The sequence below is a fragment of the Acinetobacter pittii genome (assembly GCF_034067285.1).
In the GTDB taxonomy this organism is placed as follows: domain Bacteria; phylum Pseudomonadota; class Gammaproteobacteria; order Pseudomonadales; family Moraxellaceae; genus Acinetobacter; species Acinetobacter pittii_E.
The window spans coordinates 3,575,441-3,688,740 of the sequence record NZ_CP139286.1 but is presented as its reverse complement, the minus strand read 5'-3'; the positions used below and the strand labels follow the sequence as shown (position 1 = coordinate 3,688,740).

General features: G+C 38.7%; 100 protein-coding genes, 2 tRNA genes, 3 rRNA genes and 2 pseudogenes (1 of these 107 cut by a window edge). 59 read left to right on the top strand and 48 right to left on the bottom strand.

The features are described from left to right. Window positions 1-681 precede the first annotated feature (681 nt). From rpmH to mnmE, 5 genes are all read left to right on the top strand, one after another. Window positions 682-816: a 50S ribosomal protein L34 gene (gene rpmH, locus SOI81_RS17440; protein WP_000831329.1), complete on the top strand. Its 135-nt coding sequence runs from the start codon at window positions 682-684 to the stop codon at window positions 814-816. 29 nt (window positions 817-845) lie between these two features. Further along, on the top strand, window positions 846-1,238 hold the full coding sequence (gene rnpA, locus SOI81_RS17435; RefSeq protein WP_005063921.1) for a ribonuclease P protein component: 393 nt from the start codon (window positions 846-848) through the stop codon (window positions 1,236-1,238). 10 nt (window positions 1,239-1,248) lie between these two features. After that, complete coding sequence (yidD, locus tag SOI81_RS17430) at window positions 1,249-1,569, top strand: membrane protein insertion efficiency factor YidD (RefSeq protein ID WP_016142632.1); 321 nt, start codon at window positions 1,249-1,251, stop codon at window positions 1,567-1,569. A 5-nt stretch (window positions 1,570-1,574) separates the two neighbouring features. Then, a complete protein-coding gene (gene yidC, locus SOI81_RS17425; protein WP_016142631.1) occupies window positions 1,575-3,335 on the top strand; it encodes a membrane protein insertase YidC in 1,761 nt (586 codons plus the stop codon). Window positions 3,336-3,425: 90 nt separating this feature from the next. Continuing rightward, window positions 3,426-4,781, top strand: a complete 1,356-nt coding sequence (mnmE, locus tag SOI81_RS17420; protein WP_239976422.1) for a tRNA uridine-5-carboxymethylaminomethyl(34) synthesis GTPase MnmE — start codon at window positions 3,426-3,428, stop codon at window positions 4,779-4,781. A 48-nt stretch (window positions 4,782-4,829) separates the two neighbouring features. On the opposite strand, the gene SOI81_RS17415 is transcribed toward mnmE, so the two are convergent. After that, window positions 4,830-5,093, bottom strand: a complete 264-nt coding sequence (locus SOI81_RS17415; RefSeq protein ID WP_239976421.1) for a metal/formaldehyde-sensitive transcriptional repressor — start codon at window positions 5,091-5,093, stop codon at window positions 4,830-4,832. Window positions 5,094-5,135: 42 nt separating this feature from the next. Here SOI81_RS17415 and dmeF point away from each other — a divergent pair, with 42 nt between their 5' ends. Together dmeF and SOI81_RS17405 are read left to right on the top strand one after the other, a co-directional pair. Next, the gene (dmeF, locus tag SOI81_RS17410; RefSeq protein ID WP_320541070.1) at window positions 5,136-6,113 is read left to right on the top strand and encodes a CDF family Co(II)/Ni(II) efflux transporter DmeF; all 978 of its coding nucleotides are present in this window, start codon (window positions 5,136-5,138) and stop codon (window positions 6,111-6,113) included. Between the two features lie 94 nt (window positions 6,114-6,207). Continuing rightward, entirely contained in the window at window positions 6,208-6,906 is a 699-nt protein-coding gene (locus tag SOI81_RS17405; protein WP_239976419.1) for a DsbC family protein, read from the top strand. A 52-nt stretch (window positions 6,907-6,958) separates the two neighbouring features. Here the strand turns inward: SOI81_RS17405 and SOI81_RS17400 are convergent, their stop codons facing one another. The 8 genes from SOI81_RS17400 to SOI81_RS17365 all read right to left on the bottom strand — a co-directional run bounded on the left by SOI81_RS17400 (window position 6,959) and on the right by SOI81_RS17365 (window position 14,461). Beyond that, window positions 6,959-7,210, bottom strand: coding sequence for a GlsB/YeaQ/YmgE family stress response membrane protein (locus SOI81_RS17400; protein ID WP_002115476.1), 252 nt, complete (start codon window positions 7,208-7,210; stop codon window positions 6,959-6,961). Between the two features lie 172 nt (window positions 7,211-7,382). Further along, window positions 7,383-7,910: a hypoxanthine phosphoribosyltransferase gene (hpt, locus tag SOI81_RS17395; RefSeq protein WP_002115408.1), complete on the bottom strand. Its 528-nt coding sequence runs from the start codon at window positions 7,908-7,910 to the stop codon at window positions 7,383-7,385. A gap of 214 nt (window positions 7,911-8,124) precedes the next feature. Further along, window positions 8,125-9,450, bottom strand: coding sequence for a guanine deaminase (gene guaD / locus SOI81_RS17390; RefSeq protein ID WP_320541069.1), 1,326 nt, complete (start codon window positions 9,448-9,450; stop codon window positions 8,125-8,127). 56 nt (window positions 9,451-9,506) lie between these two features. Further along, window positions 9,507-10,562 (bottom strand): aromatic ring-hydroxylating dioxygenase subunit alpha, encoded by a 1,056-nt coding sequence (locus tag SOI81_RS17385; RefSeq protein WP_320541068.1) that lies wholly within the window; start codon window positions 10,560-10,562, stop codon window positions 9,507-9,509. Between the two features lie 291 nt (window positions 10,563-10,853). Further along, entirely contained in the window at window positions 10,854-12,014 is a 1,161-nt protein-coding gene (locus SOI81_RS17380; protein WP_320541067.1) for a glutathionylspermidine synthase family protein, read from the bottom strand. 21 nt (window positions 12,015-12,035) lie between these two features. Next, on the bottom strand, window positions 12,036-12,401 hold the full coding sequence (locus tag SOI81_RS17375; RefSeq protein ID WP_320541066.1) for a hypothetical protein: 366 nt from the start codon (window positions 12,399-12,401) through the stop codon (window positions 12,036-12,038). Between the two features lie 188 nt (window positions 12,402-12,589). Next, entirely contained in the window at window positions 12,590-13,546 is a 957-nt protein-coding gene (terC, locus tag SOI81_RS17370; RefSeq protein ID WP_239976414.1) for a TerC family protein, read from the bottom strand. Between the two features lie 318 nt (window positions 13,547-13,864). Continuing rightward, complete coding sequence (locus SOI81_RS17365) at window positions 13,865-14,461, bottom strand: undecaprenyl-diphosphatase (protein ID WP_239976413.1); 597 nt, start codon at window positions 14,459-14,461, stop codon at window positions 13,865-13,867. 135 nt (window positions 14,462-14,596) lie between these two features. Between SOI81_RS17365 and SOI81_RS17360 the strand changes: the two genes are divergently transcribed. Then, complete coding sequence (locus SOI81_RS17360; protein WP_239976412.1) at window positions 14,597-15,847, top strand: low temperature requirement protein A; 1,251 nt, start codon at window positions 14,597-14,599, stop codon at window positions 15,845-15,847. Window positions 15,848-15,914: 67 nt separating this feature from the next. On the opposite strand, the gene mpl is transcribed toward SOI81_RS17360, so the two are convergent. Then, on the bottom strand, window positions 15,915-17,288 hold the full coding sequence (gene mpl / locus SOI81_RS17355; protein WP_239976411.1) for a UDP-N-acetylmuramate:L-alanyl-gamma-D-glutamyl-meso-diaminopimelate ligase: 1,374 nt from the start codon (window positions 17,286-17,288) through the stop codon (window positions 15,915-15,917). Window positions 17,289-17,529: 241 nt separating this feature from the next. Between mpl and SOI81_RS17350 the strand changes: the two genes are divergently transcribed. The 4 genes from SOI81_RS17350 to SOI81_RS17335 all read left to right on the top strand — a co-directional run bounded on the left by SOI81_RS17350 (window position 17,530) and on the right by SOI81_RS17335 (window position 21,793). Then, window positions 17,530-17,892, top strand: coding sequence for a DMT family protein (locus SOI81_RS17350; protein ID WP_081399724.1), 363 nt, complete (start codon window positions 17,530-17,532; stop codon window positions 17,890-17,892). A gap of 280 nt (window positions 17,893-18,172) precedes the next feature. Next, on the top strand, window positions 18,173-18,688 hold the full coding sequence (gene purE / locus SOI81_RS17345; RefSeq protein WP_002115451.1) for a 5-(carboxyamino)imidazole ribonucleotide mutase: 516 nt from the start codon (window positions 18,173-18,175) through the stop codon (window positions 18,686-18,688). A 9-nt stretch (window positions 18,689-18,697) separates the two neighbouring features. After that, window positions 18,698-19,819, top strand: a complete 1,122-nt coding sequence (gene purK / locus SOI81_RS17340; protein WP_239976410.1) for a 5-(carboxyamino)imidazole ribonucleotide synthase — start codon at window positions 18,698-18,700, stop codon at window positions 19,817-19,819. A 681-nt stretch (window positions 19,820-20,500) separates the two neighbouring features. Continuing rightward, entirely contained in the window at window positions 20,501-21,793 is a 1,293-nt protein-coding gene (locus SOI81_RS17335; RefSeq protein WP_224993802.1) for a lytic murein transglycosylase, read from the top strand. Window positions 21,794-21,857: 64 nt separating this feature from the next. Here the strand turns inward: SOI81_RS17335 and SOI81_RS17330 are convergent, their stop codons facing one another. From SOI81_RS17330 to SOI81_RS17305, 6 genes and pseudogenes are all read right to left on the bottom strand, one after another. After that, complete coding sequence (locus tag SOI81_RS17330; protein WP_014207668.1) at window positions 21,858-22,232, bottom strand: hypothetical protein; 375 nt, start codon at window positions 22,230-22,232, stop codon at window positions 21,858-21,860. Between the two features lie 101 nt (window positions 22,233-22,333). Next, a pseudogene (locus tag SOI81_RS17325) lies at window positions 22,334-23,342 on the bottom strand (M57 family metalloprotease). A 94-nt stretch (window positions 23,343-23,436) separates the two neighbouring features. Continuing rightward, window positions 23,437-24,342: a matrixin family metalloprotease gene (locus SOI81_RS17320; protein WP_239977445.1), complete on the bottom strand. Its 906-nt coding sequence runs from the start codon at window positions 24,340-24,342 to the stop codon at window positions 23,437-23,439. 330 nt (window positions 24,343-24,672) lie between these two features. Further along, complete coding sequence (dnaK, locus tag SOI81_RS17315) at window positions 24,673-26,613, bottom strand: molecular chaperone DnaK (RefSeq protein WP_239977379.1); 1,941 nt, start codon at window positions 26,611-26,613, stop codon at window positions 24,673-24,675. 118 nt (window positions 26,614-26,731) lie between these two features. Next, complete coding sequence (gene grpE, locus SOI81_RS17310) at window positions 26,732-27,286, bottom strand: nucleotide exchange factor GrpE (protein ID WP_002115470.1); 555 nt, start codon at window positions 27,284-27,286, stop codon at window positions 26,732-26,734. Window positions 27,287-27,448: 162 nt separating this feature from the next. Then, window positions 27,449-28,342 carry a LysR family transcriptional regulator gene (locus SOI81_RS17305; RefSeq protein WP_239969298.1) on the bottom strand — a complete coding sequence of 298 codons (894 nt, stop codon included), beginning with the start codon at window positions 28,340-28,342 and terminating at the stop codon, window positions 27,449-27,451. A 107-nt stretch (window positions 28,343-28,449) separates the two neighbouring features. Here SOI81_RS17305 and SOI81_RS17300 point away from each other — a divergent pair, with 107 nt between their 5' ends. Together SOI81_RS17300 and SOI81_RS17295 are read left to right on the top strand one after the other, a co-directional pair. After that, a complete protein-coding gene (locus SOI81_RS17300) occupies window positions 28,450-29,316 on the top strand; it encodes an MBL fold metallo-hydrolase (protein ID WP_239977381.1) in 867 nt (288 codons plus the stop codon). A 391-nt stretch (window positions 29,317-29,707) separates the two neighbouring features. Next, entirely contained in the window at window positions 29,708-29,938 is a 231-nt protein-coding gene (locus SOI81_RS17295) for a hypothetical protein (RefSeq protein ID WP_000733015.1), read from the top strand. 166 nt (window positions 29,939-30,104) lie between these two features. Here the strand turns inward: SOI81_RS17295 and SOI81_RS17290 are convergent, their stop codons facing one another. Next, a complete protein-coding gene (locus SOI81_RS17290; RefSeq protein ID WP_239977383.1) occupies window positions 30,105-30,431 on the bottom strand; it encodes a hypothetical protein in 327 nt (108 codons plus the stop codon). Window positions 30,432-30,640: 209 nt separating this feature from the next. On the opposite strand from SOI81_RS17290, the gene estA reads away from it, so the two are divergent. From estA to SOI81_RS17250, 8 genes are all read left to right on the top strand, one after another. Continuing rightward, the gene (estA, locus tag SOI81_RS17285) at window positions 30,641-31,711 is read left to right on the top strand and encodes an alpha/beta hydrolase (RefSeq protein ID WP_239969304.1); all 1,071 of its coding nucleotides are present in this window, start codon (window positions 30,641-30,643) and stop codon (window positions 31,709-31,711) included. Between the two features lie 159 nt (window positions 31,712-31,870). Further along, on the top strand, window positions 31,871-32,428 hold the full coding sequence (locus SOI81_RS17280; RefSeq protein WP_320541065.1) for a peptidylprolyl isomerase: 558 nt from the start codon (window positions 31,871-31,873) through the stop codon (window positions 32,426-32,428). Window positions 32,429-32,819: 391 nt separating this feature from the next. Next, window positions 32,820-34,357, top strand: a 16S ribosomal RNA gene (locus SOI81_RS17275). A 59-nt stretch (window positions 34,358-34,416) separates the two neighbouring features. Further along, window positions 34,417-34,493, top strand: a tRNA-Ile gene (locus SOI81_RS17270). A 55-nt stretch (window positions 34,494-34,548) separates the two neighbouring features. Then, a tRNA-Ala gene (locus SOI81_RS17265) sits at window positions 34,549-34,624 on the top strand. 354 nt (window positions 34,625-34,978) lie between these two features. Continuing rightward, window positions 34,979-37,869: ribosomal RNA gene (locus SOI81_RS17260) — 23S ribosomal RNA — on the top strand. A 186-nt stretch (window positions 37,870-38,055) separates the two neighbouring features. Further along, window positions 38,056-38,170, top strand: a 5S ribosomal RNA gene (gene rrf / locus SOI81_RS17255). Together the 16S, 23S and 5S rRNA genes with 2 tRNA genes alongside form the textbook arrangement of a ribosomal RNA operon. A gap of 163 nt (window positions 38,171-38,333) precedes the next feature. Then, window positions 38,334-38,645, top strand: coding sequence for an ankyrin repeat domain-containing protein (locus SOI81_RS17250; protein WP_320541064.1), 312 nt, complete (start codon window positions 38,334-38,336; stop codon window positions 38,643-38,645). A gap of 45 nt (window positions 38,646-38,690) precedes the next feature. Here the strand turns inward: SOI81_RS17250 and SOI81_RS17245 are convergent, their stop codons facing one another. The 5 genes from SOI81_RS17245 to ribF form a co-directional block, all read right to left on the bottom strand. Beyond that, complete coding sequence (locus tag SOI81_RS17245) at window positions 38,691-39,233, bottom strand: NADPH-dependent FMN reductase (protein WP_016142607.1); 543 nt, start codon at window positions 39,231-39,233, stop codon at window positions 38,691-38,693. A gap of 137 nt (window positions 39,234-39,370) precedes the next feature. Then, the gene (gene yaaD / locus SOI81_RS17240; RefSeq protein WP_016142606.1) at window positions 39,371-39,853 is read right to left on the bottom strand and encodes an FKBP-type peptidyl-prolyl cis-trans isomerase; all 483 of its coding nucleotides are present in this window, start codon (window positions 39,851-39,853) and stop codon (window positions 39,371-39,373) included. 1 nt (window position 39,854) lies between these two features. Continuing rightward, entirely contained in the window at window positions 39,855-40,385 is a 531-nt protein-coding gene (gene lspA / locus SOI81_RS17235; RefSeq protein WP_005804840.1) for a signal peptidase II, read from the bottom strand. Further along, window positions 40,378-43,215: an isoleucine--tRNA ligase gene (gene ileS / locus SOI81_RS17230; protein ID WP_320541063.1), complete on the bottom strand. Its 2,838-nt coding sequence runs from the start codon at window positions 43,213-43,215 to the stop codon at window positions 40,378-40,380. The genes lspA and ileS overlap by 8 nt, the downstream gene beginning before the upstream one ends. Before the next feature lie 62 nt (window positions 43,216-43,277). Beyond that, window positions 43,278-44,279 carry a bifunctional riboflavin kinase/FAD synthetase gene (ribF, locus tag SOI81_RS17225; protein WP_320541062.1) on the bottom strand — a complete coding sequence of 334 codons (1,002 nt, stop codon included), beginning with the start codon at window positions 44,277-44,279 and terminating at the stop codon, window positions 43,278-43,280. Window positions 44,280-44,486: 207 nt separating this feature from the next. Between ribF and SOI81_RS17220 the strand changes: the two genes are divergently transcribed. Both SOI81_RS17220 and SOI81_RS17215 read left to right on the top strand, forming a co-directional pair. Beyond that, window positions 44,487-45,620 (top strand): TDT family transporter, encoded by a 1,134-nt coding sequence (locus SOI81_RS17220; RefSeq protein ID WP_016142603.1) that lies wholly within the window; start codon window positions 44,487-44,489, stop codon window positions 45,618-45,620. Window positions 45,621-45,700: 80 nt separating this feature from the next. Beyond that, window positions 45,701-46,267: a 5'-nucleosidase gene (locus tag SOI81_RS17215; protein WP_320541061.1), complete on the top strand. Its 567-nt coding sequence runs from the start codon at window positions 45,701-45,703 to the stop codon at window positions 46,265-46,267. A 36-nt stretch (window positions 46,268-46,303) separates the two neighbouring features. Here the strand turns inward: SOI81_RS17215 and rutR are convergent, their stop codons facing one another. From rutR to ubiG, 12 genes are all read right to left on the bottom strand, one after another. Then, complete coding sequence (rutR, locus tag SOI81_RS17210; RefSeq protein WP_009387703.1) at window positions 46,304-46,924, bottom strand: TetR/AcrR family transcriptional regulator; 621 nt, start codon at window positions 46,922-46,924, stop codon at window positions 46,304-46,306. A gap of 259 nt (window positions 46,925-47,183) precedes the next feature. After that, window positions 47,184-47,984: an ABC transporter ATP-binding protein gene (ssuB, locus tag SOI81_RS17205; RefSeq protein ID WP_320541060.1), complete on the bottom strand. Its 801-nt coding sequence runs from the start codon at window positions 47,982-47,984 to the stop codon at window positions 47,184-47,186. 13 nt (window positions 47,985-47,997) lie between these two features. After that, on the bottom strand, window positions 47,998-48,795 hold the full coding sequence (ssuC, locus tag SOI81_RS17200) for an aliphatic sulfonate ABC transporter permease SsuC (RefSeq protein WP_016142599.1): 798 nt from the start codon (window positions 48,793-48,795) through the stop codon (window positions 47,998-48,000). Then, complete coding sequence (ssuD, locus tag SOI81_RS17195) at window positions 48,792-49,967, bottom strand: FMNH2-dependent alkanesulfonate monooxygenase (protein ID WP_320541059.1); 1,176 nt, start codon at window positions 49,965-49,967, stop codon at window positions 48,792-48,794. Before ssuD ends, ssuC begins: the two co-directional genes overlap by 4 nt. Window positions 49,968-49,993: 26 nt before the next feature. Continuing rightward, window positions 49,994-50,977: a sulfonate ABC transporter substrate-binding protein gene (locus tag SOI81_RS17190; RefSeq protein ID WP_320541058.1), complete on the bottom strand. Its 984-nt coding sequence runs from the start codon at window positions 50,975-50,977 to the stop codon at window positions 49,994-49,996. Between the two features lie 70 nt (window positions 50,978-51,047). After that, on the bottom strand, window positions 51,048-52,016 hold the full coding sequence (locus SOI81_RS17185) for a sulfonate ABC transporter substrate-binding protein (RefSeq protein ID WP_320541057.1): 969 nt from the start codon (window positions 52,014-52,016) through the stop codon (window positions 51,048-51,050). Between the two features lie 336 nt (window positions 52,017-52,352). Further along, window positions 52,353-53,708, bottom strand: a complete 1,356-nt coding sequence (gene argA / locus SOI81_RS17180; RefSeq protein ID WP_320541056.1) for an amino-acid N-acetyltransferase — start codon at window positions 53,706-53,708, stop codon at window positions 52,353-52,355. 120 nt (window positions 53,709-53,828) lie between these two features. Further along, window positions 53,829-54,158 (bottom strand): RcnB family protein, encoded by a 330-nt coding sequence (locus SOI81_RS17175; RefSeq protein WP_320541055.1) that lies wholly within the window; start codon window positions 54,156-54,158, stop codon window positions 53,829-53,831. A 238-nt stretch (window positions 54,159-54,396) separates the two neighbouring features. Continuing rightward, window positions 54,397-54,810 carry an RcnB family protein gene (locus SOI81_RS17170; protein WP_320541054.1) on the bottom strand — a complete coding sequence of 138 codons (414 nt, stop codon included), beginning with the start codon at window positions 54,808-54,810 and terminating at the stop codon, window positions 54,397-54,399. A 212-nt stretch (window positions 54,811-55,022) separates the two neighbouring features. Next, window positions 55,023-55,769: a YciK family oxidoreductase gene (gene yciK, locus SOI81_RS17165; protein ID WP_009387635.1), complete on the bottom strand. Its 747-nt coding sequence runs from the start codon at window positions 55,767-55,769 to the stop codon at window positions 55,023-55,025. A gap of 68 nt (window positions 55,770-55,837) precedes the next feature. Further along, window positions 55,838-56,539, bottom strand: a complete 702-nt coding sequence (locus SOI81_RS17160) for an HAD-IA family hydrolase (protein WP_320541053.1) — start codon at window positions 56,537-56,539, stop codon at window positions 55,838-55,840. After that, entirely contained in the window at window positions 56,536-57,249 is a 714-nt protein-coding gene (ubiG, locus tag SOI81_RS17155) for a bifunctional 2-polyprenyl-6-hydroxyphenol methylase/3-demethylubiquinol 3-O-methyltransferase UbiG (RefSeq protein ID WP_005804826.1), read from the bottom strand. Before ubiG ends, SOI81_RS17160 begins: the two co-directional genes overlap by 4 nt. A 180-nt stretch (window positions 57,250-57,429) precedes the next feature. On the opposite strand from ubiG, the gene dsbA reads away from it, so the two are divergent. After that, window positions 57,430-58,047: a thiol:disulfide interchange protein DsbA/DsbL gene (dsbA, locus tag SOI81_RS17150; protein WP_016142593.1), complete on the top strand. Its 618-nt coding sequence runs from the start codon at window positions 57,430-57,432 to the stop codon at window positions 58,045-58,047. Window positions 58,048-58,134: 87 nt separating this feature from the next. On the opposite strand, the gene SOI81_RS17145 is transcribed toward dsbA, so the two are convergent. Continuing rightward, complete coding sequence (locus tag SOI81_RS17145; protein WP_016142592.1) at window positions 58,135-58,782, bottom strand: TetR/AcrR family transcriptional regulator; 648 nt, start codon at window positions 58,780-58,782, stop codon at window positions 58,135-58,137. Between the two features lie 137 nt (window positions 58,783-58,919). Then, the gene (locus SOI81_RS17140) at window positions 58,920-59,558 is read right to left on the bottom strand and encodes a TetR family transcriptional regulator (protein WP_320541052.1); all 639 of its coding nucleotides are present in this window, start codon (window positions 59,556-59,558) and stop codon (window positions 58,920-58,922) included. A 173-nt stretch (window positions 59,559-59,731) separates the two neighbouring features. Between SOI81_RS17140 and hmp the strand changes: the two genes are divergently transcribed. From hmp to SOI81_RS17115, 5 genes are all read left to right on the top strand, one after another. Next, entirely contained in the window at window positions 59,732-60,757 is a 1,026-nt protein-coding gene (gene hmp / locus SOI81_RS17135; protein ID WP_320541051.1) for a ferredoxin reductase, read from the top strand. Window positions 60,758-60,787: 30 nt separating this feature from the next. Continuing rightward, a complete protein-coding gene (locus tag SOI81_RS17130; protein WP_239969465.1) occupies window positions 60,788-61,930 on the top strand; it encodes a fatty acid desaturase family protein in 1,143 nt (380 codons plus the stop codon). A 160-nt stretch (window positions 61,931-62,090) separates the two neighbouring features. Continuing rightward, window positions 62,091-62,807 carry a ribonuclease PH gene (rph, locus tag SOI81_RS17125; RefSeq protein ID WP_002120794.1) on the top strand — a complete coding sequence of 239 codons (717 nt, stop codon included), beginning with the start codon at window positions 62,091-62,093 and terminating at the stop codon, window positions 62,805-62,807. Between the two features lie 288 nt (window positions 62,808-63,095). After that, the gene (locus SOI81_RS17120) at window positions 63,096-65,264 is read left to right on the top strand and encodes a phosphocholine-specific phospholipase C (protein WP_320541050.1); all 2,169 of its coding nucleotides are present in this window, start codon (window positions 63,096-63,098) and stop codon (window positions 65,262-65,264) included. A gap of 177 nt (window positions 65,265-65,441) precedes the next feature. Continuing rightward, the gene (locus SOI81_RS17115) at window positions 65,442-65,609 is read left to right on the top strand and encodes a hypothetical protein (protein WP_031952031.1); all 168 of its coding nucleotides are present in this window, start codon (window positions 65,442-65,444) and stop codon (window positions 65,607-65,609) included. On the opposite strand, the gene nadC is transcribed toward SOI81_RS17115, so the two are convergent. After that, entirely contained in the window at window positions 65,606-66,451 is an 846-nt protein-coding gene (nadC, locus tag SOI81_RS17110) for a carboxylating nicotinate-nucleotide diphosphorylase (protein WP_239976329.1), read from the bottom strand. The genes SOI81_RS17115 and nadC overlap by 4 nt on opposite strands. 171 nt (window positions 66,452-66,622) lie before the next feature. Between nadC and ampD the strand changes: the two genes are divergently transcribed. Then, a complete protein-coding gene (gene ampD, locus SOI81_RS17105; protein ID WP_239976330.1) occupies window positions 66,623-67,192 on the top strand; it encodes a 1,6-anhydro-N-acetylmuramyl-L-alanine amidase AmpD in 570 nt (189 codons plus the stop codon). A 72-nt stretch (window positions 67,193-67,264) separates the two neighbouring features. Beyond that, window positions 67,265-68,815, top strand: coding sequence for a murein biosynthesis integral membrane protein MurJ (gene murJ / locus SOI81_RS17100; protein ID WP_239976331.1), 1,551 nt, complete (start codon window positions 67,265-67,267; stop codon window positions 68,813-68,815). A gap of 47 nt (window positions 68,816-68,862) precedes the next feature. Here murJ and fklB read toward each other — a convergent pair whose 3' ends face one another. The 5 genes from fklB to wza form a co-directional block, all read right to left on the bottom strand. Then, window positions 68,863-69,558, bottom strand: coding sequence for an FKBP-type peptidyl-prolyl cis-trans isomerase (gene fklB / locus SOI81_RS17095; RefSeq protein ID WP_320541049.1), 696 nt, complete (start codon window positions 69,556-69,558; stop codon window positions 68,863-68,865). A gap of 49 nt (window positions 69,559-69,607) precedes the next feature. Then, window positions 69,608-70,333 (bottom strand): FKBP-type peptidyl-prolyl cis-trans isomerase, encoded by a 726-nt coding sequence (gene fkpA, locus SOI81_RS17090; protein WP_064785717.1) that lies wholly within the window; start codon window positions 70,331-70,333, stop codon window positions 69,608-69,610. 190 nt (window positions 70,334-70,523) lie between these two features. Further along, window positions 70,524-72,707, bottom strand: a complete 2,184-nt coding sequence (ptk, locus tag SOI81_RS17085) for a polysaccharide biosynthesis tyrosine autokinase (RefSeq protein ID WP_320541048.1) — start codon at window positions 72,705-72,707, stop codon at window positions 70,524-70,526. Between the two features lie 18 nt (window positions 72,708-72,725). Beyond that, window positions 72,726-73,154 (bottom strand): low molecular weight protein-tyrosine-phosphatase, encoded by a 429-nt coding sequence (ptp, locus tag SOI81_RS17080; protein WP_320541047.1) that lies wholly within the window; start codon window positions 73,152-73,154, stop codon window positions 72,726-72,728. A 4-nt stretch (window positions 73,155-73,158) separates the two neighbouring features. Continuing rightward, window positions 73,159-74,259: a polysaccharide biosynthesis/export family protein gene (gene wza / locus SOI81_RS17075; RefSeq protein WP_320541046.1), complete on the bottom strand. Its 1,101-nt coding sequence runs from the start codon at window positions 74,257-74,259 to the stop codon at window positions 73,159-73,161. Window positions 74,260-74,614: 355 nt separating this feature from the next. Between wza and tviB the strand changes: the two genes are divergently transcribed. From tviB to galE, 18 genes are all read left to right on the top strand, one after another. Further along, on the top strand, window positions 74,615-75,889 hold the full coding sequence (gene tviB / locus SOI81_RS17070) for a Vi polysaccharide biosynthesis UDP-N-acetylglucosamine C-6 dehydrogenase TviB (protein WP_320541045.1): 1,275 nt from the start codon (window positions 74,615-74,617) through the stop codon (window positions 75,887-75,889). 45 nt (window positions 75,890-75,934) lie between these two features. After that, entirely contained in the window at window positions 75,935-76,933 is a 999-nt protein-coding gene (gene pseB, locus SOI81_RS17065) for a UDP-N-acetylglucosamine 4,6-dehydratase (inverting) (protein ID WP_009387362.1), read from the top strand. A gap of 1 nt (window position 76,934) precedes the next feature. Continuing rightward, on the top strand, window positions 76,935-78,095 hold the full coding sequence (pseC, locus tag SOI81_RS17060) for a UDP-4-amino-4,6-dideoxy-N-acetyl-beta-L-altrosamine transaminase (protein ID WP_320541044.1): 1,161 nt from the start codon (window positions 76,935-76,937) through the stop codon (window positions 78,093-78,095). Continuing rightward, window positions 78,092-79,714 carry an aldo/keto reductase gene (locus tag SOI81_RS17055; RefSeq protein ID WP_320541043.1) on the top strand — a complete coding sequence of 541 codons (1,623 nt, stop codon included), beginning with the start codon at window positions 78,092-78,094 and terminating at the stop codon, window positions 79,712-79,714. The genes pseC and SOI81_RS17055 overlap by 4 nt, the downstream gene beginning before the upstream one ends. Before the next feature lie 4 nt (window positions 79,715-79,718). Then, window positions 79,719-80,519: an SDR family NAD(P)-dependent oxidoreductase gene (locus SOI81_RS17050; RefSeq protein WP_320541042.1), complete on the top strand. Its 801-nt coding sequence runs from the start codon at window positions 79,719-79,721 to the stop codon at window positions 80,517-80,519. 45 nt (window positions 80,520-80,564) lie between these two features. Beyond that, complete coding sequence (gene pseG, locus SOI81_RS17045) at window positions 80,565-81,662, top strand: UDP-2,4-diacetamido-2,4,6-trideoxy-beta-L-altropyranose hydrolase (protein ID WP_320541041.1); 1,098 nt, start codon at window positions 80,565-80,567, stop codon at window positions 81,660-81,662. After that, window positions 81,656-82,171: a UDP-4-amino-4,6-dideoxy-N-acetyl-beta-L-altrosamine N-acetyltransferase gene (gene pseH / locus SOI81_RS17040; RefSeq protein ID WP_320541040.1), complete on the top strand. Its 516-nt coding sequence runs from the start codon at window positions 81,656-81,658 to the stop codon at window positions 82,169-82,171. The genes pseG and pseH overlap by 7 nt, the downstream gene beginning before the upstream one ends. A gap of 1 nt (window position 82,172) precedes the next feature. Beyond that, window positions 82,173-83,225 (top strand): pseudaminic acid synthase, encoded by a 1,053-nt coding sequence (gene pseI, locus SOI81_RS17035; RefSeq protein ID WP_320541039.1) that lies wholly within the window; start codon window positions 82,173-82,175, stop codon window positions 83,223-83,225. Further along, the gene (locus SOI81_RS17030; protein WP_320541038.1) at window positions 83,222-84,451 is read left to right on the top strand and encodes a hypothetical protein; all 1,230 of its coding nucleotides are present in this window, start codon (window positions 83,222-83,224) and stop codon (window positions 84,449-84,451) included. The genes pseI and SOI81_RS17030 overlap by 4 nt, the downstream gene beginning before the upstream one ends. Window positions 84,452-84,457: 6 nt before the next feature. Continuing rightward, a complete protein-coding gene (locus SOI81_RS17025) occupies window positions 84,458-85,885 on the top strand; it encodes a capsular biosynthesis protein (RefSeq protein WP_320541037.1) in 1,428 nt (475 codons plus the stop codon). Further along, complete coding sequence (locus tag SOI81_RS17020; RefSeq protein WP_320541036.1) at window positions 85,878-86,975, top strand: hypothetical protein; 1,098 nt, start codon at window positions 85,878-85,880, stop codon at window positions 86,973-86,975. Before SOI81_RS17025 ends, SOI81_RS17020 begins: the two co-directional genes overlap by 8 nt. A 4-nt stretch (window positions 86,976-86,979) precedes the next feature. Beyond that, window positions 86,980-87,804 (top strand): beta-1,6-N-acetylglucosaminyltransferase, encoded by an 825-nt coding sequence (locus tag SOI81_RS17015; protein WP_320541035.1) that lies wholly within the window; start codon window positions 86,980-86,982, stop codon window positions 87,802-87,804. Then, complete coding sequence (locus SOI81_RS17010) at window positions 87,804-88,637, top strand: glycosyltransferase (protein ID WP_320541034.1); 834 nt, start codon at window positions 87,804-87,806, stop codon at window positions 88,635-88,637. Before SOI81_RS17015 ends, SOI81_RS17010 begins: the two co-directional genes overlap by 1 nt. Window positions 88,638-88,649: 12 nt before the next feature. Beyond that, entirely contained in the window at window positions 88,650-89,270 is a 621-nt protein-coding gene (locus SOI81_RS17005; protein WP_025470407.1) for a sugar transferase, read from the top strand. 24 nt (window positions 89,271-89,294) lie between these two features. Further along, window positions 89,295-90,170, top strand: a complete 876-nt coding sequence (gene galU / locus SOI81_RS17000) for a UTP--glucose-1-phosphate uridylyltransferase GalU (protein ID WP_016142570.1) — start codon at window positions 89,295-89,297, stop codon at window positions 90,168-90,170. A 117-nt stretch (window positions 90,171-90,287) separates the two neighbouring features. Beyond that, window positions 90,288-91,550 (top strand): nucleotide sugar dehydrogenase, encoded by a 1,263-nt coding sequence (gene udg, locus SOI81_RS16995; protein ID WP_320541033.1) that lies wholly within the window; start codon window positions 90,288-90,290, stop codon window positions 91,548-91,550. Continuing rightward, window positions 91,547-93,217 carry a glucose-6-phosphate isomerase gene (gene pgi / locus SOI81_RS16990; RefSeq protein WP_320541032.1) on the top strand — a complete coding sequence of 557 codons (1,671 nt, stop codon included), beginning with the start codon at window positions 91,547-91,549 and terminating at the stop codon, window positions 93,215-93,217. Before udg ends, pgi begins: the two co-directional genes overlap by 4 nt. Further along, window positions 93,210-94,229: a UDP-glucose 4-epimerase GalE gene (galE, locus tag SOI81_RS16985; protein ID WP_320541031.1), complete on the top strand. Its 1,020-nt coding sequence runs from the start codon at window positions 93,210-93,212 to the stop codon at window positions 94,227-94,229. The genes pgi and galE overlap by 8 nt, the downstream gene beginning before the upstream one ends. Before the next feature lie 80 nt (window positions 94,230-94,309). Here the strand turns inward: galE and SOI81_RS16980 are convergent, their stop codons facing one another. The 4 genes from SOI81_RS16980 to manB all read right to left on the bottom strand — a co-directional run bounded on the left by SOI81_RS16980 (window position 94,310) and on the right by manB (window position 99,807). Next, window positions 94,310-95,458: an acyltransferase gene (locus tag SOI81_RS16980; RefSeq protein WP_320541030.1), complete on the bottom strand. Its 1,149-nt coding sequence runs from the start codon at window positions 95,456-95,458 to the stop codon at window positions 94,310-94,312. A 76-nt stretch (window positions 95,459-95,534) separates the two neighbouring features. Continuing rightward, window positions 95,535-96,362 (bottom strand): hypothetical protein, encoded by an 828-nt coding sequence (locus tag SOI81_RS16975; RefSeq protein WP_320541029.1) that lies wholly within the window; start codon window positions 96,360-96,362, stop codon window positions 95,535-95,537. A 12-nt stretch (window positions 96,363-96,374) separates the two neighbouring features. Then, complete coding sequence (locus SOI81_RS16970) at window positions 96,375-98,318, bottom strand: acyltransferase family protein (protein WP_320541028.1); 1,944 nt, start codon at window positions 98,316-98,318, stop codon at window positions 96,375-96,377. Between the two features lie 118 nt (window positions 98,319-98,436). Further along, window positions 98,437-99,807, bottom strand: coding sequence for a phosphomannomutase CpsG (gene manB / locus SOI81_RS16965; protein ID WP_320541027.1), 1,371 nt, complete (start codon window positions 99,805-99,807; stop codon window positions 98,437-98,439). A gap of 372 nt (window positions 99,808-100,179) precedes the next feature. Between manB and lldP the strand changes: the two genes are divergently transcribed. From lldP to dld, 4 genes are all read left to right on the top strand, one after another. Then, entirely contained in the window at window positions 100,180-101,847 is a 1,668-nt protein-coding gene (lldP, locus tag SOI81_RS16960) for an L-lactate permease (RefSeq protein WP_239976209.1), read from the top strand. A 37-nt stretch (window positions 101,848-101,884) separates the two neighbouring features. Then, window positions 101,885-102,619 (top strand): transcriptional regulator LldR, encoded by a 735-nt coding sequence (gene lldR, locus SOI81_RS16955; RefSeq protein WP_239969037.1) that lies wholly within the window; start codon window positions 101,885-101,887, stop codon window positions 102,617-102,619. After that, entirely contained in the window at window positions 102,616-103,767 is a 1,152-nt protein-coding gene (gene lldD, locus SOI81_RS16950; RefSeq protein ID WP_125739422.1) for an FMN-dependent L-lactate dehydrogenase LldD, read from the top strand. Before lldR ends, lldD begins: the two co-directional genes overlap by 4 nt. A 314-nt stretch (window positions 103,768-104,081) precedes the next feature. Then, window positions 104,082-105,788 carry a D-lactate dehydrogenase gene (gene dld, locus SOI81_RS16945; RefSeq protein ID WP_320541026.1) on the top strand — a complete coding sequence of 569 codons (1,707 nt, stop codon included), beginning with the start codon at window positions 104,082-104,084 and terminating at the stop codon, window positions 105,786-105,788. Between the two features lie 48 nt (window positions 105,789-105,836). On the opposite strand, the gene tyrB is transcribed toward dld, so the two are convergent. Together tyrB and SOI81_RS16935 are read right to left on the bottom strand one after the other, a co-directional pair. Continuing rightward, window positions 105,837-107,051 carry an amino acid aminotransferase gene (gene tyrB, locus SOI81_RS16940; protein ID WP_320541025.1) on the bottom strand — a complete coding sequence of 405 codons (1,215 nt, stop codon included), beginning with the start codon at window positions 107,049-107,051 and terminating at the stop codon, window positions 105,837-105,839. A 335-nt stretch (window positions 107,052-107,386) separates the two neighbouring features. Continuing rightward, window positions 107,387-107,521, bottom strand: a pseudogene (locus tag SOI81_RS16935) (hypothetical protein). Between the two features lie 45 nt (window positions 107,522-107,566). Here SOI81_RS16935 and ydhC point away from each other — a divergent pair. The 5 genes from ydhC to SOI81_RS16910 form a co-directional block, all read left to right on the top strand. Further along, the gene (gene ydhC, locus SOI81_RS16930) at window positions 107,567-108,277 is read left to right on the top strand and encodes a GntR family transcriptional regulator (RefSeq protein WP_001153627.1); all 711 of its coding nucleotides are present in this window, start codon (window positions 107,567-107,569) and stop codon (window positions 108,275-108,277) included. Next, window positions 108,270-109,154 carry a methylisocitrate lyase gene (prpB, locus tag SOI81_RS16925; RefSeq protein WP_005071840.1) on the top strand — a complete coding sequence of 295 codons (885 nt, stop codon included), beginning with the start codon at window positions 108,270-108,272 and terminating at the stop codon, window positions 109,152-109,154. The genes ydhC and prpB overlap by 8 nt, the downstream gene beginning before the upstream one ends. 66 nt (window positions 109,155-109,220) lie before the next feature. Continuing rightward, on the top strand, window positions 109,221-110,378 hold the full coding sequence (gene prpC / locus SOI81_RS16920; RefSeq protein ID WP_004795430.1) for a 2-methylcitrate synthase: 1,158 nt from the start codon (window positions 109,221-109,223) through the stop codon (window positions 110,376-110,378). Further along, on the top strand, window positions 110,378-112,984 hold the full coding sequence (acnD, locus tag SOI81_RS16915; RefSeq protein ID WP_320541024.1) for a Fe/S-dependent 2-methylisocitrate dehydratase AcnD: 2,607 nt from the start codon (window positions 110,378-110,380) through the stop codon (window positions 112,982-112,984). The genes prpC and acnD overlap by 1 nt, the downstream gene beginning before the upstream one ends. A 77-nt stretch (window positions 112,985-113,061) precedes the next feature. Continuing rightward, window positions 113,062-113,300, top strand: partial view of a hypothetical protein gene (locus SOI81_RS16910; RefSeq protein WP_320541023.1) — the beginning only. Its footprint extends 1,195 nt past the window's final position; 239 of the gene's 1,434 nt are visible here — the first part of the coding sequence; its start codon is at window positions 113,062-113,064; the stop codon falls past the right edge of the window.

Below are 113,300 nucleotides of genomic sequence, written 5' to 3'. Positions count from 1 at the left end.
GTGTATCCCCTATTTCTGCGTTTTTAAATTCAAATAATCTAAAGATTAACCCTTCCTGATGAGAAGGGGTCGCCATTCTAACCAAGTTATCCACATCTGTCATGACGATTTCGTTTGATTTTGTCTAAAAAGAAATCTCTTGTGAATAAATTTAAATTCAAATCGGCTTGTGTATAACTTTTTGCACAACCTGTGGATAAATTAACACATAAACTTATCCACAATCCATAAATATAATAAAAACAGAGTTATCAACAACCCAAATACATGTTTTTTAACTTTAAAAGTGCGAAATCCACAGAAAAAGTCACCTCTAATAAGAATAAATTTAAATTTCTAAATTTGAATTTATTTAATAGGAGGATGATCTTTTGTGGATAACTGCAAAATATGAATTTAAATTCAAATGCTGTAAATCAAAACCAAGATGATATCTTGTTTTGTTGATAAATATGTATATAAGGTGTGTATATATTAAAAGTTCTAATAAAAATAGACAATTACTTTGTGTATAACTTTTAAAGCTATATATTGCCCTAAATTATGGAAAGAATAAAAAGAAGTAAAAAGATTAAAAATTTGGGTTAAATACAAAACTTTCTTAGTTTTTCATTGACAGCGTAAACATTGCACAATAAAATCGCGGACCTTTATAGAAAGATCATTTTTGGGAGTTTCAATATGAAACGTACTTTCCAACCATCTGAATTAAAGCGTAAACGCGTTCATGGTTTCCGTGCTCGTATGGCAACTAAAGCTGGTCGTCAAGTATTAGCTCGTCGTCGTGCAAAAGGTCGTCATAGCTTAACTGTTTAATACTGTTACGCTGACCAGACTTGGGTGTGATGACACTTTACAGTTTTAGCACAGACGTGCGAATACGCTGTGCTGCAGATTATAAAAGTGTATTTGATGGTGCGCTTTTTAAAGTGCATCAACCCCATTTTTTATTTCTTGCAAAATTAACCGAACAGCCTAAAAGCCGTTTGGGTATTGTTGTTGCTAAGAAAAAAGTGCGCCGAGCGCATGAAAGAAATCGAATAAAACGTCTTGCTCGTGAGAGCTTTCGTCTACATCAGCCGAATTTTGGATCAGACATAGATGTTGTAGTGATGCCGAAAGTTGGTATAGAAACGATTACGAATGCTGAGCTATATCAACAATTAGATTTTGCTTGGCAAAAATTACAGCGCTTAGCAAAAAAACATTCTAAAGTTGGCACAACCTCGCAGAATTAAGAGATAGCCAATGGTCCGTTTTCTACGTTGGTTGATTCGACTGTATCAAATTGCGATTAGTCCGCTTCTTGGACCCCGTTGTCGTTATATCCCGACTTGTTCCCAATATGCGATAGAAGCATTGCACACTCATGGTGCGATAAAAGGCGTTTGGTTATCTTCTAAACGGATTTGTCGTTGTCATCCGTGGGGAGGATCTGGATATGATCCGGTACCGCCAAAAGCAATTCGTTTTATTTCGTTTCATCAAATAGATTCTCAAACGCATCATGTTGCTGTACCCTTTCGTGATCGTTTACTGAAGCAAAATCTCTCTAACCATTTGGGGTAATAGATATGCAACAATGGGCCAGGTTTGCAATTCTCGGGGCCATGTTTGTCACCGCATATTTGCTCATTTTGGCTTGGCAAAAAGATTATGGAAATGCTGCAACTGCACCGCAACAACAAGCGGCGGCTGTAAGCTCGCATGAAGTATCTGCTGATTTGCCAAATGCTAAAAATGCAACAGTGGCTTCCGATGTGCCACAAGCAAATATTGCGCAGTCACAAACCACAGATGCAACTGCACCTGTGAATCAACAGCTTATTTCAGTACAAACTGACCTTTACCATATTTGGATCAATCCAAAGGGTGGTGATATTGTTCGTATTGAATTACTCTCACACGACAAAAGCAAAGACAGCGATCAACCTTTTGTTATGCTTGAAAATGATGCCAAGCGTACATATGTTGCTCAATCTGGCTTAATTGGTTTGAATGGACCAGATAGTAGTCGTGGTGGTCGTCCATTATATGCTGTTGAAAAGACATCATATACTTTGGCTGATGCTAAGGGTGTACAGGACCAAAAGGGTCAATCTGAAAAAGTTTTAAACGTTCCAATGGTATTTAAAACACCTGAAGGCGTTGAAATTATTAAGACTTTTACCTTTACTCAAGGTCAATATCCAATTGTTGTAAAACATCAAGTCATTAACCGTAGCCAACAAAGCTGGCAAGGTCAGATGTTTGGACAATTAAAGCGCGATAATTCTGAAGATCCTGGTAAGTCTTCTCAAGGTATTTTCACTCTAGGAACTTTCTTAGGGGGAGCTTGGGGAACACCTGATGCACATTACAATAAGCTTAAATTTGCTAATTTCTCAGAAGAAAAAGTAAATACTGAAGCGAAGGGTGGATGGGTAGCAATTGTTCAGCATTACTTTGTAAGTGCTTGGATTCCTGGAAATCTTAAGTTGACTCAAGCCAATGGTCAGCCTTATGTAGCTAAGCTTGAATCTCGTCAATCTGCTGATCACATGAATATCATTGGTTTTACCTCACCAGTGATTAATGTTCCGGCAGGCACTTCAATGGAAGTGGATGCAAAACTTTATTCAGGTCCAAAAGTACAATCAGAATTAAAAGATTTAGCTGTAGGTTTAAATCAGACTGTTGATTATGGTTGGTTATGGCCAATTGCTAAACTCTTGTTCTTAGGTCTGCAATTCTTCCATAGCATTGTGGGTAACTGGGGATGGTCAATCATCTTGCTTACCATTATGGTGAAGATGATCTTGTGGCCTTTATCTTCAAAAAGTTATCGTTCTATGGCGAAAATGCGTGTGATTGCACCAGAAATGCAACGCATGAAAGAAGAGTTCGGTGAAGACCGTATGCGCTTCTCGCAAGAAATGATGGCTTTATACAAGCGTGAACAAGTAAATCCACTTTCAGGTTGTTTACCATTATTGCTACAAATGCCAATTTTCCTTGCTTTGTACTGGGTACTCATGGAAAGTGTGGAATTACGTCATGCACCATGGTTAGGCTGGATTCAAGACTTGTCAGCAATGGATCCTTGGTTCATCTTGCCGTTAATCATGGGTGCTACCATGTTTGCGCAGCAAATGTTGAACCCACAACCCGCTGATCCAATGCAGGCAAAAGTGTTCCGCATTATGCCGATTATGTTCACGGTATTTATGTTGTTCTTCCCTGCAGGTCTCGTGCTGTACTGGATCGTGAACAACAGTATTACTATTTTACAGCAGTCGTTTATTAATAAGAGCGTTGAAAAAGGTCGTATCAATAAGACTGAATCAGCTTCTTAATCGTTGAACTTTTGCTGAATAAATCCGCTTAAGATGGTAATCTTAGGCGGATTTTTCTTTGGCTGGATTTTAGGTTTTTAGGTGAATAATATGCAAAGTCAAACCACGATTGCCGCAATTGCAACGCCACCAGGGCGTGGTGGTGTGGGCGTGATTCGCCTATCTGGACCTAAGGCTTATGAAATTGCTCAAAAACTGACACAAAAGAACTTGCCAGAAGCGCGTATGGCGGGTTTCCGTAAATTTTATGATGCTGATGGCAGCATTATGGATGAAGGGATTGTTCTATGCTTTCCCAATCCTCACTCGTTTACAGGTGAAGATGTTGTAGAACTACAAGGTCATGGTGGTCCAGTCATTCAAAATGCCTTGCTGGGACGTCTATTTGAGCTGGGCGCAATCGCTGCAAAAGCTGGCGAATTTTCCATGCGTGCTTTTGAAAATGGCAAGATGGACTTGGTACAAGCGGAAGCTATTGCTGATTTGATTGATGCGACTTCGCAAGCTGCGGCACGCTCTGCAGTTCGTTCTTTACAAGGCGCTTTTTCAACAAAAATTAATACAGTTTTAGAAAAACTGATTCATTTACGCTTACATGTTGAAGCCGCAATTGATTTTCCTGAAGAAGAAATCGATTTCTTGGCAGATGGCAAAATTTTAGCTCTACTTGAAGATGTTCAGCAGTCGGTACATGCTGTTCAAACCTCTGCACGACAAGGGCAATTATTACGTGAAGGTTTACAAGTTGTTATTGCGGGTAAACCAAATGCGGGTAAATCGAGCTTATTGAATGCACTTGCTGGTGTTGAGCGTGCAATTGTGACTGATATTGCCGGTACAACTCGTGATGTTTTACATGAAAAAATTAGCTTAAATGGCCTACCAATCACCTTAACAGATACTGCGGGCCTTCGTGAAACAGGAGATATCGTTGAAAAAGAAGGGATTCGTAGAGCAATCAAAGAAATTGAACAGGCTGATTTGTTATTACTGGTTTATGATTTAAATCAAGGTGATGATCCATTAAAACTTGCTCAAGAATATTTTGCTGAACACATTGAACCACGTCGTTTAATGTTAATTGGTAATAAATGCGATTTAACTGGTCAATTAGCTGAAATAGGCGATTATCAAGGGTTCCGTCATATTACAGTTTCAGCGAAACAAGAGATGGGCGTACAAGGCCTCGTAGAGGCGATTACAGCGCATGCAGGCTTTCATCCTGAGGAAGACACCTTTATTGCAAGAACACGTCATTTAGACGCAATGAAGCGCACACAGCTCTATCTTTCAGAAGCACGCGAGCAACTCGTTGTGTTTAACGCAGGTGAACTGGTTGCTGAATCACTACGTCTTGCTCAAAATGCTTTAGGTGAAATTACCGGCGACTTTAGTGCCGATGACCTTTTAGGCAAAATCTTTGGTTCATTTTGTATTGGAAAATAATTAAAAAACTCTGAATGATGCACTTAGCTGTGTCATTCAGTCATTTTGTTAACCGTATCTTTTAAAAACTTTTAAAAACTCATCTAATTCATTCTGATCGACTTTTGCTTCTTTGAGCACGTGGTGGTGTAAGTGCTGTTCCATCAATTCACTCATCAGGCCATTTATTGCCCCTTTAATTGCAGCAACTTGTTGAAGTATTTCTATGCATGAAATATCTGGTTGCTCAACAGCATGCTCAATACTATTAATTTGCCCTTTTAGTCGTTTTACACGATTAACTATTTTTTTATCCTGACCGACGTGACTCATCTGTGTTCTCTTGTATAATTTAATATACTGGTAGGGAGTATATTGGGTTTAAATTTTATGCAGGAACATAGTGTATCACGTCATCATCAACATCAGTTTGATGAAGGAAATCCACTTGCACAAAAACGTATTTTGATTGCAACAATTTTAACGGCATCCATGATGGTGTTAGAAATATTCGGTGGATGGTTTTTTAATTCAATGGCGCTTCTGGCTGATGGTTGGCATATGAGCTCACATATGTTGGCACTCGGTTTAGCCTATTTTGCTTATCGTGCGGCTCGTCATTACTCCAAAGATCGTCGGTTTAGTTTCGGAACATGGAAAATCGAGATTTTAGCGGGCTATAGCAGTGCAATTTTGCTGATGGTTGTCGCTATTTTTATGGCACTTCAGTCGATACAACGTTTATTTAATCCAGTTGAGATTTTTTATAATGAAGCGATTCCTATTGCAATTTTAGGTCTGGTCATTAACTTGATTTGTGCATGGTTACTTCACGATGATGGGCACCATCACCATCACCATCACCATCACCATCATGACCATGGGCATCATCACCATGATTTAAATCAAAAAGCTGCTTTTTTACATGTGGTTGCAGATGCAGTCACTTCTGTTTTTGCAATTGTTGCGCTTTTCGCAGGTAAATATTTCGGATGGGATTTTTTAGATGCACTTTTAGGGATTTTAGGTGCTATTTTGGTTGCAAAATGGTCTCTTGGCTTAATGAAAGAGACAGGGAAAACACTTCTAGATGCAGAAATGGATCATCCAGTGGTAGAAGAAATTCGTGAAGTGATTGCTGAATTTCCTAAGAACCTTGAAATTACGGATCTTCATGTTTGGAAAGTCGCCAAAGGTAAGTTTTCTTGTATTTTGGCCCTAGAGACTGATGATATTTCTTTAAATGCAGACCTGATTCGTCATGCTTTATCGATTCATGAGGAAATTGTGCATATATCAGTAGAAATTAATATTCTAAAACCTACTTATGTTCCACGTGAAACATTGGCATAAATGAGTGGCAGTTTGGTTATAACTCGGTAATCAATTCAGCTTTTGAAAACAGAACTGATTAAAATAATCTCCTCTCCTACCTAGAGTCGGTTTTATGCTTAAAAAATTAGGAATATTGGCGTTATTTAGCTTAACTGCAACTATGAGTTTCGCTAATGTAGATACTGTTAGGGAAAATATTAAAAAACAATATCCTAATTTGAAAATTAGTAATATTCAGAAAACCGAAATGTCTGGGCTATATAGCGCTAATCTCGATCAGCAAATCATCTATGTGGGTGAAGATGGGCAGCATATGTTTGTAGGTTCTATGATTAGATTAAAAGACCAGAAGAACTTAACCAAAGATTTGGTGTTAGGACAAAACTCAATTGATTGGAAACAGCTGCCTTTAAAAGATGCCATTAAAACAGTCAAAGGTAATGGACAGCATGTTTTAGCCGTTTTTTCTGATCCAAACTGTCCTTATTGCAAGCAGCTTGAACCTGAACTCGATAAGCTTAAAGACGTAACTATTTACACCTTTATCTATCCTTTAAAGCCTCAGTCTATTGTGGTTTCTAGACAGGTTTGGTGTGCACCGAATCAATCTTACTCATGGAAAAAACTGATTCAGCAAGGGGTTAAACCAATAGCTGCGAGCTGTGTAAACCCAATTGACCGTAATTTGGAATTAGGAAAAAAACTAGGTTTTAATGGCACTCCTACCTTAATTTTTGCAAATGGTTTTAAGCTGGTGGGCGCACGCTCTGCTGAAGAAATTCAGGCAGTTTGGAAAGAGTTAGGCCTTTAAAATAAATTAAAAAAAGCACCCCAAGGTGCTTTTTTTATAAATGAATTAAAGTTTAGCTTTTTCGTGCAATCAAATTGTAGATAAACAAAATAACGATGGCACCAATCACGGATGCGATGAAGCCCGCAGCTGAGTTTTCGCCATATAGTCCAAGTAAACGACCACCATAAGTGGCTAAAAGTGAACCTGCAATACCAATCAAGGTAGTTACGATGAAACCTGCTTTATCATCCCCTGGATGCAAAGCGCGAGCGATTAAGCCAGCAAAGAAACCAACTACAATAGCGACAATAAGTGACCACATATTTGTTCTCCAGTTGTTTTTTTGATGAAGTTAATGATTTTGCTTCATATTGTATCGTGCGGTAGAGCTGTCTATTTTGTCTGTAGCAGATTGCGACTTTTTGTGTCTTTTTTGTTCAAAGCTAAGGTTTTATATAAAAAAATAGCACCTTGCGGTGCAATTTTTATGAAATTTATAAACCAATTTCACCGATAAAAGGTAAGTGGCGATATTTTTGATCGTAGTCTAAGCCGTAGCCTACAATGAATCTGTCTTCTACTTCAAAACCTAAAAATTTAACTTCGAGATCAATTTCACGGCGAGATGGTTTACTCACTAATGTGCAAAGTTGAATCGAATTTGGCTCACGAGTTTGCAACATTTCAACTACTTTGCTTAAGGTATTGCCAGAGTCGATAATATCTTCGACAACCAGTACATCCTTACCGCGTATTTCACCGTCAAGATCTTTTAAGATTTTAACATCTCGACTTGAAGTCGTACCACCGCCGTAGCTAGACACTGTCATGAAGTCGAGTTCATGCGGTTTGGTAATGGTACGGCACAAGTCTGCCATGAAAATAACAGAACCACGAAGTAATCCAATAAGGACTAATTCTTTATCACTATTTGCATAGTGAGCGTTAATTTGCTCGCCGAGCTCTTTGACTTTTGCTTGAATTTCTTCGGTTGAAATCATGATGCTCATTGCAACAGTCATGGCAGATTCCTACAAGATATAAAAGAAAAAATAAAAAAGGTGTTGACCTGCAACACCTCGAAAATCTGAGTTAATGGTAAAATTTTAAAGCAAAATGACGTTTCATGCACCCTTTGATGACTTTGAAATTTTATCATTTTGCGAATTATGGCGATCACGTTTTAACAAAACAGCACATATTCCAAATAATAACAAAAACTTAACCACCCGATTTTTATTGGGCTGTTTCTTTTTGATAAGCACGTTTTCCATAAATATAAGTCGCCTCAATATTACGGTCATCACCTAAAGTGAATAAAGCAAACAGCGAATCTTCAACAGATTTAGATTTAGACTGGCGCAGTTGCTGTAATGCGGTCGGCTTAAGATTCAATACAACAAAATCTGCTTCTTTACCGACATTGAAATTGCCTAACTGATCTTGTAAATCAAGCGCTTTTGCTCCACCTAAAGTTGCATGATAGAGCGCTTCATAAGCTGAAAGTTTATCGCCTTGTAACTGCTGTACCTTATAAGCCTCGTTAACGGTTTGCAGTAAACTAAACGATGTACCAGCACCGATATCTGTACCCAAGCCCACTTTTACTTGTTTTTCCCATGTTTTTTTCAATGGGAATAAACCACTGCCTAAGAACAAGTTTGAAGTTGGGCAAAATGCGATAGCAGACTGCGTATCATGCATGCATTGCCATTCTTCATCTTCTAAGTGAACGCAATGCGCAAATACAGAACGCTTACCAGTCAGGCCATAATGTTGATAAACATCTAAATAGCCTGCTTGTTCAGGAAATAAAGATTTTACCCAAGCAATTTCATCTTTGTTTTCACTTAAATGCGTATGTACGTAAACATCCGGAAATTCTTGTTTTAACTGCCCTGCTCTTTCTAATTGTTCAGGTGTAGACGTCGGTGCGAAACGTGGTGTAATCGCATATAGAGCACGGCCTTTACCATGCCATTTTTCAATGAGTGCCTTGGTGTCGTTGTAAGCTGTTTCTGGCGTGTCACAAAGCGCTTCAGGAGCATTACGGTCCATGAGTACCTTCCCTGCAATTAAACGCATCTGAACGCGCTCTGCGGCTTCAAATAAAGCATCAACAGACTCGGGATGAACTGTACAGAAAACGAGGGCTGTAGTTGTACCGTGTTTTAACAGTTCCTGAACAAAGAACTGGGCAATTTCACTTGCGTATGCTTTGTCATGAAACTGGATTTCAGTTGGGAATGTATAAGTATTGAGCCAGCTTAAAAGTTGTTCGCCGTAAGCTCCTACCATTTCGGTTTGTGGAAAGTGGATATGGGTATCAATAAAGCCAGGTACAATCAATTGCTCTGGGTAATGTTGAACTTCAACTCCAGTAGGAAGATGCTGTTGAGCGTCTTCCCATGCTCCAAACCATTTGATTTTTCCATGTTCACTAATCAATACACCATCTTCCAAATAACGTACTTGATTTGGAATATCAGTTGGCTCAGAGACAGTTTGTTGAATATCTAAAAAACGACCACGCACAACGGTGGTATTTGCAATCGATGACATGGAAAGCCTATATATTTTCACTTTTTTCGGTTGATTGTACCCCAGTTAGCCAAGATTTAAACGGTATAACGTTTACTTAGTCCCCAGTCAGCCAAAATCCGTCGATAAGTCGTTGATGAACGGTCTGCTTCAAAATGTGCTTCCATCATTAAATCAAGCGGTAGTTCTTCTGGCTTTTGTGATTCGACCATGTCTTGATCTTCGGCAAAAATTTGAGCATTAAATGCGTATACCTTTTCTAAATCACCTGTCTGATCAAAGTTACGGGTGAGTGGAACAAATAAACGGGTTTTATTGCTCGAAATAGGACAGCACGCATTCAAGATTTTTAAGACCCCACCTTCTGGAAAATCGACTGTAAGCACGGCTGAAAAAGGTGGATAGACTTCAAAGGTGCGCTTCCATAAAAAGCCTTCTGGTTCGAGATGCTTTAGCTCATGCGGATAGTTACTGACATTGCTGATATAGACCGTTTTTAAGCCATATTCAGTACGTTCAGTGTGATATTTAGGGACGACGGGATTATCACGACTCGCAAAGGCATTGTGATGTACCCAAGCAAAATGAGCGACATCAATAAACCCTTCAAGTTGACGTCCACTAGAACCGCCAATATCCACAAAAGGTGGCAAAATCGCTTGATGCTCTGCATGGTCCCAAGTATCTAATACAGGAATATTGGCTTGAGTAATATCACGACCATGAATACTGGTCCAAATGAGGCCGTATCTTTGCACAACCGGAAATTTGGTCAGAGAAAAACGATCAGAAATTTTGGTTAACTCGGGTTGAGCTGGTATTTGAATACATTTGCCTTCGGTGTTATAGCGTAGACCATGATAAGGACACACAATGTCATCACCATCGACCCAACCTTTGGTTAAAGGAACACCGCGATGAGGACAAATGTCTCGGACCAGATGAATTTCACCACTTTCTGTTTTATAGAGTGCCATGTTGACGTCTAGTAGCGTGACGCGTTGAGGCGCGGTAGAGACATCTTGAATACGGGCAACTGGATACCAATGACTTGATAAAATTTCCCAATCTTTTGCATCAAAACTGCTGTTACATGGCATGGCAAGTGGCGTTAAAGTTGGAATAGCATTCATAGCATCACTCCTTAAAAAAATCAGGGCTCTCGCGAGCCCTTAAAATCTAGGCTTTTTTCTTTTTAGGAGATGCAAAGAGCTTGCCAATATCACTTTTTAATTTTGAAAATGAGAATAATGTTTTTAAAATTCATAAGATTAAATTATTATATTTTTGAATTTTTGTTCTAATTTAGCTTTAAAAATAAATATTCATTATTTGTTATATATCTAAAATGCACTATTTGATTGCGAACCAAGCATAATAAAAAAGCACTTTATAAGTGCTTTTTTATAAATTTCTATACGGTTTTACTCGACAAAATAATGTGCTGCAAAGTGGGCATCATTACCGATAATGTCATAACAATCTTCACGGATAGACATGCCTGCACATTGATGTCCAACCATCCATAAACCGAGTGTAGGTAGTTGTCCTGAAAATAATGGGGTATCTACCCATTTTTGTACAACATATCCGTATTTGTCATAGTCATCAAAATAAAAGCTACCAGAAGCTGAGCCTTGGTCGTGACCATCTTGTAAAATTCGAATATTGGCCCCTTCCCTTGCCAAAATCGGCTTTTTCACCCATTTGCCAGACAAAACTTGTTGCGGGTCATAGGTATGGGTTTCGACCAACAATGGATGGTTTGGATAACGCTTCCAAAGCTCAACCAAAATCGCTTTATTTGAAAGTAACATTTTCCAGCAAGGTTCAATCCACTGTGTTTGTGGGTGAATATATTGAGAAAAGGCTTCCTCCCAAATCCATTCCCATGGATAGAGCTTAAATATGTTTTGAATGGGGCGATTATGCAGATCGACAAAATCTTGCCCGTTCCAGCCTATGTTTTCCATAGAAAGCTCGGAAACTTGTAGATGAGCTTGATAAGCCGTATCTATCAAGTACTCTAAATTACCCCAGTCCTCCCTTCCGGCTTCCTGACAGGCAGCAAAATGTACATGGCTACCACGCGGTAAAATTGTCTTCCAGCGTTTAATCAGATCTTCATGAATGCTATTGAATTGATCTCGGTTAGCAATGCCTGAGACCTGTTCTATCCACAGCCACTGCGCGACAGAAGCTTCGAGTAAGCCAGTCGGTGTGTCTGCGTTATATTCCAGCATTTTGATATTTCGCCCATCGTAAGCGAAATCAAAGCGACCATAGAGCATGGGTGCATTTTGTTTCCACGAATGTTCAATGTGGCTTATGGCTGTTTCTGGAATTTGAAAATAAGCTGGATAGTCCCCGCTTTGAATGAGATCTCCTACTACCGATAAACACATCTGATGTAGTTCATTTGCCGCATCTTCCAGTTGTTCAATCTGTTTAAGGGTAAACTCATACGCAACCCCTTCTGACCAGTAAATTGAGCCATCAAGAGAAGGTAAATTAAAATAATCGAAACCAATATTTTGATGCTCCACTTGCCAGTCTGGGCGCGGAGTAAATATTTTTCTTTTCATATTAAGTGAGTGCCTAAAGACTTAGCCGCCAAAAGAAAAACCGCTACGGCCAAAACCACCACGAATTGGGGATGAAGAAGAAGCGCTTTTCGCCGTACTTGAAATAATGGGGCGACCTACACTCAAATTGCTATAAGGGTGTAATGTATTGCCATGATAAGAAACTTCCCGATTATTTTGATAATACGCAGGCCCTAAATAGCGGCTACCGGCATAACTAGAACCATGTCCACTTGAGCTATTTTCTTCTTTACAAGTTTGGGTGTTCCAATCGCGAGCACAGTCATATTGGTTGTTATATACGTCTTGTACTAAAGGTCCATCATTATGGCTACATGCCGTGAGTAATAGAGGTACAACGACGAGATTAATTTTTTTAGAACGCATGAGACTCCACACATTTTAATAAGTATGTTCGGCATAAAATACCGAATAGCTGTTATCTATTATGTTTCTGATTAGGAAAGATAAATTTTAGGTTGGCATATGATATTAATCTGTTTTTTTAAAGTACAGTCTCTTTTGAAGATTTAGATAACAAGGCATCTCTCTTGTAGATGCCTTGTTGTGATGAATTAAGACTGCAATTGCTTTTTGTTGTGTCGTAAAGAGAGGTAAGCCGTAATTGCTAACACTATTACGATAAAGCTTAATGAGATCCAGATTGGCATGTGGAATACATCAAGCAACAACATTTTTGCACCAATGAACAATAAGATGATGCCTAAGCCATATGGCAAATAATGCAATTTAGTCGCAGCGCCAGCAAGTAAGAAGAACATTGCACGTAAACCTAAAATTGCCATTAGGTTTGCTGTTAAAACAATAAATGGATCGCTCGTTACCGCGAAAATAGCAGGGATAGAGTCTACTGCGAAAATCACATCTGAAGCTTCAACCAAAATCAATACTAAAAATAACGGCGTTGCCCACAATAAACCGTTTTGACGTACAAAGAATTTGTCGCCTTCAAGCTGTGGGGTAATACGCATATGGTTACGTAACCATTTTAAAATTTTGATGTCTTCGATATTGGTTTCTTCTTCTTGACCTTTTAAGAACTTGAAACCTGTATATACCAAGAACGCACCGAAAATATAAAGGACCCATGAGAACTCTTGAACGAACCATGCACCAATAAAAATAAAGAGGGTACGCAGTACAATTGCGCCTAATACGCCGTAGAGCAAAATTTTACGTTGCAGCGCAGCTGGTATAGCAAAAGCTGCAAAAATCATTAACCAGACGAAAACGTTGTCAATTGCGAGGGACTTTTCAAGTAGGTAACCTGCAAAGTATTCCATGGTTTTTTGGTTTGCTAAGGTCACCCCAACCGTTTGTTGTAGGTAAAGCCATAAACCACCACCAAATAAAGCCGCGATGCTTACCCACGCCACACTCCAGTAAGCAGCTTGCTTAATTGAGACATCCTGTCCTTGCTTTTGCTTAAAGCCTAAAAAGTCAATTAAGAGCATCACAATGACGATGCCAAAGAATGCTACGTACAGCCATAAATTGCCGATTGTTTCCATAAATCCTCCATACATCCGGCAATTGGGCATAAAAAAACCTCGACCAGTTGCCAGATGAATTAAACATCTGTATCAACATGATCAAGGTCTTGCCTACATCATGAATTTCACGATGCTCAGATACCGACTTTTTAATAAAAGTGTATTGACGATATCTGACACATAACATTGCTGTTATGTTTGGAGGAGGCTACTCCCCTTGTCAAACTAAATTCTGTATTGGATAAAACATATCCAAGTTCACATAGAATGGCAGATTTTTTTGTATTACGCAACTGAACTTAATGTCGTGGTTTTAATGCAAAAAAAATCTCTAGGTTATTTAATCAAACCACGGTCTAAAAGCGGTTTACATATAATTTGGTATAGGTGAATAAAGAATGCCGTTAAAGGCGTACCATAAATATTCCAGAAGTAATAACCTGCTACATTGACCAGTAGTGCGACAATAAAAGCACCCAACATGTCTAAAGGGAAATGCACACCTAAATAAACACGTGACCACGCCACTACAAATGACAAAAATAGCAGAATAATTCCAATCATTTTGCGCTGAGCAAACAAATAAGACAGGGCGATGGTGCTAAAAATCAGCATATGATTACTTGGAAAAGATGCTGTTGGCGCATGTTCAATAAAAGTTGTACCCACCCCCATCACAAATGGCCTTGGGTGGTGGTAAAACAGCGAAATAACGTAGCCCACTAAAAGCGATACGCAGGTTAAAAAGACAGATTTAATGACCCTATTTTTTAAATCTTGATCGCCATAAAACCATAAGAATGTAAGGATGAATAAAAGAATATAGAGGAGATCATTAGCAAAAAAGATAGCAAGACGAATGATAAATTGACTCGCATCCTGAGCCCCATTAATTACATGGAATAAGCTAAGGTTGAGTGTTTCTAAAGACATTCATATTCCAAACAAGAACAAAAACGTGAGCTATGATAAAGAATTAAGCTTAAGGTCTTGATAAAGAATTGTCACAAAAGTGAAATATAGTTCGTTGATGGGTAAAGTTTAAACAACAGGTCTAGATAATTTTTAATGCGTGATCTGGGCGTTGAGATTAAAGTGTTAACGTGTCGGCACTTTATACGAGAACGTTATTTCATGACTACTCAAGAAAAACAGAAAAAATTAAGTTTAAGGCCCCTATCTCCAAGAGATCCAAAACAACCACATAGAGCAGCGACTCCCCTCGAATTATTGTTCGATTTAATTTTTGTGGTCGCAATTGCAACAGCTGGTCAGCAGTTACACCACGCGATTATTGAAAATCACCTCTGGCATGCACTGCCAAGCTACCTGATGGTATTTTTTGCGCTGTGGTGGGCATGGATGAATTTTTCATGGTTTGCCTCAGCATATGACAATGATGATGCTTTGTATCGCTGCCTTACCTTTGTGCAGATTGTAGGTTCATTGGTCATGGCTGCGGGTATTCCTGATGTGTTTCACAGTCAGGATTTTGACATCATTATTGTAGGCTATGTGATTATGCGCTTAGCTTTGGTTACCCAGTGGTTGAGAGCCGCAAAACATGACCCTGAACGACGAATTACGGCTTATCGCTATGCGATAGGCATTGTATTAGTTCAGGTAGGTTGGTTAGTTGCTAATTTCGCGCACATACTTTCTATCCCCGTTTTTTTATTTTTAGTAGTGATGGAGCTATTTATTCCCATCTATGCAGAGAAATATTCTCCAACGCCGTGGCACCCTCATCATATTGTAGAGCGCTATGCCCTACTCACAATTATTGTGTTGGGTGAGTCGATTGTCGGTAGTTTTAATGCAATACGTGATGCCTTAGCAGCTCAGTCCATGAATATCCCTGCTGTATTCTTGATGATTGGTGGATTAATGCTGATGTTTGCCATGTGGTGGGCTTATTTTGACCGTAGCGAACAACACCATCATGTTAAAGGTGTACGCCCTTTTGTTTGGGGATACGGCCATTATTTTGTTTTTGTCAGTATTGCTGCGGTAGGTGCGGCGCTTGCTGCTGCTGTGGATGTCACAACCCATCATGCGCATATTTCTGATTTATATATGGGAATAGTCGTTGCGTTTAGTGTGGTGCTCTATACCACCTGTATTTGGATACTTTACGAGTTCCAATGCTTATCTGGAATCACGAAATGGTTTTACCCGATCACAGCACTGATTATTTTATGTATTCCGTTTATTTGTAATAACGTGGGATATAGCGTTTTTGCGATGGGTATTGTCTATAGTTTACGTTTAATCGTTTCTAATAAATTTTTGGATAATATAGAACCAGAAAAGGTTTAAAAACAGAAAAATAAAAAACGGGTTTCAATTTGAAACCCGTTTTTTATTGAATCATCTAAAGCGGAAGTTAAGCAGCTTTCGCTTTTAATGCGCTCATTAATTTTTGATGTAAGCCACCAAAGCCACCGTTAGACATAATCACAACAGCATCGCCCTCACCTGCTTCATTGACAATACGTTCAATAATTTCATCAAGTGAACGACTGACTTGAGCACGGTTAGAAGCAGCTTCAATTACAGGTTGTAAATCCCAATCTAAACCTTCTGGCTGATACCAGATAACGTCATCTGCTAAACGCGCTGAATGTGCTAAGCCATCTTTATGACTGCCCATACGCATAGTATTTGAACGTGGTTCAATAATGGCCCATAAACGGCGTTCACCTAAGCGCTTACGCGCACCATCTAAAGTGGTGTCAATTGCTGTTGGGTGGTGAGCAAAGTCATCATAAACCTCAATGCCGTTGACTGTGCCGAGTAACTCCATACGACGTTTTACACCACCAAAGTTAGATAAAGCTTCACAAGCTTGTTCAAGCGCAACACCTACATGCTGAGCAGCTGCAATAGTTGCCAAAGCATTCGCTACGCTATGTTGCCCTGTCATGCTCCACTTTACTTCGCCAACCACATTGCCATTTTCAAGTACTTTAAAATGGCTACCATCAATTGAGATTAATTCAGCCGATAAAGCAGCTTTTTCATTTGCTTCTAAACTGGTACGAATCACGGGTGTCCAGCAGCCCATTTCAAGTACTTCATCAATATGAGTTTCAGTAATTGGCGCAATAATACGGCCTTCACTTGGAATGGTACGCACAAGATGATGGAACTGCTTTTGAATTGCTGCTAGGTCATCAAAAATATCAGCATGGTCAAATTCAAGATTGTTTAAAATCGCCGTTTTCGGATGATAATGAACAAACTTAGAACGTTTATCAAAGAAAGCAGAGTCATATTCATCGGCTTCAACACAGAAGTATTTGCCGCCACCTAAACGAGCACTTTCACTAAAGCCAAGTGGAACACCACCAATTAAAAAGCCTGGATTTAATCCCGCCTGATCAAGTACCCAAGCCAACATAGTCGTTGTGGTTGTTTTGCCGTGAGTACCCGCTACACCAAGCACGTGTTTACCTTGTAAAACATGATCAGCAAGAAATTGTGGACCGGAAATATAAGGCAAGCCTTCGTTCAGCATATATTCAACGGCATCAATACCACGTTTCATGGCATTTCCAACAATAACCAAGTCCGGATGAGGCTGTAAATGACTACGGTCGTAGCCTTGCATGAGTGTAATGCCTGCGTTTTCTAACTGGGTAGACATTGGTGGGTAAACATTTAAATCGGAACCAGTTACCTTATGTCCTAAATCACGAGCTAAAAGTGCTAAAGAGCCCATAAAAGTGCCACAAATACCCAAGATATGCAGATGCATTGCTCGCCTTCTCCACTGCTTTTGTACACACCATTAATATGAATTGCTGGGTGTGCATTATTGATAAATTTGCCAGCAACGATAGCAAGGCTAAACTCGAAAAGATAGTCAAAAATCGTTGTTGTTATATGTGTTTGAGGCCCTAATAAAACTACAGCTTTATTTTTTGGATTTAAGCTGAATTACAGTTTTATCTTTTATAATATTTTTGATCCATATTAATTCTTAAATCATCGTGATGATGAAGGATGTGCCTTTGAGCCCAACGGTTTTAGCTTTTGCTTTCTTAATTATCTCTAATTGCTTTATGACGCTCGCATGGTACGGGCATCTCAAATTTTTACACCATGCTCCCATTTGGCAAGCAATCCTATTCGGTTGGATTATTGCCTTACTTGAATACAGTTTTATGATTCCCGCTACTCGTATATTGAGTGCGCAAGGTTGGTTACTCGGTGAAATGAAGATCACTCAGGAAGTGGTCACGCTGGTTGTGTTTGTACCATTTATGATTTTCTTATTTAAACAGCCATTTAAACTCGATTACTTATGGGCGATGTTATGTCTATTTGGTTGTGTTTATTTTGTATTTAGAAGCCAATAAGCAGTAAGAGCTTGTAGAGAATCAATTATTCAATACAAGCTCTTACTCTTCTAAATATCTGATGATCTTGCAGGATGTTTAAATAATATTAATAAAATTTGAGAAAGTGTCACCGTTAAACCATGACAATTTTTTATGAGAATAAAAATATTCGCAGAGCTGGTCAGTTAAATTTTCGTGAGATGAAAAATCAGTCTATAATAACGGGCTTCCGAACCATTTAAAACTTGGCTCTCGTCGAGATTTATCTTCTTTTACTTTTGTCTCTGGAACATTAGCAATGAATGCGGCCGCAGCACAAGACGCTCAACCTCTCGTTGGAATTATTATGGGTTCTCAATCTGATTGGGCAACTCTCGAAAACACAGCCAATATGCTTAAACAGCTTGGTGTCCCATTTGAAGCGGAAGTGGTATCTGCTCATCGTACTCCAGATCGTTTATTTGAATATGCAGAAACAGCACGTGATCGCGGTATTCAAGTGATTATCGCCGGTGCAGGTGGTGCAGCGCATTTACCTGGAATGTGTGCCGCAAAAACTGATTTACCTGTTTTAGGTGTACCAGTTAAATCATCAATTTTAAATGGCGTAGACTCTTTGCTTTCAATCGTACAAATGCCAGCAGGTATTGCAGTGGGTACTTTGGCGATTGGTCCGGCTGGTGCGACGAATGCAGCAATTATGGCTGCACAAATTTTAGGTTTAACACGTCCTGAAATCGCAAAAAATGTTGCTGATTTCCGTGCTGCGCAAACTGATAAAGTTGCAAGCAAAAATATTCCGGGTCAGGTGTAAGAGGCTGAGATGGATAAAACTATCGGTATTTTTGGTGGTGGGCAACTGGGCCGGATGATGGCTCAAGCAGCGTTACCATTAAATATTCAATGTACTTTTTTTGAAGCAAATACAGATTGTCCAGCAGGTGTTTTAGGCCAAGTTTTTTCTAGCCAAGATGAGCAAGGCTTAAAGCAGTTTATTGAAAGTGCGGATGTTTTCAGTCTTGAATTTGAAAATACACCAGTTGAAGACGTTGATGTTTTGACACAAACCAAAGCATTGCACCCTCCGCGTGTTGCTTTAGCAACTGCGCAAAATCGTTTGTCAGAAAAAGCATTATTTGATGAGCTTGCTATTCCTGTTGCGCCGTATCGTGCAGTAGATAGTCTAGAAAGCTTGAAAAAGGCTGTTGCTGAGCTTGGTTTGCCGATTGTACTTAAGACTGCAACTGGCGGATATGATGGCAAAGGCCAGTTTGTACTTCGTTCAGAAGACCAGATTGATACTGCTTGGGCTGAACTTGGTCCTGCAAAAAGTCTGGTTGCTGAAAGCTTTGTTAAATTCTCTCGCGAAGTTTCAATTATTGCAGTGCGCGGTCAAAATGGTGAAGTAAAAACTTGGCCATTGGCTGAAAACCATCATCACAACGGTATTTTATCGCACTCAATTGTACCTGCGCCGAACAGTGAAGCTTTACAGCCTGTAGCTCAAGACTACATTACTCGTTTGTTGAATCATCTCAACTATGTAGGCGTGCTAACTCTAGAATTGTTTGTGACTGAACAAGGTTTATGTGCAAATGAGATGGCACCACGTGTGCATAACTCAGGCCACTGGTCAATTGAAGGCGCTGTTTGTTCACAGTTTGAAAACCATATTCGAGCTGTTGCAGGTTTACCACTAGGCTCAACAGAAGTTATTCGACCAACGGTTATGATCAATATTATTGGTCAACATCCTAAAACTGAAGATGTGCTTGCCTTAAATGGTGCTCATCTCCATCTTTATGATAAGTCAGAACGTGCTGGCCGAAAATTAGGTCATATCACTTTAATGCCTGTGGATAGTAATGAATTGACGACTTTATGCCGCCAATTGGCAAAAATTTTGCCAGAACCACTCGCTTTAACAGCAGATATGAACCTCTAAAATATTTTTAACTCAAAAAAGCGATCTTCGGATCGCTTTTTTTGTCTTTTAAATTTAAAAATAAGATAACTTACATATTTTGGTGCTGGGGATAACTTTAATTGGAACTTTTGAATTTAAAAAAGCTACTATAATTTGAATTTAAAACCTAAAATAGCTGCCCATGGTTTTTTTGAATTTAAAATTAGTTATCCACAAAAGTGTTTTTTAAATTTAAATGAGAAAGTTGGGTGGGTTTTAAATTCAAAATTAGTTGTCTATTGATATGGTATTTTGAATTTAAAATTTTGGGCCGATTTTAAATTTAAAAGTGTGGATTGCGGTGATGGGGTTGAGCCTTAATATTTAATAAATAATAAGAGAATATGGAATAGCATTAAGAAATAGAGGTTTTTTGCTGTATTGTGGATAAAGTTATCCACAAAAAAGAATTGTTTATGGTTTAAATTTAAAGAAGTGATTTTGAATTTAAACTTGAGGCTATTTTTTGAATTCAAAACTTATAATTTGGATTAAGAAATTTTTAAATTTAAAAATAAAGTAGAAAATTTGAATTTAAAACATGGGGAATGAATTTAAAGTAGAGATTATGAATTCAAATTTACGTTTTCTCTCTGAAATTTTGGACTCATAATGGTATGGTACTTACAAATTTAAATTTAAAAATTGAACTAGGATAATATGCGACGTTTTTCTTGTATTGTTGGCTCTGTATTTCTGGCGATGACTCAGGCTCAAGCAGAGCTCGTAATTAATGGTTCTACAATATCTAGTAGTGCTACTGTTCCTGTAGTGACGAGCGAAGATTATACGCCTAATAATAATTTCCAAAGCTGTTTGGCAAATTTACGTTCTCAAGCCATTGCTGCTGGTGTGTCTGGTACGACTTATGATCGTTATACCCAAAATTTAACTCCAGATTATTCCGTTATTGATAAATTAAATTATCAACCAGAATTTTCGACGCCTATTTGGGATTATCTTTCTGGTCTAGTTGATGAAGAGCGTGTTGAGCTTGGAAAACAAAAACTGGCACAACATCGAGATGTTTTAAACCGCGCTTCTCAAGTCTACGGTGTGCCACCGGAAACAATTGTAGCAGTATGGGGCGTGGAAAGTAATTTTGGTGATATTTCTGGAAAATATCCTTTATTACAAGCACTCGGAACTTTAAGTTGCGAAGGTCGTCGACAAAGTTATTTCCGTACTGAATTCTTTGCCACTATGCGTATTTTACAACGTGGCGACTTAACCGAAGATCAATTAAAGGGTTCATGGGCTGGGGCATTTGGTCATACCCAATTTATGCCGTCTACTTATGAACGTTTAGCGGTTGATTTTGATGGAGATGGTCGTCGAGATTTAGTTTCTAGTACAGCTGATGCGCTGGCTTCAACGGCTAATTTCTTAAATAAAGCAGGTTGGCAAACCGGAATGCCATGGGGTTTTGAAGTAAAAGTGCCTCAAGGTATGTCAATTGATGGAGAAGGGCGACGTTCAAAGAAATCTTTAAGTAGCTGGAGTGCACGAGGCGTTACTCGAATTGATGGTTCTCCACTTGTTCAAGGGGCTTTATCTAGCAGTACTTCAGCGGGTTTAATGGCACCTGCAGGAGTAAATGGTCCAGTATTTTTAGTATTTAAGAATTTTGATGCTATTTACAGCTATAACGCTGCGGAAAGTTATGGACTTGCGATTGCCCATTTATCTGATCGTTTAAAAGGTGCTGGTCCATTTGTTTCATCTTGGCCAACTGATGATCCAGGAACTTCACGTGCCGAGCGTCGTGAAATCCAACAGTTTTTGATTAATCGTGGCTATGATATTGGTGCAGTTGATGGCCTTATTGGTGATAAAACCCGTGTGGCTATTCGTCAGGAACAAACTCGTTTAGGTTTAAATCCAACCGGACGAGCAGGGCAACAAATTTTACGCGCATTCCGTCAAGAACAAGCGCAAAAAATGATGCAATAAATTGAAAATAATAAAAAAAGGTCTGTTTATGCAGACCTTTTTTATAGGCAATTATGTAAGCTTACTACTCTAATTTAACCGCTTCCAAAATATCAAAAATAACCGAAGTAACATCTTGGCTTAAGTCACGGTCATTAAAGATTTCATAGGCAGTAATGGTGACATCAGTATCACTTGGTAACTGCTTTTGTTCTTCTTCAATTAAATGTTCGATCGGTAACAGAGTTTGTTTTACTTCAAGATGCAGAATATCTTTATATTCGATATTTTCATCTTCAAGCTCGATTTCATGCTCATTGAAAAAAGGAATTAGAATAGAATGGAGGTATGGTTTAATTTCAATAATATCAAACAGTTCAATATCTCTTGTCTGTTCAATTGTGCTGATATGATCATTTACTTCAATCAGGATATGATAATAACTCATCTTGATCTCCATTCTATTTTCGTTAGCTCTTATAACCACAATAACATGACTTTGATACCAATTTCGATGTATCTATCCAGAAATAGATACATCATTTTATATCAAGCTTTTAATTATTGAGGTAAAGCACTTAATAGATCACGGTCAGCATCCGTAAGTCCAGTGATTTTTTTGTCACCATCTTTACGTACTGAGTACATCAATGCATTTGGTTGATCACTGTGTTTTAAGCCAAGCGCATGACCTAACTCATGAGCAATCGTTAAACGTAAATCATCAATAGATTTAAACTCATAAATCACAATTTGTTTGCCGTTATAGATACCTTTTTTAAAGACATCCGCTTGAGCATTTTGCTTAAATTGGTTCAATGAATTATTAAACTCATTATTAATTTGATTAAAATGAGTCACTTTGACATTTAAATCTTTAGCTTGCTGGTTATATGCAGCAATTTCTTTTTTCAAAGCTACAGTTTGTTTTTGCAAGTCTTTTTGGGTTTTAGCCAGAGATTTAGCACTATATTCAGGTGCTAATTTACCTTGATTAAGTTGCATCATTTGCTGGTCAAGATTTTTCAATTTGCCATTTAAAATCTGCTTTTTATTTTCAAGGTCAGACTGGGTTTGACTTAAATATTGCTTCAATTGCTTAATTTGTTGCTGTTCATCAATTACACGTTGCTGTTCTTGTTGGAACTGTGCAGCGATTTTTTGACGCTGTTCAGAACGACTTTGGCTATTATCGTAAACTAAACGAATTTCTAACTTTGCATTTGGATCATAAGTAAAATAATCCTGACCAGTCCCTTGCTTCCAAATGTCCGCAGCTTGTTGACTAATCTGAATTAATTGGTCTTGGCTTAAACCAAAACGTGGATCAACTTCAGCAATTTTATAAGTCAAATGTTGACCTGCTTGTTGCTGGATTTGAGTATGAGCTGGGGTAGCAAGATTAGCATTAGCCTGAAAATTAGAAAAAGCGAAGGCTACGCCTAATAACAAAGATGTTAAACGCATAATCGAAGGGGGAGATTTGAAAAAAACGTATTATAAGAATATAAAATGAAAAATCAATCAAAAAACGTACAATCCAGGCAAATAAATGAGACTTTAGTCTCACTATTTTTTACCAAATGCCAAATTGTTTTTTAGAAAAAATTTAATATATCTAGTTTTGTTTAGTTTTTTTAATCATTTAACTTTAATGATTTTCCTTAATTAGTCCTATAAATTGACCCTAATAAATCTAAATCTGAATCTGTTAATTTAAAATTATGAATGTCTTGCTCTTTTAAATAGGGGTACATTAAAGATTTAGGATCAGTAGTATGTTTTAGGCCTAAAGCATGGCCAAGTTCGTGAGCAAGGGTCAAACGTAAATCATTTAATGAGGCGTAACCATAAATCTGGATTTGGTTTTGGCTGAATAAGCCTTTATGGAAGGGTTGAATATTGGTTTTTTGCTCTAGTTTAAATTGTGTTTTTAAAGCAGCTAAATCACTTTGCTCTTGATTTAATTCCTTGATTTTTATATTAAGTGTTTGAATTTTATAATTTAAATCGTTTGATTCATTTTTTATATTTTCTGATTTTTGCTCTAGTTGCTTTTGCCATTCTTTTAAATTATCGGCCCGATAGTGCTGATATTCTCCTTGATTAAAGCGTATTACGTCTTGTTGATATTGTTCAAACTCAGCTCTTAGACTTATCTTTTTCTTATTCAAATCAGTTGATAGTTGTGCAACCTCTTGTTTATTTAAGACAATTTCCTCATTTTTAAGACGCCATATTTCCTGCTTTTGCAAAAGAGTATTCAAACTGTTTTGCTGCTCATCTTTAATCATTTGATGCTCATCATAAATTAAGTTAATTGACAGTTGAGCCTGTGAATCGTAAACAAAATAAGTTTTCCCAGTCTCTTTTTGCCAGATTTCAGCCGCTTGTTGGCTTACCTCAATAAATTGTTCTTTGGTGATTTGAAACCGCGGGTCAATAAAGGCAATTCGATATTTTAAAGGTTGTTGAGATGAGCTGATTGAAAGGTTGCTTTGAGCAAACAGCATTGTTTGTAAGCCCATGCATAAGCATAAGCTCAATCCCCACCATAGAAATTTTTTCATGGCAAAATAAAAAATATAAATAAATCTTATTTTTAGCTAGTTAATTTAATTCGTCAAAATGATAAAAACTTCAATAGATTAGTAGGGTGTGTGATCTTGATAAAAAAATTACAAAAGAAGTTTTTAGATTTGGCAATAATGGAATAATTAATGTAATAAATAACAGTGGTTTTTTAATAAAAAAATCTTAATTAAAATTAATAACTTAATTTTTATGATTGATCTTTTTGACATTAAATAATTTAAAAATATACTGAAAAATATATTGTTATTTTTTGTAACTAATAAAAAAACCGCGCCTAAGCGCGGTTTTTTTATTAAAGAAACAAATTATTTTTTGTCATCTTTAACTTCAGTAAATTCAGCATCTACAACGCCATCATCTGCTTTTTGTTGACCCGCATCGCCACCTTGGAATGCATTTGGATCAAAGCCTTCAGCGCCACCAGCTTGTTGTGCTTGTTCATAAGCACGTTGAGTGATAGGCATCAAGATGTTTTGTAAAGCTTCAGTTTTCGCTTTGATATCTTCAACATCGTTTTCTTTAGTTGCTGCTTCAAGTTCAGAAACTGCAGTGCTCACAGCAGTTTTTTCATCTTCAGTAACTTTATCACCAAGATCTTTAACTGCTTTGTTCGAGCTTGAAATTAATGCATCAGCTTCGTTACGAGCTTTTGCAAGTTCTTCAAATTTACGATCTTCTTCAGCATTCGCTTCAGCATCTTTAATCATTGCTTCGATTTCAGCATCAGACAAACCTGAGTTTGCTTTAATCTGGATCGATTGCTCTTTACCAGTGCTCTTATCTTTAGCAGAAACTTTCAAGATACCATCAGCATTGATGTCGAAAGATACTTCAATTTGTGGCACACCACGTGGAGCAGGTGGGATGTCGCCTAATTGGAAGTTACCCAACAATTTGTTTTGTTGAGCCATTTTACGTTCACCTTGGTAAACAGAAATGTCTACAGCAGGCTGGTTGTCAGCAGCAGTAGAGAACACTTGTGATTTCTTCGCAGGAATCGTCGTGTTTTTCTCAATGATTGGTGTTAATACACCACCCATTGTTTCAATACCTAAAGTTAACGGTGTTACGTCTAATAAAAGAACGTCAGTTTTGTCGCCAGACAATACTGCACCTTGAATCGCAGCACCGATTGCAACTGCTTCGTCAGGGTTTACGTCTTTACGTGGCTCTTTACCAAAGAATTCTTGTACTTTTTGTTGTACAAGTGGCATACGAGACTGACCACCAACCAAGATTACGTCAGAGATGTCAGAAGTCGAAAGACCAGCATCTTTAAGAGCAATTTTACAAGGCTCAATTGTACGAGTAACCAAATCAGCAACTAAACCTTCAAGTTTCGCACGTGTTACATTGATCACTAAGTGTTTAGGACCAGTTGCATCAGCAGTGATGTATGGAAGGTTGATTTCAGTTGCATTAGATGAAGAAAGCTCGATTTTTGCTTTTTCAGCAGCTTCTTTTAAACGTTGTAACGCAAGTGGATCATTTTTCAAGTTCACACTTTGTTCTTTCTTAAATTCTTCAACCAAGAATTCAATTAACGCGTTATCAAAGTCTTCACCACCAAGGAAAGTATCACCATTTGTTGATAACACTTCAATTTGTTGGTCGCCATCAAGATCTGCGATTTCAATGATTGATACGTCGAAAGTACCACCACCTAAGTCGTAAACTGCAACTTTACGGTCGCCTTCTTTTTTGTCCATACCGAACGCAAGTGCAGCAGCAGTTGGTTCGTTAATGATACGTTTAACGTCTAAGCCAGCGATTTTACCCGCATCTTTAGTTGCTTGACGTTGAGCATCGTTAAAGTAAGCAGGAACAGTAATAACTGCTTCAGTAACTGTTTCACCTAAATAGTCTTCTGCAGTTTTCTTCATCTTTTTCAAGATTTCAGCAGAAACCTGTTGAGGCGCTAATTTTTTATCGTTTACTTCAACCCAAGCATCGCCATTGTCTGCTTTGATGATTTTATAAGGTACAAGACCGATATCTTTTTGTACCGCTTGATCTTCATAACGACGACCAATTAAACGCTTGATAGCGAATAATGTATTTTTCGGGTTAGTTACTGCCTGACGCTTAGCGCTTTGACCAACTAAGATCTCGCCATCTTTATAAGCAATGATCGATGGAGTTGTACGTGCGCCTTCAGCGTTTTCGATTACTTTTACTTTATCGCCTTCAAGTACAGCAACGCATGAGTTGGTAGTACCTAAGTCAATACCAATAATTTTTGCCATGTGACGTTTTCCTCAAAAATTCTTTTGCAATGTTTTTGCTTGTTATCCGATATGAGAGTGAATCTATTTTTTTCAAGCGTTTTAGCGAAAAAAAATCTAAAAACTCTCAAAAAATTATTTATTGACCAACCATAACCATAGCAGGGCGCAATAAGCGACCGTTTAATGTATAGCCCTTTTGTAAAACGCTACCGATTTCATTCGCTTTAGCATTTGGGTCAATACCTACAGCTTGATGTAAATCTGCATTGAAGCCATTTTTTGTATCAGCTTCTACAACACCAAATTTTTCAAGTGTGGTTAACAGCGACTTCAGGGTTAGCTTAATACCTTCAAGTACTGGTGTTTCTTCATCACCAGCTGCTTGAATTGCACGCTCTAAATTATCAACAGAATCTAGTAATTCTTTTGCAAATTTTTCAAGCACAGTCTCTTTATGCTTGTCAGATTCACGTTGAATACGCTCTACACTTTTTTGTGCTTCGTAAACTGCATTCGCAGTACGTGCTTTTTCAAGTTTTAGGCTTTCTTCTAATTTGGTGATTTGCGCTTGTAAAGATTCAACGGTAACGTCGTTTGCTTGCTCTACACCTTCAGCCTGAGTTTGCTCATTAGATTGCTCTGCTTGCTCGTGTTGAATGTCTTGAGCTTGCTCATTTTGCTCATTAGCCATTGATGATCTCCGTTTAAATGGGTTTTTAAACATGTACAGTCCTTTTGGCATCAGCATTTACTGGGTTAAACCTGAACTGCCATGCATATGCTGTAATTCATTAATAGGGATGAAGTATGGGCATTGCCTAAAAATTCAAGCGTACACGGCAATTTAAAACTTTTAATTTTGCGGTTTTAAGTAAAAATTTAAATTTTCGATCATAAAAGCAATAAATTCTTGCGTGATTTTGGGTAAATGTTGCCTCGAAGCATATACCACCGACAAACTTAACTCGGGAGCTGAAAAGTTTTTAAATAAAGGAACTAATCGCTTTTCTTTTAAATCTTTTTTAACTAATAAAGTAGGTAGCATCGCCACACCTTGAGCATGTACACACATGTCATAAACAGCATTTACATCATTACTTTTAAAGGTAACGTTCAAAGGATAGTTTTGAGGCTGCTGTTCATTATCAAAAAGAGTCCAAAATTGATGTTGGCTATGGTGAGCTAAACAGTCATGTTGAATTAGTTGTCTTGGATGGGAGAGGGGACTGTGCTGTTTTAAATAATCAGGATGAGCACAGAAAACAGACTCAATTTGACAAACTGGTCTCGCAATTAATCCATCTGCAACTTTTTGCGTTATACGTAAGGCTAAATCGACCTGAGCATCAATTAAGTCCATTGTATTTTCAGTCAGATATACATCAAATTGAATATGTGGATGTTGCTGTTTAAATTGGCGAATACATTCCCCAACCCCTAATTGAAATAAAAATAAACCACAGGTAAAACGAATCGTACCATTATGTTGTTCAGGTGCGGCTAGCTCTTGTAAAAGTTGCTGTTGTTGTAAAATATTCTCGCAGTAGAGCAGGGCTTTTTCACCTGCTGGGGTGAGAGATATTTTTCGAGTATTTCTCTGAAATAGTCGAGTTGAGAATGTGTATTCTAGGTGCTCAAGATAACGAGAAACCATCGCACGTGAATAATTTAGGTGTTCTGCGGCTTTGGTCAAATTGCCATGCTGAGCAATAGAAACAAAGACTTGTATGGCTTTTAATGTGTCCATATGCTTTATCATTATTACAATGTATGCAACAGTTTATCTTAATTTAGTGCATTTACCTTACAGGAATTGCAATTTAAAGTATTTCTCATGAAATTGGAGAATACATAATGAAATTTTTTAAATTAACTGCTTCAGCCCTAGCAACTGCGACTGCTTTAACAGTAACTTCCTCAGCTTTTGCACAAGATTTGAAAATCCAAAGTTTCTTGGCTAAACCCGAACATTTCGGTGTGACTTCTACTTTAATTGAAGGCGATAAAGAAGTTCTGTTGGTGAATGCGCAATTCTCAAAATCTGAAGCGTTACGTATTGCTGCGGATATTTTGGATAGCGGTAAAACATTAAAGACAATTTTCGTAAGTTATGGCGATCCGGACTATTACTTTGGTTTAGATGTATTTAAACAATACTTCCCAAATGTACAAATTATCGCAACGCCGGAAACTGTTAAACATATCCAAGATACTCAAGCGCTTAAGGTGAAATATTGGGGTCCACAAATGGGTGCAAATGCGCCTAGCCAAATTATTGTGCCTCAAGCTTATACTGCTAAAACTTTAAAGTTAGAAAATGAGTCAATCGAAATTAAAGGTAAGAAAGAACTTACTTATTTATGGATTCCTTCTTCTAAAGCAGTAGTAGGGGGTATTCCTGTCTCTTCAGGCATTCATTTATGGATGGCGGATACACCAAAAGTTAAAGACCGCAATGAAGTGATTCAAACTTTAGAAAATATCAAAGCATTGCAGCCTCAAACAGTTGTTCCAGCCCATATGGTTGAGGGAGCTCCACAAGGTTTAGATGCAGTTAACTTTTCTATCGACTATCTCAAGAGCTATGAGAAAGCGGTTAAAGTAAGTAAAAATGCGGGTGAGCTAAGTCAGCTCATGCAGAAACAATATCCAACATTAAAGAGTGTGGATAGCCTTGAGCTAGGCGCAAAAGTTGTAAAAGGCGAGATGCAATGGCCATAATTTAAGGTGACGCGCTAAAAAATTCAAAAAAGCCGTGGTCTATACCCGGCTTTTTTCGATGGGATAAGACATTTTTAAGTAAAAAGTCTCTGTAACATTCTACGCACCTTATATAGCGTTTCTATAAAGAGAAAATTTTTGACTAGAGTAAAAGGCTAAGATAAAAATTAGAAATTGATAAAATTAAACAAAAGCTTAAGTTGTTGCTTCCATATAAAAGGTAGAGGTGAGGCTAAGGAAGAGATTTTAATAAAAAATTGCACAATTTGTACTTCTATTACTACAAAAGACAACCAATGATACGCACGCCAGAAAAAAAAATTGTGAATTATAGGCAGCGCGAAGATGAACTTTGCATTTAAATGTTTGTCGTAATGAAAGGAAAGCGATTATGAAAAAATTAGGTCTTATCTCTGTAGTACTTGCTGGTGTTGCTTTTACAGCTGTTGGTTGTGCATCTGAAGCTGGTTTAAACGCATCAGGTTCTGCTCAAACTAGCGCTAGCCCATCTGGCGTACAAGCTGGTGTAGGTGTAGATGCTGGTGTTTCTGGTCAAGCACAACCAGGTCAAGTTGATGCTGGTGCTTCTGGTTCTGTTTCAGGTTCTGCGACAGCTCAGTAATTCTTAGCGATAAGAACAGTTAAAAAATTATAGAGTCATATATTTAAGATGCCGATTTATGTATGAAGTGAGCTGCTACTCATTACTCTATAATTAAGAGAATTTAGAATTCTCAAAAAAGCCCCAAAAGACTTATCTCTTTGGGGCTTTTTATATAGTAATGAGATTAGTCATCATGACGATAATCTCGATGGTCATGATCTCTATCTTCTAAGCGTTTTTTTTCCCATTCACGATGTCTTTTTTCCCAATCCCGACGATTTTTGTCCTGTTCGCGAGCATCTTTACGTTGTTGTTCGTATATTCTTTTACGCTCTTCCCAACGTTTTCGCTCCCAATCACTATATCGACGTCCATCGTTACGGTCATAACGATCATCATCATGATCATGGTAATCATAACCACCGCGATAATAAGGGTCATCTGTATAAGCAACACAGCCTGCAGTTAAAAGACTGGTTGCTAACAAAGTAACAACTAGTTTTGCTGACATAGCACAATCTCCTTTGTCTGTTAACAATAATTGGCAAAAAAGTCCTGTTTTAAACGACAGATTTGTTAATGACATTTGCTATAAATCAGATTAGCGTAGATTGGTTTTTACCTTTGTATCTTGATTACATGAGTTGTATGCGAATATAGTCAAACAACAAAGAATTCTGTAGAAAATATGAAGGATAAAAGGAATTCATGGAGATAGGCATGACAGCATTTAATCAAAAAATTCAAACATTGCTAGATAAGGGCCAAGGGCCTGCTGCTCGAGCTCTTGATAAGTTACCTCGATTGGCTCAAGAATCACTTGCCAAAATTCTTGGATATTCCTACCAATACCCAGATCTCGACTCATTTACTAAATGTATGATGGCCGTACAAATTAAACAGGGACGTATCGGTTTTATTGGTTCAGATCCTATTGATTCTAGACGCCAATTCGATACACAAATGTTGGCTATCCGTCAGAAATCAACAGAAGTTGATTCTGTAGAAGATATTCGCTTACCTCTTCAAAGCGGAACTATCTTCGCAAGACACTATCACCCGGCACCTAATAAAAAATTACCTCTACTGGTTTTCTATCACGGAGGAGGTTTTGTCGTGGGTGGATTAGATACTCATGATGAGGTGTGCCGCATATTGGCGAAATACGCAAAAGTACAAGTACTCAGCATTGATTATCCTCTTGCCCCAGAAGTCTCACCTCAACATTTAATTCAATCATGCGAAGATGCATTGGCTTGGGTCTATCAAAATCGTAGACAGCTAAAAATATTAAAAAATCGTATTGCTGTAGCAGGGGATAGTGCAGGCGGAAATATCAGTACGGTTGTCGCTCAACGATCAGTAAACAAACCTTATGCTCCACAAGCACAGCTTCTCATTTATCCTACAGTTGATTTTAAAAGTCGACATCCTTCTTTTTATGCTTATAACGAAGGATTAGTTTTGACGGATAGCGATATTAATTATGTCACTCAATATTATGCAACTCAGCATAATGTAGAATTAGATGATCCAATTATTTCTCCAACCTATGGTAATTTGAAAAAGAATCCACCAGCTTTTGTGATTACGGCTGGTCATGACGTACTGCATGACGAAGCAAAAATTTATAGCTATAAGCTAAGACAAAATGGTGTCAAAATGCATTATGAAGAATATCCAGATCAAACCCATGGTTTTATAAACTTGACACCTATTTCGAAAAAGGCAAAACGCTATACCATCGAGATCAGTAAAAACTTCAGAAAGTTCTGGGATAAAAATAGTTAAATAAAAGCTTAGTCCATGTTTCACGTGGAACGTGGACTAATACTTTAATCCAAAATATAAAAGCACTAAATAAAAGATAATAAATACTCACTAGAATTCTTTTATATAGATGATTAAATTTACCCTTCATTAAGTTTGGCATTTTGTTGTAGGGAAGATATGAAAAAATTATTAATGTTATGTTGTTTGGGTATAAGCAATCATTCAGTATGGGCTGACACTTTAGTTGAAATGCAAACGAACTTAGGCAACGTTGAAATACAACTTTATGATGATAAAGCACCAAACAGTGTGAAGAATTTTAAAGACTATATAAAGTCAGGCTTTTATAAAGATACGATATTTCATCGTATAATTCCTGGTTTCATGGTGCAAGGCGGTGGGCTTACTGCAAATATGCAGGAAAAGACTACGCGAGCACCTATCAAAAATGAAGCTGGAAATGGAATTGCTAACACACGAGGAACTTTGGCAATGGCCCGTACAGCAAACCCTGACTCAGCTACTAGTCAGTTTTTTATAAACGTTGCAGATAATAATTTTTTAAATCGTTCTGCGGGTAATCCTGGTTATGCAGTTTTTGGAAAAGTAATTAAAGGAATGGATGTGGTTGACCGTATTGTTCAGGTCCCTACATCAAACTATGGTGTGCATCAAAACGTACCAAAACAGCCTATAAAGATAGTAGATATAAAGATCAAAACTCTGCAAAAATAAATTAACTATATAAATCAGCAAGTTGTGTATTTTTGAGATTTTATTTGGCTGAAAAAGAACCGGTCGAACGAGCATATTTATAAAAGTGCTTGCGTACCAGTTTTTTTTCCCTATAATGCACTCATCCCGACGCGATACACGAGAATATCTTAGCTTACAGGGTTAAGATGAAAGCTTAGTATTGCGTTGAATTCTGTCTCTGACGAAGAGCAGAAAAATCATTAAGAGAATTGAAGAACAACTTGTGTGGATTTTTACTGGTTGATTAATCGAAATAATTTTCATTGATTGATTGGTTTAAATTACTCGAAGTTTATTTGAGCGAAATTTAAGTCAGTAATTGATGAGCCAGAATTGGTACCTTGTCTTTAAATAAGGTACAAAATGATTTTAACTGAAGAGTTTGATCATGGCTCAGATTGAACGCTGGCGGCAGGCTTAACACATGCAAGTCGAGCGGAGAGAGGTAGCTTGCTACTGATCTTAGCGGCGGACGGGTGAGTAATGCTTAGGAATCTGCCTATTAGTGGGGGACAACATTTCGAAAGGAATGCTAATACCGCATACGTCCTACGGGAGAAAGCAGGGGATCTTCGGACCTTGCGCTAATAGATGAGCCTAAGTCGGATTAGCTAGTTGGTGGGGTAAAGGCCTACCAAGGCGACGATCTGTAGCGGGTCTGAGAGGATGATCCGCCACACTGGGACTGAGACACGGCCCAGACTCCTACGGGAGGCAGCAGTGGGGAATATTGGACAATGGGCGCAAGCCTGATCCAGCCATGCCGCGTGTGTGAAGAAGGCCTTATGGTTGTAAAGCACTTTAAGCGAGGAGGAGGCTACTGAAGTTAATACCTTCAGATAGTGGACGTTACTCGCAGAATAAGCACCGGCTAACTCTGTGCCAGCAGCCGCGGTAATACAGAGGGTGCAAGCGTTAATCGGATTTACTGGGCGTAAAGCGCGCGTAGGCGGCTAATTAAGTCAAATGTGAAATCCCCGAGCTTAACTTGGGAATTGCATTCGATACTGGTTAGCTAGAGTGTGGGAGAGGATGGTAGAATTCCAGGTGTAGCGGTGAAATGCGTAGAGATCTGGAGGAATACCGATGGCGAAGGCAGCCATCTGGCCTAACACTGACGCTGAGGTGCGAAAGCATGGGGAGCAAACAGGATTAGATACCCTGGTAGTCCATGCCGTAAACGATGTCTACTAGCCGTTGGGGCCTTTGAGGCTTTAGTGGCGCAGCTAACGCGATAAGTAGACCGCCTGGGGAGTACGGTCGCAAGACTAAAACTCAAATGAATTGACGGGGGCCCGCACAAGCGGTGGAGCATGTGGTTTAATTCGATGCAACGCGAAGAACCTTACCTGGCCTTGACATAGTAAGAACTTTCCAGAGATGGATTGGTGCCTTCGGGAACTTACATACAGGTGCTGCATGGCTGTCGTCAGCTCGTGTCGTGAGATGTTGGGTTAAGTCCCGCAACGAGCGCAACCCTTTTCCTTATTTGCCAGCGAGTAATGTCGGGAACTTTAAGGATACTGCCAGTGACAAACTGGAGGAAGGCGGGGACGACGTCAAGTCATCATGGCCCTTACGGCCAGGGCTACACACGTGCTACAATGGTCGGTACAAAGGGTTGCTACCTAGCGATAGGATGCTAATCTCAAAAAGCCGATCGTAGTCCGGATTGGAGTCTGCAACTCGACTCCATGAAGTCGGAATCGCTAGTAATCGCGGATCAGAATGCCGCGGTGAATACGTTCCCGGGCCTTGTACACACCGCCCGTCACACCATGGGAGTTTGTTGCACCAGAAGTAGCTAGCCTAACTGCAAAGAGGGCGGTTACCACGGTGTGGCCGATGACTGGGGTGAAGTCGTAACAAGGTAGCCGTAGGGGAACCTGCGGCTGGATCACCTCCTTAACGAAAGATTGACGATTGGTAAGAATCCACAACAAGTTGTTCTTCATAGATGTATCTGAGGGTCTGTAGCTCAGTTGGTTAGAGCACACGCTTGATAAGCGTGGGGTCACAAGTTCAAGTCTTGTCAGACCCACCATGACTTTGACTGGTTAAAGTTATAGATAAAAGATACATGACTGATGATGTAAGCTGGGGACTTAGCTTAGTTGGTAGAGCGCCTGCTTTGCACGCAGGAGGTCAGGAGTTCGACTCTCCTAGTCTCCACCAGAACTTAAGAGAAGTTCGGATTACAGAAATTAGTAAATAGAGATTATATGATCTTGGTTTATTAACTTCTGTGATTTAAATATCACGGTATTAAGCATGACCTGACGAAGGCATGTTTATTCATTAACAGATTGGCAAAATTGAGTCTGAAATAAATTGTTCACTCAAGAGTTTAGATTAAGCAATTAATCTGAATGAATTGAGAACTAGCAAATTAACTGAATCAAGCGTTTTGGTATATGAATTTAGATTGAAGCTGTACAGTGTTTAAGTACACAGACAACAGATAGTAGCGATGAAGAATCGCACGGACAACACTCACTTGTAGGTGTTGACGACTGTTTGGGGTTGTATAGTCAAGTAATTAAGTGCATGTGGTGGATGCCTTGGCAGTCAGAGGCGATGAAAGACGTAATAGCCTGCGATAAGCTCCGGGGAGGCGGCAAATATCCTTTGATCCGGAGATTTCTGAATGGGGAAACCCACCTACTTTAAGGTAGGTATTGCAACATGAATACATAGTGTTGCAAGGCGAACGAGGGGAAGTGAAACATCTCAGTACCCTTAGGAAAAGAAATCAATTGAGATTCCCTCAGTAGCGGCGAGCGAACGGGGATCAGCCCATTAAGTTATGTGTGTTTTAGTGGAACGCTCTGGGAAGTGCGAACGTAGAGGGTGATATTCCCGTACACGAAAGGGCACACATAATGATGACGAGTAGGGCGAGGCACGTGAAACCTTGTCTGAATATGGGGGGACCATCCTCCAAGGCTAAATACTCCTGACTGACCGATAGTGAACCAGTACCGTGAGGGAAAGGCGAAAAGAACCCCTGTGAGGGGAGTGAAATAGATCCTGAAACCGCATGCATACAAGCAGTGGGAGCACCTTCGTGGTGTGACTGCGTACCTTTTGTATAATGGGTCAGCGACTTATATTCAGTAGCAAGGTTAACCGTATAGGGGAGCCGTAGGGAAACCGAGTCTTAATAGGGCGTTTAGTTGCTGGGTATAGACCCGAAACCAGGCGATCTATCCATGAGCAGGTTGAAGGTTGGGTAACACTAACTGGAGGACCGAACCCACTGTCGTTGAAAAGCCAGGGGATGACTTGTGGATAGGGGTGAAAGGCTAATCAAGCCTGGTGATAGCTGGTTCTCCCCGAAAGCTATTTAGGTAGCGCCTCGGACGAATACCATAGGGGGTAGAGCACTGTTTCGGCTAGGGGGTCATCCCGACTTACCAAACCGATGCAAACTCCGAATACCTATGAGTACTATCCGGGAGACAGACTGCGGGTGCTAACGTCCGTAGTCAAGAGGAAAACAATCCAGACCGCCAGCTAAGGCCCCAAAATCATAGTTAAGTGGGAAACGATGTGGGAAGGCATAGACAGCTAGGAGGTTGGCTTAGAAGCAGCCACCCTTTAAAGAAAGCGTAATAGCTCACTAGTCGAGTCGGCCTGCGCGGAAGATGTAACGGGGCTAAAACTATGTGCCGAAGCTGCGGATTTGACATTAGTCAAGTGGTAGGGGAGCGTTCTGTAAGCCGATGAAGGTGTATTGAGAAGTATGCTGGAGGTATCAGAAGTGCGAATGCTGACGTGAGTAACGACAAAACGGGTGAAAAACCCGTTCGCCGAAAGACCAAGGGTTCCAGTCCAACGTTAATCGGGGCTGGGTGAGTCGACCCCTAAGGCGAGGCCGAAAGGCGTAGTCGATGGGAAATTGGTTAATATTCCAATACTTCTGTGTAATGCGATGAGAGGACGGAGAAGGTTAAGTCAGCCTGGCGTTGGTTGTCCAGGTGGAAGGATGTAGGTATGTATCTTAGGCAAATCCGGGGTACTCTATACTGAGATCCGATAGCAAGCTGTACTTGTACAGCGAAGTGGCTGATACCATGCTTCCAGGAAAAGTCTCTAAGCTTCAGTTACACAGGAATCGTACCCGAAACCGACACAGGTGGTCAGGTCGAGTAGACCAAGGCGCTTGAGAGAACTCTGCTGAAGGAACTAGGCAAAATGGTACCGTAACTTCGGGAGAAGGTACGCTGTTGTTGGTGATGGAACTTGCTTCCTGAGCTGACGACAGCCGCAGAAACCAGGCCGCTGCAACTGTTTATTAAAAACATAGCACTCTGCAAACACGAAAGTGGACGTATAGGGTGTGATGCCTGCCCGGTGCTGGAAGGTTAATTGATGGGGTTAGCGTAAGCGAAGCTCTTGATCGAAGCCCCAGTAAACGGCGGCCGTAACTATAACGGTCCTAAGGTAGCGAAATTCCTTGTCGGGTAAGTTCCGACCTGCACGAATGGCATAATGATGGCGGCGCTGTCTCCAGCAGAGGCTCAGTGAAATCGAAATCGCTGTGAAGATGCAGTGTACCCGCGGCTAGACGGAAAGACCCCGTGAACCTTTACTGCAGCTTGACACTGAACTTTGACCTTACTTGTGTAGGATAGGTGGGAGGCTTTGAAGTTGGAACGCTAGTTCCAATGGAGCCGTCCTTGAAATACCACCCTGGTAATGTTGAGGTTCTAACTCTGTCCCGTTATCCGGGACGAGGACCGTGTCTGGTGGGTAGTTTGACTGGGGCGGTCTCCTCCTAAAGAGTAACGGAGGAGTACGAAGGTGCGCTCAGCGTGGTCGGAAATCACGCGTAGAGTATAAAGGCAAAAGCGCGCTTAACTGCGAGACCCACAAGTCGAGCAGGTACGAAAGTAGGTCTTAGTGATCCGGTGGTTCTGTATGGAAGGGCCATCGCTCAACGGATAAAAGGTACTCTGGGGATAACAGGCTGATACCGCCCAAGAGTTCATATCGACGGCGGTGTTTGGCACCTCGATGTCGGCTCATCTCATCCTGGGGCTGAAGCAGGTCCCAAGGGTATGGCTGTTCGCCATTTAAAGAGGTACGCGAGCTGGGTTTAGAACGTCGTGAGACAGTTCGGTCCCTATCTACCGTGGGCGCTGGAAATTTGAGAGGATCTGCTCCTAGTACGAGAGGACCAGAGTGGACGAACCTCTGGTGTACCGGTTGTGACGCCAGTCGCATCGCCGGGTAGCTATGTTCGGAAGGGATAACCGCTGAAAGCATCTAAGCGGGAAGCCTACCTCAAGATAAGATTTCCCTAGGAATTTATTCCTCTAAAGAGCCGTTCGAGACTAGGACGTTGATAGGTTGGATGTGGAAGCATAGTGATATGTGAAGCTGACCAATACTAATTGCTCGTGAGGCTTGACTATACAACACCCAAGCAGTTGTATATGAAGCATCAATCGATTCATAAACATGCAAAGCAACTTGATTTAGTTAAACGCTTAGCTAAAATGAACAGATAAAGTCAGATTCAATCAGCCCGTCTGTAAAGATTTGGAAAACGCAACGTATCACCATGTGAATAAAACGAAGCAAGTATCCATACCAGTTGTGCTGGCGACCATAGCAAGAGTGAACCACCTGATCCCTTCCCGAACTCAGAAGTGAAACCTCTTAGCGCTGATGGTAGTGTGGGGTTACCCATGTGAGAGTAAGTCATCGCCAGCTCATTATTCTAAACACCCCCGACTCAATGGTCAGGGGTGTTTTTTTATGCGTAGGAAATATAAGAGAATTTGATTTTTAATAAAATCTAAGCTCAATTTCAGATTTGTATATTGGCTGTATTCTATGAATATAATGATGGAATTTCTTATTTTTGGTCACCTCTATGAAAATTAATTCTTTCTCTCCTATACCTGAAGATGATAACGAACTCTCTCTTCCTGCATTGATTTATTGGGCATCTTTAGGTGATATCGATCACGTAAAAGAATTACTAATAGATGGAAAAGATCCTAACCAGACAGATGATGAAGGTTATAGTGCTCTGCAAGCAGCTGCTGAAAATGATCATTTAGAGGTAGTTCAACTCTTAGTTGAAAAAGGTGCTCATGTCGCTTACAAAAGCGAATACACGGCACTAGAGCTAGCAGAAATGGCAGGTAATATTGAGATAGTAAATTATTTAAGAAGTTTATAGTATTAAAAAGCCCCTTTTATTTGAAAAAGAGGCTTTTTGTTCAATTTAAGACAAATGATATTTCTGTAGTTTCTCAATAATTGATTGAAGTCCTTTTACTTCAAACTCATTAGCTTCGAATTTTTCATCTTTATTGCGTTTAAAAATATCCCGAATCTCTATGACAGCGTTGGGATCAATGATACTTAAACTTGAGGTGACTTGACGTATTTGGCTAATAGAACGAGAACCATTCGTTGAACCATAGCCAATAAATGCAGCAGGTTTGCCACTCCATTCTTTACCTACATAGTCGAGTGCATTCTTTAAAGCTGGACTATAACCATGATTGTATTCTGGGCTAATAAAGATAAATGCATCTGCTTGTGCGATTTTGTCCGCCCATTCTTGCTGTTGAGGCTGATCATAAATCCCGGTAGCCGGTGGGTGAGAACCTGAAAATAAAGGTAAATTCCATTCTTTTAAATCAATTACTTCTGTTTGAAAATCTTTTAAATTAAATGAGGGAATTGTTGATTGTAGCCAATTGGCGATTTTAATTGCTGTACGTCCTTCACGAACACTTCCTACGATAATATAGACCAGCATGTATTTGTCCTAAGAATTTTTATCTCTATAACTTAATTCATTATATAGGTAGGAGAGAATATAGAATTTGTAAGGATTCTTATGTCACTAATAAAAATTGAATCATAAAAAAGCCCTCATTGAGAGGGCTTTTTTATTTACATTAGCTTAATGCCTTGTTGGCCTTCGGGTGTTACCTTGAATATTTCTACTTCAAAGGTAATATTTTTCCCAGCTAACGGGTGATTAAAATCAATTTCTGTAATGTCATCATTAACTGATTTAACTACACCGAATAAAGTAGTTTTTGCCTTATCTTCAAATTCGATCATGTGACCAGGAATAGGGCGTTGCTCAAACTTAACTGTATCGAAAGTTTGAACATTTTCTGGGTTCCACGGACCAAAAGCATCTTCTGGTGGAAGGTGTACTGTACGGCGGTCACCTGCACGTAAACCGAATAATGCTTTTTCGAAACCTGGTAAAAGGTTCCCGTCACCAATAGTCAGACTAACTGGCTCTTCACGGCTACGTGTATTGTCAATTTCTACACCATTTTCGATAGATACAGAAAAGTGTAGGTCGACTTTAGAACCTTCTTGGATACGAATTTCTTCGTTAGGTTGAATAATTTCGGTCATATTATGCATCCGAATTTTGGTTACGTTGCTTTTCAAGGAAGAATGTATCAATGAGTAGCAAAATCGTACCTAGAGTGATGGCACTGTCCGCAATATTAAAAGCTGGAAAGTGATGATTTTGGTAATAAACATGAATGAAATCGACCACATAACCTAGGGTAATACGGTCAATTAAATTGCCTAAAGCTCCACCTAAAATTAAAGCGATGGCTACAGGTAGTACCACCATTTTTTTAGGCATACGCATTAACCAAAATACAAAAAGTACTGAAACTAAGCCCGCCAAAGATGTGAAGAAATAGCGCTGCCATCCTCCTGCATCAGATAAAAAGCTAAAAGCTGCACCATAGTTATGTAATAGTGTCCAGTTTAAAAATGGAAGTACGGGTACAGGATCTGCATAGTTGAGATGTGTACTTGCAATCCATTTTGTCCATTGATCCAATACAATGGCAAGGACAGAAAGTCCAAGCCAAATCAGGTTGTGTGGATAAAACTGGAATAAGCCTTTTTTAGCTTGTGAATTAGGCATATTTTCTCACTTCGCCACGACCAGTGACGTTCACAATACAACGACCACATAAACCAGGATGATCGGCATGTGTATTTACATCTGGAAGGACGTGCCAGCAACGTGCACATTTTTCACCTTCAGCTGCAGATATTTGTACACGTAAGCCTTCCATTTCAGTTGCTTCACCTTGCTCAGCAAATGGATGTACTACTACTTGCGAAGTAATAAGAACAAAACGGAGTTCATCAGCCAGTTGGTTTAAAACTGTTTGTAATGATTCATTTGCCCAAAGTTCAACTTTGGCTGAAAGATTACTGCCGACAATTTTAGCGTTACGTGCTGCTTCAATCTGTTTATTTACTGCAGATTTTACGCTAATCAATGTTTGCCAATCTTCCTCAGAAAGCAAGTTTGCTTTTGATGAAACAGGCAAGTCATACCATTCTGACGTAAATACATACTTTTCAGTTTGTTCTGGAATCAGTGGCCAAGCTTCTTGAGCGGTAAAGCTTAAGATTGGGCTCATCCAACGGATAAATACTTGGACAATATGGTAAAGCGCTGTTTGTGCAGAACGGCGTGCTTGTGAGTCAGCCTTCGTTGTATATTGGCGGTCTTTGATAATGTCTAGGTAGAAACCACCTAAGTCATTAATACAGAAGCTTGTTAACGCACTACACACCACATGGAAGTTCATTTCTTCATAAGCAGTGATAATGGTTTGTTGTACTTCATTCGCACGCTGCAAAATATATTGATCAAGAGCGATAAGGTCATCTACTGCTAAAGCATCAGTACTTGGTTTGAAACCATTGAGGTTAGCAAGTAAGAAGCGCAGGGTATTACGAATACGGCGGTAGCTATCACTTACACGGTTAAAGATTTCTTTAGACGCCGCAATTTCATAGCGATAGTCGCTAGAAGCTACATATAGGCGTAAACCATCAGCACCAAGTTGTTTGATGATTTCTTCAAGCGGAATGTAGTTACCTAATGATTTTGATAACTTACGACCATTTTCATCTACCGTAAAACCATGTGTTAACAGGGCTTTATATGGTGCACGATTGTGAATTGCCATAGACGTTAATAAAGAAGATTGGAACCAGCCACGGTGTTGGTCTGAACCTTCTAAATATAAGTCAGCAGGGCTTTCTAATTCTTCACGTTGCTCAAGTACAGCATAATGTGTTGTACCAGAGTCGAACCATACATCGAGTGTATCGCGAACGGCGTTGTATTGTTCAGCATCTTCACCAATGAAGTCTTTTGCTTCACGTTTGAACCATGCTTCGATACCTTCTTGTTCGATCAGTTGAGCGACTTCTTCGATGAGCTCAGGTGTACGTGGGTGTAATTCGTTCGTGTCTTTATGAACGAAGAAAGGAATTGGAACACCCCACGTGCGTTGACGTGAAATACACCAGTCCGGACGACCTTCGATCATTGATTCAATACGGTTTTTACCCCAGTTCGGGACAAACTCGATATCATTTTCAATGGCATTCAGCGCGCCATCACGTAAACCTTTTTGATCCATGCTAATGAACCATTGTGGTGTAGCACGGAAAATAATTGGGGTCTTGTGACGCCAGCAGTGTGGGTAGCTATGTTTAATTGGCTGATGAGCCCATAAGCGACCTACAGCGCCCAAAGCTTCGATAATCTTTGGATTAGCTTTATAGATGTGTTCACCAGCATAGATTGGAGCAGTTGGGAGATAAACTCCGTTACCACCGACTGGATTATCTACTTTAAGGTTATATTGAAGACCTACTTTATAGTCGTCTGCACCGTGGCCAGGCGCTGTATGTACGGCACCTGTACCACTTGTTGCGATAACGTGTTCACCCAAAATAACCGGAACTTGGCGATCAGTAAGTAAAGGGTGCTGTAAAGTAAGCTTTTCAAGAGCTGAACCGGTAAAATCTGCTAAAACAACTGGGTTTTCAAGTTTATAGCGTTCAATTGCTGAAGCAACTAAGTCTTTAGCAAGAATGAAGTTTTGCTTACCGCGCTCAGTCGTCACTTGTACCAATTGATATTCAATTTCGGCATGCAACGCAACCGCTTGGTTTGCAGGCAATGTCCACGGTGTAGTCGTCCAGATCACGATATCAGTTGGATCTTGAACTTCTACGTTTAAACGGGCACTTAAATCTTTAAGATCAACAACGCCAAAACCAACGTCGATTGCGTCAGATTTTTTATCTTCATATTCAACTTCAGCTTCAGCAAGTGCAGAACCACAGTCCATACACCAGTTCACTGGCTTTAAGCCCGGCTGAATATGACCATTTTTCTGAATCAAACCTAAAGCACGAACAATATCAGCTTCTTGTTTGTAATTCATGGTGAGATAAGGATTATCCCAGTCACCTAAAATACCCAGACGTTTAAAGTCAGTACGCTGTAAATCAATTTGTTTTAGCGCGTATTCACGGCAGAGCTTACGGAAAGTAGCTGCGTCAACTTTTTCGCCTACTTTACCCACTTTTTCTTCGACTTTTAGTTCGATTGGTAAACCGTGACAGTCCCAACCCGGAACATAAGGTGCATCGAAACCTGACAAAGTACGACTTTTTACAATAACGTCTTTGAGTACTTTATTGACCGCATGGCCTAAGTGAATTGTACCGTTTGCATATGGAGGGCCATCATGCAAAATATATTTTTTCTTGCCAATACGCGATGCACGAATCTGCTGATAAATGTTGTCGGTATACCACTCTTCTAACCATTTCACTTCACGTACTGCCAAATTTGCTTTCATTGCAAATTGAGTATCCGGCAGGTTTAGCGTGGCTTTGTAGTCCACTGCATTCTCAGGAGTTTGCTTATCGCTCATGCAAGTTTTCTTCCAGTTTTAATCAGCTTGGGAGCTGACATGTTTTACAATCAAAATTCGAATTAAAAAGGAAATTGTGTCGTGTCGTTACGATATTGTCGTAACTGTTGCACGTCATTATCAATTCCTGCCTTAAGTGCCTCAAGCGAAGGGTAGTTCAATTCACCATGAAGATAGTGAAGAAAAGTCACCCGCATAAATAAGCCATACAGATTAGCAGAAACATCAGGGAAATGTACTTCTAATCTCCATTCTGGATGTTCTTGCTGAATAGCTGGACGTGTACCAACATGGCCTGCGCCATAGAGACTGTTTTCATGGTATCCGGCAATTCCTGGTTTTTCAGGTGTGTCTTGGCGCACTTTTTCAGTGAGCGAAGTGGTTTCGCAAATGACTTCAACCCCATAAATACCATTTAAACAAGGTTTGTGGCGGTTGAGGCGAACATTAATCGTTGGAAAATCTAAAGTTTGTCCAATTTGGTCGCCATATTGGACACGTCCGGTAATACTGTACGGACGACCTAATAATTTAGCTGCTAAAGCGAGATTACCCACTTGAAGCACTTGGCGAATACGAGTTGAACTGACGCGTTCACCTTCAAGTTCAATGGTATGTAAATTTGTGACTTGAAAGCCGTAATTCTTTAGAAATTCACTGTTACCTTGACGGTCTTTGCCGAAATGAAAGTCATCCCCTAGAACCAAAGTCTGCGCATTTAGTTTATCTTTTAATAAATCTGCAAACTCAGACGCACTCATGCTACGGAAATGCTGATCAAATTTAGCAACCGCAATATAGTCAACGCCAAGCTCAGTTAGATATTCGACCTTTTCTCGTAACGAGTTAATACGAGGAGGAGCATCGTAACCTTTAAAGAACTCAAGAGGTTGTGGCTCAAAAATCATAACCAATGTTTTTAAGCCTTGTGCTGCAGCAATTTTTTTGAGTTGCGCAATCATCGCTTGGTGACCTAAATGGACACCATCAAAATTACCAATAGTTACCGCTGTTTGAGGTAACTGAAAATTGGGTGATAACGCATTAAGACGAAGCAGTTTCATGAACTTAAAATATGGCTATTTTTGCAAGGGCTATATATTGCCATAATCTCACAGATTCGTCTTGTTGTTGTGTTTTTACTCAGTTATTTTTCAATATGAATATCTTTATATCTAAAATATTGATGAATTAAATAAAAATAAATCAATTTTTCTTATTAGTGTTTTGCTCTACTATATCTTTATCCACTCTTTGATTAGAGAACTAAGATGAAAAAACCCTTTTACCAATTAAATCAAAGCAAAGATGTTATACGGCATTTTACCCCAAATTGGTTTACAGCGACTATGGGTACTGGTGTGGTAAGTATGATTTTGATTCAGCTGCCATTTGCTCAATCATTTTTATTCACGCTAGCAACTTTGTTATGGCAATTTAATATTGTTTTATTCAGTGTTTTTTCAGCTCTCTATTTATTACGGTGGTTTCTTTTCCCTCATGAAGCGAAGCAAATATTTAACCATCCAAATATGAGCTTATTTTTAGGGGCTATCCCGATGGGGCTCGCTACCATATTAAATGGTTTCTTAAGCTTTGGTGTGGGGCTTTACGGTGAAGTTGCCATACATATTGCTCAAACCTTATGGTATATCGATGTCTTTTTAGCACTAGCCATTGCATGGATCGTACCTTTTTGTATGTTTAGCCGTCAGAACCATCAGCTACATACCATGACTGCAATCTGGCTATTACCAGTGGTTGCCTGTGAAGTCGCAGCAAGTTCTGCGGGAGTGCTAGTAGCGCATTTACCAGCTGATTTACATAGCTTTCATTTATTGCTAGCAGGCTACGTGCTGTGGGGAATTTCTGTTTTACCCGCATTTGGTATTTTGACAATTTTAATGTTGCGTATGGCTTTGCATCAGTTACCGGAAAAAGAAGTTGCAATTTCTAGCTGGCTTTCTTTAGGTCCTATCGGGACTGGTGCTTTAGGATTATTGTTGCTAGGTGAGCAAGCGCAAAGAGTGGCTCCACATGTAGGATTTCATCAATTTGCTAATGTATTTCCAGCTTTAGGAGTTGTAGGAAGTCTGGTTCTTGTGGGGTTCGGTTTATGGTGGCTCGGTCTTGCGATTTTAACAACGCTTCGCCATGCAAAAACAGGTATTCCATTTAATTTAGGCTGGTGGGGTTTAACTTTTCCATTAGGCGTATTTATTCTGGCACTGTTTAATTTAGGCCATCAGGTTGAAATTGTATTTATACAATACGTTGCAGTGGCATTGAGCCTTTTATTGTTGGCAATGTGGAGTGTGGTAATGAAAAAAACGCTAGCAGGCGCATATAGCGGCAAACTGTTCTTCTCTCCGTGTTTAATCGCCTTACAACAAAAAATGCAGTAGTAATGAAAAGGTGCAAAAAGTTTTTGCACCTGATTTATACTTATTTTCTAATTTATTTAATTTTGATTTGAGCCTTCTGAATGAACTCTGATATTGCTTTAATTATGGCGCTTCCTAATGAATCTAAAGGTTTATTTGAACAAGCAGGCATTGAAGTCCATTACAGTGGCATTGGCAAGATTAATGCTGCCTTTAAAGCGTTTGAGGTTATTCAAAAAACAGGATGCAAAACTTTAATTAACCTGGGTACAGCTGGAAGCTCTGCATTTAATCGGCACGATTTAGTTGAAATAAAAACGTTTGTACAACGTGATATGGACGTTTCACCGTTAGGGTTTGAAGTCGGTGTAACGCCGTTAGATAATCATTTAGCTGCCGAGATTCACCTTCAACCGCATTTTGTTGATTTACCAAAAGCAATATGTGGTACTGGTGATTCATTTGAAACGGGTCAGCCAAAAGTAGCTTGTGATGTGGTGGATATGGAAGGGTATGCTTTAGCCAAAGTCTGCCATAAATTAGGCGTACGTCTGATTTCGGTAAAGTATATTACTGATGGGGCAGATAACACAGCTCATCTAGATTGGGAAGAAAACTTGTTATTAGGTGCACAAAAGCTTTTAGCACTTTATCAAAATCATTTCTAAAAAAAGATCGGCAAATTTGCCGATCTTTTTTTTGTTTTAACGAGGCAATACACCGTAGAGCATTAGGTGGACTGTATGCTCAATTGAACGCTGGAACATACTGCGGTTACGCAGAGTTTTTCCAGTTACCATTTCCATTTGGGTTGCAAAATCTGCATAGTTTTGCGTAAGGCCCCAAATATTTAAGATTAATAATTCCGGGTCGATATCTGGGGAAATTTTCCCTTCTTCTTGCCACGTCTGAATGACTTTAGCTTTGCGCTTGAATAACTTTTTCAAAGGCCCTTTCAGTATAGGCAAAATATGCGGAGCACCTTGAATGATTTCTAATGCAAACAATCTAGAGGCTTTCGGTTGGCTACGAGAAAGTTCGATTTTTTGAATTAAATAGTGCGATAAGGCTTCGGCTGGTTCTAATTCAGCTTCTAAAGTTTGTAAGGGAGCCAACCATTTTTGTAAAACAGTTGTGAGCACTTCTACATATAAAGACTCTTTATTTTCATAGTAATAGAAAATATTCGACTTATGCATGTCGGCGAGTTGGGCAATTTCATCCAGACTTGCACCACTGAACCCATAGACTGAAAATACGTCAAGGGCGGCAGCAAGGAGCTGATTGCGCTTTTGGGTACTCTTTTTTTGTTCCATCTGCTGCATAATTAAAAAAATAATATTCCCATTGTAAGGGAAATTGTTTGATTTGTGCACAGGTGTCTTGCTTTTTTAATCAAAAAACGGCTAGTTATTTGCGTAATAGATATACTATTGTGCAAAAAATAGAGAGATTCACTAGTTTATTGTTATTCTTAAAAATATTTTTTAAATTTCGCCCTAAAAAAGAGCAATAAAACAGCAATTTTATTGCTCATAAATTGTGCATTTTTCGGCTGAGCGATTCTCTTTACTCATCGCAACCTTAGGTTGCTAAAACCGCATCGAGTACTTGCTGTTCAAGCTGAGCAAAAGAAATACTCTTTTTACGGGGACGCGGCAAATTAACTTGGAAGCTTTGAGCAATCTGGCCCTTATCTAATAATATAATACGGTCAGCCAATTGCACTGCTTCACTTACATCGTGGGTGACTAAAATTGCAGTGAAGCCTTGCTCTTTCCACAAGCGCTCAATCAAGCTTTGCATCTCAAGACGAGTTAACGCATCTAATGCCCCTAATGGCTCATCTAACAGCAAAATACGCGGAGTATGAGATAACGCACGGGCTAAGGCAGTACGTTGACGTTGACCACCTGAAAGCTGTGAAGGCCATTGTTCTGATTTTTCTTTTAAACCAACTTTTTCCAGTAATTCTTCTGCTAAAGCATGTTGCGCTTTAGGTAAACCCAGTTGCACATTTTGAAGAATATTCCTCCAAGGGAGTAGGCGTGGGTCTTGAAACATGACACGAATATCATCGTTAGTAATACCTTCACGAAAATGTCGAGCAGATTTGAATTTGATTTCCCCAAAACTGGCTTTTTCAAGTTGGGCAATTAAACGTAGTAATGTACTTTTGCCACAACCGCTTCGACCAACAATAGCTAAAAACTCACCTGGTTGGATGTGTAGATCAAGATCTTCGAGGACCTTTACCTCGCCATAGAATTTATAAAGTTGCTCAATCAGAATCTCTGCCCCTAATACAGGTTCTTGAGATTCTGTTGGTTCTTCCGGAATGAGCTGCACTTCATTCTGATTAATATTTAAATTCAGATTTGTCATGTTCTAAGCTCCCTTATTTCTGATATCCAGAGTGCCAACGTAGTAAATAGCGTTCCAAAAGCTGTGCTAAAACATCTGCCAGTTTGCCTAGTAAGGCGTACAGAAGAATACCAACCAGAACTACATCAGTTTGTAAGAACTCACGTGCATTCATAGTCATATAACCAATACCTGCTTGAGCTGAAATGGTTTCAGCAACAATGAGTAATACCCAAACTAAACCTAAAGCAAAACGTAAACCGACTAAAATAGAAGGCATCGCACCCGGAAGGATAATTTCTTTGTAGAGCTGCCAACGTGAAAGTCCATAACTTTTGCCCATTTCAATCAATTGAGGGTCAACTGATCGAATACCGTGATAAGTGTTGATATAAATAGGGAAGAAAACACCTACTGCGACCAAAAATAATTTCGCTGTTTCATCAATACCGAACCACAAGATGACGAGTGGAATAAGTGCTAATGCTGGGATGTTCCGTATCATTTGCAGGGTCGTATCGAGCAGAGTAGAGGCGAAACGCGAAGACCCATTGAGCAAACCCAATAACAAACCTAAACCACCACCCACTAAAAGGCCAAGCAAAGCACGCCCGGCACTGACTTTGACATGTTGCCAAAGCTCACCGCTAATGAGTAGATGCCAAAAAGCGGAAACCACGGCAGTGGGAGCAGGCAAAATACGGCTTTCTAAAAGTCCCGAACTTGAGGCAATTTGCCAAACTACCAATAGAACAATTGGGAAAATCCAAGGCAGCAAACGCTGCCCGATTTGCTTGGTTCCACGTGAAACAATACTTTCAGCTTTGCTCATGCAGGCTCCTTGACGGATCTATTTTGCTTCTTCTCGTCTGGAACATAGTTGTTAGCAATAATTTCACCGAATGGACCGGTCAAATTTGGCTGAGCAAGTTTAGCTCGGGTCTCAATTGGTAATAACGGGAATACTAACTCTGCAAAACGGATTGATTCTTCAAGATGCGGATAGCCTGAGAAAATAAATGTATCAATACCTAAATCAGCATATTCCTGAATACGAGCGGCAACTGTTTCTGGGTCACCTACAAGTGCTGTACCAGCGCCACCACGGACTAAACCAATACCTGCCCAAAGGTTTGGAGAGACTTCAAGCTTGTCTCGGTTACCGCCGTGGAGAGCAGCCATACGTTGTTGGCCTACCGAGTCCATTTGTGCAAATTTCTTCTGTGCAGCAGCAATAGTCGCATCATCTAGATATTGAATCAGCTCATTTGCCGCTGCCCAAGCTTGTTCGTTAGTTTCACGAACAATGACATGCAAGCGAATACCATAAGTTAATTTACGGCCTTTAGCCTCAGCTTTGGCGCGAACATGTTCGATCTTTTGTTTGACTGCTGCTGGCGGTTCGCCCCAAGTGAGATAGGTATCCACTTGTTCAGCCGCGAGGTCGACAGCGACGTCTGAAGAACCACCAAACCAAAGTGGTGGGTAAGGCTTTTGAACAGGTGGGTAAAGCAGTTTTGCATCATCCACCTGTAAGCGTTCACCGTGAAAGGTAAAGGCTTCACCCGTATGTGAGCGCGTCAAAATTTCACGCCAGATTTTTACGTATTCATTGGCTGTTTGATAACGGGTTTCATGGTCTTCATATAAACCATCACCGCGTAGTTCAGCTTCATCACCACCAGTCACTAAGTTGAGTAACACGCGACCATTCGATAAACGGTCAAATGTTGCAGCCATACGAGCAGCCAAAGCTGGTGTTGTTACACCAGGACGTAATGCAACTAAAAACTTAAGGTGCTGAGTTGCATCAATCAGGCTAGCCGCCGTAATCCATGGATCTTCACATGAACGGCCCGTTGGAATAAGTACACCTTCATAACCTAAATTATCTACTGCCACAGCAATTTGCTTCATATAGGCATGGTCAACCTGACGAGCGCCTTTACTTGTACCTAAATAGCGACTATCACCGTGAGTAGGAATAAACCAGAAAATTTTCATGTGCATTACCTATATGTCTATTGAAATTACTTGGCGATCCAAACAGCTTGTTTGATGCTGATTGGTTTTGGAATGATGCCTTGTTGAGTAAAGATGTCTGCGAGTTGTTGCTGCTCAGCAATCACTTTGCTGTTAAGAGGAGCTGCCGATGAAGGGCGCGGACGGCGTTTAATAAATAAATCACTGGTCGCAGGTTTAAGACCTGTACTTTGCCCAATCGCACCTGCCGTTTCTGCTTGGTGACTTTGAACCCATTTATCGGCTTGATTGATTTGTTTGATGAGCCCTGAAACAGCTTTCGGGTGTTGTTTAACAAAATTTGGAGCTGCTAAATAAAAGGTATAGTTCGGGCTTAAACCATTACCAGACGCAAGAACACGAGCTTGATCTTCTAGTTGTGCTGAAGCGAAGTAAGGGTCCCAAATTGCCCATGCATCTACGGCACCTTTTTGAAATGCTGCGCGAGCATCGGCTGGAGTAAGCCAGATTGGCGTAATGTCACTCCAGTTTAGGCCTGCTTTGCGTACGGCTTGTACAAGTAAGTAATGTGAGCTAGAACCTTTTTGCAGAGCAATTCGTTTGCCTTTAAGGTCTTTCAGCTGTTTGAGCTGCGAGTTTTTAGGAACCAAGATTGCCGATGCTAGTGGTTTAGCTGCTTCATAGGCAATGTAATACAAAGGCTTGCCAGCCGCTTGTGCGTAGACAGGAGGTGTATCTCCAGTAACACCTACATCAAGTGAACCGACAGCTAAAGCTTCTAAAATTTGTGGGCCAGCAGGGAACTCATTCCAAGTAACTTTGGCATTAGGAAATTCTTGTTCAAATAATTTTTGCTGTTTGGCAATCGCAAAGTTGATCGAACTTTTTTGAAAACCAATACGAAGTTCTTTTACAGTTGGGTCAATCGCCCAAGCGGGTGCGGCAATTGTTAAACCTAATACAGTGACTGCACTGATGCGTTTAGCTAATTGTGCCCACTGACTCTTATTAAATAATGACTGATGTTGCATATTGATATCCTTGTTCCCCTTAAGGTAAGGCACAGCATTTATATGGTTATTTGCCGTGCCTAAGCTGGGTTTATTTCAGTTTTAAAATGGCGTCTTGAATGGTGAGTTTGTTTGGAATGAGCTTTTGCGTATAAAAGGCATCCGCTACTTGTTGTTGTTCTTGTGCCACCTTGTCAGATATTAGCTGAACTCCAAAACCCATACGTGAAATAGAAGTTTTGAGTACATCAAACTCAAGTGCTGTAGGTTTTTCGAGTAGCTTGGCTGCTTCATCCTGATGTGAGCTCACCCATTGGGTTGTCTGGTTAAGGGTTTGCACAACTGTATTGAGTACTTTCGGATTATTTTCTGCAAATTTACGGTCAGCTAGATAGAACTGATGATTGCTTACTAAATTTTCACCTGTTGCTAAAACTCGTGCCTGAATTTGATGTTCAGCTGCTGCAAAGAACGGGTCCCAAATCACCCATGCATCTACTGCACCTTTTTCAAATGCAGCACGAGCGTCTGACGGCGGTAAATAAACAGGTTGAATATCACTTAAGCTTAAGTTGTTGGCTTCTAAGACTTTTAATAAAAGGTAGTGAACATTCGAACCTTTATTAAGAGCAACACGTTTGCCTTTTAAATCTTGAATAGAGTGAATAGGAGAATCTTTTTGTACCAATAGTGCTTCGGCTTTTGGCGCAGCAGGTTGGTTTGCGACATAAACTAAATTTGGATTGGCAGCTTGCGCAAAGATTGGAGGAGCTTCGCCTGCTTCACCGAGTGAGACACTTCCTACGTTTAAACCTTCAAGTAATTGAGGTCCAGCAGGAAACTCAACCCATTTTACTTGTACACCTTGTTCTTTTAGTGCTTTTTCTAAGTCACCACGAGCCTTTAAAATAGGAAGGATGCCATATTTTTGATAACCAATATTTAAAGTTGTGGTGGCCTGTTCCTCTTTTTTGGCACAACCACTTAACATCATCGCTCCTGCAAGGCTGGCCGCGATGACTGAATATTTTGCCCATGAAGTGGTGTTGAAAAGTGCCATGAGATTTCGTGCTCCCCGAAAGAGAAAAAGAAAAAAATAATTGGATGAGCAGATACCCTAAAGGGATTTTTATTTCAGAAAAAATAAGTATTCGGACTTTATTTATGTAAAAAAAAGCTAAAAACTTTCGGCGATAAACTTATGCAAAAAAATGATTTATTAAATAAGATGATCTTTATAAAAAGTTATTTAAGGTTATGTAAATAAAATAAAAATTATTAGAATAATGAAATTTAAAGATTTAAAAAAAAGTACAACCATAAATTAAACGACTTTACGGTCGTACTTTTTTAACTAAGCTTATCTGAAATAAGAATATCTTAAAAAAAGCAAAGGCTAGGGAAGCAGTTTCTTAAAGACTAAAGAATTCCTTTGGTAGTTATAAAGCGCCTGACGAGCATTTGGTAAGTCATCAACACTCACCTGATGAAAACCATGTTCTAAAAACCAATGAGCAGTACGCGTTGTTAAAACAAATAATTGACGAATACCTTGTTCTTTTGCCTTTTCTTCAAGGAATTGCAGAATTTGACTACCGCGATTTGATTTACGATAACTTGGATGTACTGCAACACAGGCAATTTCTGCGGAACGAGTCTCGTTAAATTCGGTCGGAATTGGATAAAGGGCGGCACATGCTAGAATTGTACCATCACGTTCAATGACAGCGAACTGGCTAATTTCTTGCTCTAAACGTTCACGTGAACGATAAACCAAGATACCTTCTTCTTCTAGCGGACGTAATAAATTCATTAAACCACCCACATCTTGAATGTGAGCTGTGCGAACTTCTTCATAATGCGCATCGGTAATCATGGTCCCTATGCCATCTCGAGTAAATAACTCTTCGAGGAGGGCACCATCATAAGCATAAGAAATGAGATGAACACGGTGTACGCCTGATAAAGACGCTTTTTTTGCTTGTTGTAAATGCAAAGTGAGTGTTGGACTGATGGTTTGGTATTGTTGAATGTAGTAGTCCAGTTGATGTGGGCTTAACTCACGTAATATTTGCTCATCTTCATTTAGCAATCCTTGTTGTTCACCTAGAAAAATGAGTTTATCTGCTTTTAGGTAAGTTGCAGTTTTGGTCGCAACTTCTTCTGCTCGTAAGTTAAATACTTCGCCTGTAGTGGAATAACCTGTTGGCCCCAATAGCACAATATTATGATTATCGAGGTGTCGATCAATCGCATCGGTATCAATAGAACGAACTTCACCTGTGAGCTGGAAATCCATCCCATCACGAATACCATAAGGCTTCGCAGTCACAAAATTACCTGATACGACATCTATTCGAGCGCCATACATGGGTGAGTTCGCTAAACCCATAGAAAGTAATGCTTCAATTTCTAGGCGAATAGAGCCTACAGCATTCATGACACAACCTAAAGATTCACGTGTGGTAATTCGGCTATTGTCATAAAAAGGAGTTTCTATTCCTTTTTCTTTAAGGTTGTGATTAATTTGCGGACGTGCGCCGTGTACGAGAATTAATCGGATACCAAGAGAATGTAATAGTGCAATATCATGAATAATATGTTCGAAATTAGGATGGCGAACTGCTTCGCCACCGAACATCAAGACAAACGTTTTATCGCGATGCGCATTAATGTAGGGTGCTGAGTGTCGAAACCAGTGTACATAATGCTGGGTGTTATTATGCGACTTACTTACAGGCTTACTTGACATACCGATCTCGAATCAACAGCAAAAAGATATAAAGATGATTCTAAACAAAAAAGATTAAAGCCGCATGTTTTAGATAAAAAAACACCCAAATCTAAGTTTGGGTGTTTAAAAAGTTTTAAATTAGTGAACAACTCTAATGATTTTATGGCTCTGTTCATTCACCAGTACATAATTTCCGTTCACTTTGTACCATTTTTGGTAGCGACCCGGTTTAGTTAATTTTTGATGTTGGCGATAGTCAATCACGTAACGTGAGTGTTGGTATTCATGAGGTACAACTTGACCCACTCGCCAAGCATTACGATGGTCATCTTTTTTAATCACTTTAACTGTTTTTACTTCATGGTTTTGATAGTTGCCATGGTGATTATGATCGTTAGGCGCTGCCATTGCTGTTGTTGCAACTAAACCAGTAAGTGAAAGAACAATTGCTGTTGTTAATTTTTTCATTATGAACCTCGAATCATGAGCTAAATTTCAATAACTAAAGATTAGTGAACAATTGCAGATAAATCGTGGAGACCAAGAAGAATAAATGTGAAAACCCAATATGAAATAAGAAGAAATTAAGAAAATACTTAATATGAAAATATGAAAAGTTTTTATTTTTAAACTAGATAAGGCATAAAAAAGGATAAAACCCGAAGGCTTTATCCTTTTTATTCAGCGATAGCGAGGCTCTATCGCTTTAAAAACCACGAATACTGACAATACTATTAGAATCTGTATCGACTAAAATATAGTCATTATTGATTTTGTACCATTGCTGATTACGGCCCGGTTTAGGTAGGTTGCTGTCTTTATAGTCGACTTTATAACCATTGCCACGATAGTGCTGTGGCATAACATAACCCGGCTGCCAGCGATGCTGTTTCAACCGTTCAAAGCCACGTTCTTCGCGCATACGGCGTTCGTCACGGATACGATCTTCATCATGATCACGTCCAAATCCTGGCCCACGATCATTCCACTCACCGCGTGGTCCTCCGCCTTTAGGACCTTTAGGGCCATGGCCTCGGTCAAAAGGGGGATCAGCAAAGCTTGTCATACTGGTGGTCAGTACGGTTATGCATAGGGCTAAGATGGTGAACAACTTTTTCATGATGCATCCTCGTTTACATCTGATGTCTCTCATGTTGAATACTCTACGCGCAAAATGCAGAGAAACTGTGAAGATCATTTAATGGTTCAATTAAAATTACGGATAGATCAAGAGTTTTTATCAATCGTAAAAAAGGCTTGTATATATCTTTTCAGGTATAGGCAAGCCAGATTTGATGATTGGCCGTAATTTAGCTTTTCATCTTTAACTTTTTAATCCTGTGCATCAATACTTTGACCATTGAGCGCCAAGCTGTCTTCACCCATTAAATAGAGGTAGGCAGGCAAGATTGACTCAGGTGTAGGTAATGTCTTCGGATCTTCTTGTGGGTAGGCTTTAGCACGCATTGCAGTACGTGTTGCGCCTGGATTAATACAGTTAAAGCGGATATTTGGATAAGTATTCTCCGCTGCAAAAATTTTACTCACTGCTTCAATTGCAATTTTGGAGACGGAATAGGCGCCCCATAAAGCACGCGCTTCACGGCCTACACCAGAACTGGTAAATACGACAGAGGCGTTTTCTGATTTTTGCAAAAGTGGTAATAAGGCTTGAGTGAGGGCAAACGGAGCACGTAAGTTAACTGCCATCACGTCATCCCATACTTCTGTAGGATAATGTGCCAGCTCTACACGCTCACCTAAAATACCCGCATTATGCAAAATACCGTCTAAACGTCCAAACTGCTTTTCGAGAGTATCGACTAAAAAGTCGTAATCACGGTCAGAGGCACTTGAAAGTTGTAGCGGTAAAATCGCGGGTTGCGGTGCACCGAGACTTTCAATTTCATCATAAATCACTTCAAGTTTATTTAAGGTTCTACCATGCAGGACAACGGTTGCACCATGTAGGGCATAACTTAGAGCCGCAGCTCGCCCAATTCCATCACCAGCACCGGTGATTAAAATAACACGATCTTTGAGTAGATCCGGACGAGGTTGATATTCTGAATATTTCATTGGTAAACCTCCTTCTTTTTATATTGATAAAACAAGTAACCGTTAAAAAAGTCTATAAAACTCTGATGTTAACTTATCATACGCTGATTTTCCTGTAGAGCAGGAAGCTTTTGACGTAACATATCGTGTAATTCTGTCACCGTATTTACAATCGAATCAGCCTGCCAAGCAGCGAGATCATCACGGTGCTCAATAGGTAGATAGCCGTATGCAGCTAAAATCGTGTACATATTGGCATTGCGACCAGCATCAATATCACGTGGGTGGTCACCTACATAAATAATTTCATCTGCTGGGATATTTAACTGTTTAGCAGCTAAATACATGGGTTCAGGGTCTGGTTTTGTTTTACTGACATCTTCAGGACATACCAAAACCGCACAGCGTTCTGTCAGATTTAACTTTTCTAAAAGAGATTCACTTAAACCGCGTGGTTTATTGGTCACAATACCCCACGGGATTTGCGCAGCTTCTAACTCTTCTAGAAGCGGATACATACCTTCAAACAGATCTGTATCAACCACAATATTATTGCCGTAAATATCTAAAAAGTTTTGACGATGGGCCAAGAAAATTGGATTGGCAATATCTAGCTCTGGATAGACCAATTTCACCATCGCACGCGCACCTTCAGAAACTTGAGTGCGAATTAGGTCTGCATCAACCACAGGACGTCTTTCATTACGGCACATTTGCTGAATAATACGAATGAAATCCGCAGCTGTATCGATAAGCGTACCGTCTAAATCAAATAAAACAGCTTTCATCATGCACCTGTATTAATCGTATGAACCATATAGTTAACGTCGACATTCGGCGCTAACCAATAATGCTTGGTCAGAGGGTTGTAATGCAGTCCAGTCATTTCTTTTAAGGTAAGGCCGGCATTACGAATATCATGTGCCATTTCAGATGGTCGAATAAATTTATGATAATCATGCGTGCCTTTTGGCAACATACGTAGTACGTACTCTGCACCAATAATGGCAAATAAATAAGATTTTGGGTTACGGTTAATGGTCGAGAAGAACACATGGCCGCCTGGTTTAACTAAAGCCTGACAAGCTTTTACAATAGATGCCGGATCTGGAACATGTTCCATCATTTCCATGCAAGTCACCACGTCGTATTGGCCTGCTTGTTCTTGTGCTAATTCTTCTACAGGAATTTGGCGGTATTCAATATTTTGAACATTCTCTTGTTGAGCATGCAAACGGCCAACGGCTAGAGGTGCTTCACCCATATCGATGCCTAGTACATCTGCACCACGACGTGCCATGCTTTCGGCTAAAATACCGCCGCCACAGCCGACATCAAGTACTTTTTTACCAGCTAGACCGCCTGCACGTTCATCAATCCAGTTTAGACGTAGTGGATTAATTTGATGGAGTGGGCGAAATTCAGAATGTTGATCCCACCATTTGGCAGCAAGTGCTTCAAACTTTGCGATTTCTTGTAAATCAACATTCAATTGCGACATGGTGCTACCTCTAAACTTGAGTTATCTTTTTGGATGTAGTTCGCCGTTAGTGTAGCGATTATTGGGAAAAAAGCGATAAACCCAATAAAAAACTTCACAGAAGCAAAACGAATTTAGCATATTTGTTTTATATTTAGAGCATAAGCTAATGCATAACAACTTAGAGGAAAAGCTGTAACAATGAAAAAATTGGTTTTGGGTGGTTTGAGTGCAGCAATTATGGCCGTATCGGGTAGTGCAATGGCAGCAGATTTTGTTGCTGGTAAAGACTACACCGTGATTGCCAATCCAAGCAAAGTGGAAGTTCCGGGGAAAATCGAAGTTCGAGAGTTCTTTTGGTATGGATGTCCACACTGTTTTAAACTTGAACCGCATATGCAAACGTGGTTAAAGCAGATTCCTAAAGATGTACGTTTTGTGCGTACACCAGCTGCAATGAATAAAATGTGGGAACAAGGGGCGCGTACATATTATACATCTGAGGCATTAGGTGTACGTAAACGCACGCATTTACCACTATTCCATGCGATTCAAGTGAACGGTCAACAAATTTTTGATCAAGCTTCTGCTGCGAAGTTCTTTACTCGTTATGGCGTGCCTGAACAGAAGTTTAATAGTACTTACAACTCGTTTGCTGTGACTGCAAAAGTTGCCGAGTCAAATAAACTTGCTCAACAGTACCAATTAACAGGTGTTCCTGCAGTTGTCGTTAATGGTAAATACGTGGTGCAGGGTGAAGATGGTAAAGTTACTCAAGTGCTTAATTATTTAATTGAGAAAGAACGTAAAGCAAAATAAGTTGTTTAGGCTTTACTTCAAAAATGGGCTTCATATGAAGCCCATTTTTATATTTAATTTATCGTTAATTATCACGAAATATTTCAATTAATTTTGCTGATTTTCATCTTCAATTTGAAAATTTAAAACATCAAAATTAGCTGTTTGAGTCGGTAGTGATAATGCCTGATTAATATATAAATTAATTAATTTCTGACGAGAACCAATCGAACGTTGGTAATACGTAGAGTTTAAAAGTAGGGATGCGCCGTAAGTCAGTGACCAGATATAAGACAAATAGTCACGAATCGACATATCATAGTTCAATGATTTTAAATAACTTTCGGTAATATCTTTAATTGCTAAAATACGTTGTTGGCGGATTTCATAAAGCTCTTCGAAAAGATGCTTCAACTTAGATTCTGTCATTGTCAGATTTTCTTCAAGTTGATGCAATAAAATGGTTTTGCCTGGCGTAAGCAAATGGTGAAGCATGTAATGAGGGGCATACTCTTTGAAATCTGTATTATATTTTTTAGAAATTTCTAAAATTTGCTTTTCATTTTGAATAATAAGCTCAAGTAGAAGCTCATTTTTGCTTCTAAAATGCTTATAAAGTGTGCCTTTAGCAATATCTAGCTCGGCCACTAACTCATCTAGAGTAATTTCCTGATTGTTTTCTAGTAACAACTTTTCTGCCACGCTCAGAATTTTTTCTTTACGCATCAAAAACTGTGTATGACGATCAAGATTCATAGGTATTCCCACACCAGTTTGGCCTAACTAATAATTTACTTCCTGTAAAAAGAAAAAGACTTTTCTCGAAATTTTTAGCCTTTTTCTTTCTCTCTTTACGTATTACCACATAACCTATTTTTTGTCATTTGCCGCTTTTACCGTTCCCAGTTTGCAATCCCTCTAAAGAGTAGGCGAACTTGTGTAGAAGCATTTTCAATAAAGGCAGTTTGTTGCAGCTTGAGCTGTTCACCTTGATATTGTTTTGTTAGGTTGAGCCACGTCATTGCCCATGTAAATGACATATTGGTCAAAATGGTAGATAAGACATTTAAGTCTTGAGGCTCTTGAATATGTTTAAAATTTTCGAGTTTAGTAAGATCAGTTGTGAGATCTTCGATCAAAAATTCGATTTCTCGTGCAATAGCTGCACGAACTGTTTCTGAGCCTCCCCAACGCTCCGAAATCATAAATTGCCACTGTTTAGGGCTATGATTTACTGCCTGTACAAATAGCTCAATACTGGTTTGGGTCTTAGCAGATTTATGTTGTAAATAACTTTGTCCTAACTGATGTAAGACACTTTTTAAATGTAAGGCAACTTGATCGACCAGTTCCTTGCCGAGTTCATCCATGTCTTGAAAATGACGGTAGAACGCTGTTGGTACCAAACCTACTTCACGTGCAACTTCACGCAAACTGATACTACTGAACGAACGCCCAGACGTGCTCAGATGCAAGGCTGCATCAAGGAGTGCCTGACGACTTTGCTGTTTTCGTTCATCCCGTATCGACATTAAAAGAACCTATTTAAACCGTGAGCCAAAGTCTAACAAAAAAGAGCAAATTTTCATAAAAAAAATAGTGAACAAGTGTTGACTGAGTGAACAGTTATAAATATAGTGTACATATGTTCACTATACGAACATGTGTTCACTCAAATAAATAGCCAGAAACAAAAGAGGAACGTATGAACGCAACACTTAGCTATCAGCCACATTGGGTTCGAGAAGATTTTGTTGATTTTGTTTTACAGAAAATTAACGCGACTTGGGCTTGGAAAAGGGTACTTGCAGAAGTTACTACTGTTCAGCCACTTCATACCGATATGGTGCTGATCAAACTCAAACCGAATCGTAATTTTAATTTCGATCAGGTCCGAGCAGGTCAAAGTATTCTGCTGACTTTGCTCATCGATGGCGTTTACCAACAGCGTAGTTATTCAATTATTGAAGTGACTACTCAGGGTGAAATCGCTTTAGGTATTAAAGTACAAGGCTTGGTGTCGAGTGCCGCCCAACGATTGCATGTTGGAGAGTGCATTGAGATTTCACAGCCACAAGGTGATTTTACTTTGCACCAAGGCCAGCATCCTGCGATTTTAATTGCGTCAGGAAGCGGTATAACTGCAATTTATTCACTTTTGCAGCAAGCGTTGAAACAGCAGCTTGAACAAATTCATGTCATTTATTTTAATCGTGCAGAAATTTTTCATGCTGAATTAAAAGCTTTGGCAGAAAAGCATCCCGAGCTTCACTATCATTTTTTTAATACATCCGAGCAAAAGCAGCATTTAACTGAAAAATTACTGCAAAAGTTGGTTCCTGATTACGCGCAGACTGCAACGTATGTGTGTGGTCATCACGGCATGATGCACCAGGCAAATGAAATTTATGCCCAAAAGGGTGCTCAGTCGCAACTTTATCAAGAATATTTTCAGCCACTTCAAGTGACTGGTACACATGCAGCACAGCGTATTATTTTCCGCCGTGCCCAGCATGAGTTTTTAGCTGAAACAAATTTACTGAGCAGTGCAGAGCAAGCAGGTTTACGTCCGCAACATGGTTGCCGTATGGGTGTTTGCAATAAATGTAGCTGCACCAAAGTCAGCGGCGTCACTCAAAACCTGTTAACTGGTGAAATTGAAGACCAACCCAACCGTCCAATTAAACTATGCGTGAGCCAGGCATTAAGCCCAGTCACGATTGATCTATAAAAAGAATTAAAGAGGATTAACCTTATGAATATGGCATTAGAATTTTCTACCGTTTCTAAATCTGCTCATTTAACTCCAGAACAGACAGAAGAGTTTGGTCGCCGTGTTGAGCAGATTCGTCAAGATGTTATGCAAAGTCTTGGTGAACAAGACGCGAAATATATCTACAAAGTGCGTAATTTTGTTCGCTACACCGAAATCGCCTCACGTGGCATGTTGATGTTTGGTGGTTGGATTCCGCCTGTTTGGCTACTAGGCACAGGCTTATTAGGTATTTCTAAAATTGTAGAAAACATGGAACTTGGCCATAACGTTATGCACGGTCAGTTTGACTGGTTAAATGAACCAAGTCTGAACGGTAATACTTACGATTGGGATACCATTGCATCGGGCGATGACTGGCGTGAAACACATAACTATGTGCACCACACTTATACCAATATTGTTGGTAAAGACCATGATGTCGGTTATGGTATTTTGCGAGTAAGTGATCAACAGAAGTGGGAACCTCGTCACCTATTTAATATTCCACTTGGTCTACAGTTAATGTTTTTCTTTGAATGGTATGTGGGTGTACAAAACTTACATCTTGAAGATGCATTAGTTTATAAAACCAAGAGCTGGAAACAAGTTTGGAAAGATTCATCTAAAGTACGTAAAAAAGCCACTCGTCAAGTTTTAAAAGACTATGTGTTTTTCCCTGTGATCTCTGGTCCTATGTTTTTACCGGTTTTTGCAGGAAATGTAGTTGCTAATATTATTCGTAACTTGTGGTCATCTGCCGTGATTTTTAACGGTCACTTTACAGAAGATGCAGAAACGTTTGAGCCTGATAATACCGACACTGAAACCAAGGCAGAGTGGTATTTACGTCAAATTCGTGGTTCAAGTAATTTTAGTGGTACAGAATGGATGCACTTTATGAGTGGTAACTTAAGTCATCAAATTGAACACCATTTATTTCCAGATATGCCAGCTAACCGCTATAAAGAAGTAGCACCGAAAATTAAGGCACTTTGCGCAGAATATGGCATTAACTACAACGAAGCGAACTTTATGCGCCAGTTCTGGAGTGTATGGGTACGTTTGGCGAAATGTTCACTGCCAAACCATACCACTGGAAAAGTTATGCAGACATTGGAAAAGTTAAAAGCAAAATTCAAATTTGCGTAATCTAAGTTATTTCAAAATAGCTCCTTTTTAGGGGCTATTTTTATTTTTCAAGTCATGAAAATTGCAGACTTACATTTGAAAGTAGGGAATAAACTCAACCTGTCAAAATCCTTTGCTATACTATGCCCAAGTTTGTATTTAAGAGAAGTTAGGAAGGATTATGCGTATTGACCAACGTGCATTAGACCAATTACGTGAAGTGAAAATTACACGAAACTACACCCGTTATGCTGAAGGTTCTGTGCTGGTCGAATTTGGTCACACCAAAGTCCTTTGTACTGCAAGCATTGATAACTCAGTGCCACGCTTTTTAAAAGGCCAAGGTCAAGGCTGGGTAACGGCAGAATATGGCATGTTACCGCGCTCAACACATTCACGTTGTGATCGTGAAGCGGCTCGTGGTAAACAGACTGGTCGTACTCAGGAAATCCAGCGCCTCATTGGTCGTAGCTTACGTGCTATGGTTGATTTGAAAAAGCTTGGTGAAAACACGATTACGATCGATTGCGATGTAATTCAGGCTGATGGTGGTACACGTACTGCTTCGATCACTGGTGCGGCTGTAGCATTAGTTGATGCAATGAATGTTTTGTTATCGCAAAAGAAAATTAAGCATGATCCGCTTAAAGGATTAGTTGCTGCAATTTCTGTAGGTATGTATCAAGACGAAGTACTGCTTGATCTTTGTTATGAAGAAGACTCGAACTGTCAAACTGACTTAAACGTCGTAATGACACAAGCTGGCGAGTTTATTGAAATTCAAGGTACAGCCGAAGACAAACCGTTTACTCGTGCACAAAGCAATGCCATGTTAGAAATGGCTGAAAAAGGAATTGCCGAGCTCATTAAAAAGCAACAAGAAGCTTTAGGCTGGTAATTTTACGCTTTCTAAAAAACGCATCTTCGGATGCGTTTTTTTATGCCTTCATCAAATCGACATAAAAACATCACTTGCCTGTCACTTTTACGCTTTATTAGTAGTTCGCATTTAAAACGTTTGGAAAAACTAATGCGAAAACTTTCACTTTTATTAATTACATCTTTAGCACTCATGCTCAGTGCTTGTAACGATGATAACGACTCAGATAATTCATCGCCAACAACACCGCCCACCAGTAATTGCAAAATGCACTGTGCACCATAATAAGAACTTAGGATAGAACTAATGAATCGTCGCGAATTTCTCTTAAATTCTACAAAAACTATGTTTGGGACAGCTGCTTTAGCGAGTTTCCCGCTGAGTATTCAAAAAGCTTTAGCTATTGATGCCAAAGTTGAAAGTGGAACTATTCAAGATGTTAAGCACATCGTGATTTTGACTCAGGAAAACCGCTCATTCGATAATTATTTCGGAACACTAAAAGGCGTGCGTGGGTTCGGTGACCGCTTTACTATTCCAATGACGGAAGGCCGAAAGGTTTGGGAGCAATATGATGCCAAGAAAAATAAAGTATTGCCGTACCATCTCGATAGTCGTTTAGGAAATGCTCAGCGTGTTTCAGGAACTCCTCACTCATGGTCTGATGGCCAAGCAGCTTGGGACAATGGTCGCATGAGCGACTGGGTGGCTTATAAAAAACCGCAGTCGATGGGCTACTACAAAAAACAGGAAGTCGAATATCAGTTTGCTTTAGCCAATGCTTTTACGATTTGTGATGCTTATCACTGTGCCATGCATGCGGGAACTAACCCGAACCGTAAATTTATCTGGACGGGTACTAATGGCCCGACAGGCGCAGGTGTGGCCAGTGTGGTAAATGAATTTGATGGGATTGGACCATCAACAGAAGGTTATGAATGGACGACTTATCCTGAACGCTTACAGCAGGCTGGCGTGACATGGAAAGTTTATCAAAATATGCCAGATAACTTTACAGATAACCCGCTTGCGGGCTTTAAACAATATCGCCGTGCAAATGAACAATCGGGTCAGCCTGTCAGTAACGACACGCCGACATGTCCTGCATACGATGAAAAAATCGATGCGACTCAACCACTTTATAAAGGTATTGCGAATACCATGCCAGACGGTGGTTTTTTAGGAACTTTTAAAGCTGATATTGCACAAGGTAAATTACCACAGGTGAGTTGGTTAGTCGCTCCTGCGACCTATAGTGAACACCCAGGACCATCTAGTCCTGTGCAGGGGGCTTGGTATATTCAGGAAGTATTAAATGCATTAACTGAAAATCCTGAACTGTGGAGCCAAACCGTTTTATTGGTGAACTTTGATGAGAATGACGGTTTCTTTGACCATGTTCCTTCACCAAGTGCGCCCTTTAAAGATATAAACGGTGTCGTATATGGAAAAACGACTTTAAATGATCAGCAAGTATCTTATGAGTACTTTAACCATCCGGCAGTAGCGACTTCAAAATCTCAACCTAAGCCAGATGGTCGAGTGTATGGGCCAGGTGTGCGTGTTCCCATGTATGTGATTTCACCGTGGAGCCGAGGGGGATGGGTGAATTCACAAGTCTTTGATCATACGTCTATTTTACAGTTCTTAGAAAAACGCTTTGGTGTGCAAGAACCAAATATTAGCCCATATCGCCGTGCCGTATGTGGTGACTTAACGACGGCTTTTAACTTCAAAACACCAAACCTCATGCCTATAGCCCAATTAGATGGGAAGAAAACAAAAGCTGAAGCCGATGCGATTCGTGTTGCTCAAGCCTTATTGCCACAAGTTCCTGTTCCGAGCCAGCAACAATTTCCTCAGCAGGAAATGGGAATTAGACCATCGCGTGCTTTGCCATATATTTTACACACCAGTGCCAAAGTCGATGCAGCACAAAAGACTGTAAAGCTGATGTTCTCAAATACGGGCAAGCAGGCAGCTGTTTTTCATGTGTATAACCGATTAGATCTTACAGTAGCTCCTCGTCGCTATATGGTTGAGGCGGGTAAACAGCTTGATGACGTATGGACTACTATAAATGGACAGTACGATTTATGGGTACTTGGTCCAAATGGTTTCCACCGCGCGTTTAAAGGTAATTTTATCCAAGCCAATCAAACTCAAGCATTACCAGAAATTAGAGTCTGTGTTGAAGAGTGTGATGCGAATTTGTATTTAAAAGTACGTCACGACGGCAATAAGTCAGTCAAGCTGACAGTCAAAGCAAATGCTTATCTTCCAAATAAGATGTGGACTATAGAAACGAATAGTTCTGAAAAAGAACTGGTTTGGGATATGTCTGAATTTGGAGGTTGGTACGACTTCACTGTGACTTTAGCTGATGATGCTACTTTCAGTCGCCGTTTTGCAGGACGTATTGAAACTCAAGAAGATTCAATTTCTGATCCGTATATGGGTTATGTAGAGTCTTAGGTTCTATAAAAGTATGTGCAAGAAAAACTCTTTCTTGCATATTTTAAAAATTATTAAAAATCATAGAGATCAACAAAAAAATGAATATGACTACGTTCTGTAACAGAATCTCCTAAGCCTCGTCATATTTATCTTTTACCTTGAAACCCTGATTTTTTAAAGTAATGGGGAAAATTTATGCTACAAGGTTTTATTGTATTATTAGCAGTAGTTACATTTGTTTTAATGGCTGCTGACCCACGTGATAATGGAGCACAAGCGACCCAGTCAGCATGGCAAAAAACACAAGCAGCAGACATGACCAAGTCGCAAAAAAATACCAATAATGATGCAGATTTTATCTAAGCATTAAAACGCATTGATAAATCAACAGCTCTAACGTCTTTAGTTAGTACACCCATAGAAATGTAGTCAACACCAGTAGTGGCAACTTCGCGCAAGTTTTCAATGGTGATATTGCCTGATGCTTCGAGTTTACAACGGCCTGCAACATGTTTTACAGCATCAATCATTTGCTGTTGACTGAAGTTGTCGAGCATAACAATGTCTGCACCAGCTTCAAGCGCTTGATTTAGCTCATCCCAAGTTTCAACTTCGACTTCAACAGGTTTAGCTGGTGCAATTTGATGTGCTTTTTCAATTGCCTGAGCAATACCGCCCGCCGCCATAATATGATTTTCTTTAATTAAAAATGCATCAAATAGACCGAGACGATGGTTCTGTCCGCCACCAATAGCTACAGCATATTTCTGTGCAATACGTAAGCCTGGTAAGGTTTTACGCGTATCGAGAAGTTTTGTATTTAAACCTTCAAGATGTTGAACATATTCAGCAGTTTTTGTTGCAACAGCAGACAAAGTTTGAATAAAGTTTAAAGCAGGGCGCTCTACAGTAAGTAAGCTACGTGCAGAGCCTGCAAGTTTTAAAAAGGCTTCATTTGCGGCAACACGGTCACCTTCTTGTTTTAACCAAGTTACCTGTACAGTATTGTCATAAGCTGAGATGAGTGCATTTACCCAAGGCTGGCCAGCTAAAACCATATCTTCACGGCTAATAATGGTCGCGGTTGCTTGCTCATCTTCAGGTGTGAGCATAGCGGTAATGTCGCCGTCCCCAATATCTTCTTGTAATGCTTGTTGAATATTGATTTGAATTGATTGTTCAAGCAAAGACTGAGGTATGCTCATACGGTTTCCATTTTGTAGATGACCCTAAAACTTGCGATATATTAGCACCGTCGACTTTAAAAATAAGCTGTTTTATGAGATTAATCGCGATAAACAATCGCATTTAATACTTTGAAAAGTAGTTAACTGTTTTAAACTAAAACAATTGGCAAGCAATTTATTGGCATCTCAATGAAGCAAATCACACCGTATGAAGTTATAGATGGGCAATTAAAAGGGGCGAGACAAATCCCTTCTCCAAATTTTAACCAGCGTCCGACTGGTACCGAAATTCAAATGATTGTGGTTCATAATATTAGTTTGCCGCCGTCTCAATTCGGAGGCGGATATATTGAGCAGTTTTTTCAAAATCAGCTAGATTGGTCAGTTCATCCTTATTTTCAAACTATTGAAGGCATGCAAGTTTCTACGCATTTGCTGATTTTACGAACTGGTGAAGTCCTCCAGTTTGTTAATTTTAATGATCGGGCATGGCATGCCGGACGTTCGAGCTATTTATCCAAAATAGAATGCAATGATTATTCAATTGGGATAGAACTTGAAGGAAGTGATGATTTACCTTTTGAAGAAGTACAATATCAAGTATTAACAGATGTTGTTACCGTCATTCGCCAAGCTTATCCAGAAATTAAAAACCATATTGCAGGTCACTCAGACGTTGCCCCTGGCCGAAAAACCGATCCGGGCCCTCATTTTAAATGGCAGCACTTTAGACAATTACTGGCTCAGAAAAAAAGTTGAGTTCATTCATCATTTCACAACGAAAAGATTTTTTAGTTTCATTACAATAGCGACTTTCGAATATAGCTGTAGGTGAGTGCGATGGCATTGTGGCGATCGACTTTTATTGTCAGTGCAATGACGATGTTGTCACGAGTGTTAGGGTTAGTACGTGACGTCGTATTGCTCAACGTGTTTGGTGCAGGTAAAGATTTTGATACCTTCGTCGTTGCTTTTCGTATTCCTAACTTCTTTCGACGGTTGTTTGCCGAAGGGGCTTTTTCGCAGGCATTTATTCCCGTATTAACTGAATATAAAACGGGTCGAGCACATGCTGAAGTACAGATTTTAATTAGTCGCGTATTTGGCTGTTTATTAACAATCATGACCTTACTCACTTTTGTGGCTATGGTTTTAGCACCTGCAATCATCTATATGTATGCACCGGGCTTTCACAGTGATCCGGAAAAGTTCGATTTAGCCGTCAGCATGTTCCGTTTGACCATTCCCTATTTAATGTTTATGTCGCTCACAGCTTTTGCCAGCAGCATCTTAAATAGTTATGGCTCGTTCGCTTCACCAGCTTTTTCACCTGTTTTACTCAATGTAGCAATGATTGCAGGGGCGTGGTGGCTTACGCCGTATATGGCTGAGCCAATCAAAGCATTAGGTTGGTCGGTTGTAGTGGCTGGGGTGTTACAGTTAGCGATACAAATTCCTGAATTGTGGCGTAAAAATTTACTGATTCCACCTAAAGTTGATTTTAAACATGAGGGTGTGGAGCGTATTCTAAAACTCATGCTTCCAGCATTATTTGGTGTATCTGTGACTCAGATTAACCTGCTGTTAAATACGATTTGGGCATCATTTATGCAAGATGGCTCGGTATCTTGGCTATATAGTGCAGAACGTATGACTGAGTTACCGTTAGGTTTAATCGGTGTCGCGATTGGTACAGTAATTTTACCTTCACTTTCTGCCCGTCATGCAGAGCAAGACCAAGCAAAGTTCCGCGGTATGATCGACTGGGCTGCAAAAGTCATTGTATTGGTAGGATTACCGGCAAGTATTGCCTTATTTATGCTTTCAACACCGATTATTCAAGCTTTATTCCAGCGTGGCGAGTTTGATTTACGTGATACACAAATGACAGCTCTAGCATTGCAATGTATGAGCGCTGGTGTAATTTCTTTTATGCTTATTAAAGTATTTGCACCTGGTTTCTATGCACAGCAAGACACGAAAACACCAGTGCGCGTAGGCTTAATGTCTGTTGCCGCTAATGCGATTTTAAACGTTGTATTTATTGGTTTCTTTAAGCTTATCGATTGGCATGCAGAACATATGGCACTTGCACTAGCGTCTTCAGGTTCAGCTTTAGTGAATGCCGGTTTACTCTACTTCTATTTGCACAAGCGTAATATTTTCCGATTTGGTTCACATTGGAAAAAACTAGTGCTTCAATATGGTTTAGCAAACCTTGCAATGATTGCAGCGCTTTGGTTCGGGTTAAATTGGTATAACGGTGAGCTCTCACAGTGGCTTCGTGTTGCCGAAGTTGTAGGGTTATGTGTAGTAGGTGTAATCGCTTACTTAATTGGCTTATTACTCACAGGCTTTAGACCAAGAGATTTAAAACATTAAAATAAAAAAGCGATCAATTTAGATCGCTTTTTTTATATCTGATACATTTATTTTGGTAAAACTTGTAGCAATTCAATATCAAAAATTAAAGTGCTGTTTGGACCAATCGTGTCACCTGCGCCAACTTCACCATAAGCGAGATTTGCAGGGATAAAGAAACGTGTTTTACCACCTTCTTTCATGGTTTGTAGACCTTCAGTCCAGCCTGCAATCACTTGGCTAAGCTGAAATTCAACTGGATGATTACGAGCGATTGAGCTGTCAAATACAGTTCCATCGAGTAAACGGCCTTCATAATTCACTTTCACACGTGATGCAGCTTTCGGTTTTTTACCTGTCCCTTCTTTCAATACTTGGTATTGAAGACCTGACTTAGTGGTAATTACACCTGATTTTTTTGCATTATCAGCAAGAAATGCAGTGCCAGCCTGAGCGTTTTGTTGACCTTGTTTTTGAAATTCGACTAGCTGTTTGGCTTCTAATGTTTTTTTATAATCATTAATTGCTTTCGCCATTTCTTCATCGGTTAAGCGAGCTGTTTTATTCTGAGCACCTTCTTGTAAGCCTTGGTAAAAAATATCAAGATTTAAATCTGTTAATGCTTCAGTATTATTACGACCCATTAAATAGCCATAACTATAGCTAAACTGTTCTTTTGCTGGGCTTTTATTTGTGATAGGTGTAGCAGCAAAAACAGATAAACTCATTGTTGATGTTGCAATAATTAAACCAATTTTTTTCATACTGTTTTCCAAAAAAAAGGAGAGTACTGTTTTACTCTCCTGAATGTTTTTATTTCACTGAAATGAGTTCTACATCAAAAATCAGCGTACTGTTTGCTGGAATACCAGGAAGTTCCTGAGGGCCATAAGCAAGATTAGATGGGATAAAGAACGTTGCTTTACCACCTTCTTTCATCAGTTGAAGACCTTCAGTCCAGCCCGGAATAACTTGATTGAGTGGGAACTCAACTGGTTCACCGCGCTTATAAGAACTATCGAAAACCTGTCCATTAATTAAACGGCCTTCGTAATGTACTTTCACCATAGATTGCGCAGTTGGTTGTTTACCTGTGCCTTCTTTAGTGATGATATATTGCAAGCCAGAAGCTGTAGTTTTTACACCAGCTTTAGTTTTATTTTCTGCAAGGAATTGAACGTCTGCAGATTCAGACGCTGCTCCAGCAGCTTGCTCTGGTTTATCTTGTTGTTGCATTTTTTGCTGCAACTCTTTTTCATAAGCAGTAACAGCAGCTTTTAGCTCTTCTTGAGTATAAGCACTTGGCTGCTTATTACGAGCATCATGAATTCCTTTCACAAATGATTTTGTGTCTAGCTCAGGTGGAGTTTGCTGAGCAACTTCGTACCCAAGAACATAACTGATTTTTTCAATTGGAGAGGCATTTTTATTTGCCTTGCTTCCGACTTCTGTGGTCGGATGTTGGCTTGCATAATATACTGGTACAAGTGCAGCACCGCCTAAAACTACAGCGACAGCAATGGGTAAGGCTTTACTCATAAAAGGTTCCAAAAATAATCATTTGAGTCTAAAAAGGCTGCTTTTGATCTTAGCATGCTTAAGCATAGAATGTTTAAGAAAAAAAACGAGTGGTTTTTTATATATTTTAGTTAGTTTTAGTAGGGATAGACTTAAAAAATCTTAAATAAAAAACCGGATCATTTGATCCGGTTCTCTTATTACTTTTCGGTTAATCTTCTTTTTGCGCTTTATATGCGTAAGCATAGTTATAGCCATAACCATAACCCGCACTCGCACGTTGAATGTCGTTAAGAATAAAGCCGTTGACTTTAACACCTGCTTGTTCAAAGCGATTAAGCGTTAATTCAAGCTCTTTCATTTGCGATTTAGCATAACGCGCAACAATTAAGTTCACACCTGTATATTGCGAAATGATAATACCATCGGTTACTGCAAGGACAGGTGGAGTATCAATAATGATGTGGTCATATTCACTTTGAACCTTTTCTAGCAAATCTTTAAACTGATTAGAGCTTAAGATTTCCGAAGGGTTCGTTGGGCTCTTACCACGAGTAATCACATCTAAGTTAGCAACTTGAGTTTTGTGGAGAACCTGTTGAAAGTCTGCCTGTCCACTTAGTAGTTCAGAAAGACCAGGTTTTACATCTACATCGAAGTACTTATGCATATAACCGCGGCGCATGTCAGCATCAATGAGCAAGACGCGTTTATTACCTTGCGCAAAAATCGTTGCAAGATTCGTCGAAATAAATGATTTGCCTACTTCTGGAGAAGGGCCAGCAATCATAATGATATTATTCTTAGCATTAGTTAAAGCAAAATGGATGGCTGTACGAATGCTACGTAAGCTTTCGATAGCAATATCATCACTGTTTTTAACAGCAAGAATAGGAATGCTCTTCTTCTTCTTTAAAATTTTAATACGACTTTCTTGAATTGGAGAGCGAGGTACAGTTGCGTAAACTGGTAAATCTAGGTCATTTTCAATTTGACCAGAATCTTTCACACCACTACGTAACATATTACGTAGTAGAGCAATTAAGGCTCCAATAAAACCACCAACAAAAATAGATAAAATTAGTACGAGCAGTTTGTTCGGCTTAATTGGCTCCACTGGTTCAACAGCAGTATCAACAATACGGACATTCCCAATTTCACCAGCTTTGGCAATGCGAAGTTGTTGATAAGAGTTGAGAAGTGCCGTATAGAGCTGAGTTTTCACCTCTACCTCACGGTAGAGCTGTAAATATTGGCGTTGTACATCCGGCAATTGTTTTAGTGTGCTATTTAATTCGCCAATTTGTTTATTAATGGCTGCAAGCTGTCCATTAATCTCACGCATTGCAGGATGTTCGGCAGTATACTTTGCGACCATTTCAGCTTGCTTTTGTTCAAGCTCGGCTTTTTTAGTTTCTAAAGTAATACTCTGAGTCAAATACAGCTCAGACTCTTTAGTCACATCAACTGTGTTGTATTGTTGACGGAATTTATTAAATTGACGTTCTGCATCGTCCAATTGTTTCTTAAGTTCGGGCAGTTGTTCATCCAAAAACTTTAAGGTTTGGGCAGATTCAGCTGAGCGACGTTCAATATTTTGTGCACTATAAGTCACCAAAATCGCATTTAGGACTTTAGTGATATGTTCTTTATCTTGACCCTGATAATTTAAGCCTAAAACACCAGTCAGCTTACCGCGTTCTGCAACTGAATAATTTAAGCTAAGTGCGTTTACAGCGGCAGGTATAGATGAGTTTTTAATATTATAAGTGGCATCAAATTGATCTTTCGTAAAGATGGCAATTTTCCAAAGCCCATGGGGACCCGCAACATGGTTAGCTTGATTTAAAGGAACAGTTAATAGTACTTCCTCTGTGTCTGGGTCGGTTAAACGTACAGATTGTTTATCAAAATTAAGTAGTAAATTTTTGTCTAAATAAAATGCTGGAGCTTCAAACTCACGAATTTCAAAACTTTTTAAGCCATCTTTAAATAAAACTGATTTTTTAGTGTATTCAGTTTTATAGTCAGTATCGCTTAATAAGCGATGAGTAAGCGTATTTTCAGTACTGGAAACTTGTACATTCAGATGTAAGTCTTTAATGACTGAACCCAAGACCAGACGAGACTTTAAAATTTCAATTTCAGCTTGAGCAGGCGATTTTTGCTCAATCATTTGCGACAAATCGCCTAAAAGTGCGGCAGAAGCCCCTTTACTGTCTTCAACTTGAACCAAAGCATCAACCGAATAGGTGTCTGGTGTTACACGTAAATAGAGCAGTGCACATACAAGGCTCAAAATAATGCAGAGTGCGATTAGCTTCCACTGAGCAATCAGTGAAAAAAACAATTCTTTTAAATCAATTGTATCTTCGGTGTTTGTATTTTGGTTCATAAGTTTAAAATCTTGGCGTTAAATATAAGGTTTCCAATCAGCAATGCACTGTTGAATAAGTTGGCAGGTTTCATCAAAAATAGCTTGATCGTGCTGATACGGATCTGGCACGTTTCTATTCTGCCAATGCCCTAAGCGGTAGGTTTTACCTTTTGCAAAGGGCCAAGTTTGTTCAATATGCTTTTGCTGGTTATGACTCATGACCAAAATAAGGTCAGCTTTTCTAATATGTTCAGCACTAAGCTTACGTGCTACATGCGGTTGCATGTCAATCCCTAAGCGTTGCATACAAAGTTGTGCTTTATTGTCTGCCTGATGTCCCACAAGCCCTGAAATCCCAGCAGACTCAATATTTAACTGAGGATATTGCTGTTTCAAGAAGTATTCGGCCATAGGGCTACGGCAAATATTTCCAATGCAAACAACCAGAATGTTCTTAATTTGCATAATATTATTGTCCCAAACGGTCTATGTTATATAACGCATTTGAGAATGGAATAATTTGGTTAATAACACGTTGCCAACGGGTTAAGCCAGTCGCATCAACATAGACAATATCATTACTACGTAGTCTAAACTGATTGGCTAAACCAAAGTCGCCAATACTCATTAAATTTAAATGATAAATTTCTGTTGTGCGATCATTTGGATTAGTGCGTACTACATAAATTCGGCTCGCACTTGCCGAGTTCGGGTTAATCCCTAAACTTTCACCTAACGCGTCCGTTAGGGTCATGCCTTGGTCACGCATAGGTAAAGCTTGGTTCTTACCTGACTCACCCATGACATAAATTTTCTGGTTTTCGCGTGTGCTCACATAAATCGTATCATTGGGCTGAACTAATAGTTTATGTAGTGAATACCCAGCTTTTTCTAAATCGATTGTATTTAAATTATAAGTTCGGCCATTACGAATCAGTTGAATATACGTATTATCACCTGTGGTAGTAACGCCACCTGCCAGACCTAATGCAGTATAAATGCTGACAGGTTGATCACTTAAATAAAATTGGCCGCCTTTAGTGACACTTCCTTGCACAGAGAAGCGTTGACCTTCATAAGATAGTACTCGGACAACTACATCAGGATTTTTTAAGAAACGAGAAAGTTGGTTGTGAAGCTCACGGTTAACTTGAGCAAGTGACTTACCGGCAGCTTTATAACGACCTACCAATGGAAATTGAATATAACCACTTTGGTCAATAGGATAACCATTGGCCTGAATAGATTGTTCACTACTAATATTATTTACAGGTGGTGTAATTTCAGGATACGCCCAAAGTTGAATAGAGAGAACATCCCCTGGGCTTAAGCGGTAAATAGATTGCTGGTTTTTAAATAATGCTGCGTAGTCACGTTGATAATCGATTTGAGCAGGCTGAATTGCTGGTAGAGTTTCTTGAGAAATTTTAACCACATTAACGGTAGTTCCAAGGTCGGTTCTATAAAAGCCTTCATTTGGAATATCGTAAGTTTGTAAACCAGAAGTGACTGCACAGCTAGCGGCACTCAAACTTAAGGCAAGAACAGAAAAAAACTGGCAATACTTCACACGCAACCCTTTGTGTATTTATCTTTAATTGATATTGTTCACTGCATACTAACAAGTATCTATTAAACGCAGGATGAACAGATTCTAGCTGAAAAGAAATGAAAAAACACCGAAAAATCGTAGTGCTTTGTATGTTTAGTTTATCTGATAGGAGCATCTAAGCTATAGTCATTTACCAGAAATATTAAAAATGTATTATTTTAGCTAAACTCATCGATTCTACTTATAAATGTTGTAAACACATTTATACAATTGATGTGCGGGGATAACTAAAAATCTGATATAGTACGCTGCATTGTCAGTGCCAAAAGCATGATTTATTAGATATAAACTCTAAGGAAAAAGGCTCGTTTATATGCAAATTGCCAATTTAAAAATAGCAATTATTGGGTTGGGCTATGTAGGCTTACCATTGGCAGTTGAGTTTGGGAAAAAAGTACCAGTCGTGGGTTTTGATATTTATCAAAAACGTATTGATGAGCTTAAAAGTGGTAAAGACCATACTTTAGAAGTTTCTAAACAAGAATTACAGCAAGCAGTTCAGTTAAGCTATACCGCAAACCTAAACGAATTAAATGACTGTAACTTTTTTATTGTAACCGTTCCAACGCCCATTGATGACTTTAAACAACCTGACCTAACTCCACTAGTTAAAGCTTCAACTAGTATTGGTCAAGTGCTTAAAAAAGGGGATGTGGTGGTTTATGAATCTACCGTATATCCAGGTGCGACAGAAGAAGTATGTATCCCTGTTTTAGAAAAAGTGTCAGGTTTAAAATTTAATCAAGACTTTTTTGCAGGTTATAGTCCTGAGCGAATTAACCCAGGTGATAAGCTTCACCGTGTAACTAATATTTTAAAAATTACTTCAGGTTCAACTCTTGAGGTAGCTGACTATGTTGATGACGTTTATAAGCTGATTATTGAGGCGGGAACACATAAAGCACCGAGTATAAAGGTTGCTGAAGCAGCTAAAGTGATTGAAAACACTCAGCGCGATGTCAATATTGCTCTTATTAATGAATTAGCTCTTATTTTTAATAAGTTAGGTGTTGATACTGAAGAAGTCCTTAAAGCCGCTGGAACGAAGTGGAACTTTTTACCATTTCGTCCTGGGTTGGTAGGTGGACACTGTATTGGTGTAGATCCGTATTATTTGACCCATAAAGCCCAATCTATTGGATTGCATCCGGAAATTATTTTAGCAGCTCGCCGCTTAAATGACCGTATGGGTGAACATGTAGCGACGCAACTCATTAAGGAAATGGTGAAGCAGCGTATACAAGTGATTGGTGCACGTATTTTAGTAATGGGCCTCAGTTTTAAAGAAAACTGCCCAGATATTCGTAATACAAAAATTGTTGACTTTATTAAAGCTCTTAAAGAGTATGATCTAGATTTAGATATCTATGATCCCTGGGTCAATGATACAGAAGTACAACACGAATATGGTTTAGCGCCAATTAAAGAATTACAACAAGGCTTGTATGATGCGATCGTCATTGCCGTAGCACATAATCAGTTTAAATCTATGAGTGCACAAGAGTTTCATGCCTTAGGCAAAGAGAAACACGTACTCTATGACTTGAAGTATGTTTTAGATAAATCAGAGACCAATATTAGACTTTGATTTTATTTAATTAATAATTTAATTTGTTTAAAAAATGAGGAAGAGATGTTACAAGGCTCAACAATATTAGTAACTGGTGGAACAGGTTCTTTTGGTAATACATTTGTTCCTATGACATTGGAAAAATATAATCCTAAAAAAATAATTATTTTTTCTCGTGATGAAATGAAACAATGGGAGATGGCAAAGAAGTTTAAAGACGATAGCCGTGTTCGTTTTTTCATTGGTGATGTACGTGATAAAGAACGTTTATATCGTGCTTTAGATGGTGTTGATTATGTAGTACATGCGGCAGCAACAAAGATTGTACCAACTGCCGAGTACAACCCATTTGAATGTATCAAAACAAATATTAATGGCGCAATGAATCTAATTGATGCTTGTATTGATAAAAATGTAAAAGGTGTAGTGGCTCTTTCAACAGACAAAGCAAGTAGTCCAATTAACCTATACGGTGCAACAAAACTTGCTTCTGATAAATTGTTTGTTGCTGGTAATGCCTATTCTGGTGAGCATGGTACGAAATTTTCAGTTGTTCGTTACGGTAATGTAATGGGTTCTCGTGGTTCGGTTATTCCTTTCTTTATGTCAATTAAAGATAAAGGTATTTTACCAATCACTGATGACCGCATGACACGTTTCATGATCTCTTTAGAGCAAGGTGTAGAGCTTGTTTGGCATGCGTTTGAAGATATGGTTGGAGGCGAGATTTATGTGAAAAAAATCCCTTCAATGAAAGTAACAGAGCTTGCTAATGTTGTTGCACCAGAAGCAAAACAAGAAGTCGTTGGGATTCGACCTGGTGAGAAATTACATGAGCAAATGATTAGTGTCGAAGATGCTTATTATACTTATGAATATCCAGAACATTATAAAATCTTGCCTGTAATTAATGATTGGGCAGAGACGGCAGAACGTATTAAAGACGGTAAGAGAGTCCCAGAAGGTTTCCACTATTCTAGTGATAATAATACTGAATGGATGAGTCCAGAAGATTTACAAAAATGGTTAACTGAAAACGCTGAGAAAGTAGGAAATATCTAAAATGTTCATCCCATATGGCAAACAAAATATAAATCAGGCAGATATTGATGCAGTTATTCAGGTTCTTCAATCTGACTTTTTGACACAAGGACCGCAAGTTCCATTGTTTGAAAAATCAGTTGCAGATCTGGTAGGGGCTAAATATGCCTTTGCTATGAATAGCGCGACGTCAGCTCTACATGTAGCTTGTTTGGCATTGGGATTGAAAAAAGGAGATGTTCTTTGGACGTCTCCTATTACCTTTGTTGCTTCATCAAATTGTGCTTTATATTGTGGAGCTGATGTTGATTTCGTTGATATCGACTCAGATACCTATAACCTTTCAGTTGATGCTTTAAAAGCAAAACTAGAGGTTGCAAAACAAAATAATAAATTACCTAAGATTGTCGTGCCTGTACATTTATGTGGGCAGCCATGTGATATGGAAAAAATTTATGCGCTTTCTCAAGAGTATGGTTTTAGTATTATTGAAGATGCATCCCATGCCATTGGCGGTAAATATAAAGAAAATTATATTGGTTCTAACCGGTACTCTGATATTACAATCTTCAGCTTTCATCCTGTCAAAATTATTACGACTGCTGAAGGTGGAATGGCACTTACTAATAATGAAGAGTTAGCCAAGAAAATCGATTTATTACGTAGTCATGGTGTAACTCGTAACCCTGAGTTTATGACTAAACCTTCAGAAGGCCCATGGTATTATCAGCAGGTAGAGTTGGGTTATAACTACCGTATGACTGAGTTACAAGCGGCTCTGGGTGTTACACAATTGACCCGTCTAGAGGCTTTTGTGGCTAAACGACATGAAATTGCAAAAAAATATAATGAATTATTAAAAGATTTACCCTTAATTACGCCTTATCAATTGCCAGAAACATACTCAGGATTACATTTATACGTTATCCGTTTAAAACTTGATGAGTTGAGCAAAGGGCGTAAAGAAATCTTTGAAACGTTGCGAGAGAAAGGTATTGGTGTCAACGTACATTATATTCCAGTACATACTCAACCTTATTATGAGCAGCTTGGTTTTAAGCAAGGGGACTTCCCTGAAGCTGAGGCTTATTACGAGGCGGCTATTAGCTTACCAATGTTCCCTGATTTGACTGATGAGCAAATTCAGTATGTCTATCAAATACTCAAAGAGGTGTTGGTTTGAATAGCGTTGTAGTTCTGCAAGCTCGAACAAATTCCTCAAGGTTACCAGGTAAAGTATTATTGCATTTAGCCGGAATGCCTGTGGTGGTATTGGCTGCTAAACGTGCGAGTAATACGGGGCGTCCTGTTATAGTTGCGACTTCTAATGAAAGAACCGATGATGCTTTAGCTAATGCTTTAAAAAAATATGAGATTTCATGTTACAGAGGAAGTTTAAATAACACTCTGCTACGGATAGTATCGGCCTTAGAACACTATAATGATGATACTTTAGTGTTTAGATTGACAGCAGATAATGTTCTCCCCGATGGTTTATTATTAGATGAAATTGAAAAAGATTTTATTGAACGTAATTTGGAGTATTCATGTTGTAATGGTGAGCAGTCTGGTTTGCCGTATGGTATGAGTGTAGAATTAACTAAATTGAAGCATTTACGTGAAGCAGTAGTTTCTACAAATGATAAATTTGATTTAGAGCATGTAACTCCCTTTGTTAAACGTAAATTTGGTGAGAATTATTTTGCTAAGTATAGAACACTAAATCTAGGTAATTATCGTTGCACAATAGATTGTTTAGATGATTATTTAGTAATACAGCAACTATTATTAAATATTGATTGTCCTGTACAAGAATCTGCGTTGTCTTTGGCAAAAAAACTAGAAGAGTTGAATTTTTATCAACCTGAACAAAAAAATCTTGCTAAGAAGCTAGTATTGGGCACTGCTCAATTAGGTTTAGATTATGGTATAGCAAATACGGAAGGCAAGCCAAGTCAAGCTGTTGCGGAAGGTATTGTTAAGACAGCAATCATCAATGGGGCTGAATTTATAGATACTGCTCGTGCTTATGGTGATAGTGAAGAGGTTATTGGAAATACCTTGAAGGCTGGTTGGCAAGGAAGAGCAAAAGTTATTACTAAATTGTCACCTACGATAGATGAATCTTTAGAGATTAATGGTTTAAATATAGACGCTTTTGTTGACTCTAGTATTTATCAATCATGTACTGCATTGCATACTTCAGTATTGGATATACTTATGTTACATCGAGCTTCACAAATGCTAGTTTGTGAAGGGAGAGTTTGGTCTAGGCTTTTATTTCATCGAGAACAAAAACTTATAAAATCTTTAGGAGTTTCTGTCCAAACTCCTGAGGAATTGGAGCAAGTTTTAACAATAGCTGAAATTGAAATTATTCAGCTGCCTTACAATGTATTAGATTGGCGCTGGGATACTCTTGTATCTAAAATTATGGCTCAGAAGCAAGTGCGAGATTTAAAAATTCACGTTCGTAGTACTTTATTACAAGGTTTATTAGTTAGTACAAATAAAGCATATTGGCAACGGGCTCATGTTGAACATGCTGAGTCAGTTTTGAATTGGTTAGAAGAACAACGTCATCTAATTCAAGGGTCATCCATTATGGAGTTTTGCCTGAAATTTGTTAATTCACTTGAATGGGTTGATGGAGTTGTTGTAGGGGTTGAGACAACAGCACAACTTTTAGAAAATATAAAAGTCATGTGTTTGCCTGGTCTTTCACCTGAGGAAATTGACTCAATTTTAAGCTCTAGACCTAAACTTCAAGAAAAAACCTTAAATCCTGCACTTTGGAGCTAAATTTATGACACATGGCATAGAAATTTTCTCTTTAAAAGGAAAGACAGCTTTAATTACAGGTGCAGTGGGCTATTTGGGAACTTCTATGGCATTTGCTCTAGCAGAGGCAGGTGCGAAAGTATTTATAAATTCCCGATCACGAGCTAATTGTCAAAGGTTGGTAGATAAAATCCAAGCTAAGGGTTTGCATGCAGAATGTGCAGTATTTGATGTGTCTTCTGAGACTGCAGTTCGTTCATTTGCTTATACATTACAAGATGAGCCTTTACATATTCTTATTAATAATGCGTACGCTGGAGGTGCGGGTAATATTGAAGTAAGTAAAGAACAATCCTATCTTGAAAGTTATAATACTTCATTAGTAGCTGCTCACCGTCTTATGCAAGCATTACTCCCAAATTTAAGATTAGCTGTGGCGCAATGTAAGGATGCATCGGTTATTAATATATCTTCTATGTATGCCATGGTAAGTCCAGATCCGAAGATTTATGCATCATCTAGTCAAGTAAATCCTCCATTCTACGGTGCTGCAAAGGCAGCCCTATTGCAATGGACTAAATATGCAGCATGTGAGTTTGGACTTGAAAAGATTCGAGTAAATGCTGTTTCTCCTGGACCATTTCCTTCGGACCAAGTACAAAATTCAAATCCCTTATTCATTGATATGTTGAGTAAAAAAGTGCCAATGGGGCGTATAGGGCGTTCAGAAGAAATAAAAGGACCAGTATTATTTTTAGCCTCTCCTGCTTCCTCTTATGTAAACGGTGCCAATATCGTTGTCGATGGTGGGTGGACAAGTTGGTAATTAAAAATAATTTGCTGTATGCAAAAACTTAATAGATGTATAAAGATGAAGTTTTGTTTTAGAGCTGATGCTTCTTTACATATAGGCTCAGGCCATGTAGTTCGTTGTTTATCTATTGCTGATGCCTTGGTGAAACAAGGCCATGAAAGTTATTTTATTTGTCGGCAACATCAAGGTAATCTGATTGAGTTTGTGCGCCAACATGGTTATATGGTCTATGTTTTACCTGAACCAGCTCTAAACAACTCCGATAGTTTGTCAGAATATCAACGTTGGTTAGGAGTGACCGAGCAACAAGATGCCCAAGAAACATTAGATATTTTGAAAGAACAACCCGTAGACTGGATGATCGTAGATCACTACGGTCTTTCAATTGTATGGCAACAAATTGTGCGCCAACAGGTTAATTGGATTGTTGCAATTGATGATTTGGCGAACCGACAACATGATGCCAATATTATTTTAGATTGTGGTTTAGCCAATACACCTGAAGACTATGCGAAACTCAATAAACGGAAAGGGTGTCATTTAACGGGGCCAAGCTACGCTTTATTACGCCCAGAGTTTCGTACAAAAAGATTATGGTTAGAACAACATCCGAAATCTTATAATCACGAAAATTTACGTATTTTAGTAAATTTAGGTGGGATAGATAAAGATAACTTAACAGGAACAGTATTAGAGCTTTTATCTCATAGTCAACAACGACAGCATTTATCTGTTACGGTTGTGATGGGGATTAATGCGCCATGGAAAGAGTCAGTTGTGGAGTTATCAAAAAAACTCCCGTTTCATAGTACGGTTCTCATTAATGCCAATAATATGGCTGATTTAATGGCTGAACATGATTTGGCAATTGGTGCTGCAGGAAGTACAGCTTGGGAAAGATGTTGTTTAGGACTACCTACAATAATGGTCTGTATGGCAGATAACCAAAAAATGATTGCAAAATATTTGCATGATTTAGGGGGAGCAGTCTCTCTCGATCAAACAGAGCTTAACGAGAAATTGTTAATGACATTGCAGCAGTTTAATCAAATGCACTTAAGCATAATGCATCAAAAGGCTTTATCTATTACAGAAGGTTTAGGTACAGATTTGTTATTGAAAACTATTTTTTCCGAAGAGTTTAATGCATGTTAGATAAGAAGAATGCGCAGCTTAGAGCGTTAAATGCAAATGATCTGGAAATGGTTTTGCAATGGCGTAATCATGATGAAATTCGTAAATGGATGATCAATTCAGATATCATTGCTTTAAGTGATCACCTTGCTTGGTTTGAGCGTAACAAAGAAAGAACTGATCGATTATTTTTCATCTTTGAATATCAGCAGCAGCCCCAAGGTTATATTTCATTTATTGCAGTTCCCAACAGTTCAGTTTATGAGTGGGGGTTTTATATAAAACCTCAAGCTGAAAAGGGAATGGGTCATTTATTGGGCAGTACTGCACTAGATTTTGCATTTGAGCAACTTAAGATTGAAAAAGTTTTTGGTCAAGTTTTAGATTTCAATGAAAAATCATTGAGTTTTCACAAAAAAATGGGCTTTTTGCAAGAAGGTTTATTGAGAAAACATTTTAAAGATGAACGTGGCGAATTTGATATACATCAGTTCGGTTTGCTACGAAAAGAGTGGCTAGAGGAAAAATGATATGAGCAAAAAAATTACAATTAATAACCGTAATATTGGTACAGACTTTCCACCCTATGTAATTGCTGAGCTTTCAGCAAACCATAACGGACGTTTAGAAACAGCCCTAAAAATTATTGAAGAAGCAAAGCGTTGCGGTGCAGATGCGATCAAACTGCAAACATATAGTGCAGATACTATTACGCTTAATAGCCAAAATGAAGAGTTTATGATTCGTGGTGGTTTATGGGATGGTCAATCTTTATATGAACTCTATCAAAAAGCTCAAATGCCATGGGAATGGCATAAACCTCTTTTTGAACATGCTCGTGCTTTAGACATTACCATTTTTAGTTCTCCATTTGACCGGACAGCAGTAGATTTACTTGAAGATCTTAATGCTCCCGCATATAAAATTGCTTCTTTTGAGGCGGTTGACTTACCACTAATTAAATATGTAGCTTCAACTGGTAAACCAATGATTATCTCTACAGGCATGGCAGATAAAGAAGAAATTGGTGAGGCAATTCAAGCTGCTTACGATGGTGGATGTAAAGAGCTTGTGGTTTTACATTGTGTGAGTGGTTATCCTGCTCCTGCAGAAGATTATAATTTGCTCACTATGGTTGATATGGCGAAATCATTTGATGTCCCAATTGGATTGTCTGATCATACTTTAGATAACACAACTGCAATTACTGCTGTGGCATTAGGTGCATGTTTAATTGAAAAACACTTTACTCTTGATCGTAATGGTGGCGGACCAGATGATAGTTTCTCTTTAGAACCAAAAGAGTTGCAACACTTATGTCAATCTGCAAAAACCGCATGGCAAGCTCTTGGTGGTGTTGACTATGGAAGAAAGTCTAGTGAACAAGGTAATGCTCAATTTAGACGTTCGCTTTACTTTGTAAAAGACTTAAAAGCGGGTGATGTGATTGATGAGTCTAGCATCCGTAGTGTCCGTCCTGGCTATGGACTACCACCTAAATTTTATGATGAAATTTTAGGTAAAAAAGTAATACAGGATGTAAGTGTAAATATGCCAGTAAAGTTAGAAACTATTAGCAAATGATTCTTAGCTGGAAACTAGCACCATTAATAAACTTGTCTATTCGAGCATTGACACTCTTAGGCAAGTTTATTTTACTTTTTTATATGGCAAAATTTCTTAGTGCTGAAGAGGTCGGCATCTATGGCCTAATTGTCGTATTAGTGAGCTACTCTCTATATGCAGTAGGTTTTGACTTTTATACATTTTCTACACGAGAGCTTGTATTAAAAGAAAAAAAAGAATGGGGTAGCTTTTTAAAAAGCCAAAGTTTTTTAATATTCTTTGCTTATATTACTATCTTACCACTTATCCTTTTTCTTGTCAGTTATTCTATACCGCTTAAGTGGTTATATTTTTTAGTTTTTTTAATTGTTTTTGAACATTTAAATCAAGAGTTAATGCGACTTTTGATTATTGATAAAAAAGTAGTGTTAGCCAATAATTTACTTTTTATTAGAAGTGGACTTTGGTGTTACTCTATTATAGCCTGCATGTTTTTTTCACTAGTGCCAAAAAGATTAGACAGTATTTTATATGCATGGATAAGTTTTGATGTAATAGCATTTTTCTTATCATGGGTTTTGCTTAGAAAAGGCCTAATATTCGAGAAAGGACTACAAATAAAAAAAGACTGGCTGAAAAGAGGCTTAAAAATTTGTTTACCTTTATTATTTTCTACCTTAATTCTGAGAGCCATTACAACTATAGACCGTATATGGTTAGAACATCTTGAGGGACTTGAAGTTATTGCTGCCTATTCTCTATTTATTGGATTAACAAATGCATTAATTAGTTTTCTAGAAACAGGCGTTTTTTCTTTTATTTATCCACAGATGATTCAAGAAAAAAATAATCCAAGAGAATTCAGAAAATTAATTAAAAAAATGTTCTTTCAGTCATTAGGACTTAGTTTAGCTATATCGTTAGTGCTGGTTGCTTGCTTTCCCTATTTTTTACATTGGATAGGAAAAGATATTTACTATGCATATAAACATATTTTCTACGTTGTATTGTTTGCTAATATAATCTATTGCATTAGCATGGTTCCGCATTATATTTTGTATGCAAAACATAAAGATAAGAAAATTGTTGTATCACATATCCTAGGACTAGGAATATTTGCCTTAAGTACTCTCGCTTTTATAGCATGGGGAGTTTCTGTTGCTGTGGCCTACGGCCTATGTTGTGCTTTTATTTCAATATTGATAATAAAAGTAATTTTCTCACTCGAAAAAGATCAGGTCTGATAAGCGATGAATTTTTTAATACTGATAAATTCTGCTCCAAATTATAAATATTTCTACTATGCATTAGCTAAAGAAATAGAAAGTCGTGGGCACAATATTTATTTTGCTATAGATTCACACCGCTCTAAATATCTTGAGCCTTTACCTGAACTAGATAATAGTGAAAATAGCTTCTTTTTTGATAGCTATCTAGAGAAAAATTTTAATAAAAATCTAGTAGTTACAAATACTGCAAATCAAGGGTATTGGGGAGATTACTTTTACTCAGATTATGATAGGTTTTTAACACATGATTTTAATCTAAATAAAGATAAAAACTATTGGCTCAATGTTAAAATAAACTTGGATAGCTTTTTTGATAAAATTATAAAAGATAAAAGAATAGATTTTGTTTTATATGAAAATATTTCAAATAGTTTTGCCTATACTGCTTACATACAATGTAAGAAAAATGGAAAAAAATACATTGGATTAATAGGGTCACGTTTACCTAATCATTTTGAGATACATAATTCAATTATAGATGAGGAGCTTGAAAAGTTAGAAAAACTTTCTAAGAAACCAGCAACTAATCAAGAAATTGAATGGTTTGAAAGCTATAAAAAAAGTATTGTAGATATTCAACCAGACTATATGATGCAGAATGGATTAGATAATATTGCAATTTCTCGTATCGTGAAGTTAAATAAAGTATTTAAAGCCTTTCGTCTATTTACGATTGGATTTAAATATAAATATTATTATGATTATCAATTTGGTAACCCTTTTGCTGTTCCATTTAAAGCACTTCGAGTAAATATTAAAAGATATTTAAATACAAAAAAATCACAAAAATTCTATATAGATAATAATGAGTTGGACCTATGTGCAGCTAAAGAAAGTTTTTTTGTTTATCCAATTCATTTTCATCCGGAGTCTTCAACTTCTGTTTTAGCCCCTGAATATACTAATGAATATAGTAATATTATTAATATTTCAAATAATTTACCATTTGGTACATATCTCTATGTAAAAGATCATAGAAGTGCAAAAGGAGTCCAAAATTATGAATTTTATAAAAAGGTGAGTGCATTACCGAATGTTCGTTTAGTTAATTTTGATGTAAATATTAAAAAATTAATTTTAAAGTCGGAAGGGGTGATTACAGTTAATAGTACGGCAGGTTATGAAGCCTTACTTTTAGGAAAACCAGTTTATATGTTAGGAAGAGTGTTCTATGAAAACTTTCCAAATGTTTATCGTATAAATTTTAAAGATATAAGAAATATAACTCCTAAAGAAATTTTACCTGTTAAAAATAGTTTTATTTCATATTATAGGTATTGTAAAAAAGGAAAAGTAAATATATTCGATTTATCACAACCCTCTTTAAGTAGAATTGCTACTAGTATTTTAGATTCTATTGAAAATAATACTGAGGTGAGTGATGTATAGACAAAATATGCTATCGGCAATTTTTCTTTTTTTATGTATGTATATATACATAGCTTCTTTTTCTTTTAGTGGTTTAATTACTAATGATTTATTTTATTTTTGTTTAAATGTAGCTAGGGTTTCAATTGTAGGAATCTTGTTGTTATGCGTTTTTATTAGTAATGGTATACATAAAAATACAATAATATTCTTTATATTAGCAGCTATTTTTTTAAGCTTGTTTGATAGTTTTTTTACAGCAATATCTTATCTCATTATTGTTTCATTAATTTTTTATACTTATTTATTAACTTTTTATAAAGAAGATAAGGTGAAAATTTTAGTATGGGTAAACAGAATATCAATTCTTGGTTTTTTATCAATTCTACTTTTATATAATTTAGGAGTCATGCCAAATACTATTTATGATGCAAATGGAGATTATGCTGCTGGTATACGGCAATCATTAGGTTTTTCTAATCCAAATCCTGGCTCATTATTTATATTACAGAGTGTTTTTATTTCATTTCTGTTAAAAGATAGAGTGGCATTAATATTTTCATTATTTTTATTTTTGTCTTCAAGTTTTTATTTTGTATCTAAAACTTCTATTTTTTTAGGTATTTTATTTTTTCTATTAATAATTTTTATGAAAAATAATTTTTTTAATAAAATAATTAGTATTTCTTTCTTTACTTCCCTATTGCTATTTCCATTTGTAATTATTGTTTTTATCTCTAAAGGTATATGGACATTTAAAGGGATTAATTTAGATTTATTATTTACTACAAGGCTATCCGAAATCCGTCGTTTGTATATGGAGTATGGGGGAGTAGGTTTTTTCCCCCGTTCAATGGATTTCTTTGTCGACTCTGCTTTAAGTAATATTTTGATTAAAGGAGGCTGGTTCTTATATATATTATTTTTAATTTGGGTTCTTATTTTTATAAGAAAGGAGAAAGATTATAAAATAAAAACAACGTTTATAATTTTTGTATGTTTCTGCTTCTCTGAGAATATTTTTAATGGAAATTTACTATTATCTATTTTTTTATTTATGAATTTTTACAATCTTTTGTCTAAAAGTTATAGTTTGAAGAATCCTGGGTGAATGTATGGGAAAAATAGCTATTTTAATTATGGCTCATAAACCTATAAAATATTTTGAAGGTTTAGCAAGAGATAATCAGCAAATTGATTTTTTTGTCCATATGGATATAAAGACTAATTTTGTTAATCCTGAAATTAAAAATTTATATTTTTTAAAAGATGATTTAAGAGTAGATGTTAAGTGGGGAGGATTTTCGCAAGTACAAGCTACTCTCAATTTACTTTCTTTTGTATTCCATAATTCAGATTCTGAATTTTTTCATGTAGTAAGTGGTGAAGACGTTATTCTATCAACAAATAAAAATTTATCTGAAACTTTAACTTGGAGTAATTCTAATATTTTTATGGAACTTACGAACTCTCCTCGGCATAGATATCGTGTAAGATTTTTTGCTCCGCATGTTGAGACTAGATGGCAACGTAAGCTAGTAGGTAAACTATTTACTTTTTCTTTGAAGATATTAGATAAAATTTTTATTACCAAAAAAGATTTCTGGTTTGGAAGTAATTGGTTTTCAATTCGTAGAGAAGAATTGAAAATTATTTTAAATTCAATTACAGATAGAGATATTTCATTATTTAAGTATAGATTAAATCCTGATGAGCATTTCTTCCAATATATAGTTGTAAAAGCTGGTCTCAGAGATAATATTAGTTTGAAGGGTAACAATAGATATATTATTTTTGATAAGAGATATAATAATGGAAATAATCCTATTTACTTAAATGCTGATCAGTTGTTAAAGCTCAAAAATACACATTCCCCTTTTTTTGCTAGGAAAGTGGATATTGATAATCAGTTAAAATATTATGAAAGGGTGAATTTCTAATGTTGCAGTTTTCTGTATTGTTATCTTTATATTTTAAAGAAAAGCCCGAATACCTAGAAAAATGCTTTGCAAGCATTTGGGATAATCAGAGCTTAAAACCTAGTGAAATTGTATTAGTTTTAGATGGTCCAATTGGGGATGAGCTTGATGCATATGTACAAAAGTGGCAGTTAAAAATTGGTGGTTGCTTAAAAGTAGTTGGGCTACCTCAAAATGTTGGGCTTGGAAAAGCATTAAATGAAGGTTTGAAACAATGCAGTTATGAATGGGTTTTTCGTATGGATACGGATGATATTTGTACTCCAGATCGTTTTGAAAAACAGGTTGCTTTTATAAAACTGAATCCTGAGGTTGTTTTATTTAGTGGGCAAGTGATGGAGTTTGATCAGGATATTTCTGATGCAAATGTTCTTAAATCTGTGCCAGTAACACATGTGGAAATTAAAGAATTTGCACAAAAGCGTTGCCCATTTAATCATATGACCGTAGCTTATAAGCGAGACATAATTTTAGGATTGGGTGGTTATCAGCACCATTTATTCATGGAAGATTATAATTTATGGCTACGGGTGATTGGGAACAATTACAAAGTGGCAAACTTGGCTGATGTTTTGCTATATGCTCGTGTTGGTAATGGCATGCATGCACGTCGTAAAGGTTTCCAATATATTAAAAGTGAAAAACAGTTACTAGATTTAAAAAAACAACTAAAGTTACAAAATCCTCTATATGCTAACATGCTGTTTCTGGTACGGTCTGCGTTTAGACTGTTACCAGCAAATTTATTGGGTAAAATTTATAATACCTTTCTCCGTAAAGATATTAAAAAATGAGTGAATGAAAATATGAAGCGTTTAGTAGACATAGTCATTTCTTTAATAGCTTTAACTGTTCTGTCGCCAATATTTCTGATCGTTGCTTATAAGGTTCGTAAAAATTTAGGTTCACCCATATTCTTTTACCAAGAACGACCTGGAAAGGACGGAAAATTATTTAAAATGATTAAGTTCCGTTCTATGAAGGATGCTTTTGATGCAGAAGGAAACCCATTACCAGATGAGGCTCGTATAACTCCATTTGGTCAAAAATTGCGCTCTACGAGCCTAGATGAAATGCCGCAATTGATTAATGTGCTTAAAGGTGACATGAGCGTAGTTGGACCTCGTCCAATGCTTAAAGACTTTGTTGCATTATATTCACCAGAGCAGGCACGCCGTTTAGAAGTGCGTCCAGGAATGACAGGCCTTGCTCAGGTAAGTGGCCGTAATGAACTAGATTATGAAGAACGATTTAAGTGTGATGTATGGTATGTCGACAATCACAATGTTTGGGTTGACTTTAAAATTATGTTTAAAACTGTCAAGGTAATGACAAAACGTGAAGGCATTAACGCGCCAGGACATGTTGGACCATCTTTATTTAAGGGTAATGATGCTCCAGAAAATGTGGATTCTTCTGTAAAGTAAATTTTATATCTTGAAATCTTTATTATGATCAAAAAAGCAGTTTTACCAGTAGCCGGATTAGGCACGCGTTTTTTACCAGCAAGCAAGTCAATTCCGAAGGAAATGGTAACCGTTGTTGACCGCCCAGCCATTGAGTATGTGGTACGTGAGGCGGTTGAAGCGGGAATTGAGCAAATTATTTTGGTGACTCATTCTTCAAAAGCATCGATTGAAAATTATTTTGATCGAAACTTTGAACTAGAAACTACGTTAGAGCAAAAAAAGAAGTTTGATTTGCTTGCAGAAATTACCCAAATTGTTCCGCCTCATGTGAGTGTTGTAAGTGTCAGACAACCTCAGCCTTTAGGTTTAGGACATGCGGTTTTATGTGCAAAGAGTATTGTTGGTCAAGATGATTTTGCAGTGTTATTACCAGATGTGTTGGTAAAAGATGACTCAGGCCGAAATGATTTAACCCGTATGATTGCACGTTATGATGCCGTGCAAGCCGCACAAATTATGGTAGAAGCTGTACCTGATAACCTTGTTGATCAATATGGGATTGTAGATGTAGACCATAGTCCTAATGAAGGTGAAAGCGTTGCTATGCAAGGTATTGTCGAAAAACCTGCGGTTGGTTCTGCACCTTCAAATCTTTCTGTAGTTGGTCGCTATATATTACCCGCAAAAATTATGCACCTTTTAGAAAATACGCCAAAAGGTGCGGGTAATGAAATTCAGTTAACAGATGCGATTGCGATGTTACAAGAAACAGATACTGTTGAAGCCTATCGTATGCAGGGCCAAACTTTTGACTGCGGTAGTAAGGTGGGTTATTTAAAAGCTGTATTACATTATGGAATTCAACATCCTAAATTAGGGTCAGAATTTAAACAGTTAATTCAAGAGCTTAAGTTGTAGTATTGTGTAGTTCTACTTAAGTATTTGTAAAAACTGCTGAATATAATAAACAATCAATATATTCTCTTCCCTTAACGGGAAGAGATGTCTATAGAATATTAAAAAATCAGGTGTGCAATGAAAATCGCAGTGTTTGGAACCACCTTACACGCTGGTGTAATGGCAGCATTACTGGCTGAATATGGCAATCAGATTTATTGGTGCACAAGTGTCACCTGCGAAGAAAATATTTCTGTACTTTCCTATCAAGATCAAGAAGTTAATAATTATTTAAATAAGCAAAGAAGATCGGGTTTTCTACAAGAAAGTCCTTTTTCTGCTATTCCTCTTGATGTTGAGGTTTATTTATTCTGTTTTAGTCCTACACAAATTCAGCTTGCTTTAAATACGGTTGAGAAGTTAAGTCAACGTCCTATTGTTCATCCTAGATTAATGGTAAATGGTTCTACATTTGGCTTACATGGAACTGATCAGTTAAAACAATATTTACCAAAAGACGAGTGGGTCTATTTTCCTGATGTAATTCAAGAAGGAAATGCTATTAACAGCATATTGAATGTAAAGCATGTCATTGTTGGTGTTGAATCCAATCATGCACGGGATACAATGCAAGAGCTGTTACGCCCATTTTTCCGCTTTAGTTATCAATACTTATTTATGCCGATCTTGGACGCTGAGTTTACCAAACTTAGTATTTCTGGCATGTTGGCGACCCGCATTAGTTATATGAATGACTTAGCTATGGTGGCGGAGAAACTCGGTATTGATATTGCTAATGTGAAGCATGGTATTGCGGCTGATACACGTATTGGTGCGGCTTACTTGTCTGCTGGAGTCGGTTTTGGTGGTGAAAACTTTTCGCATGATATTTTAACACTTTCAAGTACTGTTTCTGAAACTGGGGCGAAAAGTCGACTGTTAGAGCAGGTATGGGCGATTAACGAACAACAAAAAGAAATTTTATTCCGTAAGCTGTGGAATTATTATCATTGTAATTTGAATGGTAAAACCGTGGCTATTTGGGGTGCATCCTTCAAAGAAAATACCTCAAGCATACATAACTCGCCAATTCATATTTTATTAGCTGCATTGTGGGCGCAAGGTGTAACAGTACGTTTGCATGATCCTCAAGCATTAGATGAAATTGCCGCTACATATGGTGACCGTAAGGATTTAGTACTGTGTACTGATCAATATGAGGCTGCTCGAGGCGCACATGCCTTATGTTTGGTTACCGCATGGAAACAGTACTGGAGTCCTGACTTTAAGCAGTTACAACAATTGATGCAACATCCTTTAATTTTGGATGGGCGTAATATTTATGACCCAGCATATGTAAAGGCTAAGGGCTTTGCTTATGAAGGAGTAGGTCGTTTATGAGTAAATCTATCGAGAAATTTCCTAAAGAGTTGGTTTCACCTTTACTAAAATTACAGTTAATGGGTGAGAAGAATTCAAAGTTACACATAAAAGAATTGTTCGCTTCAGAACCAGATCGCTTTCAACAATATTCTATAAAATTTGATCCATTAGTTTTTGATTATAGTAAGCATCGTGTTACTAAAGACATTTTGGAACAATTGACTGCTCTTGCGAAAACTAAACAATTAAATCAATGGATAGAGCGTCTTTTTTCACAAGATAAAGTAAATTGTACGGAGCAACGTGCAGCAATGCATTGGGCACTACGCTTGCCAGTTGACTATTCGAGGTTTCCAGAGTTAACGGCTCAAGTCCATAGCCAGTTACAACGTATGTATGCCTTAGTGGAAAAGATTCATGCTGGTCAATATCGCGGTGCAACCGGTGAAGTGATTCAAGATGTTGTGAACATTGGTGTGGGTGGTTCTGATTTAGGGCCACAAATGGTCACCCATGCGTTGTCAGATTTTAAAGTGAAAACGGCTAAACCTTTAAATGTTCACTTTGTATCGACTATGGATGGTAGTCAGTTGTCGGAGTTGCTCCACCAACTTCGTCCAGAAACAACACTATTTATTATTTCTTCAAAATCTTTTGGAACGATTGATACTTTATCAAATGCCCAAACGGTACGACAGTGGCTTGAAAAAACTTTGGGAACACATGCCCGGGTTCTAAAAAGTCATTTTGTTGGAGTATCAACAAAAGCAGATAAAATGACTGAATGGGGAATTGCCCCAGAAAATCAATTACTGCTTTGGGACTGGGTAGGTGGCCGTTACTCATTGTGGTCATGCATTGGTTTACCTATTGCGTTGAGTATCGGGGTTGAAGGTTTTCAGCAACTCTTAGCTGGTGCTCATGCAGTAGATGAACATTTTCAAAATACAAGTTATGAGCAAAATATTCCTGTTTTAATGGGATTATTAGGCGTTTGGAACAATAATTTTTTAAATATTCAAACTCATGCCGTATTGCCTTATGATGGTCGATTAAAGTATTTCGCTGCTTATTTACAGCAGCTTGAAATGGAATCTAATGGTAAATCGGTACAACGTGACGGTCAAAAAGTCGAACTCGATACATGCCCAATTGTATGGGGTGAAGTTGGACCAAATGCTCAACATGCCTTCTATCAATTATTACACCAAGGAACTCAAGCAGTAAGCTGTGATTTTATTGCGCCAGTCCAACGCTATAACGCTGACCATTTTACCTATGTTGAAAATGCAGAGGCTTTAGTCGAGCAGCATCATCTTGCATTATCGAATTGTTTGGCCCAATCAAGATTATTGGCCTTTGGTAATGACGCTTTAGACTCAACTGAATTAGAAAAACTGCCGATTTACAAGCAATATGAAGGTAACCAACCGAGTTCAACCCTGTTATTGAAAGAGTTGAATCCATATAGTTTGGGAATGTTAATTGCTTTATATGAGCATAAAGTTTTTGTGCAGTCTGTAATTTGGAATATTAACCCGTTTGATCAATGGGGTGTCGAAAAAGGCAAGCAGATTGCTGATCAGCTATTACCTATTTTAAATGGGGTTCAAAATGATCTTTCATCATTAGATGCCTCAACACGTGGATTAATTAAAATATTATTAGGAAAAGTAGATGGCTAAAATCCTAGTTACTGGTGGTGCTGGTTATATTGGTTCACATACCTGTGTAGAGCTTTTACAGGCTGGTCATGAAGTGATTGTTTTTGACAATCTTTCAAACAGTTCTGAAGAGTCTTTAACGAGAGTCCAAGATATCACACAAAAGAGTTTAGTTTTTGTTCAGGGTGATATTCGTAATGCAAATGAACTTGATCGCGTGTTTCAAGATCATTCAATTGATGCTGTAATTCACTTCGCAGGTTTAAAGGCAGTAGGTGAAAGTCAGGAAAAACCGCTGATTTATTTTGATAATAATATTGCTGGTAGTATTCAACTCGTTAAGTCGATGGAAAAAGCAGGTGTCTATACGCTTGTGTTTAGCTCTTCTGCGACAGTATATGACGAGGCCAATATATCTCCATTAAATGAAGATATGCCAACAGGTATGCCAAGTAATAACTATGGCTATACTAAACTGATAGTTGAGCAATTATTGCAAAAGCTATCAGATTCAAATTCTAAATGGTCGATAGCTTTACTACGTTATTTTAACCCAGTTGGTGCACATAAGAGTGGCCGTATTGGTGAAGACCCACAAGGTATTCCAAATAATTTAATGCCTTATGTGACTCAAGTTGCTGTAGGTCGCCGTGAAAAGCTATCTATTTATGGTAACGACTACAATACTGTAGATGGGACTGGGGTACGTGACTATATCCATGTCGTCGATTTGGCGAATGCACATTTATGTGCTCTAAATAATCGATTAGAAGTGTCAGGTTGCCGTGCATGGAATATTGGCACAGGTAATGGTTCATCAGTTTTGCAAGTTAAAAATACATTTGAGCAAGTTAACGGTGTGCCTGTTGCTTTTGAGTTTGCACCACGTCGAGCAGGCGATGTAGCAACATCCTTTGCCGATAACGCTCGCGCAGTTGCTGAGCTAGGTTGGCAGCCGCAATATGGTTTAGAAGATATGCTTAAGGATAGTTGGAATTGGCAGAAGCAAAATTCCAATGGATATGAAACTTAATATATTTTTCGTAGGAATAAAAATATATGACGAATATATTTGTAAAATATATTCGTCATTTTTTATTTAATGGCTTTGAATTATTTGTGGAATCTTTTTTCTATTTGAAGAAATGTAATAGTAGATAATGTATAGACACAGTAGAAGTAGCTAGGTATCAGAATTAGTAAAATATAGATATTTTTGACTTCGAAATAATTAAGAAGGTTAATAAAGAAGTATAAGACTATTCCATGTAGTAAATAGATGCTATAGCTAATTTCTCCCATTACTTGTAATGGTTGAGCACTGAGTAAACCAAATAAGTTATTATCACAAGCCAAACTTATAAATAGAAAACCACAACTAAATATTAGATAAAAATATAAAAAATTATGAGAACTTATAAAAAATGCAGAAATAAACAATAGGATGGATAATAAAGCCGCAAACTTTCCATTAAAAAATGAATATAAAACCTTAGTTTTTTGTTTTTTGATTTCTAGTGCTATATATCCTATATAAAAACACAAAGCTGCACGTGGGTCGATGTAAACTTTACCATAAACTCTTAATATATATCCAATGATAAATATAGTTACTATTGAAGATATAATAAAAAAGTGTCTTAAATATAAGTTTTGAGTTTTTGAAAAAATATAAAATAATATTGGAATTGATATATATAATAAAATTTCTAGTTTAAGAGTCCATTCTACACCATGTGTCATGTCTACTATTCTTAAGCCATCATAAGGACCTAAAAATAAAAACCAACTTAATAATTTTTCTAATATTTGAAAATCAAAATTATATTGTGTTGTGCTTAGTAGATATAATGTACAGAATGATATTGCAAAAAAGTATAAAGGATAGATTCGAGTAAAGCGGTTGTAAAAAAAATTTTTAATATTTAATTTATTTTCCTGTTTTAATAGTAGGCGGTAGAATAGATATCCAGATATCATAAAAAATATAGCAACACCAATCTTTCCTGTATTTAGAGCTTGATTTCCCCATCCTATTAATTCGTAATAATCTTTATCATATTTCCATTTGATTCCTTGGTATAAAGTTAAATCTTTGAATAAATGACTAAACATAACTAGAGAGGCTAAAAGGCCACGTACACCATTAATTGAATTCTGATTTTTTAATATAATTTTATTTTTATTGTAAACTGGGATGGGCAAGGAAAAAAAGAAAAATATAAGAAAAAATGTTAGTAAATAATACTGTATATTTAACATATTGATTGCCATACGTATAAAATGATAACGTATATTAGATTTAGAAATTTAATATACGTTATTAATGGATTGGATCTTATATAGGAAGAGAGTTTGCTAAAGAATAAATATATTCATTGCCTTTTTTAACAATTAATTTTTCATCAATTAAGCCTGTATCTTTTAAGGCTTTATATGCTTCTTCCTTAAAAATAACTTGACCAGTTCGACTCATACCTGGGCCACATGGAGATTTTCCTGAAATAATATTCGCTTTATTTCGATCGATATATTCCATTACGAGAACAGTACGGGGAGCAGCAGGTTCTTCATACAAGCCCCTATGTAAGCATGAAGTATCAAACATAGCAATATCACCTGCCTTGTAATTAAGTTTAATCTCTCTTTGATTAGATGTAGTATCTCTTTTACCTGCAAATCTAGAAATTTCACTTTTATTTTGTTTGTAGGGTTTGTTGTAACTATTTGGTATTACTACGGTAGGTGTATTCCCATTACCTTCAAAACAAACATAGATTTTTATACGATGACCGACATTATCATCATGCCAAGAGTTTGAAAGACTCCATTCTTTGCATTTTGATGGGTCATACCAAAATAAATAAATATCATCTAAACGGATGTCTTTTCCTAAAAAATTGGTTAATTTCTCTTTAAAGTCTTGGGTTATTTTTGCTGCTAGTTCCCCAACATCATTTTCTATCGTATTTTTACGATGCATTCCTTGAATATTAAATTGAGATGGTGTTGGGATTTTAAAAGGAGTAAAGTAGTTAGGGAAAAAATCTGCACCTTGCCATTTTGAATGATCAACTGCTTCATCAAAGCGGCGAATAGTACTTGTAATTTGTTGTTTTCGAATCCAATTAAGAATCGAACCTATAAATTTTCTTAAATTTGGCATATTTCTACCTACTTAATAAGTGCTATTAATTTCATTCATCATTTTATGAAACTTAAGAAATGTGGGTGTATTCATAAAAAAATGTGCAGAAGTTTGTGAACCATGGATACTGATATGGCCACCATCAACAGAATATGGAATACTGTTACTATCTATATGGCCTTTTGCATAAAGGTCATCTCGTGATAAATAAAGAATATTACTAAATTCTTTCGTGAAATCCTGTAATTTGTGATTAGCTGTATTTGCATCCATATCAGTATTTTGATTGAGGGTTAATGGCATTTGGAACTGAGTATCTAACCATACTGAGCGTTTATAAATATTGCCTATATTTTGTCCAAAATAATATGGTGAGGCCATAATAATTAGCGGTATATCAGCTCGGTTGATTAATTTAATTAAGTATTGCAATTCATCAACTTGTTTAGGGTCACTATAAATAGTTGCCCATCTTCCTGCTAAAATTATGGCATCATACTTCTTGAAATTTTCTTTTAAAAACTTTCTATTAATTAGGCATTGTTGATATGCACGTGAACTTTTAGGACCTGTAAACCCTGTATCTAGACTAGGGTAGCACCAGTTTGTGGTAATTGAATTAATATTGAGGTCTTCTTTTTTTCCAATAATATCCCAAAAAGGAATATTATGACCCGCATAAGAATCTCCAAATAATAATACTGATTTAGCAGTTTTTTTAGTTGAACCAATATGGCATTGGAGCCCTTGTGGTCCGACTGCTAAGGAGTCAATATTATCAACACTGTAGAAGCACCAACCTGATTCAGGGAAAGGATATTTTATAAGAGCTGTTTTTTCAATATATTGTTTAGATGCTCTATCAGGAAATCCTTCTTTTTTATATATGTAAATATAAACTATACTTAAACAAAGAATGGTAAAAATTAATATTGAGTATGATTTTAATATAGATAGTTTTGAAAGTTTTTTACGAGTGGTTTTTTCAATTAAGTGATAACTAAGCCATCCTAAAAAAACAGATAAAATAATGGCAATAGTAGTACTTAAAGGAGAATGAATAGATAAATAGCTTAGGAAAAAAACTATTGGCCAATGCCATAGATATATAGAGTATGAGGAGTTTCCAAAGAATTGGAATAATTTCGGTTTTGTTAATAAAGAGTTTTGATTATTTGATATAATAATTAACATTGTACCAATAACAGGAAGAGTAGCATTTATACTCGGCCATGGTGAAGTTGATTTAAATAGAATTAAACTAACAATAATAAAAGAAAATCCTAAAAATTCTAAAATATATTTATTAGTCTGTGATAAATTTATTTTTGAACAGTATAAATATACTAATCCTCCAGCGAGCATTTCCCAAGCTCTTGTTGGAATCATATAGAAAGAAAACATTTGGTTTTTTTGAGTTATTATATATGATAATATAAGTGACAGAATAAAACTGCCAACAATAAGCAAACCGAATATATTTTTACTTTTTGAAATCTTTGAAAAAAATATTAAGATAATTGGTAAAATTATATAAAATTGCCATTCGACAGATAGGGACCAAGTGTGTAATAGTATTTTATTGTGAGTATCTATGGAAAAATAATCACCTGATTCCTTATAATATATAAGATTTGATAAAAAATTTATACTAGAAAATGCATGCTTAACATAATTTTTATACTCTTCAGGAATTAAAATAAACCAACCAATAATCGCAATAATAAAAGTTAAAAATAATAATGCTGGTAAAATTCTGATACCACGAGCTAGATAAAATTTTATTAAAGAAAACTTTTTGCTTTGAATTTGGTCTGTAATAATCTTTGTCATTAAGAAACCTGAAATAACAAAAAATATATCTACACCAATAAAGCCACCAGAAAATCCTAAAATTCCGAAATGGAATAGAACTACTAATATAACAGCATATGCTCTTAGACCATTTATGTCATATCGAAAACTATTGTTCATAAAACTTTTTCATTGCCTTTTTGAATTTTTATATAAACTCATATTTCAGTTCCCTTAGTAAATAAATAGTATAATTTATTAAGGGAACTATAAATATTCCTAAGCTGTTATAATAGAATTAACCTTTAATCAGCCCAGTTAACTCATCTATATAATGTTGCATTGGCTGAGCTTGGCGGTCTGCACGACTTTCAATATTGAGACGTAATAAGGGTTCAGTATTTGAAGCGCGGACGTTAAAACGCCATGCGCCAAAGTCGAGGCTTACACCATCGGTACGATCAATTTGTGGATTTTGATCAGCATAGAAATCGAAAATCTTTTGAATAGTGATCTGTGTATTAGCTACTTTAAAGTTGATTTCACCACTGCAAGGAAACTTGGTAATCATATTTTCAACTAGGGTTGAAAGAGATTGTCCTGTTTCAGAGAGTAGGGCAATGGTGAGTAACCAAGGAATCATGCCGCTATCACAGTAAGCAAAGTCACGGAAATAGTGATGGGCACTCATTTCACCGCCGTATACAGCATTGTGTTCGCGCATAACGTCTTTAATGAATGCATGACCAGATTTTGACTGTACCGCGATACCTTTGTATTCATTGACGATATCAAATGTGTTCCACACTAAACGTGGGTCATGAACAATTTTTTCGCCTGACTGTTTAATCAAGAAAGCTTGAGCCAATAGACCAACAATATAGTAGCCTTCAATGAACTGACCTTTTTCATCGAACAAGAAACAGCGGTCAAAATCGCCATCCCATGCAATTCCCATATCGGCTTTATGTTCAATTACAGCATTTCGGGTACTGTCACGGTTTTCAATTAAAATTGGGTTAGGAATCCCATTTGGAAACGTACCATCTGCTTCATGGTGAATTTTAATAAATTCAACAGGTACGTTAAGCGCTTTAAATTTTTCTTCAATGGCATCAATGACATGACCAGCTGCACCATTACCTGCGTTTACCACCAATTTAAGGGGACGGATTTTTGCAGGTTCAATATAGGTAATTAAATGATCAACGAACTCGGGCAAAATGTTATAACTTTGCGTTGTACCTTTTTGGCTAACTTCTTCAAAGTTATTGGTTTCTGCTAAAGCCTGAATTTCTTTTAGACCTGTATCTGCACTAATTGGACGAGCATTTTCTCGAACCAATTTCATACCGTTATAGTCCATTGGGTTATGACTAGCAGTAACTTCAATACCGCCTTGTACATCTAAATGGAAAGCGGCGAAGTAAACTTCTTCAGTACCCGTCATGCCTAAGTCAAGCACATTGACACCCGCATCATTTAAACCGCGGATGGTCGCTTGTTTTAAATCCTCACTGCTTAGACGAATATCACAACCTACAACAACAGTCTTTGGTTTATAGATTTGTCCGTAAGCGCGGCCAATTTTATAGGCGATTTCTTCATTCAATTCGGTGCCGAGTTTGCCTCGGATATCATAAGCTTTAAAACACGTTAAAGTAGTCATTATTCAATTCAATACATGTGGTTTGAGTTGTGTGCACATTATACATAGATCATGAAACAGGTATGTTTATAGTTTTATATTCAAATTTTTCACCTCATTTCTATAGACTCAATCTAAATTTATAAAAAAGATTTTTACGACTTTAGTCTAATAAAAAAATCCATAAGTTCGAAATAGCTTGATTTTACTTAATAGTATTGGTCATACCAATTATGATAATTATTTAATGGTTGATCTTGCAAATAGCTGTGTTTATGATGCGGTCTGTGGTTTAAGGAATAACATTTGCACTTAAATTTTAATTGGTAATACCAATTGTGCTAAATGTTTAAAGATTTAAGGTACAAAAATTCGCCCCGGCATTTCAAGGAGATGACAATGCTCAATATGTGGCAACAACTTTATGACCCTTTAAATAATATTTGGCTGTCCAGTGCGGTTGCATTAATCCCGATTATTTTCTTCTTTTTAGCATTGGCTGTTTTTCGTTTAAAAGGCAGTATTGCCGGTACAGGCACAGTCATTATTGCATTATTGATTGCGCTCTTTTTCTATCAAATGCCGGGTCAAATGGCCTTTGCATCCATTATTTATGGTTTCTTCTATGGTCTATGGCCAATTTCATGGATCATTATCGGGGCAGTTTTTCTATATAAAATTTCGGTAAAAACAGGACAATTTGACGTTATTCGTTCAAGCATTTTGTCGATTACCGAAGACCAACGTCTGCAAATGTTACTGGTTGGGTTTGCCTTTGGTACTTTCTTAGAAGGGGCTGCTGGCTTTGGTGCTCCAGTTGCGATTACCGCTGCACTCCTTGTTGGTTTAGGCTTTAAACCACTTTACGCTGCTGGTTTATGTTTGATCGTAAATACAGCACCAGTGGCATTCGGTGCAATGGGTATTCCAATTATTGTGGCAGGACAGGTTTCTGGTGTAGACACCATGGAAATTAGCCAGATGGTGGGTCGTCAGTTGCCGTTTTTAACGCTAATCGTGCTGTTCTGGATTATGGCGATTATGGACGGCTGGCGTGGTGTTAAGGAAACTTGGCCTGCGGTAGTTGTCGGTGGTGGTTCGTTTGCGATTGCTCAGTATCTGACATCTAACTTTATTGGTCCTGAGTTACCAGATATTACCGCAGCAATTGCGTCATTGGTGAGCCTGACTTTACTATTCCGCGTTTGGAAACCCAAACATATTTTCCGTTTTGAAGCTGAAGCAGGTCAAAATTTGACTCAGCAACCTACCACGGTTCAACGTTATAGCATTGGCAAAATTGTAAAGGCATGGTCTCCATTTGCCATCTTAACAGTGATGGTCACCATTTGGAGTGTTAAACCATTTAAAGCTTTATTTGCAAAAGATGGTGCTCTTGAGCACTGGATTTTTAAACTTGAAGTGCCGTATTTACATAAATTGGTCGAAAAAATGCCACCGATTGTGGCAGAGATGAAGCCATACGAAGCGATTTATAAGTTTGACTGGTTCTCTGCAACAGGTACGGCAATTTTTATTGCTGCAATCATCACTGCTATTTTCTTGAAAATGAAAGCAAGTGAGGCAGTAATGACTTTTGGTGAAACACTCAATGAGCTGAAAACACCGATTTACTCGATTGGTATGGTGTTGGCTTTTGCTTTTATTGCGAACTATTCGGGTTTATCTGCAACTTTAGCTTTGGCTCTATCGCATACGGGTCATGCGTTTACTTTCTTCTCGCCGTTTTTGGGTTGGCTTGGTGTATTCCTTACGGGTTCAGATACATCTTCAAATGCTTTGTTCTCGGCACTACAGGCGACTACGGCTCAGCAAATTGGTATTCCGGAAGTGTTGCTTGTAGCAGCGAATACCAGCGGTGGTGTAACGGGTAAGATGATTTCTCCCCAGTCGATTGCCATTGCTTGTGCAGCGGTAGGGTTAGTTGGAAAAGAATCTGACTTGTTCCGTTTCACGGTAAAACATAGCATCATATTCACTGTCTTTGTTGGCATCATTATTACGGTTCAGGCTTATCTGGTTCCGTGGATGATTCCATAACTCCAGTGAAGGAAACGCGATGAGAATCTCCGATCAAGTGGTCATGAAATTGCAGGCATTAATTGAAGAGCGTCACATGAAAAAAGGTGACCGTTTGCCTGCCGAGCGCCAGCTTGCAACAAGCTTAGGAGTTTCTCGTCCGTCTTTGCGTGAAGCAATTCAGCAGCTCAATAGTCAAGGGGTACTCAGTAGCCGCCGTGGCGATGGAACTTATATTCAGCAGTTACCTGAACAGTGGCCACAGCAACTGATTGTGAACCCAATTAGCAATTTGATTGAAGAAGATCCGCTATACCGTTTTGATGTGCAAGAGGCGCGATTATTACTTGAAGGTGGCACGGCATGGTATGCCGCATTGCGCTCAACGCCTGAAGATCGCGCCAAAATTCATCATTATTTTAATGAAATTAGTCGTCATCAAAATGCGGGTGACTCAGCACAGGCTGCGGTGGCGGATGCTGAGTTTCACTTGGCGATTGCTGAAGCCTCTCACAATATTGTGCTGATTCAAATGATGCGTAGTTTGTTCGATTTGCTGCAATACAACGTCTTGTTAGGGCGTAAGAAAGTTTATAACGACCCCGTAAATGGTGACTTGCTCAGTGAGCAGCATTTTCAGGTGATGGATGCTATTGATCGTAAAGATCCCGAGGCCGCACGCCAAGCTGTCTGCGGTCATATTGAATTTGTGATTAATCATGTGCGTTCTCTGGATGAAGACGAAGCTCGCCAGAAACGTGCAAATCGTTTAAATAGAGTTGATTCAAAATGATTATTTCTTCTGGCAATGATTATCGTGCTGCGGCACAGCGTCGCTTACCTCCATTCTTATTTCATTACATTGATGGTGGAGCGTATTCGGAATATACCTTAAAGCGTAACGTACAAGATTTGTCAGAAATTGCATTGCGTCAACGTGTGCTCAATGACATGTCAGCGTTAAGTTTAGAGACAAAACTGTTTAACGAAACCTTGTCGATGCCGGTTGCGTTGGCACCAGTTGGTTTAACAGGTATGTATGCGCGTCGTGGTGAAGTGCAGGCCGCGATGGCAGCCGATAAAAAGGGCATTCCATTTACGCTTTCAACGGTTTCTGTTTGTCCGATTGAAGAAGTTGCACCTGCAATTAACCGTCCTATGTGGTTCCAGCTTTATGTATTACGTGACCGTGGTTTTATGCGTAATGCTTTGGAGCGTGCAAAAGCGGCTGGCTGTTCAACACTGGTGTTTACTGTAGATATGCCTGTGCCAGGGGCGCGTTACCGTGATGCTCATTCCGGTATGAGTGGACCAAATGCAGCGATGCGCCGTTATATGCAGTCCGTGTTCCATCCGCATTGGTCATGGAATGTGGGCTTAATGGGGCGTCCACATGACTTGGGCAATATCTCTAAATATTTGGGTAAACCCACTGGGCTTGAAGACTACATCGGCTGGTTAGGCTCGAACTTTGATCCATCGATTTCATGGAAAGACCTTGAGTGGATTCGTGAGTTTTGGGATGGTCCAATGGTGATTAAGGGTATTTTAGACCCTGAAGATGCCAAAGATGCTGTACGTTTTGGTGCAGATGGTATTGTGGTGTCAAACCACGGCGGTCGTCAGTTAGATGGCGTGATGTCGTCTGCTCGTGCATTGCCTGCAATTGCAGATGCCGTTAAAGGTGATTTGGCTATTTTGGCTGACTCAGGCATCCGTAATGGCCTAGATGTCGTGCGTATGTTGGCACTCGGCGCTGATACGGTTTTACTTGGCCGTGCGTTTGTTTATGCCTTGGCAGCAGCAGGTGGGCAAGGCGTGTCGAACCTGCTTGATTTGATTGATAAAGAAATGCGTGTTGCGATGACGCTTACGGGTGCTAAGTCGATTAAGGATATTAATGCGGATTGTTTAGTGCAGGCAATGAAGCAAGGTTTTTAAGAAATAATTTTTAAGTGAAGCAGTAAGCATAGCCTCAAAATTTGATGATTTGCTAATGTTTTATGTATAGGCATTTGTCACTTTTGAAAGGTCAAAAGTAACCAAAAACCTTTTGTTGAGCAAACCGCACTTCCTTGTGCGGTTGCTCAACAGGCGGCATCCATGCCGCCCCACGATAGTAAATGTAGGGCTGATTCGAATTAGAGAATGAGCTAATTAAATTATAAATTACAAATAGTAAGCTCCGTCGTGCTGATCTGGTTCTAGCGTGGATTACAGCTAGATCTTATATGGATGACTAAAAGGAAACCATCATGCAAACATTTTCTCCTCAAGCAGTGATTGAACGTTTACAAAATATTGTAGGGCGTTCTCATGTTTTGACCGATGACCAAAGCACGCGTCAGTACCGTCAAGGCCGCCGTTTTGGTGAGGGGAAAGTGCTTGCTGTAGTGGTACCAGGCACATTGTTAGAGCAATGGCAGGTACTTCAAGCTGCTATTGATGCAGACTGTATTGTCATTATGCAGGCGGCAAATACGGGACTCACAGGTGGTTCAACCCCTTATGGCGATGACTATGACCGTCCTGTTTTAGTCATGAGTACGCGCAGGTTAAAGGGCATACAAGTTATTCATGATGGTAAGCAAGTGATTTGTTTACCAGGTGCGACCTTAGATAATTTAGAGCAAATTTTAAAAGGCTATGACCGTGAACCACATTCAGTAATTGGTTCATCTTGTATTGGTGCATCGGTACTGGGTGGTGTGTGTAATAACTCGGGCGGTGCCTTGGTACGTCGTGGCCCTGCATACACTGAACTGGCGTTATATGCTCAGGTGAATGCTGCCGGTCAATTAGAGTTAGTGAACCATTTAGGGGTTAATTTAGGCGCGACTCCCGAAGAAATTTTGACACGTTTAGAGAAGCAGCAATATCAAGCCGTAGATATTTTAGATGACAGCGAAAAACAGGCGTCCGACCATCGCTACGCCCACGATGTGACTCAAGTTGATGAAGATACACCCGCTCGTTTTAATGCAGATCCGTCACGTTTGTTTGAGGCATCGGGTTCGGCAGGTAAAGTTTGTGTGTTTGCTGTACGCCTTGATACCTATGAAAAAGTAGAGAGTAATGTCTTTTATATTGGTAGTAATGATGCCGATGATTTAACAGCGATTCGCCGTTATTTACTGACTTCACTGCCAAGCCTACCGATTGCGGGGGAATATATTCACCGAGATGCTTACTTAATTGGTGAAAAGTACGGAAAAGACACGTTCTTATTTATTGAAAAATTTGGCACAGCCAAAGTTCCCAAAGCTTTTGCGATGAAAGATAAAGTCGATGGTTTCTTAGAAAAATTTAAAATTAAAGGCTTAACAGATCATATTTTGCAGGCCATTACGTTCTTTTTACCGAGTCATTTGCCTAAGCGTATGACCGAATATCGAGACCGTTATGAGCATCATTTAGTGCTACGTGTTGAAAATAATTCAAAAGCACAAACCGAGCAGTTTTTAAAAGAATATTTTGCAGTGCATCCGTCAGGCAGCTATTTCGTATGCAGCGAAGAAGAAGGGCGAAAAGCGTTCTTACACCGTTTTGCGATTGCAGGGGCGGCTATTCGTTATCGCGATACGCACCGTAGTGAAGTTGAAGATATTGTCGCGCTTGATATTGCGTTACGTCGTAATGACCGCGAATGGGTAGAGCAACTGCCAGCCGAGATGGAAAAGAAAATTCTCCATAAACTCTATTATGGGCATTTCTTTTGTCATGTTTTTCATCAGGACTATATTCTTAAAAAGGGACATGACCCTCTAGAAATGGAACATCAAATGTGGAAGTTGCTGGATGCGCGACGTGCTGAATATCCGGCAGAGCATAATGTCGGGCATCTCTACATTGCTAAACCTGCATTGGCCAATTTCTACCAAAAACTCGACCCAACCAATAGTTTTAATGTGGGTATTGGACATACCTCAAAACTGAAATATTGGGGAAAGGCTAAATCTTAATATCGAGAAACAAAAAAAGGCGCCGAAGCGCCTTTTTTAATGGATGATTTATGCTGCTTCTACAGATTTAGCAAGTACTTCAGCCATCGCTTTAGCAACAGTGTAAACATTGTTCATGTTTAAACCTGCTACACAAATACGACCACTACGTACTAAGTAGATTGCATATTCTTCACGCAAGATATCCACTTGCTCAGCAGTTAGACCTGTGTAGCTGAACATACCTTTTTGGTTTACAAGGTAGTTAAAGTCACGGTCTGGTAGCGCTTTAGTGAGTTCGTCTTTCAAGATGCTACGCATTTTGATAATACGCTCACGCATCTCTTTTACTTCACCTTGCCATTGTTGGTTAAGTTCAGCGTCATTTAACACTTCATCAACTAACCAAGCACCTGTTGTAGGAGGGCTAGAGTAAATACGGCGTACAGTCGCTTTTAACTGACCGAATGTGCACTGTGCAGCTTCTGCATCGTCACATACGAAAGTTAAGCCGCCAACGCGCTCACCATATAAAGAGAAGATTTTAGAGAACGAATTGCTCACAATGAAGTTTAGACCCACTTGGTCTAAAGCACGGATTGCATACGCATCTTCTTCCATACCGTCACCAAAACCTTGGTAAGCGATGTCTAGGAATGGAATAAGGTTACGATCTTTTAATACTGCAATCACTTGGTCCCATTGTGCTGGGTTTAAGTCAGCACCCGTTGGGTTGTGGCAGCATGGGTGCAACAACACAATGCTTTGCTCAGGCAAAGTTTTAAGTGTAGACAACATACCGTCAAAATCTACACCACGCGTTTCGTTGTCGAAATATGGGTAGAAATGAGTTTTGATGCCAGCGCCATTGAAAATCGCAACGTGGTTGTCCCAAGTTGGTTGGCTTACCCAAACGTCTGAATTTGGGAAATAAGTTTTTAAGAAATCCGCACCAACTTTCAATGCACCTGAACCACCAAGTGTTTGGATGGTCACAGCACGACCAGCTTTAACTGCTGGGCTGTTTGCACCAAATAAAAGTGCTTGAATTGCTTCACGGTAAGGTTTGAAGCCTTCCATTGGCAAATAAAGTTTGGTTTTACCGTTTTTAGGCTCGATACGCTTTTGCGCTTCAATAATGGTCTCTAACTGAGGAACAATACTGTCTTCGTTATAGTAAAGACCAATACTCAAGTTTACTTTTTCAGAACGAGTATCAGCGTTGAACTGTTCCATTAAAGAGAGAATTGGATCGCCTGCGTATGGGGGGATATGTTGAAACATCAAAAAAGTCCTTTCATTCAACAATATGCATAGTGCTGGGTTTTTTCTGTCTCGAAAAATACGCCACAACTATGTCGATGCTCAATAATGTATCAATAAAGCTACTGTGAAGCACCTGCTAATTTCACTAATATCGATATTTTCTGGCGGAAAATGATAAAAAGATTTAAAAGAAATTACGGTAAATAGATACTAATTTCTAACTCATGATTTCATTCAAGCAGATTGTCTACAATCTTGCTGTAATACATTGGTTGTAGACTAAAGTTTGAAACAAAAGATTAGAGGCAGAAAAGCAACTGAAAAAGCGCCATAAATCTATAGGTGAAATAATATTAAATATCTGTTTTATAAATACTAATTTGTAGGTAGTTTAATGATTTAAATATAAGGTGATATAAGCGGTCAAACGATAAAAATTGACCTGATGCGTTCTATAAAGTGTCAACAATCACCTTGATTTTTTTCATTCACCCCGCTATAAAACTCATAATTGATTAAAAATTGTCGACAATATGCAAGATTTGACCTTCGCACCAGAGCCATTACAAAGTCAGGGAAGAACACTGACCGAGAATGTATTTAAACAAATACAGACGGCAATTGTTTTGGGTCAAATTCCGGCAGGTAGCAAAATTTCAGAACCTGAACTGGCACGGACTTATGGCATTAGCCGCGGGCCTTTACGTGAAGCGATTCATCGCCTTGAAGGGCAACGTTTGGTTGAGCGCACGGCACATGTGGGCGCGCGCGTGGTTTCGCTATCACTGCAACAGTTTAAAGAGCTTTACCAGATTCGTGCATCATTAGAAGGTTTGGCTTGCAAACTTGCTGCTCAGCATATTGATAAAAAGCAAATCTTGGCGTTACGTGATGTATTGCGTATGCATGCCGAAGATGAAAACTTTAAAGCAGGTAAAGGATATTACTTGCAAGAAGGGCAGGACGATTTTCACTACTGCATTATCAAAAGTAGTGGCAATAAAACCCTAGAAAAAATGCTATGTGATGAGCTTTATCATCTCATTCGTATGTACCGAATTCAGTTTTCAAACACACCTGATCGACCGAGCAAAGCTTGGGACGAACACATCCGTATTTTAGATGCAATTGCAGAAGGCGATGGTGAACTTGCCGAGCTGCTGATGCATCGACATATCAATGCTTCTTACAAAATTATTGAGCAAACACTGCTACAAGCACAAGGAGAACATAACAATGGCTAAACAATCCGCAGGTCAGCTATTTCGCGATGCAGTAGCCCAAGAAAAGCCATTACAAGTGGTTGGAACCATTAACGCCAATCATGCACTTTTGGCAAAACGTGCAGGTTATAAAGCGATTTACTTATCAGGTGGTGGTGTAGCCGCTGGTTCTTTAGGCTTACCTGATTTGGGAATTAGTAACCTTGATGATGTGTTGACCGACGTACGCCGTATTACTGATGTATGTGATCTTCCATTATTGGTTGATGCCGACACAGGTTTTGGTGCTTCTGCATTTAACATTGCTCGTACTACAAAAGCACTTATCAAGTTTGGTGCTGCGGCAATGCACATTGAAGACCAAGTGGGCGCAAAACGTTGTGGTCACCGTCCGAACAAAGCCATTGTGACTCAAGAAGAAATGGTTGACCGTATTAAAGCTGCGGTCGATGCGCGTGGTGATGACAGCTTTGTGATTATGGCGCGTACCGATGCATTGGCAGTAGATGGCTTACAAGCTGCAATTGACCGTGCAGGTGCTTACATTGAAGCGGGTGCAGACATGTTGTTCCCTGAAGCAATTACAGAGCTTGATATGTACAAGCAATTTGCTCAGAAGACTGGCGCACCAATTTTGGCAAACATTACCGAGTTTGGTTCTACACCACTGTTTACTACTGAAGAGTTAGCATCTGCCGATGTAAGCCTTGCGCTTTATCCGCTTTCTGCTTTCCGTGCCATGAACAAAGCAGCCGAGACTGTGTATGAAACCTTGCGTAAAGAAGGCACGCAAAAGAATGTGATTGATATTATGCAAACGCGTAAAGAGTTGTATGAACGCATTAACTACTATGCGTTTGAAGACTACTTAGACAACGCATTTGCTAAAAAGAAATAAGAAGTAAAACACGGTACATATGCCGTGTTTCCCAAATAATTTAAATAGATAGGAAAGGACAATCTTATGAGCTCAAATGAAACAACAACAGGCTTCAAACCAAAAAAATCAGTTGCACTTAGCGGACAAGTTGCAGGCAACACAGCACTATGTACCGTAGGACGTAGCGGTAACGACTTACACTATCGTGGCTATGACATTCTTGACCTTGCAGCAGGTAGCCAGTTTGAAGAAGTTGCGCACTTGCTCGTACATGGCAAACTACCAAACAAAGCTGAACTCAAAGCCTATAAAGCAAAATTAAAAGCACTTCGTGGTTTACCAGCAGCACTGAAAACAGCACTTGAGCAATTACCACCGTCTGCACACCCAATGGACGTAATGCGTACAGGTGTTTCAGTTCTTGGTTGTTTAACGCCAGAACATGAAGACCACAATGAAGCTGGCGCAAAAGACATTGCTGATAAATTAATGGCAAGCCTAGGCTCAATGCTGCTTTATTGGTACCACTTCAGCAACAACGGTCGTCGTATTGAAGTTGAAACTGATGACGACTCAATTGCAGCGCATTTCTTACATTTGCTTCATGGCGAAAAGCCATCTGAAGAATGGATTCAAGCAATGCATACATCTCTTATTTTGTATGCTGAGCATGAGTTCAACGCATCTACATTTACCTCACGTGTAGTTGCAGGTACAGGCTCTGACATGTATTCGGCAATTACTGGTGGTATTGGTGCACTTCGCGGGCCTAAACACGGTGGTGCAAACGAAGTTGCATTCGTTATTCAACAACGTTATGACAATGCCGATGAAGCTGAAGCTGACATCCGTAAACGTGTTGAAAATAAAGAAGTCGTAATTGGTTTTGGTCACCCTGTCTATACAGTTTCTGACCCACGTAACGAAGTGATCAAGAAAGTGGCGCATGACTTAGCAGAAGCGCAAGAGAACACCAAAATGTACCTTATCGCTGAGCGTTTAGAAGCAGTGATGAAAGAAGTCAAAAACATGTTCCCAAACCTCGACTGGTTCAGTGCAGTGAGCTATCACTTAATGGGTGTTCCAACTGCAATGTTCACACCACTGTTTGTGATTGCACGTACAGCAGGCTGGTCAGCGCACGTGATTGAACAACGTCAAGACGGCAAAATTATTCGTCCAAGCGCGAACTACACAGGCCCTGAAAACCTCGAATTTAAACCATTGGCGGAGCGTGGTTAATGAACACAAAATACCGTAAACCGCTGGCAGGTACCCAGCTTGAATATTATGACGTGCATCAAGCCGTTGAAGATATTCAGCCAGGCGCATACGAAAAACTGCCTTACACGTCTAAAGTACTCGCAGAGCAATTGGTACGCCGTGCCGATGCCGAGAACTTAACTGCTTATTTAACGCAGTTGATTGAACGCCGTCAGGACTTGGACTTTCCTTGGTATCCTGCGCGTGTGGTGTGTCATGACATCCTAGGCCAAACTGCATTGGTTGACCTTGCAGGTTTGCGTGATGCGATTGCTGACAAAGGCGGTGACCCCTCTAAAGTCAATCCAGTTGTGCCGACTCAGCTCATTGTCGACCACTCTTTAGCAGTGGAATACGGTGGTGCTGACCCGGATGCTTTTGCAAAAAACCGTGCTGTTGAAGACCGCCGTAACGAAGACCGTTTCCACTTTATTGAGTGGACTAAAACCGCATTTAAAAATGTCGATGTAATCCCTGCGGGGAACGGCATCATGCACCAGATTAACCTAGAAAAAATGTCTCCGGTGATTCAGGCGCGTGATGGCGTAGCATTCCCAGACACATGTGTCGGTACAGACTCACATACACCACATACAGACGCTTTAGGCGTAATTTCTGTGGGTGTGGGTGGCTTAGAAGCTGAAAACGTAATGTTAGGCCGTGCATCTTGGATGCGTCTGCCAGACATTATTGGTGTTGAGTTTGTAGGTCAGCGTCAGGCAGGCATTACTGCAACCGATATCGTACTGGCTCTAACTGAGTTCTTGCGTAAAGAGCGCGTAGTGGGTGCTTACCTTGAGTTCTTTGGTGAAGGTGCTGACAGTATGTCTGTAGGCGACCGTGCAACCATTTCAAACATGACACCAGAATATGGTGCTACGGCTGCAATGTTCTACATCGATCAAAACACGATTGACTACTTGCGCCTAACAGGCCGTGAAGATGCGCAAGTGGCATTGGTTGAACAGTACGCAAAAGAAATTGGTCTTTGGGCATCTGACATGACCAAAGCAGAGTACCCACGCGTACTACGTTTTGACCTATCGACAGTCACACGTAATATTGCTGGTCCATCAAACCCACATGCACGTGTTTCAACTGCGGACCTTAAAGAAAAAGGTATTGCAGGTGTTGTTGAAAACCGTTCTGATGGCTTAATGCCTGATGGCGCAATTATTATTGCTGCCATTACTTCGTGTACTAACACTTCTAACCCACGTAACACTGTGGCGGCAGGTTTATTGGCACGTAAGGCAAATGAGCTAGGTTTAGTTCGTAAACCTTGGGTGAAATCATCATTTGCACCGGGTTCAAAAGCGGCTGCACTTTACCTTGAAGAAGCGGGTGTTCTAAAAGACCTAGAACAACTTGGTTTTGGTATTGTGGCTTACGCTTGTACGACGTGTAACGGTATGTCGGGTGCATTAGATCCAGCTATTCAGCAAGAAATTATTGACCGTGACTTGTACGCAACAGCAGTCCTGTCTGGTAACCGTAACTTCGATGGCCGTATCCATCCTTATGCAAAACAAGCGTTCTTGGCATCTCCACCGCTTGTTGTGGCATATGCAATTGCAGGTACGATTCGTTTTGACATCGAAAAAGATGCTTTAGGCCATGACAAAGAAGGTAACCCGATTTACCTCAAAGACATTTGGCCATCTGACGCTGAAATTGATGCCTTAGTAAAAGAAGCCGTGAAGCCTGAACAGTTCCGTAAAGTCTACATTCCAATGTTTGACTTAGGCGTAACCGTAGAAGCCGAAAGTCCGCTTTACGACTGGCGTCCACAAAGTACTTACATCCGCCGTCCACCCTATTGGGAAGGGGCGTTGGCTGCACCACGTACTTTAGCGAACATGCGTCCGCTTGCAATTTTGGGTGACAACATCACCACCGACCACTTATCGCCTTCAAACGCGATTTTAATGGACTCGGCTGCGGGTGAATACCTTCACAAAATGGGTGTACCAGAAGAAGACTTCAACTCATACGCAACGCACCGTGGTGACCACTTGACTGCACAACGTGCAACATTTGCCAACCCGAAACTGTATAACGAAATGGTGGTTCGTTCAGACGGTACCATTAAGCAAGGTTCAAAAGCGCGCGTAGAGCCAGAAGGCGAAGTCATGCGTATGTGGGAAGCGATAGAAACCTACATGAACCGTAAGCAGCCATTAATTATTGTTGCGGGTGCTGACTATGGTCAGGGTTCAAGCCGAGACTGGGCTGCGAAAGGTGTACGCCTTGCAGGTGTTGAAGCGATTGTGGCAGAAGGTTTTGAGCGTATACACCGTACTAACTTAGTAGGTATGGGCGTGTTACCGCTTGAGTTTAAACCGGGTGTAAACCGCAAGACTTTAAAACTAGATGGTACTGAGCTTTATAGCGTGATTGGTAATATTGCACCGCGTTCAACTTTAACTTTAGTGATTGAACGTGCCACAGCGGATGGTAAAGAAGAAATTATTGAAGTGCCTGTGACGTGTCGTTTAGATACAGAAGAAGAGGTTTCTGTATATGAAGCGGGCGGTGTATTACAACGTTTTGCACAAGACTTTTTAGAAGGCCAAGTGGCTTGATACTTTAGTTAAATATTATTGATATTGTTCAAAAAAAGCCCTATCTTGATGATAGGGTTTTTTATTTTTATAAAGATATGGCAAAAAAAAAGATTTTAACAATAGGATTTTCTCTTTGTGGTGAAGATTCTGAAACTTGTGAATTTGACTCAGAAACTTCTTTGCTGGATTGGGATATAATCCTTATACAGCCAGATATTAGTCATTATATTTATAGATCTAGGGAGTATTTTCAAGATAAAATTAGTCTCTCAGATCATGATTCATTTAAACTTAAATCACAAACTGAGCATTGGAAAAGAGAAATAAAATTAGC

Coding starts and splice junctions, on each gene's coding strand:
- rpmH (WP_000831329.1), top strand. CDS start 682: ATGAAACGTACTTTCCAACCATCTGAATTAAAGCGTAAACGCGTTCAT.
- rnpA (WP_005063921.1), top strand. CDS start 846: ATGACACTTTACAGTTTTAGCACAGACGTGCGAATACGCTGTGCTGCA.
- yidD (WP_016142632.1), top strand. CDS start 1,249: ATGGTCCGTTTTCTACGTTGGTTGATTCGACTGTATCAAATTGCGATT.
- yidC (WP_016142631.1), top strand. CDS start 1,575: ATGCAACAATGGGCCAGGTTTGCAATTCTCGGGGCCATGTTTGTCACC.
- mnmE (WP_239976422.1), top strand. CDS start 3,426: ATGCAAAGTCAAACCACGATTGCCGCAATTGCAACGCCACCAGGGCGT.
- SOI81_RS17415 (WP_239976421.1), bottom strand. CDS start 5,093: ATGAGTCACGTCGGTCAGGATAAAAAAATAGTTAATCGTGTAAAACGA.
- SOI81_RS17405 (WP_239976419.1), top strand. CDS start 6,208: ATGCTTAAAAAATTAGGAATATTGGCGTTATTTAGCTTAACTGCAACT.
- SOI81_RS17400 (WP_002115476.1), bottom strand. CDS start 7,210: ATGTGGTCACTTATTGTCGCTATTGTAGTTGGTTTCTTTGCTGGCTTA.
- hpt (WP_002115408.1), bottom strand. CDS start 7,910: ATGACTGTTGCAATGAGCATCATGATTTCAACCGAAGAAATTCAAGCA.
- guaD (WP_320541069.1), bottom strand. CDS start 9,450: ATGTCATCGATTGCAAATACCACCGTTGTGCGTGGTCGTTTTTTAGAT.
- SOI81_RS17385 (WP_320541068.1), bottom strand. CDS start 10,562: ATGAATGCTATTCCAACTTTAACGCCACTTGCCATGCCATGTAACAGC.
- SOI81_RS17380 (WP_320541067.1), bottom strand. CDS start 12,014: ATGAAAAGAAAAATATTTACTCCGCGCCCAGACTGGCAAGTGGAGCAT.
- SOI81_RS17375 (WP_320541066.1), bottom strand. CDS start 12,401: ATGCGTTCTAAAAAAATTAATCTCGTCGTTGTACCTCTATTACTCACG.
- terC (WP_239976414.1), bottom strand. CDS start 13,546: ATGGAAACAATCGGCAATTTATGGCTGTACGTAGCATTCTTTGGCATC.
- SOI81_RS17365 (WP_239976413.1), bottom strand. CDS start 14,461: ATGTCTTTAGAAACACTCAACCTTAGCTTATTCCATGTAATTAATGGG.
- SOI81_RS17360 (WP_239976412.1), top strand. CDS start 14,597: ATGCGTGATCTGGGCGTTGAGATTAAAGTGTTAACGTGTCGGCACTTT.
- mpl (WP_239976411.1), bottom strand. CDS start 17,288: ATGCATCTGCATATCTTGGGTATTTGTGGCACTTTTATGGGCTCTTTA.
- SOI81_RS17350 (WP_081399724.1), top strand. CDS start 17,530: ATGAAGGATGTGCCTTTGAGCCCAACGGTTTTAGCTTTTGCTTTCTTA.
- purE (WP_002115451.1), top strand. CDS start 18,173: ATGAATGCGGCCGCAGCACAAGACGCTCAACCTCTCGTTGGAATTATT.
- purK (WP_239976410.1), top strand. CDS start 18,698: ATGGATAAAACTATCGGTATTTTTGGTGGTGGGCAACTGGGCCGGATG.
- SOI81_RS17335 (WP_224993802.1), top strand. CDS start 20,501: ATGCGACGTTTTTCTTGTATTGTTGGCTCTGTATTTCTGGCGATGACT.
- SOI81_RS17330 (WP_014207668.1), bottom strand. CDS start 22,232: ATGGAGATCAAGATGAGTTATTATCATATCCTGATTGAAGTAAATGAT.
- SOI81_RS17320 (WP_239977445.1), bottom strand. CDS start 24,342: ATGAAAAAATTTCTATGGTGGGGATTGAGCTTATGCTTATGCATGGGC.
- dnaK (WP_239977379.1), bottom strand. CDS start 26,613: ATGGCAAAAATTATTGGTATTGACTTAGGTACTACCAACTCATGCGTT.
- grpE (WP_002115470.1), bottom strand. CDS start 27,286: ATGGCTAATGAGCAAAATGAGCAAGCTCAAGACATTCAACACGAGCAA.
- SOI81_RS17305 (WP_239969298.1), bottom strand. CDS start 28,342: ATGGACACATTAAAAGCCATACAAGTCTTTGTTTCTATTGCTCAGCAT.
- SOI81_RS17300 (WP_239977381.1), top strand. CDS start 28,450: ATGAAATTTTTTAAATTAACTGCTTCAGCCCTAGCAACTGCGACTGCT.
- SOI81_RS17295 (WP_000733015.1), top strand. CDS start 29,708: ATGAAAAAATTAGGTCTTATCTCTGTAGTACTTGCTGGTGTTGCTTTT.
- SOI81_RS17290 (WP_239977383.1), bottom strand. CDS start 30,431: ATGTCAGCAAAACTAGTTGTTACTTTGTTAGCAACCAGTCTTTTAACT.
- estA (WP_239969304.1), top strand. CDS start 30,641: ATGACAGCATTTAATCAAAAAATTCAAACATTGCTAGATAAGGGCCAA.
- SOI81_RS17280 (WP_320541065.1), top strand. CDS start 31,871: ATGAAAAAATTATTAATGTTATGTTGTTTGGGTATAAGCAATCATTCA.
- SOI81_RS17250 (WP_320541064.1), top strand. CDS start 38,334: ATGAAAATTAATTCTTTCTCTCCTATACCTGAAGATGATAACGAACTC.
- SOI81_RS17245 (WP_016142607.1), bottom strand. CDS start 39,233: ATGCTGGTCTATATTATCGTAGGAAGTGTTCGTGAAGGACGTACAGCA.
- yaaD (WP_016142606.1), bottom strand. CDS start 39,853: ATGACCGAAATTATTCAACCTAACGAAGAAATTCGTATCCAAGAAGGT.
- lspA (WP_005804840.1), bottom strand. CDS start 40,385: ATGCCTAATTCACAAGCTAAAAAAGGCTTATTCCAGTTTTATCCACAC.
- ileS (WP_320541063.1), bottom strand. CDS start 43,215: ATGAGCGATAAGCAAACTCCTGAGAATGCAGTGGACTACAAAGCCACG.
- ribF (WP_320541062.1), bottom strand. CDS start 44,279: ATGAAACTGCTTCGTCTTAATGCGTTATCACCCAATTTTCAGTTACCT.
- SOI81_RS17220 (WP_016142603.1), top strand. CDS start 44,487: ATGAAAAAACCCTTTTACCAATTAAATCAAAGCAAAGATGTTATACGG.
- SOI81_RS17215 (WP_320541061.1), top strand. CDS start 45,701: ATGAACTCTGATATTGCTTTAATTATGGCGCTTCCTAATGAATCTAAA.
- rutR (WP_009387703.1), bottom strand. CDS start 46,924: ATGCAGCAGATGGAACAAAAAAAGAGTACCCAAAAGCGCAATCAGCTC.
- ssuB (WP_320541060.1), bottom strand. CDS start 47,984: ATGACAAATCTGAATTTAAATATTAATCAGAATGAAGTGCAGCTCATT.
- ssuC (WP_016142599.1), bottom strand. CDS start 48,795: ATGAGCAAAGCTGAAAGTATTGTTTCACGTGGAACCAAGCAAATCGGG.
- ssuD (WP_320541059.1), bottom strand. CDS start 49,967: ATGAAAATTTTCTGGTTTATTCCTACTCACGGTGATAGTCGCTATTTA.
- SOI81_RS17190 (WP_320541058.1), bottom strand. CDS start 50,977: ATGCAACATCAGTCATTATTTAATAAGAGTCAGTGGGCACAATTAGCT.
- SOI81_RS17185 (WP_320541057.1), bottom strand. CDS start 52,016: ATGGCACTTTTCAACACCACTTCATGGGCAAAATATTCAGTCATCGCG.
- argA (WP_320541056.1), bottom strand. CDS start 53,708: ATGTCAAGTAAGCCTGTAAGTAAGTCGCATAATAACACCCAGCATTAT.
- SOI81_RS17175 (WP_320541055.1), bottom strand. CDS start 54,158: ATGAAAAAATTAACAACAGCAATTGTTCTTTCACTTACTGGTTTAGTT.
- SOI81_RS17170 (WP_320541054.1), bottom strand. CDS start 54,810: ATGAAAAAGTTGTTCACCATCTTAGCCCTATGCATAACCGTACTGACC.
- yciK (WP_009387635.1), bottom strand. CDS start 55,769: ATGAAATATTCAGAATATCAACCTCGTCCGGATCTACTCAAAGATCGT.
- SOI81_RS17160 (WP_320541053.1), bottom strand. CDS start 56,539: ATGATGAAAGCTGTTTTATTTGATTTAGACGGTACGCTTATCGATACA.
- ubiG (WP_005804826.1), bottom strand. CDS start 57,249: ATGTCGCAATTGAATGTTGATTTACAAGAAATCGCAAAGTTTGAAGCA.
- dsbA (WP_016142593.1), top strand. CDS start 57,430: ATGAAAAAATTGGTTTTGGGTGGTTTGAGTGCAGCAATTATGGCCGTA.
- SOI81_RS17145 (WP_016142592.1), bottom strand. CDS start 58,782: ATGAATCTTGATCGTCATACACAGTTTTTGATGCGTAAAGAAAAAATT.
- SOI81_RS17140 (WP_320541052.1), bottom strand. CDS start 59,558: ATGTCGATACGGGATGAACGAAAACAGCAAAGTCGTCAGGCACTCCTT.
- hmp (WP_320541051.1), top strand. CDS start 59,732: ATGAACGCAACACTTAGCTATCAGCCACATTGGGTTCGAGAAGATTTT.
- SOI81_RS17130 (WP_239969465.1), top strand. CDS start 60,788: ATGGCATTAGAATTTTCTACCGTTTCTAAATCTGCTCATTTAACTCCA.
- rph (WP_002120794.1), top strand. CDS start 62,091: ATGCGTATTGACCAACGTGCATTAGACCAATTACGTGAAGTGAAAATT.
- SOI81_RS17120 (WP_320541050.1), top strand. CDS start 63,096: ATGAATCGTCGCGAATTTCTCTTAAATTCTACAAAAACTATGTTTGGG.
- SOI81_RS17115 (WP_031952031.1), top strand. CDS start 65,442: ATGCTACAAGGTTTTATTGTATTATTAGCAGTAGTTACATTTGTTTTA.
- nadC (WP_239976329.1), bottom strand. CDS start 66,451: ATGAGCATACCTCAGTCTTTGCTTGAACAATCAATTCAAATCAATATT.
- ampD (WP_239976330.1), top strand. CDS start 66,623: ATGAAGCAAATCACACCGTATGAAGTTATAGATGGGCAATTAAAAGGG.
- fklB (WP_320541049.1), bottom strand. CDS start 69,558: ATGAAAAAAATTGGTTTAATTATTGCAACATCAACAATGAGTTTATCT.
- fkpA (WP_064785717.1), bottom strand. CDS start 70,333: ATGAGTAAAGCCTTACCCATTGCTGTCGCTGTAGTTTTAGGCGGTGCT.
- ptk (WP_320541048.1), bottom strand. CDS start 72,707: ATGAACCAAAATACAAACACCGAAGATACAATTGATTTAAAAGAATTG.
- ptp (WP_320541047.1), bottom strand. CDS start 73,154: ATGCAAATTAAGAACATTCTGGTTGTTTGCATTGGAAATATTTGCCGT.
- tviB (WP_320541045.1), top strand. CDS start 74,615: ATGCAAATTGCCAATTTAAAAATAGCAATTATTGGGTTGGGCTATGTA.
- pseB (WP_009387362.1), top strand. CDS start 75,935: ATGTTACAAGGCTCAACAATATTAGTAACTGGTGGAACAGGTTCTTTT.
- pseC (WP_320541044.1), top strand. CDS start 76,935: ATGTTCATCCCATATGGCAAACAAAATATAAATCAGGCAGATATTGAT.
- SOI81_RS17050 (WP_320541042.1), top strand. CDS start 79,719: ATGACACATGGCATAGAAATTTTCTCTTTAAAAGGAAAGACAGCTTTA.
- pseG (WP_320541041.1), top strand. CDS start 80,565: ATGAAGTTTTGTTTTAGAGCTGATGCTTCTTTACATATAGGCTCAGGC.
- pseH (WP_320541040.1), top strand. CDS start 81,656: ATGTTAGATAAGAAGAATGCGCAGCTTAGAGCGTTAAATGCAAATGAT.
- pseI (WP_320541039.1), top strand. CDS start 82,173: ATGAGCAAAAAAATTACAATTAATAACCGTAATATTGGTACAGACTTT.
- SOI81_RS17030 (WP_320541038.1), top strand. CDS start 83,222: ATGATTCTTAGCTGGAAACTAGCACCATTAATAAACTTGTCTATTCGA.
- SOI81_RS17025 (WP_320541037.1), top strand. CDS start 84,458: ATGAATTTTTTAATACTGATAAATTCTGCTCCAAATTATAAATATTTC.
- SOI81_RS17020 (WP_320541036.1), top strand. CDS start 85,878: ATGTATAGACAAAATATGCTATCGGCAATTTTTCTTTTTTTATGTATG.
- SOI81_RS17015 (WP_320541035.1), top strand. CDS start 86,980: ATGGGAAAAATAGCTATTTTAATTATGGCTCATAAACCTATAAAATAT.
- SOI81_RS17010 (WP_320541034.1), top strand. CDS start 87,804: ATGTTGCAGTTTTCTGTATTGTTATCTTTATATTTTAAAGAAAAGCCC.
- SOI81_RS17005 (WP_025470407.1), top strand. CDS start 88,650: ATGAAGCGTTTAGTAGACATAGTCATTTCTTTAATAGCTTTAACTGTT.
- galU (WP_016142570.1), top strand. CDS start 89,295: ATGATCAAAAAAGCAGTTTTACCAGTAGCCGGATTAGGCACGCGTTTT.
- udg (WP_320541033.1), top strand. CDS start 90,288: ATGAAAATCGCAGTGTTTGGAACCACCTTACACGCTGGTGTAATGGCA.
- pgi (WP_320541032.1), top strand. CDS start 91,547: ATGAGTAAATCTATCGAGAAATTTCCTAAAGAGTTGGTTTCACCTTTA.
- galE (WP_320541031.1), top strand. CDS start 93,210: ATGGCTAAAATCCTAGTTACTGGTGGTGCTGGTTATATTGGTTCACAT.
- SOI81_RS16980 (WP_320541030.1), bottom strand. CDS start 95,458: ATGTTAAATATACAGTATTATTTACTAACATTTTTTCTTATATTTTTC.
- SOI81_RS16975 (WP_320541029.1), bottom strand. CDS start 96,362: ATGCCAAATTTAAGAAAATTTATAGGTTCGATTCTTAATTGGATTCGA.
- SOI81_RS16970 (WP_320541028.1), bottom strand. CDS start 98,318: ATGAACAATAGTTTTCGATATGACATAAATGGTCTAAGAGCATATGCT.
- manB (WP_320541027.1), bottom strand. CDS start 99,807: ATGACTACTTTAACGTGTTTTAAAGCTTATGATATCCGAGGCAAACTC.
- lldP (WP_239976209.1), top strand. CDS start 100,180: ATGACAATGCTCAATATGTGGCAACAACTTTATGACCCTTTAAATAAT.
- lldD (WP_125739422.1), top strand. CDS start 102,616: ATGATTATTTCTTCTGGCAATGATTATCGTGCTGCGGCACAGCGTCGC.
- dld (WP_320541026.1), top strand. CDS start 104,082: ATGCAAACATTTTCTCCTCAAGCAGTGATTGAACGTTTACAAAATATT.
- tyrB (WP_320541025.1), bottom strand. CDS start 107,051: ATGTTTCAACATATCCCCCCATACGCAGGCGATCCAATTCTCTCTTTA.
- ydhC (WP_001153627.1), top strand. CDS start 107,567: ATGCAAGATTTGACCTTCGCACCAGAGCCATTACAAAGTCAGGGAAGA.
- prpB (WP_005071840.1), top strand. CDS start 108,270: ATGGCTAAACAATCCGCAGGTCAGCTATTTCGCGATGCAGTAGCCCAA.
- prpC (WP_004795430.1), top strand. CDS start 109,221: ATGAGCTCAAATGAAACAACAACAGGCTTCAAACCAAAAAAATCAGTT.
- acnD (WP_320541024.1), top strand. CDS start 110,378: ATGAACACAAAATACCGTAAACCGCTGGCAGGTACCCAGCTTGAATAT.